The sequence below is a fragment of the Limimaricola cinnabarinus genome (genome assembly GCF_002723615.1).
Classification (GTDB): domain Bacteria; phylum Pseudomonadota; class Alphaproteobacteria; order Rhodobacterales; family Rhodobacteraceae; genus Limimaricola; species Limimaricola cinnabarinus_B.
This window is the reverse complement of record NZ_KZ304960.1, coordinates 17,681-114,585: the sequence shown is the minus strand read 5'-3', so window position 1 is coordinate 114,585 and position 96,905 is coordinate 17,681. Positions and strand designations below refer to the sequence as shown.

The window sequence follows — 96,905 nt, the reverse complement described above, 5'->3', positions numbered from 1 at the left end:
GACGCTGCATCTCTGCGCCGCCGGTGAGGGGCTATTTAGGGAAAGCGTTTCGGGGCCGCAAGCGCTAAATCGACATTTTTCACATCGATCGCGGAACCGGCAGGAGATTGCGCTCGCGGGCCCTCCGGCGAGGTTTGTCGAGCTCGCCACTTCTCCTTGCCGCAATATCCGGAAACACACCCGGATGCCGGGCGTGGCGCGCCGCTCTCAGGCCTCCGCCCACCGCGCGGGCAGCAGCCGCTTCCAGCGAATCCGAGTCGCCAGAAGCCCGAGAATGAGGCCGAGATAGACCAGCGGCTCGATCTGGAACCCCTTGGCGAGCCAGATGTAATGCACCGCCCCGAGGATCGCGATGCCGTAGACCAGCTGGTGCAGGCGGCGCCAGTTGCGCCCGAGCCTGCGCACCGACCAGTTGTTCGAAGTCAGCGCCAGCGGAATCAGCCCGAGGAAGGCGATCATGCCGATGGTGACATAGGGGCGCTTGAGTATATCGGCCCAGACCCGGCCGAGGCTTTGGACGTCCAGCAGCGCCCAGACGGAGAAATGCGCCAGCACGAAGAAGAAGGTCAGAAGGCCGATGGCGCGGCGGAACTTCATCAGGTTGATCCGCGCGTATTTCATCAGCGGCGTCACCGCGAGCCCGGCCACCAGCAGCTTGAGCGCGACATCGCCATATTCGCGCTCAAGCGCGTTGATCGGCTCAACCCCCAGCCGCCCGGTGAGCGCCTGCCAGAACAGGAAGGCCATCCATGCCGCGCCGATCAGATAGAGCGTCCAGGCGGGGACATGGCGCAGCGCGCCGTTGATCCGCTGCGCCGTGGCGGTCGGGCGGGCCATCAGAACTGCGCCTCGAGATCCATGCCGTCATAGAGCGCGGCGACCTCGTCATAGCCGTTATACATCAGCGTGTCCTGCCGCGAGGAGAACAGCCCGCCGCCGATGCGCCGCTCGGTCGCCTGGCTCCAGCGCGGATGGTCCACGTTGGGGTTCACATTGGCAAAAAAGCCGTATTCGGACGGGGCGAGGTCGTTCCATGTCGTGGCGGGCTGCTGCTCGACGAGCGAGATGCGCGTGATCGACTTGATCGACTTGAAGCCGTATTTCCACGGCACCACCAGCCGGATCGGCGCGCCGTTCTGCTTGGGCATCGGCCGGTCATAGAGGCCGGTGGCCATGATGGTGAGCGGGTGCATCGCCTCGTCGAGCCTGAGCCCCTCGACATAGGGGAAATCGAGCACGCCGCGACGCAGGCCGGGCATGTTCTCGGGCTGCACCGCCGTCTCGAAGGCGACGTAGCGCGCCCCCGACTGCACGCCCGCGCGGTCGAGGATGTCCTTGAGCTCGATCCCCTGCCACGGCACCACCATCGACCAGGCCTCGACGCAGCGCAGCCGGTAGATGCGGTCCTCGACCGCGAGGCCGCCGATCAGCTCGGCGAGCGGATAGGTGCCCGGGTTGTCGACGAGGCCGTCGATGGTGACGGTCCAGTCCGCGATGTCGAGCGCCTCGGCGTTCTTGGCCGGGTCGGTCTTGCCGGTGCCGAACTCGTAGAAATTGTTGTAGGTGGTGATTTCCTCGAAGCTGTTGGGCTCCAGCGCCTCCTGCGCACCGGCCCGGCCCGCCAGACCGCCCACCCCCAGCGCCCCTGCCCCCATTCCGGCCATGATCTGGCGGCGGTTGAGGAACAATCCGCGCGGGGTCGCGTCGGCGCGGGTCAGGTCGTTCGTCCAGCGATGGGCCATCGGTGTCTCCTCTGCGTCTTCGAACAATCTAGGCACGTTGGCGGCAGACACCATGTTGCAGGCGTCACGATGCGTTGACGCGGTGTAACGTGAAAAGGCCCCGGCGGATCGCTCCGCCGGGGCCCTGCCCTGCCAAAAGGACGCCTTGCCTCAGTGCAGCACGGCGCCTTCGGGCTTGGGCCGGCCGGTATCCGAGACCCTGTCGCCGACGATCAGCCCCTCGGCCCCGGCGCTGACCTGCACCTCCTGACCGTCGCGAATGTCGCCCGCGAGGATCATCTCGGCGAGTTGGTCCTGCAGCGCCCGCTGGATCACCCGCTTGAGGGGCCGCGCGCCAAAGACCGGGTCGTAGCCCTCCTCGGCCAGCCACTTCTTGGCCGGCTCGTCGAGCGTGAGCGTGATGTTGCGCCCCGCCAGCCGTTTTTCGAGCCGGGCAAGCTGGATCTCGACAATGCCCGACATGTCCTCGCGGCCCAGCCGGTCGAAGATGATCGTCTCGTCGAGCCGGTTGAGGAATTCGGGCCGGAAATGGGCACGCACCGCGTCCATCACGTCGCGCTTGGCGCGGCCCGCATCCGCCCCGTCGGGCAGCTGGCTGAGCGCCTGCGCGCCCAGGTTCGAGGTCAGCACGATCAGCGTCTGCTTGAAATCGACGCGCCGCCCCTGCCCGTCGGTGAGCACCCCGTCATCGAGCACCTGCAAGAGCACGTTGAACACGTCCGGATGCGCCTTCTCGACCTCGTCGAACAGGATCACCTGATAGGGCCTGCGCCGCACCGCTTCGGTCAGCACGCCGCCCTCGTCATAGCCGACATAGCCCGGAGGCGCGCCGATCAGCCGGGCGACCGCGTGCTTTTCCATGAACTCCGACATGTCGATGCGCACCATCGCCTGATCGTCGTCGAAGAGATACTCGGCCACGGCCTTGGTCAGCTCGGTCTTGCCGACGCCGGTGGGCCCGAGGAACAGGAAGGAGCCCAAGGGCCGGTTCTCGTCGTTGAGCCCGGCGCGCGCCCGGCGCACGGCGTTGGCGACCGCGCGGACGGCGGTGTGCTGGCCGATCACGCGGCGGCCCAGCTCCTCTTCCATGCGCAGTAGCTTCTCGCGCTCGCCTTCGAGCATCTTCGAGGTCGGGATGCCGGTCCAGCGCTCCACCACCTCGGCGATCTGCTCGGGCCGCACCGCCTCTTCGACCATCAGCGGGTCATCCGAGTCCTCGGCCGCCTTCAGCTCGCGTTCGAGCTGCGGGATCACGCCGTAGGAGAGCTCGCCCGCCTTGGCGAGATTGCCCTCGCGCTTGGCGATATCAAGCTCGGCGCGGGCGCGGTCGAGCCGCTCCTTGAGCGTGCGCGAGCCTTCGAGACGGTCGCGCTCGGCCTGCCACTTCGCCGTCATCGCGTCGGATTTCTCGGTCAGCGCGCCGAGTTCCTCCTCGAGCCTGGCGAGCCGCTCCTTGGAGGCGTCGTCATCCTCGCGCCTGAGCGCCTCGGCCTCGATCTGCATCTGCAGGATCGAGCGATCCAGCGCGTCGAGCTCCTCGGGCTTGCTGTCGACCTCCATGCGCAGACGGCTCGCCGCCTCGTCGACGAGGTCGATCGCCTTGTCGGGCAGGAAGCGGTCGGTGATGTAGCGATGCGACAGCTGCGCCGCCGCCACGAGGGCGGAGTCCGAGATCCGCACGCCGTGATGCAGCTCGTATTTCTCGCGGATGCCGCGCAGGATCGAGATCGTGTCCTCCGGCGTCGGCTCCTCGACCATCAAGGGCTGGAATCGCCGGGCCAGCGCCGCGTCCTTCTCCACGTATTTGCGATACTCGTCGAGCGTGGTCGCGCCGACGCAGTGCAGCTCGCCGCGCGCCAGAGCGGGCTTGATCAGGTTGGCCGCATCCATCGCGCCGTCGGATTTGCCCGCGCCGACGAGGGTGTGCATCTCGTCGATGAACAGGATGATCTCGCCCGCCGCGGCCTCGATCTCCTTCAGGACCGCCTTCAGCCGCTCCTCGAACTCGCCGCGATACTTCGCACCGGCGATCAGCGCGCCCATGTCGAGCGACATCAGCCGCTTGTTGCGCAAGCTCTCGGGCACGTCGCCATCGACGATCCTGAGCGCCAGCCCCTCGGCGATCGCGGTCTTGCCGGTGCCCGGCTCGCCGATTAGCACCGGGTTGTTCTTGGTGCGGCGCGACAGCACCTGCATGGCGCGGCGGATTTCCTCGTCGCGGCCGATGATCGGGTCGATCCGGCCCTGCTCGGCGGCTTCGGTCAGGTCACGCGCGTATTTCTTCAGCGCGTCATAGCCTTCCTCGGCATTGGCGCTGTCGGCGGTGCGGCCCTTGCGCACGGCCTCGATCGCGGTGTTGAGCGATTGCGCGCTCACCTCGCCCGCGTCGAGCGCCTCCTTGGCCTTCGATTTCACCATGGTGAGCGCCATGAGAATCCGCTCGGCGGGCACGAAGCTGTCGCCGGCCTTCTTCGCGATCTTCTCGGCCTCGTCGAGCACCCGTCCCGTGGTCTGGTCGAGATAGGTCTGGCCTGCATCGCCCGACACCTTGGGCAGCTTGGCGACGGCGGCCTCCACCGCCTCGCGCACGCGCGCGGCATCCCCGCCCGAATTGGTGATGAGATTGGCGGCAAGCCCCTCTTCGTCGTCCATGAGCGCCTTCAACAGGTGCTCAGGCGCAAGGCGCTGGTGGCTTTCGCGCATTGCGATGGTCTGCGCGGCCTGAATGAAGCCGCGCGAGCGTTCGGTGAACTTTTCGAGGTTCATCTGTCTCTCCTTGGTCAAAGCGCCCGCTGGAAAGACGCCCGCTCTGGCGGCGCGTCCCGGTTCGGGCCTCCGGGAAAAGAGATGGGGGGCGGATCGGCGTTGCGCAAGTATCACAGCATGCAAAATGGCCGCCGGGCGCAGTGCCGGCGGCCATGTTATCAACGGCTTGCGCCGGTCATTCCGAGGGCGGCACCGGGTCGAGACCGCCATCATCATCGACATTGTCGAATTGCGGTTCGCCGAGTTCGTCGCTGTCGCTGTCGGCCACGCTCGGGCGGACATTGTCGTCGGGGGTCTGCGGCTCGGCGGCGTCGGTCAGCGCGTCGTCGATGATCGCGTCGTCGGGTTCGGCATCGCCGGTCTCGCCCATGATGTCGGGGCTCTGGCTCGGCACCTCGAGCGGCGCGGTTTCGAACTCCTCGGCCTCCTCGGCGCGGAACCAGCCGCCGATGACGAGAAAGATGACGAGCAGGACGAATCCCATCGGGATCATCACGTAGATCAGCGCGCGGCGCGAACTGCGGGGCTTGTGGGCCATGTCTGTCTCCTTGCACGGGGCAAGCGCCCCCTTTGCAGGCGCAACGCCGCCCCGCCGCCTGCGTTCCCGCGCCCGTGCCCGGTCCGCGTTCCCGGCCCCCATGCTTGACGCGCGCGCCCCCGCCGCGCCAAAAGCGCGCGACCCCTTTGCTGCCCGGAGAGCTCGCCATGACCGCCATTCCCGCCGATGACCGCCTGATCGTCGCCATCGACCGCCCCGACGCGCTGTCGGGGCTCGCGCTCGCCGATCAGCTCGGCGACGCGGTGTCGTTCTACAAGATCGGGCTGGGGATGCTCACCGGCGGCGGGCTGGCGCTGGCGCGCGAGCTGAAGGACGAGCGCGGCAAGCGGATCTTTCTCGACATGAAGCTCTTCGACATCGGCGCCACGGTCGAGGCGGCGGTGCGCGGGCTGGCGCAGTTCGACCTCGATTTCCTGACCGTGCATGGCGATCCGCATGTGGTGCGCGCCGCGCGCGAGGGCGCGGGCGGCAAGGAGACCAAGATCCTCGCGGTGACGATCCTCACCTCGCTCGACCGCGCCGATCTCGACGAAGGCATGATGCGCGCGGGTGATCTGGCGGAAATGGCGGTGGAGCGCGCCGCCCGCGCGTTCGAGGCCGGGGCCTGCGGCGTCATCGCCAGCCCGCAGGAGGCGGCGATGATCCGGGCGCTGCCGCAGGCGGAGGGCAAGCTGATCGTCACGCCGGGCGTGCGGCCCGCGGGTGCCGCGCTCGGAGACCAGAAGCGGGTGATGACGCCGGCGCAGGCGATCGCGGCGGGCGCAGATCACGTGGTGGTCGGCCGCCCGGTCTGGCAGGCGGAAAACCCCCGCGCCGCGGCACAGGCCATCACCCGAGAGATCGGGGCACCGCAGGCCGGCACCCACAAGGGCTAGGCCTCACGGCCCGCGAGAAGAATAGTTTTCGAGTCTTCGCCGCCACAGGGAACCGAAATCGCATCTTTGTGGTTGACGATCCAGAACAAGCGAGCAGCGGAGGCCACTCGAATGCAGACCATCAGACTCGGCGACGTGCGCTACAATGCCCAACTCGGGGCCTTCGAGGCCCGCGTGGACGTGGACCGCAACGGCACGACCTATCGCTATCCCTGCCAGGTTGCCGGGCCGATCGACATGGATGCCGGTCATGTCCGCGCCAGCCTCACCCGCCACGCGATGCGCATGTCCGACAGCGGCGCCTCCCTCTGGTCGCATCTCTGAGCCTTCCGCCAGCCACGACATGAAAAGGCCCGCCATCCGGCGGGCCTTTCATCGCTCAGACCTTTGCGGGGTCAGGCCGCCTGCACCAGCGCCGCGCTAAAATCGCGGCGCACCGGCCCTGCGCCCACGGTCTCGCCCAGCGCCTCGGCGGTCGCGGCCGAAAGGGTCCAGCCCAGATGGCCGTGGCCGGTGTTGTAGAACACGCCCGGCGCGCGGCCCGGACCGACCTTGGGCATCATGTTGGGCAGCATCGGCCGCAGACCGGCCCAGGGCACGCAATGCTCGGTCGAGATGCCCGGAAACAGCCGCTCGACCCAGTCGACCAGCGGCTTCACCCGGTCGGCGCGGATGTCACGGTTGTAGCCGTTGAACTCGGCGGTGCCGGCGACGCGGAACCGGTCCTCGCCCAGCCGCGAGGTCACGATCTTGGCGTTGTCGTCGAGCAGCGAGACATGGGGTGCCGCCGCCCGGCTCTGCGCGTCACGCAGGTTCACGGTGATCGAGTAGCCCTTCACGGGATAGATGTTGACCCGGTCGCCCAGCTTGGCGGCGATCTCGCGCGAGCCGACGCCGGCGCAGACCACCACCCCGTCGAAGCGGTGCGCCTCGTCGGTGGTGACGATGACGCCGCCATCCTTCGCCGCGACATCGGTGACCGCGTGGCCCATGCGGAAGCGCACGCCCTGCCCTTCCAGCCATTCGGCCATGCCGAAGGTGAACTTGTGGATGTCGCCGGTGGAATCGCTCCGGGTGACGAAGCCGCCGGTCAGCGGGCCGGTCAGCTGCGGCACGAGGGCGCGGACCTCCTCGGGCGACAGCTCGTCGCGCGTGAGCCCGCCCTGCGCCAGCAGCTTGTTGACCCGACGGCCATCGGCGAAGTCCTTTTCGGTCTGGTAGAAATGCACGATCGAGGCGGGCGAGAAGTCGAAATCGACCCCCGCCGTCTCGGCCATCTCCTTGAGACCCGCGCGCGCGGCGATCGCCATCTTGGTCGTGGCGATGGTGTTGGCCTCGTAATTGCGGATCTGCCCGAGGAACTCGGCCATCCAGCTCAGCTTGTGCCAGCTCGGCTTGGGGTTCACCGAAAGCGGCGCATCGGGCTTGAGGAGCCACTTCGTGCCCTTGAGAACGGTGGCCCAGCGGTTCCAGACTTCGGCGTTCGAGGCCGAGAGCTGCCCGCCATTGGCAAAGCTCGTCTCCATCGCCGCATAGCGCTGGCGGTCGAAGACGGTGACCTCGTGGCCCCGCTTCAGCAGGGAATAGGCGGTGGTGATGCCGGTGATCCCGGCTCCGAGAACGGCGTAATGCGGCATGATGCCTGCTCCAACGCGCCCCCTCCGTCCCTGGTGCCTGAGAGCTTCGCCGCGCGGAGGCCTCCTGCCTTGCGCGACTTTCCCCTTCGGCGGGCCTCGCGGCCTCTCTCCGGAATATATGCGGCCCGGCCGGTCCTTTTGCCTGAGAGATCGCAGGGCGCGCGACTGCTCCTTCGGCGGCGGACCGTCCCGCTCTCTCCCGGCAGGACCGTTTCCTATACGAAACATACGGCATGCCGTTGTGTTCCGCCAGTGGAGACCGCACGGGTTTCGGCAGGTTCGGCAGAAATACGTGACATTTCCACCCCCATGCTTGCAACCGCCCGGAATCGCGCCGATCCTTCGCCGCATCGCGGCCCCGGCGGATCGGCAAAGCGCCGCGCAGCGAGGGAGTGCGACATGGAAAACCCGAAGAACCGCTTCAAGGCGGCCCTGCGCGAAGGCCGCCAGCAGATCGGGCTGTGGAACATGATCAGCGGGCCCTTGGTGCCCGAGGCGCTTTCGGGGCTGGGCTATGACTGGGTGGTGATCGATACCGAGCATTCGCCCACCGACATCTCCGACGTGCTGCCCGCGCTGCAATCCATGGCCGCCGAGCCCGGCACCTCCGCCGTGGTGCGCCCCGCCTGGAACGATCCCGTCCTGATCAAGCGCCTGCTGGATTTCGGCGCACAGACACTGCTCATCCCTTATGTCCAATCGGCCGAGGAGGCGCGCGCCGCCGTCGCCGCCACACGCTACCCGCCCGTCGGCATGCGCGGCGTCGCCGGGCTGCACCGGGCGACGCGCTATGGCCGGATCGGCGATTACATGGCCCGCGCGCATGAGGAGACCTGCGTGCTGGTGCAGGTGGAGACCAGGGCCGCGCTCGACCGGCTCGAGGAGATCGCCCAGGTCGAGGGCATCGACGGCGTGTTCATCGGCCCCGCCGATCTCGCCGCGAGCCTCGGTCATCCGGGGCGGCAGGACCACCCCGAGGTGGTCGAGGCGATCATGGGCGCGATCGACCGGCTCGGCGCGATCGGCGTGCCCGCGGGCATCCTGACGCTCGACGCGGAGTTCGCCCGCGCCTGCATGGCGCGCGGCACCCGCTTCACCGCCGTCGGCATCGACGCCTCGCTCCTGCTCGACGGGGCGCGCGATCTGCTGACGCGGTTTCGCTAGAGCGCCTGCCAGAGCCCGAGCCGCGCCTGCAGCGCCGGGATCGCGTCGGGCGCGGCCAGAAACGCCTCGGGCGTCATCAGGGCCCAGCCCTGCCCCTCATCGCCGAAGCGGATCTCGGCTTCGGCCCCCGCCCCCATGCGCAGCACGAAGAACCAGACGAGGCCGGGCCGGGTGGCGCCGTCGAAGCTTTGCCGCCACAGCATCTCGGCCCGGCCCATCTCCAGCCCGACCTCCTCGCGCATCTCGCGCGCCAGCGTCTGTTCCGGCGTCTCGCGCTCCTCGCGCCCACCGCCGGGGAAATCCAGAGCGCCGGGATGGGGGATGCCGGGCCGATCGTCGCGCCGGATCACGAGCAGGCGAGGCCCGATGAACAGCGCCGCTTTCGCGCCGTCGAAGCTTTCCCTGCCCTCGCCGGCGCTGTAAGATACCGTCATGCCAGCCCTTTGCCGCGCCTGTTGTCATGTCTTCGAGGCCGGCAGACGTTGCCCGGCCTGCCGGTCGCCGCGCGTCACATCCCACCCCGAACTGCTGACCCTGTCCATCGCCCACATGGATTGCGACGCCTTCTTCGCCAGCGTCGAAAAGCGCGACAATCCCGAGCTGGTGGACAAGCCGGTCATCGTCGGCGGCGGGCGGCGCGGTGTCGTCTCCACCGCCTGCTACCTCGCGCGCATCCGCGGCGTGAAATCGGCCATGCCGATGTTCCAGGCGCTCCGGCTGTGCCCCGACGCGGTGGTGGTGAAGCCCAGATTCGAAGCCTACACCGAGGCCAGCCGCGCGATCCGCGCGATGATGGAGGAGATGACCCCGGCGGTCGAACCGCTCTCGCTCGACGAGGCATTCATGGACCTCACCGGCACAGAGCGGCTGCACGGCGCGCCCCCCGCCGTGATGCTGGCGCGGCTGACGCGACGGATGCAGGACACGCTGGGCCTCACCGGCTCGATCGGGCTGTCGCACAACAAGTTCCTCGCCAAGATGGCGAGCGATTTCGACAAGCCGCGCGGTTTTTCGGTGATAGGCAAGGCTGAGACCATCGACCTCCTGCGCCCCAAGCCGATCGGGCTGATCTGGGGCGTCGGGCCGCAGGCGCAGGCCGCGCTCGACGCGGTGGGCATCAGGACCTTCGAGGACGTGCTGCGCTGGGAGCTGTCGGATCTCGTCCGCCGCTTCGGTGGCTTGGGCGAACGCATCTGGCATCTCGCGCGCGGCGAGGATCGCAGGCGGGTGACGGCGCATGAGCCGGTCAAGGGCATCTCCAACGAGACCACCTTCGAGGCCGACACGAAGGATCCCGAGATCCTCGACGGTCATATCTGGCGCATGGCCGAAAAGGTCTCATCGCGCGCCAAGGCGAAGGACCTCGTCGGTCGGGTCGTGACACTCAAGCTCAAGCGCGCCGATCACACGCTGCTGTCGCGGCGGCTCTCGCTGCGCAGCCCCACCCAGACCGCCGACACGCTCTATCGCACCGCGCGCGGATTGTTCGACGCGCGCGGCGAGAGCGGCGCCTACCGGCTTCTGGGGGTCGGGCTGTCGGATCTGTCGGACGCCGCCACCGCGCCCGGCGAGGCCGACCTGCTCGATCCGGGCCGCGCCGCGCGCGAGCGGGCCGAGCGGGCGGCGGATGCGATCCGCGCGAGGTTCGGCGCGGCGGCGATTCTCAAGGGCCGGGCGCTGCGCTAGTTCTTCAGCACCATGCAGGCCGCACCCTGCGCGCGCAGCCGGGCGCAAAGCGCCTCGGCATCGGCGCGGCTGTCGCGCCCGATCTGGGCGACATGGCGCTGCCCCGGCCGGCCCGGCAGGCGAGACCGGGTAAAGGCCACCTCTTCGCCGCCGATCACCCCGCCCGCCTGCCGCCGAATCTGCGCCAACCGCTTTTCCACCGCGCCGCGCGCCGGGGCGGAGGCGAGAATCACCCCCCATGGCAGGATCGGCACCGTCACCCGGAACTGCGCGATGCTGCGCCCCTCGGCCTGCTCCATGCAGGCCTCTCGAAACGGCCGACCGGGCGCGAGCGCGAGGTCCAGCTTCTCGGGCGGGGCGTCGCGCCATTCCAGCGCCGCGTGGCCGGTGATCGCCTGCACATAGGCCTCCGTCTCGCCGGGCAGCCAGTCATTGCCCGCGAGAAACTTCTCGGCCCGCGCCTCGCCCGCATTATAGGCCACGGCGGCTAGCCCGAGCGAGCCGAAGCGCTCGGCCAGCTCGGCGAGATAGGCCGCCGAGGCCGCCATCGCCTGCGCCGGGTCGAACGGGTCGGCCAGCCCGCGCAGCTTGGCGGTGCCGGGCATGAACTGCGCGATGCCCAGCGCGCCTGCCGGGCTCACCGCGCCCGCGTCGAACAGGCTCTCGCGCCACAAGAGCCGCGCGAAGAACCCGACATCGAGCGCGTTGCGCCGGGCCAGCGTCTCGATCGCGGCGCAGACATCGGGGATGTAGCTGTCGAGCGCGATGCAGGGCCCATCCGGCACGCAGCGCTTGTCCTGCGCCGCTTGCGCCGCCTGCGCGGCGGCGGGGGATGACAGGAGCCCGAAGACGAGCGAAAGGCAAAGCAGCAGGCGGATCATGCGCCCAGTGTGGTCGATGCCGCGCAAAGAGCAAATCAACTTCGTCCCTCAGCCTTGGGTCAGCGGAAAGATCAGCGGGATCACCAGCACCGCCGCGATGCCGACGATGATGTTCATCGGCAGGCCGATCCTGAGGAAATCGACGAAGCGGTAATCGCCCGCGCCGTAGACCAGCGTGTTGGTCTGGTAGCCCACCGGCGTGGCGAAGCTCGCCGAGGCGCCCATCATCACCGTCACCACCAGCGCGCGCGGATCGATTCCCGTCTGCTGACCCAGCCCCACCGCGATCGGCGTCACCACCACCGCTACCGCGTTGTTGGTCACCGTCTCGGTCAGAAGCGAAGTCAGCGCATAGAGCGCGGCCAGAAGCGCGATGGGCGGCAGCCCTTCGAGCCAGGGCGCCAGCGTGTCGACGATGAGCGCCACCGTGCCGGTCTCCTCCAGCCCGATGCCGACCACCAGCATGGCCAGGATCAGCACCACGATGCCCGCGTCGATCGAGCCCCAGGCCTCGTCATTGTCGATGCAGCGGCACAGCAGGATCGCCGCCACCGCCCCCAGCGCCAGAAGCGAGATCGGCGCCAGCTCGAAGGCGGCGAGCCCGACGACGGCGCAGAGCGCCAGGAGCGCCAGCGGCGCGCGGCGGCGGCGATAGGCGCGGCCCGAGGGCCGGGTGACCGAGACCAGCTCGCCCCCCTGCGCGAGGCGGTCGAACCCTTGGGCCGTGCCTTCGAGCAGCAGCTTGTCGGCGGGCCTGAGCCGGGCCGAGCCGAGATCCGGCCCCGGCACATGCCCCTGCCGATGCGCGCCCAGCACCCGCAGCCCGTAGCGATAGCCCACCGAGAGCTGCGAGACGGTGTCGCGCGGGCTGCCATGGGTGGGGGTCACCATCGCCTCGGCGACGACGAGATCCTCATCGCCGCCGCGCAGCCCCGCGCCGCGCTGCAGACCGACGCCCACCCCCGGCAGCGCCCGCAGGGTCAGGATCTCGGATGTGGTGGCCAGCGCGACGAAGACATCGCCCGCGGCGCAGACATGTTCATCGAGGTTCGAACGGCGCAGCCGCGCGCCCTCGCGCCGGGCGGTGATCCTGATGCCGGGGCGCGACAGGTCGGCCACCTCGCCCAGCGGCTTGCCGAGGCCGGGATGCCCCTCGAGCAGGCGGATCTCGGTCAGGAAGGTGGTCTCGGACATCCCGGCATCGCCGCGGGCGCGCCGGTCGGGCAGCAGCCAAGGGCCCAGCAGCGCCAGCGCCACCCCGCCCACCAGCGCGAGGGCCAGCCCCACCGGCGCGATCTCGAAGATCGAGAAGGGCGCCAGCCCGTGCTGCGCCGCGACACCGGCCACGAGGATGTTGGTCGAGCTGCCGATCAGCGTCAGCGTGCCGCCCAGCACCGCGGCATAGGAAAGCGGGATCAGCAGCCGGGTCTCGGCCAGACCGAGGCTGCGCGCGAGGCGGATGATGACCGGGATCAGGATCAGCACGACGGGGGTGTTGTTGACGATCCCCGAGGCCAGCAGCGCCGCGCCGAGAAACACCACCACCGCGACGACGGGGCGCGTCTCGGCCCGGGCGATGACCAGTGCGGCGAGCGCATCGAGCAGGCCGGTGCGCACCAGCGCGCCCGAGATCACGAACATCGCCGCGATGGTGATCGGCGCGGGGTTGGAAAACACCTCGAGCACCCGCTCGGGCGGTGTCAGCCCGAAAAGCACGAACAGCGCCGCGGCCCCGGTGGCGGTCACATCCGGCGGGTGGCGTTCGAGCACGAAGGCCACGAACAGCAGGGCAAGGCCTGCAAGCGCCACCAGCGGCTGCAACTCGGCGGGTATGAGGGGCAAGACCGATCCTCCGGCATTCCCGGACGGTCCGCGCGGACCATTCCGGCTCAACCGGCGCGGCCCCATGCGGGTTCCGCGCTGCTACTCCGCGGCGAGCTGCCCGGCCTCGGGCCGACCGAGCGCCGCGATCCGCGCGATCACCTCGCCCAGCTGCGCGCGAAACGCATCGAACCCCGCATGCGGCGCGATCCGCGCCTCGTCCATGTAAAGCGAGCGGTCGATCTCGACCTGCACCGCGTGCTGGCGGCGCGAGGGCCGGCCATAGGCCTGGGTGACATAGGCCCCGGCAAAGGGCGTGTTGCGCGCCACCCGCAGGCCGGCGGAGGTAAAGGCCGCCTCGATCCCGGCCATGATCCGCGGCGAGGCGGCGGCGCCGAACCTGTCGCCCAGAACGACATGCGGCCGCCGGCGCCCCGGCCCGCCCGCAAGCTCGATCGCCTCATGCGGCATGGAATGGCAATCGACGAGCACCGATTCTCCGAATCGCGCATGGCTTTCGGCCAGCAGCGCCTGCAACGCCGCGTGATAGGGCATCCAGCAGCTTTCGATCCGCTGCCGGGCTTCGTCGAGGCCGATCTTGCCGTCATAGATCGCCCGTCCGCCCGCGACGACGCGGGGAATCACCCCCAGCCCGCTGGCCACGCGCGGATTGTGGCCGCGCCGCGCCACCCCTTCGATCAGGGCCGGGTCGAGCTCGTCCGCGGCGCGGTTGAGATCGACCCAGGCGCGCGGTGCGCGCGCGGCCAGCAGGGGCGCGCCATGCGCGGGGGCCTTGTCGAACAGCCGGTCGACAAAGGCATCCTCGGACGACCTGATCTGCCGGGCGTCGAGGCCGCTGCGCGCTAGCAGGGAGTGGGGATAGTCCCGGCCCGAATGCGGTGAGGCGAAGACGATGCAGCTGGTGTGCATGGCCGGGCGGGTGAGATCGAAGGCGGCCATGCGCATGAACTCCAAAGGGGCTCCGACGGAAACTCTAGCTTGGAAACTTCTTGCACCGAAACCCCTTGAACCCCCCGACCGTTCCCCGTATAGCACCGCTCACCCGGCGCCGAACGGTGGCTCGCAAGAGACGCAGGACGGCGGCAGGCAAGGGCGGTTAGCTCAGCGGTAGAGCACTTCGTTGACATCGAAGGGGTCACAAGTTCGAACCTTGTACCGCCCACCACGAATTTCACCGGCCCCCTTCTCGGGGGTCGAATTTTGCAACCACGGCGCAATCGCCGCGCCGCGACAAGGAGAGCACCCCATGAAGGTTGCCAACTCGCTTCGTTCGCTCAAGCAGCGCCACCGCGATTGCCGCGTCGTGCGCCGCAAGGGCCGCGTCTACGTCATCAACAAGACGCAGCGCCGCTTCAAGGCCCGCCAGGGCTGAAGCCGGCATCCCGCCTCGGGGCGGGACGAGGGATCGAGGGCCGTCTCCGCAAGGAGGCGGCCCTTTCCTTTTGCCGCCCCTTCCCCGGGGCGATGCCATTGCCCGCCACAGCACCGGGCGATGGCGCGGCTCACTGTTCCACGATCTCTTCGACCGAATCGGCCAGCAGCCGCACCACCGTCGCCTCGTCGAGATAGCCCGAGGCCTCGAGATCGCGCTCGCGCTGGTAGCGGCGAATCGCGCGGCGCGTGGCCTCGTCGAAACTGCCGTCGACCTCGCCTGGCTCCAGCCCCTGCGCGTCGAGCCGCTGCTCGACCAGCCGCGCGGTCAGCCCGTTGAGCCCCAGCTCGCGTTCGGCCGCCTCGGCGGCGGCCCGCGCGTCGCTTTGCGCCACCTCCTCGCTCAGCGCCGCGATTCGCGCTTCGGCCTCCGCCTCGAAGCTGGCCTCGGGAAAGGCGCTGAGGTAATCGCGGTAGGCCTCAATGCTGTCGGTCTCGCGCGCCCGGTCCCAGGCGGCCTTGTCCTCGGCCGCGGCCGCACGGCGCTTTTCCTCCTCGATCAGCGTCAGCCGGTCGGCGGCGGTCTCGGCGAAGAGCCCGTCGGGGTAGCGGTCGAGATAGGCGCGCAGCCCCGGCTCGTCGCCGCGCTGGCCGGTCTCGGCCCAGAAGGCGCGATCGGCGCGGGCCGCCTCTTCGCGCTGCCGTTCGGCCTCGGCCTCGATCTCGGCCGAGCGGCGCGCGGCCTGCGCGTCGATGCGGCCGATCTGCTCGGGCGTGAGATAGGAGGTCTGCGCAAAGCCGTTCTGCTGCTGCCAGTTGGTGATGGCATTGCGGGTGCCGGGGCCGAAGATGCCGTCGATGCCGCGGGTGTTGAAATCGAGCAGGCTCAGATTGCGCTGCAGGTCGCGGCGCTGCTCGCGGTTCAGCCCGATCGCCTCTTCGGCCAGCCGGGCGTTGCGGTCGGGCTCGGCGATGATCGCGGCAATGGCGCTTTCGGCCTCACCGGCATGCGCCCCTTCGGGGTAGCGCGACAGGTAATCGCGGTAGGCCGCGATGCTGCCGAGCGCCAGCGTCCCCTGCCACAGCGCCTCTTCCGCCGCCGGATCGGCGCGCGGGCCGGGGGCCGGGGCGGGGGTTTCGGGGCGTTCGGGCATGAAGATGCGCTCCTGCGGCAGGTAGCCGCGCGCCTCCAGATCCTCCGCCGCGCGGATCGCGGCCGACAGATCGCCGCGCGGCTCGGCCAGTGGTCCGCTCATGAAGCGCGCGACCGCGCGCGGGCTGCCGGTCAGAACGGTGACGCCCTGCGGGATCTCCAGCGTGCCCAGCCCCTCGCCGACCCACGGATCGTAGCGATCCGACCCGCCGGGATCGACCCCGAGCAGCAGCAGCGCCTGGCCGGGCGCCTCGGCCAGCGCCCGCAAGACCCCCTCGATCGGCAGCGCCGCCGCCCCCGGCGTCAGCAGCCCCGGCCCGCTCGCCTCGGCGGTCAAAAACCAGCTGCGCGCTCCGTCCGTGGCGAAGCGGCCCGACAGCGCCACCACGAGACGCTCGCTCTCGGGCGCCCGCTCGAGCCAGTCGCGCGCGGTCTGCGCGGTGCTGTCGGCCCGGCCATTGGGCAGGGAGGAGACCGAAAAGCCCAAGGCGCGCAGCGGCTCTTCGGCCTGCAGGATCTCGGTGCCCCGCGGCAGCCGCCCCAGCGTCTCGTAGCGCTCGTTCCCCAAAAGCAGCGCCGCGTCCTGCGCCATGGCCGCGCCGGCCCATAGCAGGATGGCGGTGCTCGTCAGAAGCTGGCGCATGACTGTCTCCCGTGATGTCCCTCGCGCCAGACTGGCGCGACCCGATCTCATCTTCAAATAGCAACTGCGCGATGCGCCCCTGCCCCGGCGGCAAGCCGGACCTCGAGGTCCGCGCCGGGCCGGCAGGGTGCCGGATACGAAAAAGGGAGGCGGGTTTCCCCGCCTCCCTTCCCGGAATGCAACCGATCGAGGGAGATCAGTTGAAGGAGTAGACGACCGACACGCCGAGGGTGTTGTCGGTGTCGTCGAAGCCGGGCTCCGGATCGGTGCGGTACTCGGTGAACAGGTTGGTGCGCAGGGCCAGCGCATCGCTCATCGAGACGGTCACGCCGAAGTCGTTGGTGACGTAGGTGTCGCGGTCCGAGGCGAGGACGTCGGTGTCGTTCGTGATGAACATGTCCGGGTTGATGCGGTTGTAGTAGTTCGAGGCCACGAGCACGGCGGCTTCGTCGATCTCTTCGCCGCTGTCGGCTTCGAGGTAACGGTAGCCCGGGCCCGCCTGCACGGTCCACTGGACGTCGGGCGTGTCGAACACGCGGTAGCCGACACCCACGCCGACGAAGGCATCGGTCTCGAAGCTGTCGAACTCGTCATAGGCCAGCACGGCGGTCGCGTAGCCGTAGAAGGTGTCCGAGAAGTCGCGGGTGTAGTCGTAGCCGGCGAGCAGGTTGTTGGTCAGCTCGTCGCCATCTTCCTCGGCGTAGGAATAGCTCAGGCGCACCTCGTGGCCGTTGACGCCGTCGAAGAAGCCGAAGCGGGCGCCGAGGCCGATCGTGGCGACATCGGTGTTGCCGTCGGTGGCGGTGCCGCGCGCGGAGACCGAGCCGGTGAAGCCGAGTTCGCGGCCTTCGTTGCCGAAGGTCGGGTCTTCGATTTCGAAATCGTCTTCGATGTCCTCGTCGAGATCTTCGAGGTTGTCGTCGAGCCGGTCTTCGTTGCCGAAGACGCGGGCTTCGGCGGCGTCGAAGGTCTGAGCGAACGAAGCGGTGCCGACGAGGCCGAGGATGGTCGTTGCCATCAGCAGTTTGTAGGTGGCGTTCATTTCCAATGTCCTTTTCGATTCCGGGGCCGATCACCGACCGAGCCCGTTGCGGGTTCCATGCTTGTCGAACGCGGCCTCTGCGCTTCGGGTCCCGCGGTTCCAGCAAAGCTGGAAAGCGCGGCATTTGTGCAACAGAATGCGCGGCGCGCCCGTCTTTGAAGGGGATATGAAGTCCGGTGGGGGAACGTCAAACGAAATTGACGTAGGGGAATCCAATGTCTCAAAAACGCCACATTCATGTGTCAATCAGAACACAGTTCTAGTTGCGACCTTCCCTCCCGGTCCTTGCGAAAAGCCTGTAATAGGCCCAATCGGGCAGGAACTGCGCCGCGCGCAGCGGCAGCGAGGCGCCATAGGGGAAATTGATCTTGAAGCGGTCGGAACTCATGTGCTCGAAGGCTTCGCGCGCCGCGCGGGCGGGCTCCATCGCGAAGGGCGCATCCGTCTGCGACCGCGCACCCAGCCTCGTCCTGATCGTACCCGGATTGAGCAGCTGCACCTCGACGCCGGTGCCGCGCAGATCGTGGTGCAGCGCCTCGGCCAGGTGCATCACCGCCGCCTTCGAGGCGCCATGGCCGATCGAGCCGGGCACGGCGCGAAAGCCGGTCAGCGCGCCGGTGAGCACGACATGCCCCGCTCCGCGCTCCAGAAAGCCGGGCAGCACCGCGCCGATCACCCGCGTCGCACCGAGATAGTTGATCTGCATCATCTCCTCGATCCGCTCCTGGTCCCAGCCCTGCGCCCGCATTGGCCAGCGTGTCCCGGCGAGGCAGATCACCCCGTCGATCGCGCCGATGCCGCCCGCCGCCTCGCGGACCGCGGCCGGATCGGTGACATCCATCGGCAGTGCCGTCGCCCGGCCCGGCAGCGCCTCGGCCAGCGTGTCGAGGCGCGGGCCCGTGCGCGCGCTGAGCACCAGCTCGGCACCGACCTTGCTCAGACAGAAGGCCAGTTCGCGGCCCAGCCCCTCGCTCGCGCCCACCAGCCAATACCGCTTGCCCTGCCAATCCCGCATGCCCCGCTCCTTTCATATCCTGTCGTCGCGCCTGGCTTCGCTGCGCCGCCGAAGCCTCGTGCAAGACATAGGCGCGCCGCCGTCGCGCGCCAGTCGGCGGCGCAGCGCGGCCTTTCCGGTTCCGCGCGCGCATCGCACAGGGCCTGTTCGCCGCCGGGCCTGTGACGGCATGCGGCGGCGCCCTAGATCGAGAGCCGAACGCAACGGCCACGGGAGCAGATCATGGGACGACTTCAGGACGGCGAATGGCAGGACGTGTGGTACGACACCAAGTCCACGGGCGGAAAATTCGAACGCTCGACCACGGCCTTTCGCAACTGGATCACCCCCGACGGGGCGCCCGGCCCCTCCGGCGAGGGCGGCTTCGCGGCAGAGTCCGGCCGCTATCACCTCTATGTCTCCTATGCCTGCCCCTGGGCGCATCGCGCGCTGATCTTCCGCGCGCTGAAGGGGCTCGAGGAGCATATCGGCGTCAGCGTCGTGCATCCCGAGATGCTGGGCGAGGGCTGGGAGTTCCGCACCGATTTCGATGGCGCGACGGGCGATCGCCTGTTCGACCTGCCCTTCCTGCGCGACATCTATACCAAGGCCGATCCGCAAATCTCGGGCCGCGTCACCGTGCCGGTGCTGTGGGACAAGGCGCGCGGCACCATCGTCTCGAACGAGAGCGCCGAGATCATCCGCATGCTCAACTCGGCCTTTGACGGCATCACCGGCAATCATGACGACTACTGGCCCGAGGCGCTGCGCGACGACATCGAGGAGGTCAACGAGCGGGTCTATCACAGCGTCAACAACGGCGTGTACAAGGCGGGCTTCGCCACCACGCAAGGGGCCTATGACGAGGCGGTGAGCGAGCTGTTCGACAGTCTCGACTGGCTCGAATCGCGGCTCGCCGAGCAGCGCTACCTCGCGGGCGACCGCGTGACCGAGGCCGACTGGCGGCTCTTCACCACGCTGATCCGCTTCGACATGGTCTATCACGGCCACTTCAAGTGCAACCGCGCCAAGCTCATCGAATACCCCAATCTCTGGGGCTACACGCGCGAGCTCTACCAATGGCCGGGCGTGGCGCCGACCGTGCATTTCGACCATATCACCCATCACTACCACTACAGCCACGACACGATTAACCCGCATCGCATCGTGCCGATCGGCCCGGATCTCGACCTCATGGCGCCGCATGGACGCGATCATCTCGCCACGCGCGGGGCCGGCTGAGCGCAGCGGCGGCGCGACCGGTCCGCTCCCGCTTGTGGCGGGGGCGGTTTTCGGTTTGAAGCAAGCCATGAGCACGCAAAGCCCCACCACCTGGATCACCATCTGCGACACCTGCAAGCGCGAGGGCTGGGTCGCGGCCTCGGGCGAAACCGATGGCGAGCGCCTCGCCGCGCTGGTCGAGGCGGCGGCGCGTGACATGCCGGTGCGCACGAGGCGCGTTTCCTGCCTGATGGGCTGCCAGCAGGGCTGCAACGTCGCGGTGCAGGCGGCGGGCAAGCTGAACTACACGCTGGGCCGGTTCGAGGTGTCCGAAGAAGCCGCGCAAGGCATCGTCGACTGGGCGGTGCTGCATGGCGAAAGCGCGAGCGGACAGGTGCCCTACCGGACATGGCCCGCCGCCGTGAAGGGGCATTTCGTGACCCGCCACCCGCCGCTGCCCGACGCCGAATGAGCGGGGAGCGGGATCACGGCGGCGGGCTCGACGCCGCCATCGCGCGCCATGGCGGCACGCGCGAGGGCTGGCTCGATCTTTCGACCGGCATCAACCCCGTCCCCTACCCGGTGGGCACCCTGCCCTTCGACGCCTGGACCGCGCTGCCCGACCGGGCCGCGCAGGACCGGCTGATCACCGCCGCGCGCCGCTTCTGGCGCGTGCCCGAGGGTGCGGCGATCCTCGCCGCCCCCGGCGCCTCGGCGCTGATCGCGCGTCTGCCCCGCCTCGCCCCCACCGGTGCGGTGCGCATTCCGGGGCCGACCTATAACGAGCACGAGGCCGCCTTTGCCGCCGCGGGCTGGAAGATCTCCACCCGCTCGGCCAAGGCGCAGGTGGCGGTGCACCCCAACAACCCCGATGGCCGGATCTGGCAGGCCTCCGAGATCACCGCCGGTTTCGCGGTGATCGACGAGAGCTTCTGCGACATCCGCCCCGACGCCTCGCTCATCGCCCTCGCAGGCCGCCCCGGCACGGTGGTGCTCAAGAGCTTCGGCAAGTTCTGGGGCCTCGCCGGTCTGCGGCTGGGCTTCGCCATCGCAGAGCCCGCGCTGATCGAGGCGTTGGCCGAAAGCCTCGGGCCATGGCCGGTTTCCGGCCCGGCGCTCGCCATCGGCGCGCGGGCGCTGGAGGATCAGGGCTGGGCGCGAAGCACGCGCGAGCGGCTGCGGGCGGATGCCGCGCGGCTCGACGCGCTGGTGACGGCCAAAGGAGCCACCGTCGCGGGCGGCACCGACCTGTTCCGCCTTTACGAGGTGGACGACGCCCCCGCCTGGCAGGAGCGGCTGGCACGGGGCCATGTCTGGAGCCGCATCTTCCCGTGGTCGGCCACGCATCTGCGGCTCGGCCTGCCCGCGCCCGACCGCTGGGGGCAGATCGAGGCGGCGCTGTGAGCCTGTGGCTCGCCATCGCCATGGCGCTCGACGCCGCCTTCGGCGAGCCCGAGGAAATATGGTCCCGCATGCCGCACCCCGCCGTGCTGATGGGCCGCGCCGTGGGCTGGTTCGATGGCATGCTCAACACCGGCGGCGCGGCGCGCGGGCGCGGCATCCTCGCCTGCGCGGCGCTGGTCTTCGCCGCCTTCTCGCTGGGCGAGGCGCTGGCCGCGATGCCCGGCCCCTTCGCCGAGATCCTCGTCGCCGCAATCCTCTTGGCCCAGCGCAGCCTCGTCGATCACGTCCGCGCAGTGGCGCAAGGGCTGCGACAGTCGCTGGCCGAGGGGCGCCGCGCGGTCTCCATGATCGTCGGGCGCGACACGAAGGCCATGGACGAGCCCGCCATCGCCCGCGCCGCGATCGAAAGCGCCGCCGAAAACCTCTCCGACGGCGTCACCGCGCCCGCCTTCTGGTTCCTGATCGGCGGGCTGCCGGGGCTCCTGGTCTACAAGATCGTCAACACCGCCGATTCGATGATCGGCTACCGCACGCCGCGCCACGAGGGCTTCGGCTGGGCCAGCGCCCGGCTCGACGACCTGATGAACTGGATCCCCGCGCGCCTCACCGCGCTGCTGATCTGGCTGGTGGCAGGGCGTCCGGGGCCGTGGCGCGAGATCGCCTCCGAGGCGCGGCTGCACCGCTCGCCCAATGCGGGCTGGCCCGAGGCGGCGATGGCCCGCGCGCTCGGCGTGGCGCTGTCGGGTCCGCGCGCCTATCACGGCGAGATGCGCGATTACCCTTGGGTGAACCCGGAAGGTTTCCGCCAGATCGGCGCGGCGGCGGTCGAGGCGGCTTGCGCCATGCTGTGGAAGGCCTGGGCGGCGGGGTTCTGCGTGGTGCTGGTTCTGGCGTGGACGTGAGTTGCCCCTAGGGGGCGGCGCTGGCAGGCTCCGCCGCGACCCGCAAAAGACAGGACATTCGCCCATGCGCAACAGCACCCGCCTTCTCGCCCCGCTGATTCTCGCAGCCCTCCCCGCCTTTGCCCCCGCGCTCTCGCAGGCGCAGGAGGCCACCGGCCCCAAGCCGCCCTGCGGCGGCGATTTCGGCAGCTGGATCGAAGGGGTGAAGGCCGAGGCGGCGGCGATGGGTCAGGCGCCCGCCACCATCGACGCCTTCTTCTCGAGCGTGCGCACCGACCCCGCCGTGCTCAGGGCCGACCGGGCGCAGGGCGTGTTCCAGCGCGACTTCGTCGATTTCTCGCGCCGCCTGATCTCGCAGAACCGGATCGACAACGGCCGCGCCAATGCCGAGCGATACGACGCCACCTTCGACCGGATCGAGGCGGATTACGGCGTGCCGCGCGGCGTGCTCTTGGCCTTCTGGGCCTTCGAGACCGATTACGGCGCGGTGCAGGGCGACTTCAACACCGTGAACGCGCTCGCCACGCTGGCGCATGACTGCCGCCGCCCCGAACTGTTTCGCCCGCAGCTGCTCGCCGCGATCGAGCTTTATGCCCAAGGCGGCATCGAGCCCGCCTCCACCACCGGCGCCTGGGCGGGCGAGATCGGGCAGGTGCAGATGCTGCCCGAGGACATCCTCGTCAACGGCGTCGACGGCGACGGCGATGGCCGCGTCGATCTCAAGAACTCGCCCCGCGACGCGCTTTTGTCGGGCGGCAAGATGCTGTCGCATCTGGGCTGGCGGCCGAACGAGCCGTGGCTGCAGGAGATCACCCTGCCCGAGAGCATGGATTGGAGCCAGACCGGACTCGACACGCAAAAGCCCGTCTCCGAATGGCAGGCGCTGGGCGTTTCGGGCCGCTCCGGCGATCTGGGCCGCGGCGACCTGCCCGCCTCGGTGCTGCTGCCGATGGGCAAGGACGGCCCGGCCTTTCTCGCCTACCCGAATTTCCGGGTCTATTTCGAGTGGAACCAGAGCCTCGTCTACGTCACCACCGCCGCCTATTTCGCCAACCGGCTGGAAGGCGCGCCGATCTACGACGCGGGCAACCCGCCGCCGGGGCTCTCTGGCGAGGAAATGGTGCGGCTGCAGGAAAAGCTGCAGGCGCGCGGCTACGATGTCGGCGGCGCCGATGGCATCCTCGGAGAGATGACGCGGCAGGCGGTGCAGGCCGAACAGCAGCGGCTGGGCCTGCCGGCCGATGCCTGGCCCACCCGCGTCCTGCTCGACGCGCTCTGATACATATACCCCCTCAGGGTATCTTGAATGGAACCCCGAGGGGGTATATCTGCTTGGTCGAAAACATCCGGGATCGGAGGATTGGCCATGAAGACCGCACAGCTCTACCGCATGTCGATGCCAAAGCATCAATGCCCCTTCGGCCAGAAATCGCTCTGGCTGTTGAAAAAGAACGGCTACGAGGTCGAGGATCACGAGCTGACCACGCGCGAGGAGACCGACGCCTTCAAGCGCGAGCACGAGGTGAAGACCACGCCGCAGGCCTTCATCGACGGCAAGCGCATCGGCGGCTATGACGATCTGCGCGCGCATTTCGACATGGCGCCCGCCAAGCCCGAGGGCACGACCTACCGCCCCGTGATCGCGATCTTCGGCATGGCCTTCGCCATCGCGGTGGCGATCACATGGGTGGCGCTGGGCACGTTCTTCACCGCACAGACCATCGGCTGGTTCATCTCGGTCGCCATGTGTCTGCTGGCGCTGCAAAAGCTGCAGGATGTGGAGGGCTTCTCCAACGGCTTTCTGAACTACGACCTGCTGGCGCAGAAATGGGTGCCCTATGCCTATATCTACCCATGGGCCGAGGGCATTGCCGGGGTGCTGATGACGGCGCTTCTGCTGACCTGGTTCTCTGCGCCGCTCGCGCTCTTCATCGGCACAGTGGGCGCGATCTCGGTGATCAAGGCCGTCTATATCGACAAGCGCGAGCTGAAATGCGCCTGCGTCGGCGGCGACAGCAACGTGCCCTTGGGCTTCATCTCTCTCACCGAGAACGTGATGATGGCCGGGATGGGGCTGTGGATGCTGGTGCGGCTGGTGGTCTGAAGCTTTACAATTTGCCCACCGATGCACATTATGACGGCCATACGGTAGCGATCGGTCGATGATGTCTCATCCCTGATCTGGCCCCCGCAGAGTTGCCGCTCTGCGGGGGTTTCTCTTTGCCGGGATTACTTCCCGACCCAGAGACGGATGACGGTCAGCACGAGTGTCGCCACCGCGACGACCACCATCCACTTACGGTAGCTGGCTTCGGTCAATGCATATCACCTCCCCTCGCCGCGACGTGTCGCGGCAGGGGGACGTCTTGCCAAATGCGGGTGATTTTCTCAAGCGTTCTCTTTACGTTCCGGCATCACGAGATGCTACGGGTCCGAAAGACGCCGCCTCAGGCCACCATCTGCTCGGCCCGGCGCAGGTCGACCGAAACGAGCTGGCTCACCCCCTGCTCGCCCATGGTGACGCCGTAGAGCCGGTCCATTCGCGCCATCGTCACCGCGTGGTGGGTGATGATGAGAAACCGCGTGTCGGTGCGCCGCGTCATCTCGTCGAGCAGATCGCAGAACCGGGTGACATTGGCGTCGTCCAAGGGCGCGTCGACCTCGTCGAGCACGCAGATCGGCGCCGGGTTGGCGAGGAACACCGCGAAGATCAGCGCCAGCGCGGTCAGCGTCTGCTCGCCGCCCGACAGCAGCGACAGTACCGAGAGCTTCTTGCCCGGCGGCTGGCACAGGATCTCGAGCCCGGCTTCGAGCGGGTCGTCGCTCTCGACCAGCGTCAGCCGCGCCTCGCCGCCGCCGAAGAGATGGGTGAAGAGCGTGCCGAAATTCTCGTTGACCTGTTCGAAGGCGGCCAGGAGCCGCTCGCGCCCCTCGCGGTTGAGGCTGCCGATGCCGGTGCGCAGCGTGCGGATCGCCTCTTCGAGATCGGCCTTCTCGGAGACCAGCCCGTCATGCTCCTCGCGGATCGCGGCGGCGTCCTCCTCGGCGCGCAGGTTGACCGAGCCGAGCCCGTCGCGCTGGCGCTTGAGCTTGGCGACGCGGGCCTCGACCTCGTCGGTGGGCGGCAGCGCCAGCGCGCCGATCTCCAGCGTCTCGAACAGCGCCTCGGGCGTGGTGTCGAGCCCCTCGGCGATCCGCTCGGCGGCCTGGGTGACGGCGGCGCGGGCGGCCTCGGCGCGGGCTTGGGACGCAGCGCGGCGCTCGCGCGACTGGGAGGCGGCGCGCTCGGCCTCGCGCTCGGCGGCCTGGGCATCCGCGAGCGCGCCTTCGGCGGCGCGCAGCGCCTCCGTGGCCGCGTCGCGCCGCGCCTCGGCCTCGGTCATGCCCGCATCCAGCGTGCGGCGCTCGGCAAAGATCGCCTCGGGGCGGGCGCGGGCGCGGTCCAGCTCGGCCTCGGTCTCGGCCCGGCGGGCGGTCAGCTCGCCCATCCGGCTCCGCGCGGTTTCGGCGCGCCTGCGCCAGCCATCGAGCTCGCCCGCCACGGTTTCGGCCCGGCGCGCCCGCGCCTCGCCGCCCCGGCGCAGCTCGTCGGCCTCGGAGCGCCGGGTGATCATGGTGATCCGCGCCGCCTCGACCAGCTGGCGGCCCTGCTCGACCGCGTCGCGCGCGGCGTCGAGATCGTCGAGTTCGCGAAGCCCTGCCTCGGCCTCGACCAGCGCCTCGCGCCCGGCGCGGCCCTCGGCCTCGGCGCGGCCCATCGCCTCGGTCGCGGCTTCGCGCCGGGTCTGGGCGCGGCCCTTCTCGCCCTCGGCGCGGCTGAAATGGCGCGCGGCCTCCGACAGCGCCGTCTCGGCGGCGCGGCGCGCGGCGCGGGCGCGGGTCTCGACCTCGCGCGCCTGCTCCAGCGCGGCCGCGGCGTCCGCATGGCTGTCGCCCAGCTCTTCGAGCTTCGCCTCGATCACCTCCAGCTCCTCGCGCAGCGCGGCGAGACGGTTGGACTGCTCGAGCCGCAGCGCCGCGGCCGAGGGCGCGTCCTCGGCGCCCGCGCGGTAGCCGTCCCAGCGCCACAGATCGCCCTCGCGGCTGACAAGGCGCTGACCCGGCGCGAGCCGCGCCTGCAAGACGGCCCCCTCGTCGCGCGCGACCACGCCGACCTGCGCGATGCGCCGGTCGAGCAGCCCGGGTGCGGCGATCGAGGCGGCCAGCGGTTCGGCCCCCTCGGGCAGCGGCTGGTCGGCATCGAAGCCCGGCAGCTCGGCCCAGCCGGTCGCGCCGCGCGCATCGACCAGGGGCGCCTTGAGATCGTCGCCCAGCGCCGCGCCCAGCGCCTTTTCAAAGCCCGGCGCGACCTTCAGCAGATCAAGAAGCTGCTGGCCGTCCTCGCTGCCTCGCTCGACCAGTCGCGCGAGGCCCGCCGCCTCGGCGCGCAAGGCCTTGGCCTCGCCCTCGACACCGGCGCGCGCGGCGCGGGCATCGGCCTCCGCCCCCTGCGCCTCGGCGCGGGCGGCCTCGGCCTGCGCGAGATCGGCCTCCGCCGTTTCGGCGGCGTCGCGCGCCTGCGTCTCGGCCTGCGCGGCCCCGGCGAGGCTCTCCTCGGCCTGCTTGCTCGCGGCCTGGGCGGCATCGAGCTGTGCCTTGGCCTGCTGGGCGGCCTCGGCGCTCTTGGCGATGCGGGTCTTGGCCTCGGCCACCAACCGCTGCGCCGACTGGTGCCGCGCGGCAAGGCGCGCGGTGTCCTCGGTGCGCTGGCCCTGGTCGCGCTCGGCCTCGGTGAGGATCTCGCCCGCCTCGCGCGCCACCTCCTCGACCTGCGACAGCCGCGCCTCGTGCCCCTGCCCGGCCTGCGCCAGCTCCTCGGCTTCGGCTTCGAGCGCGCGCATCGTCTCGCCCGCATCGCGGTCGAGCACGCTTTCGCGCTCCATGTCGCGGTCGAGCTGCTCGATTCGCGCGCCAAGCGCCCGGATCGCGCCGCGCGCACGCTTTTCCTGATCGAGCAGCCGGTCGCGCTCGGCCTCCTGCCGGTTCAGCACGGCATTGGCGACGGTCGCCTCCTCGCGCAGGGGCGGCAGCGCGGCCTCGGCGGCCGCGCGCGTCTCGACGGCCTTGGCGGCAAGTCCATCGGCCTTTGCGGCGGCCTGCGCCATCTCGCGCAGCTCCTCCTCGGCCGCGCCGCGCATGGTCTCGGCGGCGTTCCAGCGCAGCCACAAGAGCAGCCCCTCCGCCGCGCGCAGCGATTCCCCGATCTCGCGGTAGCGCGCCGCGGTGCGGGCCTGCCGCGCCAGCGTGGCGAGCTGCGCGGCCTGTTGTTCGACCACGTCGTCGACGCGCGACAGGTTCTGCTCGGCCCCCTTGAGCTTCAGCTCCGCCTCGTGACGGCGCTGGTAGAGGCCGGAGATGCCCGCCGCCTCTTCGAGGATGCGGCGGCGCGCCGTGGGCTTGGCATTGATCAGCTCGGCGATCTGCCCCTGCCGCACCAGCGCGGGCGATTGCGAGCCGGTCGAGGCATCGGCAAAGAGCATCTGCACGTCGCGGGCGCGGACATCCTTGCCGTTAAGGCGGTAGGCCGAGCCGAGATCGCGGGTGATGCGGCGGATGATCTCCAGCGTGTCGGCATCGTTGAAGGCCGCCGGGGCCAGCCGCTCGGCATTGTCGATCGAGAGCGTGACCTCGGCGTGGTTGCGCGCTGGCCGGGTCGCCGCACCGGCGAAGATCACGTCCTCCATGCCGCCGCCGCGCATCGCGGTGGGGCGGTTCTCGCCCATCACCCAACGCAGCGCCTCCAGAAGGTTCGACTTGCCGCAGCCATTGGGGCCGACCACGCCGGTGAGCCCGTCGTCGATCACCAGATCGGTCGGGTCGACGAAGCTCTTGAAGCCGTTCAGCCGCAGCCGGGAGAATCGCATGAAAGCCGCCCTCGTTCGCGCTCTTGGTCGCGCGCCTATGCGCGACGGAGCCCCCCGAAGTCAACGCGCGCGGCCCTTTGCGCGCGGTGTTCCGCCGCGTTTGCGGGGCCGAGCCGCCCCATCGCGCCCCGGCCTTGGCGCTTGACGCGGGGCCGTCGCGCGGCGCAGAAACGAGGGGCAAGGTTCCCCGATGCGGCGCGAAGCGTCCCTGGGGAGGAAATCGGGAATGCGGAAGGGGCCGATCCAGTCAGGAGGCCCCGAGCCGCAGCCGCCCCCGCGACTGTGAGCGGTGAGCGTCCCCCCCGTGACCACTGGGAGAGATCCCGGGAAGGTGGGGGGAGGCCACGACCCGCGAGCCAGGAGACCGGCCCTGCGCGACGCAACCCAATCCCCGTCGGGTGGACGGGACAGGAGATTTGACATGACGACCAGGACCATCGCCGCCTCCGGCAGCAGCACCGACATCGCCACCATCGCCTTTGCCGCGATCCTCGGCCTCGGGCTGATCTTTGCCGCCGGCTTCAGCCAGGCGGGCGCGATGCACGACGTGGCCCATGATTCGCGCCACGCGACCGGCTTTCCCTGCCACTGACGCCGCCCTCATGATCAGACAGATTGGCGCCAGCGCGCTTTTCGCTGGCCTCGCCGCAGGCGTGCTCGCCGCACTTCTGCAATTCTGGTTCGTCGTGCCGCTCTTGATGGAAGCCGAGCTTTACGAGTCGGGCGCGCGGGCGCATTTCACCGATGGCTATATCGGCTCGACTGCGGGCGCGCCGCCCCTGGGCGACGCGCTGGCGCGGCATGCGGGCACGCTGGCGATGAACGTGGTGGCGTGGATCGGCTTCGGCCTCGTGATGGCGGCGGGCTTTGCGCTTGCGCATCGGCAGGGCGTGCGGATCGATGCGCGCCGTGGCCTTGTCTGGGGCCTTGCGGGCTTCGCGGCGCTGGCGCTCGCGCCCTCCTTCGGGCTGCCGCCCGAGCTGCCCGGCACGATCGCCGCCGAGGTTTCGGTGCGGCAGGCGTGGTGGGGCTTTTGCGTGATCGCCACCGCCGCGGGGCTGGCTCTGATGGCCTTCGGGCGGGGGCCTGCCTGGCTCGTGGCCGGGGCGGCGCTGCTCGCGGCGCCGCATGTGATCGGCGCGCCGCATCTCGACCGCTATTTCGGCACCGCCGCGCCGGAGCTGGCGGCGCTGTTCTCGACCCGCGCGCTCGGCGTCTCCGCCGCGGCCTGGGCGCTGTTGGGCGTCATGGGCGGCTGGATCTGGTCGCACGAGACCGCCTGAACGCTCAGGCGGGAATGCGCCCGATCAGGCAATGCCTGAGCGCGCCGAGGGGGCGGGCATCGGTGATGTCGCCGCCCGCGGCCTCGGCGTAGAGATCGGCAAGCTTTCGGATCTCGGCCGCCTGCGCGGCCGGGTCCACCCCCGCAAAAAGATAGGCCATCTTGCCCGCCCCCCGGATCGACAGGGCCACGGGCGAATGGCAGACATTGAGACAATCCACGAGGCGCAGCACGCACCCTTCGCGCAAGCCATCGCGCACCGCTTCGGCCAAGGCCGCCCCCTCGGGCGCCTGCCCCGGCGCGGCGCAGGTCGCGCAGATCGTGATGCAGTCCATATCCACCCCCGGCGCCATTCGCGCCGACCAGTAACGGAAGACCCACATGCCCGCCAAGATCCCCGCCACCGTCGTCACCGGCTTTCTCGGCGCCGGCAAGACCACCTTGATCCGCCACCTGCTGGAGAACGCGCAAGGCAAGCGCATCGCCCTCGTCATCAACGAGTTCGGCGATCTCGGCGTCGATGGCGGCATCCTCAAGGGCTGCGGCATCGAGAATTGCCGCGACGAGGACGTGGTCGAGCTGTCGAATGGCTGCATCTGCTGCACCGTGGCCGACGACTTCATCCCGACCATGGAGAAGCTCCTGGACCGCGAGGACAGGCCCGATCACATCGTGATCGAGACCTCGGGCCTCGCGCTGCCGCAGCCGCTGATCCGCGCCTTCAACTGGCCCGGCATCTCGACCCGCGTGACGGTCGACGGCGTCGTCACCGTGGTCGACGGCAAGGCCGTGGCCGAGGGCCGCTTTGCCCATGACATCGCCGCGATCGACGCCCAGCGCGCCGCCGATGACGGGCTCGACCACGAAACGCCGCTGTCGGAGCTGTTCGAGGACCAGATCGCCGCCGCCGACATGATCGTCGTCAACAAGACCGACCTTCTGGGGGCGGAGGAGGCCGAGGCGCTGGCCGCGAAGCTGAAGTCCGAGGCCCGCGACGGCGTGCAGGTGGTGCGCGCGGCGATGGGCGCGCTGCCCGTGGAGGTGCTGCTCGGCCAAGGGGCCGCCGCCGAGGCCGACATGGAGGCCCGCCACGAGGTGCATCATCACCACGATCACGACGACGAAGATGACGACCACCACGACGCCGCGCATCACCACGGCCATGACGAGTTCGAGAGCTTCGTGGTGACACGGTCCGAGGTGACCGACCCCAAGGCCTTCGCCGCGCAGGTTTCGGAGGTGATCCGCGCCCATGACATCCTGCGGCTCAAAGGCTTCGTCGCGGTGGCGGGCAAGCCGATGCGGCTGACGCTTCAGGCGGTGGGCCCGCGCGTCGACACCCATTTCGACCGCCCCTTCGGCACGGAGCCGCGCGAGACGCGGCTGGTGGTGATCGGCGAGGCGGGGCTCGACCGCGCGGCGATCGAGGCCGCGCTGGCGGCATGAGCCTCGAGATCGTGGCGGCGCGCACGATCGATCCCGGTCCGCGCGCGCTGGTCGAGGCGAGCCAAGGCCTGATGCGGGCGATGTTCCGGCCCGAGCAGAATCACTTCCTGCCGATCGAGGCGCTGGCCGCGCCTGACATCCGCTTTCTCGTCGCGCGCGACGAGGGGGCGCTGCTGGGCTGCGGCGCGCTTCACGTGAAACCGGGCTATGGCGAGCTGAAATCGGTCTTCGTGCGCGATGCGGCGCGCGGGCGCGGCGTCGGCGCCGCGCTCATCGGGGCGCTCGAAGCGGCGGCCCGCGCCGAGGGGCTGGGGCTGATCAGACTCGAGACGGCGGACGAACTCGCCGCCGCCTGCCGGCTCTATGAGCGCCATGGCTACGCCCGGCGCGGGCCGTTCGACAGCTATGCCGACAACGGCTGCAGCGTCTTCATGGAGAAGCGGCTGTGAGTTCAGCCCTTGGGTTCGGGCGCCTTGTCGGCGGCCTTCTTCGCCGCGTCCTTCATGCGCTTGAGCAGGTCTGCCTTGTCCTCGCGCTTGTCATAGGGGGTCTTCTCGGTGCCGCGCGCGTTGTGCTCGCTGTGCTTTGGCGCGTTGCGGGTCTGTTTCGGCCCGCCCGACTTGCTGTAATCCATCATCCGCTCCTGTAACTGGGGGGTGCCGTTCCCTGCCCCAACGCGCAGGCCTGCGCAAGCGTTCACGAAAGGGCCGCCATGCATCTTCTCGCCGCCACGCCGGGCACCGTCTCCGACGGCACCGAAGCGATCGATCTCGGCCAGACGCCCGGCGATCTGGTCGTCATCTCCGCCGCCGACACCGAGCTGGCCGCTCTGAGCGCGGCGCGGGCGCAGATGGAAGACGCGCCCGACCTGCGGCTGGCGAGCCTCATGCACCTGCAGCACCCGATGTCGGTGGACCTGCATCTCGACGACTGCGCCACGAAATCGCGCCTCGTGGTCGCCCGCGTGCTGGGCGGCGCGGGCTACTGGAAATACGGTCTCGTACAATACGCGGCCCGGCTGGCCGAGGCGGGCGTGCCCTTCGCCGCCCTGCCCGGCGACGACAAGCCCGACCCGGAGCTGCGCGAGCTGTCGACCGTGGCGGAAGACGACTACGACGCGCTCTGGTCCTATCTCGTCGAGGGCGGGCCGGAGAACGCGGAGAACTTCCTCGCCCATGCCCGCCACATGCTCGACGGGGGCGAGCCGCCGCAGGCGGCGCGGCCCCTGCTGCGCGCGGGCCTCTACTGGCCCGGTCTCGGCATCGCCGATCTCGACCGGCTGCGCGAGGCGTGGGACGGCGACGCCCCGGTGGTGCCCGTCGTGTTCTACCGCGCGCTGCTGCAGGGCGCGCAACTCGCGCCGATCGACCGGCTGGTGCGGGCGTTGTTGCGTCAGGGGCTGAACCCGATGCCGGTCTTCGTGGCCTCGCTCAAGGACCCGGTGTCGCGCGACACGTTGGCCGGACTAATGGCGGAGGCACCGCCATCGGTCATCCTCAACGCCACCTCCTTTGCCACGGGCGGCGCGGTCGCGGGCGACGCGGCGTCGCCCAACCCGTTGGCTGCCTCTGAGGCGAACGCGGCCCCCGTCTTCCAGATCGTGCTCTCGGCCAGCAGCGAGGAGACGTGGGAGGAGGGTCTGACAGGCCTCTCGGCGCGTGACATCGCGATGAACGTGGCGCTGCCGGAGGTGGACGGGCGCATCCTGTCCCGCGCCATCGGTTTCAAGGGCGAGGCCTTCTTCGACGAGGCGACGCAGTGCCGCGTCGCCACCTACCAGCCGCGCGCCGACCGGATCACCTTCGTGGCCGATCTCGCCGCCCGCTGGGCGCGGCTGCGGACCACCCCCGCCCCCGAGCGCAAGGTGGCGCTGGTGCTCGCCAACTACCCCAACAAGGACGGGCGGCTGGCCAACGGGGTCGGCCTCGACACCCCCGCCGCCACGGTGCACGCGCTGCGGCTGATGGCGCGCGAGGGCTACGGCATCGAGAACGCCCCCGAGGACGCGCAGGCGCTGATGGACCGGCTGATGGCCGGGCCGACCAACTGGCTCACCGACCGGGCCGCGCGCGAAGGCGGCGAGGTGCTGCCGCTCGAAGAGTATGAGCGGCATTTCGCGGAGTTGCCTTGGGCCGCCAAGCAGCAGATTCTCGACCGCTGGGGCCCTCCGGGCGACGACCCTTTCATCTTTCCTCAAATACGCACTTCCGAGGCTGGGTCCGGGCGCGGCTTTGCCCTGTCGCTGCATCGTTTCGGCAATGCGGTCGTCGGGTTGCAGCCCGCGCGCGGCTACAACATCGACCCGACCGACACCTACCACTCCCCCGACCTCGTCCCGCCGCATCACTACCTCGCCTTTCACTTCTGGCTGCGGCATCACTGGGCGGCGGATGCGGTCGTCCATATGGGCAAGCATGGCAACCTCGAATGGCTGCCGGGCAAGGCGGTGGCGCTGTCGGAGAGCTGCTGGCCCGAGATCGCGCTGGGCGCGACGCCGCATCTCTACCCCTTCATCGTCAACGATCCGGGCGAGGGCACGCAGGCCAAGCGCCGGGCGCAGGCGGTGGTGATCGATCACCTGACCCCGCCGCTGACCCGTGCCGAGAGCTACGGGCCGCTGCGCGATCTGGAGGCGCTGGTGGACGAGTATTACGAGGCGGCGGGAGTCGATCCGCGCCGGATCACCCATCTGCGGCGCGAGATCCTGAGCCTTGCGGAAACCACCGGCCTCGCCTCCGATGCCGGGTTCGAGGGGCAGGCCGACACCGACCTCGCCAAGCTCGACGCGTGGCTGTGCGAGCTGAAGGAGGCGCAGATCCGCGACGGGCTGCACGTGTTCGGGCAGTCCCCCGAGGGCCGTCAGGAGCGCGATCTCGCCATTGCGCTGGCCCGCGTGCCGCGCGGTTCAGGCGCGGCCTCGATCCTGCGGGCGCTGGCCGAGGATCTGGGTTTGGGCTTCGACCCGCTCGATTGCGACATGGCCGAGGCGTGGACCGGACCGCGCCCCGAGGCGCTCGACGGCCCCGGCAAATGGCGCAGCCATGGCGACACGGTGGAGCGGCTGGAGGAGTTGTGCCAGCGGCTGCTCGACGGCACAGCCCCTGCCCCCGGCCCCGCCTCGGCGGCGGTGCTGGACGAGATCGAGCGCAAGCTCCGCCCCGCCATCGCCGCTTGCGGCCCGGCGGAGGGCGCGGGGCTGCTGACCGGTCTCGACGGGCGCGCCGTGGCCCCCGGCCCGTCGGGCGCGCCGACGCGCGGGCGGCCCGACGTGCTGCCGACGGGGCGCAACTTCTTCTCGGTCGATGCGCGCGCCGTGCCGACGCCGACCGCTTGGGCGCTCGGCTGGAAATCGGCGAATCTGCTGATCGAGAAGCACCTGCAGGATCACGGCGACTGGCCGCGCACGATGCTGGTCACCGCTTGGGGCACCGCCAACATGCGCACGGGGGGCGACGACATCGCGCAGGCGCTGGCGCTGATGGGCGTGAAGCCGACTTGGGACAGCGCCAACCGCCGCGTCACCGGCTTCGAGGTGCTGCCCGAGGGCGTGCTGGGCCGTCCGCGCGTCGACGTCACGCTGCGCATTTCGGGCTTTTTCCGCGATGCCTTCCCGCAGCTCGTGGCGCTGGTGGATTCGGCGGCGCGCGCGGTGCAGGCGCTTGATGAGCCGGAGGAGACCAACCCGGCGGCGGCGCGGGTGCGCGCGGGCGAAAGCGCGGCAAGGGTCTATGGCTCCAAGCCCGGTGCTTACGGCGCTGGCCTGCAGGCGCTGATCGACGAGCGGATCTGGTCCGAGCGCGCCGATCTCGGGGCCGCCTATCTCGACTGGGGCGGCTATGCCTACGGCGCGGGACAGGAGGGCGAGGCCGATCGCGACGGCTTTGCCGCGAGGCTGGGACAGGTCGAGGCCATCGTCCAGAACCAGGACAACCGCGAGCACGACATTCTCGATTCGGACGACTACTACCAGTTCGAGGGCGGCGCGGCGGCGGCGGTGGCGAGCCTTCAGGGCCGCGACCGGCCGATCTATCACAACGACCATTCCCGCCCCGAGCGCCCCGTGATCCGCAGCCTCGACGAGGAGATCGCCCGCGTGGTGCGCAGCCGCGTGGTGAACCCCAAATGGATCGATGGCGTGAAGCGGCACGGCTACAAGGGCGCCTTCGAGATCGCGGCCACGGTCGACTACCTCTTCGCCTTCGCCGCCACCACGCGGGCGGTGAAGAACCATCATTTCGACCTCGTCGAAGAGGCGGTTCTGGCCGATGAGGACACGCGCGACTTCATCGCCGAGCATAATGCGCCCGCGCTGAGGGAGATCGCCGAGCGGCTGCAGGAGGCGATCGACCAGGGGCTGTGGCAGCCGCGCTCGAACTCGGCGCGGGCGCGGATCGAGGCGCTGACGCGATCCGCTTGACGATGGGCCCGCCCGCCCCAGAGTGAGGGTATCCCAAGCGACCGGAGGCCCCATGATCGTCAACCTCGTCGTCCTGCTCGCCTGCCAGCTGGCGGGCGAGGTCGCCGCACGCGGGCTCGGCCTGCCGGTGCCCGGCCCGGTGATCGGCATGGCGCTCTTGTTCGCGGCGCTGATCATGCGGCCTGCGCTGGCCGAACGGATCGCGCCGACGACATCGGCGCTGCTGGCGCATCTGTCGCTCCTGTTCGTGCCCGCGGGCGTCGGCGTGGTCGGTCATCTCGACACGCTGGGCCAGCATGGCGTGGCGCTGATCGCGGCGCTGCTGTTGTCGACCGTCGCCGCCATCATGGCGGGGGTCTATGTCTTTCTCCTCGTCGCCCGGCTGACGGGGGCCTCGGAATGAGCCCCGCCGACCCGGCCGAGATCTGGACCTATCTGCGGCAGGACCCGCTCTTGTGGCTCACCGCGACGCTGGTGGCCTATGCCTTGGGCGATCTTGCCTTTCGCCGTGCGGGCCGCAAGCCGCTCATCAACCCGGTTCTGGTCGCCGTGGCGCTGCTGGCGATGCTGCTGCGGCTCACCGGCACGCCCTATGAGCGCTACTTCGACGGCGCGCAATTCGTACATTTCATGCTCGGCCCGGCGACCGTGGCGCTGGCCGTGCCGCTTCATGCCAATCTGCGGCTGATCCGCTCGGCCTTCTGGCCGATGCTGGCCGCGCTCATCGCCGGGTCGGTGACGGCGCTGGTCTCGGCGGTGGCGATCGGCGCGGCCTTCGGCCTGACGGGCGAGACGCTGTTGTCGCTTGCGCCGAAATCGGTCACCGCGCCCGTGGCGCTCGGCGTGGCCGAGACGATCGGCGGCGCGCCCAACCTGACGGCGGTTCTGGTCATCATCACCGGCATCACCGGCGCCGTCGTCGCCACCCCGCTTCTGAACCTCCTGCGCATCCGCGACTGGCGCGCGCGCGGTCTCGCGGTCGGCGTCGCGGCGCATGGCATCGGCACGGCGCGCGCCTTTCAGGTCAACGAGACGGCGGGCGCCTTCGCGGGGATCGGCATGGGGCTCAACGCGCTGCTGACGGCGCTGATCGCGCCCTTGCTCGCGCCGTGGCTCGTGGCGCTTCTCGCCGGCTGACGGGTTGCGCGCGGACGTCCTTCGGCGCAGTCTGCCGCCTCGAACAAGGAGCCATGCCATGACCGACGACACCGACCGCCACGCGATGAAGATGGCCAAGAAGAAGGCCGCGCGCGACAAGATCATGGCCACCAAGACCGACGAGAAGGGGCTGATCATCGTCCATACCGGCAAGGGCAAGGGCAAGTCTTCGGCCGCCTTCGGGATGATCTTCCGCTGCATCGCCCACGAGATGCCCTGCGCGGTGGTGCAGTTCATCAAGGGCGGCATGTCGACCGGCGAGCGCGACCTGATCCTCGAGCGGTTCTCGGATGCCTGCCAGTTTCACACCATGGGCGAAGGCTTCACCTGGGAGACGCAGGACCGCTCGCGCGACACCGAGATGGCGCAGGCGGCCTGGGAAAAGGCAAAGGAGCTGATCCGCGATCCCGCCAACCGCATGGTGCTGCTCGACGAGATCAACATCGCGCTGCGCTACGAATATCTCGACATCAAGGAGGTGGTGGCCTTCCTGAAGGAGGAGAAGCCCGAGATGACCCATGTGGTGCTGACGGGCCGCAACGCGCATGAGGACCTGATCGAGGCCGCCGATCTCGTGACCGAGATGGAGCTCATCAAGCACCCCTTCCGCTCGGGCATCAAGGCGCAGGTCGGCGTCGAGTTCTGACGCCCCGGGGCGCGGCGCTCAGCCGCGCCGCTCGATCAGCCGCTTGAGCTCGGCGACGACCCTGTCCTCGCTCACCGGCTTGGAGAGGACCTGGCATTCGGGGAATTCCTGCTTGAGCTCCTCGCCATCGACATTGCCGGTCACGAACAGCAAGGGCACGCCCAGCGCATGGAGATCGCGCGCCAGCGGCAGGCTCGACTGGCTGCCCAGCCGCACGTCGAGCACCGCGGCATCGGGCCGGGTCGAGACCGCCTTTTGCGCATCGCCGAGCCGCGTATAGGGCCCCTCGACCAGCGCGCCCTGCTCGCCCAGCGCCATTTCCAGCGAAATCGCGATCAGGAACTCGTCCTCGACCACCATCACCCGCCGCCCTTCGAGCCGCGCCTCGCCGCGCGTGGCGCGTTCGCTCTCGGCGGCGTCATGCCCCACCGGCATCTCGATGGTGCAGATCACGCCGGTCTCGGCAAATTCGATGGACACCTCGCCCTCATCGGCGCGCAGGATCGAGCGCAGCAGCGTCGAGCCGAAGCCGGTGCGCTCGGGCGCTGAAACCTTCGGCCCGCCGGTTTCGCGCCAGACCACGCGGGCGCGGCCCGGCGCAAGGCGGCTCACCTCGATCGCAACGCGGCCGCTCTCGCCGCTCAGCGCGCCGTATTTGATCGCGTTGGTGGTCAGCTCGTAAAGCGCGAGAGACAGGCTCTCGGCGATCTTGGGCGCCAGCGTCGCGCCGGTCGCGCCGGTGATCATGAAACGGCCGGGCTCGGGCTGCAGGGGCGAAATGGCGCTGTCGATCACGTCCGAGACCCTGAGCGCGCTGTCGGAGAGCTGCACGGTCAGCGCATGGCTGCGCGACAGCGCCTCCATCCGGCCCAGGAGGCTCTGTTCGAGCTCGCGCACGCTGCCGGCCCGGCGCGCCGACATGCGCACCATGCCCTGCAGCACCGAGAGCATGTTGCGGGTGCGGTGGTTCAGCTCGGAGGTGACGAGACGCAGCCGCTCCTCGGCCTCCTTGCTTTCGGTGATGTCCATGACATGGCCGATGAGCCTGTCATGCCCGGTTTCGGCATCGTGCAGGAAGCGGCCATGCGCGCTGATCCAGCGCAGGGCGCCATCGGCCCGCAGGATCCGGCACTCGAAGGACCAGCCCTCCTTGGCCTCGAGCGCCGCGCCGTAGGCCGCATCGACATGGGCCCGGTCCTCGGGCACCACATGGGAGAGGAAATCGTCGTAGCTCCAGGACGGCAGCGCGGTCTCATAGCCGAAGATCTGGTCATGCCGCAGGCTGCGCCATGCCTGGCCCGTCGTCGTGTCGAGATCCCAGACGCCGATCTCCCCCACCGCCAGGACCAGCCTGAGATGGTCCGGGCCGCGTTCGAGTTCCGTAAGGTCTTCCATTCAGCCACCTGTCTTAGCAGCTTTACAACTATAGGTTCGAGCGGGGTCTTTGAACAGTGAGTCGGCGAACTTCACCACCATGTACGGCATCGTACTCCGCCCCGGGGCAGGCTTGAATGGGGATCTCAGGGCAAGGTCTGACCGGTCGACAGCGCCGCCGGATCGACCCTGAGTTCGATCACCGCGGCCCGGCCGCTCTGGCGGGCGCGCTCGAAGGCCGGGGCGAACTCCGCATCCCGCTCCACCACCTCGCCATGCCCGCCATAAGCCCGCGCCAGCGCCGCGAAATCGGGATTGGCGAGCTGGGTGCCCGACACCCGGCCGGGGTAGTGCCGCTCCTGGTGCATGCGGATCGTGCCGTAGCGGCCATTGTTGACGACGATGACGATCGGCGCGGCCCCGTGCTGCGCCGCCGTCGACATCTCGTTGAGCGTCATCTGGAAGCAGCCATCGCCCGCAAGGCAGACCACCGCGCGGTCGGGATGCGCCAATGCCGCCGAGATCGCCGCCGGAAAGCCGTAGCCCATGGAGCCCGAGGTCGGCGCGAGCTGGGTGCGAAAGCCCTTGAAGCGGAAATAGCGGTGCAGCCAGCCCGCGTAATTGCCCGCGCCATTGGTCAGGATCGCGTCCTCGGGCAGGGTCTCCGACAGCCAGCCGATCACCCGCTCCAGCTTGAGCGCGCCGGGCGTCTCCTGAGGCGCGAGCCAGCCTTCGTAATCCTCGTGCGCGGCCCGGGTCCAGCCCGACCATTCGGCGCCGCAGGGCGCGCATTCGGCCAATGCGGCGAGCATCGCGGGCGCGCGGGCCACCGCCGCCAGTTCGGGCCGCCAGACCCGGCCGATCTCGTCCGCGTCGGCATGGACATGGATCAGCGTCTTGTCATGGCCGGCAGGGTCGATGAGCGTGTAGCCCTGCGTCTCGATATCGCCCAGCCGCGAGCCGATCACGAGGAGCGCGTCCGCCGCCCGGACCCGCTCGGCGAGCTTGGGGTTCACGCCCACGTTCAGGTCGCCCGCGTAGTTCGGGTGCCGGTTGTCCATGTAGTCCTGCCGCCGGAAGCCCGCTGCCACGGGCAGGCCCTGCGCTTGGGCGAAGCGGGCGAGATCGGCGGCGGCCCCGGCCGACCAGTGCGGCCCGCCCACGACCACCAGCGGGCGCTCGGCGCGCGACAACCGCTCCATGATCCGCGCCGCCGTGTCCGACAGGTCGGGCGCGAGCCGTTCGGGCGCGGGCGCGAGGTCGCGCGCCTCCGCCAGCCGCGACAGCACGTCCTCGGGCAGCGCCAGCACCACCGGGCCGGGGCGGCCCGACATCGCCGTCTCGAAGGCGCGGCCGACATATTCGGGAATGCGCGCCGCATCGTCGATCTCGGCCACCCATTTGGCGAGGCCGCCGAACATGGCGCGGTAATCGACCTCCTGGAACGCCTCGCGGTCGCGGTCGCCGCGCGCGATCTGCCCGACGAAGAGCACCATCGGCGTGCTGTCCTGCCGCGCGACATGCACGCCCGCGGAGGCATTGGTCGCGCCCGGCCCGCGCGTGACGAAGGCGACGCCGGGGCGGCCCGAAAGCTTGCCCTGCGCTTCGGCCATCATCGCCGCCCCGCCCTCGTGGCGGCAGACGACATTGGCGATGGCGCTGTCATGCAACCCGTCGAGCACGGCGAGAAAGCTCTCTCCCGGCACCGAGAACACCCGCTCCACCCCGAGCCGCGCCAGCTGCTCCACCAGTATCGCCCCGCCATGCCGCATGAGAACCCCTCCCTTTCGAGGCCGGAGCATGGCCGCGCGGGCTGCGCCCCGCAAGCGGGCTAGAGGCTGATTTCGGGGCGGAATGCCTCCGGCACCCGGTCATGCCCCTCGAGCACCAGATCGGCCATCACCTCGCCCACCAGCGGCGCGAGGCCGAAGCCGATCTTGAAGCCGCCATTGGCGATCCAGGCGTTCTCGCGGAAGGGATGCGGCCCCAGCATCGGCGCGCGGCTCTTCGCGCGCGGGCGGACACCGGCCCAGCGCTCGACCACCTCCGCCCCCTCCAGCGCCGGGCAGAGCGCCCGCGCCGTCTCGATCAGCGCGTCGAGCTGCGCGTCCGTGGTGGCGCCATCCTCGTAATAGCGCTCCGAGGTGGAGCCGATGCCGACCGTGCCATCGGCATGGGGCACCGCATGCAGCCCGTCGGCGAAGATCTGCGGCATATCGGCGGCATCGAAGCCGCGCGGGCGCAAGAGCGCCGCCTGCCCCTTCACGCCGGTCCCGGCCAACCGGCCCGCCTGCGCCGAGATCTCCTCGAGCCCCGCCACGCCGGTGGCCCAGACCACCGGCCCCTCGGGCAGCCCCTCTCGCGCGATCTCGCCGCCCAGCGTTTCCAATGCTTGCGCGAGCGCCAGCGTCGCCCGGCGCGGATGCAGCCGCGCGGTAAGCGTGTCCTGCACCAGCCTGCCGCTCGGGCTCGCGGGCTCCCACGCGCCGCCTTGCGCCTCGATCACCCGCCATTCGGCCCGGCCCTGCCACAGATCGGCAGCACCTTGCGCCCGGTCCTCGGCCCGCGCCACCGCCGCCGCATCCGCGAGCGGCTGCAGCCGCCCGGTTCGCGCATAGCCCGGACCCGCGCCCGAAAGCCGCGCGATGTCGGCCCAGTAGTCTTCGGCCATGAGCAGCGCTTCGAGCTGGAACGCCTTCTTGGCGTTCCACTGCTCGGGCACATGCGGCGCCAGCGCGCCGACGATCCCACCCGAAGCGCCCGCGGCGGGGCCAGCGGGGTCGATCACCCGCACATGCGCGCCGCGCCGCGCGCAGGCCACCGCGACCGAAAGCCCCCAGGCTCCCGCCCCCATCACCGTCAGATCCGCGCTTGTCATCGCCAGCCGCCCCCGTCATCACGAGGGCGCAACCTAGGGCATGGGCAGATGGACGACCAGCGCGCGCAACTCGACTGGCGGGACGGCCATGTGCCGGTCTCGACCCGTTTCGACGATCCCTATTTCTCGATCCATGACGGGCTGGCCGAGACCCGGCACGTCTTTCTGGCGGGCAACGGCCTGCCCGAGCGTTTCGGCGGCGATTTCCACATCATGGAGACGGGCTTCGGCACGGGGCTCAACTTTCTCACCGCGTGGGAGGCATGGGAGGCGGCGGGCGCGCGGGGAACCCTGCGCTTCACCAGCTTCGAGGCCTTTCCCATGTCGCCCGAGGACACGGCCCGCGCGCTTGCCGCCTTTCCCGCGCTCGCCCCCCGCGCCGAGCGGCTCGTCGCGGCGCTCAAGGCGGGCCCCGGCCCGCACCGCTTCGACGATGCAGTGACGCTCGACATCGTGCAAGGCGACGCGCGCGAGACGCTGCCCGCGCATGCGGGCCTCGCCGATGCGTGGTTTCTCGACGGTTTCGCCCCGGCCAGGAACCCCGAGCTGTGGGGCGAGGCGCTGATGCGCGAGGTCGCGGCGCATACCGCGCCGGGCGGCACGCTGGCGAGCTACACGGCGGCGGGCCATGTGCGAAGGGCTTTGGCCGAGGCCGGTCTCGACGTGCGGCGCGCGCCGGGATACGGGCGCAAGCGACACATGACCCTCGCCGGAAAGCCCGACTGATGCGCAACGACAACCGGCTCGGCATCGCGCTGATGACGATCACCACCTTCGTCTTCGCCATGCAGGACGGCATCTCGCGCTATCTGGCCGAAAACTACAACGTCTTCATGGTGGTGATGGTCCGCTACTGGTTCTTTGCGGCCTTCGTCATCGCCATCGCGCGCCACCAGAAGGGCTCGGTTCGCGCCGCCGCCAGCACCACGCAGCCCTTGCTTCAGGGCCTGCGCGGCCTGCTTCTGGCGGGCGAGATCTGCGTCATGGTGATCGGCTTCGTGCATCTGGGGCTGGTCGAGAGCCATGCGATCTTCGCGGTCTACCCGCTCCTGATCGCGGCGCTGTCGGGGCCGGTGCTGGGCGAAAGCGTCGGCTGGCGGCGCTGGGCGGCGATCGGCATCGGCTTTGCCGGGGTTCTGGTGATCCTGCGCCCCGGCGTCGGCGTCTTCGCCCCCGCCGCGCTGTTCCCGCTGGCCGCGGCGATGATGTTCGCGCTGTACGGGCTGCTCACGCGCTATGCCGCGCGGCGCGATTCGGCAGCCACCAGCTTCTTCTGGACCGGCGTGACCGGCGCGGTGCTGATGACCGCGATCGGCCTGCCCAACTGGCAGATGCTCGTGGGATGGGACTGGGCGGTGCTGGCGCTGTTATGCGTGACCGGCGCGGGCGGGCATTTCCTGTTGATCAAGACCTACGAGGTGGCCGAGGCAGGCGCGGTGCAGCCCTTCGCCTATCTGCAGCTGCCCTTCGCCGCCTCACTGGGCATCCTCGCCTTCGGCGAGACCATCTCGGCCAATGTGGCGCTGGGGGCCGCGATCGTGGTGGGCGCGGGCGTCTTCACGCTGATCCGCACCCACCGCAAATCGGTCTAGATCACTCGACCGGGCGCTGCGGCGGCCGCATCCCGCCGATCGACATCGGCGCGAGGATCGACAGCGACATGGTCGAGGCGCGCCCCTCGGGCGTGATTTCCACCGCGGGCGGCACCGGGGCGGGCGAGGTTTCGGCCATGAGCGTGCCCGCCTCGCGCGCCTGCGGGCGCACATGCGGCGGCTTGCCGTTGAGCAGGTCGGTGAAGTTCACCGGCCCGGTCTCCCCGGTCAGCCGCGCGCGGTAGACCGGCAGCGATTCGCTCACCCGCATCACGTAGTTCCGCGTCTCGGTGAAGGGGATGTGCTCGATCCAGTCGACCACGTCGGCCTGACCGATGCGCGGATCGCCGCGCTCGGCCATCCATGTGCGCGGCCGCGAGGCGCCGGCGTTATAGCCGGCCGAGATCATCACCGGGCTCTGGCCGAAGGTTTCCTGCAGATAGGCGAGATAGCGCGTGCCGAGTTGGGCGTTGTAGCGCCAGTCGGTGGTCAGCTTGGCGCGCGAATAGGGCAGGCCCAGCCAGCCCGAAACCTCCTCGGCGGTGGCGGGCATCAGCTGCATCAGACCCAGCGCGCCGACCGGGCTGCCGACGCCGATGTTGAACTCGCTCTCGCGGCGCGCGATCGCCATCGCCAACTCGGGCGCGACCGGCATCTCGGTCTCGGCCAGCGCATGCAGCGGGAAGTAGATCTCGGGGATCACGATCTGCCGGTAGGCCGCGGCCTTGCCCAAAGTCAGCGCCAGATGCGTCTCGTCGCGCTCCATCAGCATCCGGCCGAGCTGCGCCAGCCCCTCGCGGTCGAGGGAGCGGCCCAGCGCGATGGTGAAACGCAGCGCGTCGCGATACTGCCCGGCATCGAGCAGGAAGGCGACGGCCTGGGTGCGGTCGTCTTCGAGGAACTTTCCCTGCCGCCAATCGGCCACCGGCTCATGGCCGGTCAGCGCCGGGTCGAGCGAAAGCCCGAGCTTCTCGGCCGAGAGCAGCCCGTAAAAGGCGGTCTGGTGCAGCGCCGCGCGGGCATAGTCGAGTGCGGCGGTGTCATAGGCGCCCAGCGCCTCGCGCGCCCGGCCCTGCCAATAGCCCGCGCGCGCCAGCGAGATCGGGCTTTCGACATCGCCTTCGAGGTTCTGGAAATGCTCCAGCGCCTTTTGCGGATCGTCGAGATAGGTCAGCGCCAGGTAGCCCGAGAGCCATTCGAGATCGGCGTAGAAGGTGCCTTCGGTCAGGAAGTGTTGGCTGGCGAGATCATAGGCGCGCTCGGGCTCGCCATTGCGCATCAGCCAGCGCGACAGCGTCGCGCGCCACGAGGCCCAGCGGAACGGATCGCCCAGGGCGTCTTCGGAGCCGGTATGACGCTCGATGATCTCCAATGCCTCGGAATAATCGCCCTTGTCGGCAAAGCGGTTGAACCGGGCATTGGCGATGCCGGGCCGGTCGCGCAGCGCCTCGGGCACCCGGCCCAGCGCCGCCGCGGCACCCTGGTCGCGGATCAGCGCCACGCGCGCCTCGGCGACCCGGCGCTCGGCATCGGAGAGCGTGTCGAACAGCCGCTGCGCATCGGTGATGCGCCAGCGCCAGAGCATCGCGTCGATGCGCTCGGCGTGATGCGGCGCGAGGATGTCGCCAAAGGCGTCCATCATCGCGGCATGGCCCGACCCGTCGAGCCCGAGCGTCAGCCAGGCCTCGACCAGCGCCTCGCGCGCCGCGTCGATCTTGCCTTGGGCCATCAGCGCCTCGGCGAGGCGCACGGCACCTTCGCCGGTCTCCGGGGCCGCATCGCCGAACCAGGCGATCACCTGTTCGGGCGGCAGACCCTTTGGCATGTCGCGTTCGCCCTCGGCGCGGATCTCTTCAAGGCGCGGCCAGTCGGGATGGGCCGCGACGAAGGAGACGTAGTCCTCCCAGTCCCCCTGCCCGGCCTGCAGCCTTTCCCAGGTCACCAGATCGAGCGCCACCTCGCCCAGCGGCGCGGCCAGGGCGCGCGCCTCGTCCCAGTCGCGGCGCTCGGCGGCGTCGAAGACCTCCTCGATGTCGGCCATGGCCGGCAAGGCCGGGGCACAGAATGCCAGGGCGGTGACAAGGGCAGTGGAAAATCGAATGTTTTTCGTCATGCTTGGCTGCTCCGGGATTTCCGTGTCTCTCGGCATGGATCGCCAACCTAAGGGTACATTGCCGCGGCGCAACTCACAAACTTGGCAAGCGGCGGAAAGCCGTCTAGGGTCCGCGCGATTTTACCCCCCGGACTCAGGACGTCAGACATGTTCAAGGGATCGCTCCCGGCCCTCGTCACCCCATTCGCAGATGGCCAGGTGGACCTCGAGACGCTGAAGAAACTGGTCGAATGGCACATTGCCGAGGGCAGCCATGGCCTCGTCCCCGTCGGCACCACCGGCGAAAGCCCGACCCTGACGCATGAGGAGCACGATCTCGTCGTCGAAACCGTGGTCAGGACGGCCGCGGGGCGCATCCCGGTGATCGCGGGCGCGGGTTCGAACAACACCGTGGAGACCGTGCGCCTCGTCGAGGCCGCCAAGGCGGCGGGGGCCGATGCCGCCCTCGTGGTCACGCCCTATTACAACAAGCCGACGCAGCGCGGGCTGGTGGCGCATTTCCACGCCGCCGCCGAATGCGGCCTGCCGATCGTGATCTACAACATTCCCGGCCGCTCGGTCGTCGACATGAGCCCGCAGACCATGGGCGAGCTGGCCAGGCACCCGATGATCGTCGGCGTCAAGGACGCGACCGGCGATCTGAGCCGAGTGCCCAAGCAGCGCATCCATTGCGGCCCCGACTTCCTGCAGCTCTCGGGCGAGGACGCGACCGCGCTGGGCTACAACGCCCATGGCGGCCGCGGCTGCATCTCGGTCACCGCCAATGTCGCGCCGAAGCTCTGCGCCGAATTCCAGGAAGCGACGCTGAAGGGCCGCTACGACACGGCGCTCGACCTGCTCGACCGGCTGATGCCGCTGCACGAGGCGATCTTCCTCGAGCCAGGCGTGGCGGGGGCGAAATACGCGATGAGCGTGCTCGGCCTGTGCCGCGACGAGGTGCGCTCGCCGCTGACGCCGCTGCTCGAAGGCACCCGCCTCGCGATCAAGGACGCGCTGCGCCATGCCGGGCTGATCGGGCACTGAGCCCGCAGCGCGGCGCCCGCGGCCGGCCGGGCTTGCGTATTTGAAGAAAGATGAACGGGGGGCGGCGCTGGACTTGGGCGCCGCGCGCCCCTAGATCGGGCGCATGGCCAAGAAAGAGCAGAACAAGAACTACAAGGTGATCGCCGAGAACCGTCGGGCGCGCTACGACTATGCGCTCGAGGATGATCTCGAATGCGGGATCATCCTGATGGGGTCGGAGGTCAAGAGCCTGCGCACCGGCCAGTCGAACATCGCCGAGAGCTATGCTTCGGTCGAGAATGGCGAGCTGTGGCTGACCAATGCCTACATCGCGCCCTATGATGCGGGCCGCACCTTCGGCCATGAGGAGCGGCGCAAGCGCAAGCTTCTGGTCAAGCAGAAGGAAATCGTGCGGCTGTGGAACGCCACCCAGCGCGAGGGCATGACCATCGTGCCGCTGGTGATGTATTTCAACGACCGCGGGCTGGTGAAGCTCAAGATCGCCACCGGCAAGGGCAAGAAGCACCACGACAAGCGCGCCACCGAGGCCAAGCGCGACTGGGGCCGCCAGAAGCAGCGGCTGCTGCGCTCGAACGTCTAGGCGGCTTGCACACGCCGCACCACGGGTCTACTCCTTCGCGCGACGGAACCGACCCGAGGGAACGCATGTCCGAGACCGCCGATGATCCCCGCACGCTCGTCTCGACCCGCTGGTTGGCCGAGCGGCTCAAGGACCCCGATCTGCGGATACTCGACGCTTCGTGGTACCTGCCCGACACCGGGCGCGACGGGCGGGCCGAATACGAGGCCGCGCATATCCCCGGCGCCCGCTTCTTCGACATCGACGAGATCTCGGACCATCGCAGCGGCCTGCCGCACATGGCGCCGCCGCCCGAGAAATTCGTCTCGCGTCTGCGCGCCATGGGCGTGGGCGACGGCCACCGCGTCGTGGTCTATGACGGCGCGGGGCTGTTTTCGGCCGCGCGCGTGCGCTGGCTGTTTCGACTGATGGGCTTCGACGAGGTCGCGGTGCTCGATGGCGGCCTGCCGAAATGGCGCGCCGAGGGCCGCCCGCTCACCGCCGAGCCCACGGTGCTGCGCGACCGGCACCTCACCGCGAGTCCGCGCCGCGACATGAGCGTGGACGCGACCGAAGTGGCCCGCGCGGTCAAGCTCGACAGCCATGTCATCGTCGATGCCCGCGCCCCCGCCCGCTTCGAGGGCGGCGCGCCCGAGCCGCGCGCGGGGCTCAGATCGGGCCATATCCCCGGCTCGCGCAACCTGTTCTTCCGCGACCTGCTGCGCCCCGACGGCACCTTGAAGGACGCGGCGGGCATCCGCGCGGCGTTCGAGGGCGCGGGCGTCGATCTCGACCGCCCCGTGATCACCACCTGCGGCTCCGGCGTGACGGCGGCGGTGCTGTCGCTGGCGCTCGAACGCATCGGAAAATCCGACCACCGGCTCTATGACGGCTCGTGGTCCGAATGGGGCATGTTCCCCGATCTGCCGGTCGAGACAGGCCCGGCCCAAGACAACCTCGAAGGATAGACATGTTCGAGCACCTGACCGACCAGCCGGCCGACAAGATCCTGGCCCTGATGAGCGCCTACAAGGCCGATCCGCGCGAGGCGAAGATCGATCTCGGCGTCGGCGTCTACAAGGACGCCCAAGGCCGCACCCCGATCATGCGCGCGGTCAAGGCCGCCGAGGCGCGGCTGCTCGAAAGCCAGGAGACCAAGAGCTACACCGCGCTGGCGGGCGATCCGGCCTTTGCCGACGCGATGATCGACCTCGTGCTCGCCGACACGCTGCCGCGCGACCGCGTCGCTGCCGTGGCGACGCCGGGCGGCACCGGCGCGGTGCGTCAGGCCTTCGAGATGATCGGCATGGCCTCGCCCGAGGCCACGATCTGGGTCTCCGACCCGACCTGGCCCAACCACCTGTCGATCCTCAAGCATCTCGACGCCAAGACCCGCTCCTACCGCTATTTCGACAGCGAGAGCCGCTCGGTCGACATGGCGGGCATGATGGAGGATCTCGCCGAGGCGAAGCCCGGCGACGTGGTGCTGCTGCATGGCTGCTGCCACAACCCGACCGGCGCCAACCCCACGCCCGAGCAGTGGGACGAGATCGCCGCCACGCTGAAAGCGCGCCATCTCGTGCCGATGATCGACCTTGCCTATCAGGGCTTCGGCGACGGGCTCGACGCCGATGCCGCGGCCACCCGGCTGATCGCCGGCGCGCTCGACGAGGTGATCATCGCGGCGAGCTGCTCCAAGAACTTCGGCATCTACCGCGAGCGCACCGGCATCCTGATGGCCGTGGGCCGCGACGTGCCGCAGACCCGCACGCTGCAGGGCACGCTGGCCTATCTCAACCGGCAGAACTACTCCTTCCCGCCCGATCACGGCGCCCGCGTCGTCTCGACCATCCTGACCGACGAGGCGCTGCGCGCCGACTGGCAGGCCGAGCTGGAGGAGGTCCGCATTGGCATGCTGCGGCTGCGCGAGGCGCTGGCCGCCGAGCTCAAGCGCCTGTCGAACTCGGACCGCTTCGATTTCCTCGCCCAGCATCGCGGCATGTTCTCGCGGCTTGGCGCGGCGCCTGAACAGGTCGCCCGGTTGCGCGACGATCACGGCATCTACATGGTCGGGGACAGCCGGATGAACATCGCCGGTCTCAACGACCGCTCCATTCCCGTTCTGGCCAAGGCGATCATCGACGTCGGCGTCTGAAACCACACGGGTTTCGACCTGCAAGCGCCGCCCCTCCGGGGGCGGCGTTTTGCGTTGCGACGCTGCGTCGATCACGGATTCGTGGCTGAATCGCGGCAATCCGGCCGATCGGGCGAAACTTTTGCTCCACCCCGGTGGTTCTGCCAGCGAAACGGGCCCGACGCCAGGCGTCGCGCAGGTCCGCTACAGCAAACCAAGGAGGTCGACATGGCCAGCACTGGCGAGACGATGGACCAAAAAGCGAAGCGGGCTGCCGCCGACGCCAAGAGCGGCGCATCCGAATTCGCCGACACCGCCCGCGAGCGGGCCCGCGAGATGGCGGGCGAGGCGCGCGAGCGCGCTTATGAATACGGCCGCGACTACAAGGACGAGGCCGCGAACGAGACCTCGAAGATCGCCGACGCGCTGCGCAAGGCGTCCGAGGACCTGCATGACGGCTCGCCGCAGGAGCGCATCTTCGCCAAGCTGGCCGACACGGTGGCCGACACCGCCGATGGCATGCGCGAGATGGAGCTCGACGAGATGGCCTATGCCGTCAACGACTTCGCCCGCCGCAACTCGGCCGCCTTCCTCGGCGGCGCGGCGCTTCTGGGCTTCGTCGCCGCGCGCTTCATGAAGGCCTCGGCCCGCCATGACGACTACCATCGCAGCGGCTCCTTCGGCTCGGGCGATTATGGCCGGGACGACCGCTACGCCCCCGACGTGACCCCGAACGACTACGACGAGGACGACCGCGTCTCGCGCCCGGTGCCGAGCTCCGACCCGGTGACCAGTGCCGCGCCGCGCCCCGCGCCCACCACCACGACCCAGCCCGCCGCGCGCCCCGCCACGGCCCCGGCCACCACCGGCGCGACGACCGGCGCCGCGGGCAGCACCGGCTCGGCCGGCAGCGCGGCGTCCGACATTTCGCGCGGGACCAGCACCACCGGCGGCACCGGCTCGATCAGCAGCGGCTCCTCCTCGACCGGCGGCAGCGATTCGGTCGGCGGCATCGACAAGCCCGACGACAAGCCCGAGATCCCCGGCGCACCCCAGCCCGGCACGACGGGGGCCGTGAAGAAATGACCCATACAGATCCGCATACCGATCCGCATCACGACCCCGCCCCCGGGACCACCACCCGGGTCGAAGGCAAGAGCACCGGCTCGCTGCTGTCCGAGGCGCTCAACCATGTGAGCGGTCTCGTGCGCAAGGAGGTCGACCTCGCCCGCGCCGAGATGTCGCGCGCGGTGGGCCGGGCCGGGATGGGCATCGGGCTCATCGTCGGCGCGGTGATCCTGAGCCTGACCGCGCTCAACGTGCTCGCCACCGCCTTCGTCGCATGGCTCGCGGAAACCGGCCTCGGGCCGGGGCTGTCCGCCCTCATCGTCGGCCTGGTGATCCTGGTGATCGCCGCGATCCTCGTGAAGGTCGGCATCAACCGCGTCAAAGCCGTGACCAATGCACCCAAGCGCAGCGCCGACAGCATCCGCAAGGACGCCGCTGCCGTCAAAGGAGCCATCAATGACTGACCAGACCCGTTCCCCCGAAGAGATCGAACGCGAGATCGCGACCGAACGCTCGGAACTGCAACGCACGATCGACGACCTGCAGGAGCGCCTGTCGCTCGACGGGATCATGCGCACGGTCACCGACAGCGTGAGCGACAACGCCTCCGACATCGGCCGCACCCTCTCGACCACGGTGCAGCGCAACCCGGTGCCGATCGCGCTGGTCGGCGCGGGCCTCGCCTGGCTCGCCGTCTCCAATGCCCGCGGCGATCACGACGAGCGCTATGCCGGCGAGGTCGATTACCGCGGCCAGCGCGACTATGCCCGTTCGGGCCGGCTTGGCGCCGACCCCTATCTGTCGCGCAAATACGGCACCGACAAGCTGGACGAGCCGCGCGGCCCGGTCCATGCGACGCCCGAGGATCACGGCGATTCGCCGTGGAACGAGCCGCGCTCGCGCGGCGGTGCGCTGAAGGACCGCATGCGCGGCAAGATGGGCGGCGCCAAGGGCAAGCTCGGCGAATACCGCGAGCGCGCCCGTGGCCGCGGCGCCTCCATGGGGGCCTCGGCCCGCAGCCTGCGCGACCGGATCTCGGATGGCACGCAAGGCATGTCCGAAGAGGGCAAGAAGCGCGTCATCGCCGCCCGGACCCGCGCCTACGAGGCGCAGGTGAAGGCCGAATACTATGCCCGCCAGGGCCGCGACAGCGCCAAGAGCATGTATGACCAGCAGCCGCTGCTGGGCGGCCTCCTGGCGATGGCCGCCGGTGCCGCCGTGGCCGCGATGCTGCCGCGCACCCAGCGCGAGGACGAGGCCTTCGGCGCCTATCGTGACCAGCTGATGGACGAGGCCTACCACGTCTATGAGGAAGAGCGCGCGCGGCTGACCGACGTGGCCAAGGCCACCGCCGAGGATGCCCGCGATCAGGCTCAGGGTCTCGCCCGCACCGTGCAGGACGACCTCAAGGACGCCGCGACCGACGTGCAGGGCCGGGCCCGCGAGGCCGCCGAGCATGTGGCCGACACCGCCAAGTCCGAAGCCCAGAAGAAGGATGTCGGCGCCACCGCGCAGGCCGAGGCCGACAAGGCCAAGGAAAAGACCGGCGGCAAGTGATCGCCCCGTCCTTCCATGCAAAAGGCGCCCCTCGGGGCGCCTTTTCTCTTTCCCGGACCGGCTCCGCTCAGCTCGGGGTGAAGTCCGGATAGGCCTCCATGCCCAGCTCGGCCATGTCGAGCCCCGAGACCTCGGTCTCCTCGTCGACCCGGATGCCCATCACCGCCTTCAGCACCAGCCAGGCCACGAGGCTGACCGCGAAGGTGAACAGGCCGACGATGACGATCGGGACGATCTGGCCCGCGAGGGTGGCGTCGGGGTTGGTGAACAGCACCGCGATGGTGCCCCAGATGCCGCAGAACAGGTGCACCGGGATCGCGCCGACCACGTCGTCGATCTTCATCCGGTCGAGCATCGGCACCGCGAAGACCACGATCACGCCGCCGACCATGCCGATCAGGGTCGCGCCGCCAAGCGTGGGGGTCAGCGGCTCGGCGGTGATCGAGACGAGGCCCGCCAGCGCGCCGTTGAGCACCATGGTCAGGTCGGGCTTCCTGTAGAGGATCTGGGTGAAGATCAGCGCCGCGATCGCGCCGCCCGCGGCGGCAGCATTGGTGTTGGCGAAGATCCGGCCGATATCGATCACGTCGCCCACCGTGCCCATCGCCAGCTGCGACGCGCCGTTGAAGCCGAACCAGCCCATCCACAGGATGAAGGTGCCGAGCGTGGCCAGCGTCAGGTTCGAGCCGGGCATCGGGATGGTGCGGCCATCCTTGTACTTGCCGATCCGGCTGCCCAGCACCAGAGCGCCCGCCAGCGCCGCCCAGCCGCCGACCGAATGCACCACCGTGGAGCCCGCGAAGTCGAGAAAGCCCCACTGGCTGTCGAGAAAGCCGCCGCCCCATTTCCAGCTCGCCTGGATCGGGTAGATCACGCCGGTGAGCAGGATGGTGAAGATCAGGAAGGGCCAGAGCTTGATCCGCTCGGCCAGCGTGCCCGAGACGATCGAGGCGGTGGTCGCGGCGAACATCAGCTGGAAGAAGAAATCGCTCGAGGTCGCGGCATAGCCGTAATCATCCGCCCCGTCGCGGCCCACGCCGACCGCTTCGAGCACGGCGACGCCGATGGCGCCGATGTAGCCGCCGGTCTCGTCCGAGCCGATCGACCAGTTGCCGAGCGGATACATCAGTTTGTAGCCGATCAGGTAATACATGAGCCCGGCGAAGGAGAAGAGCGACACGTTCTTGATGCATTGCATGGCGACGTTCTTGGAGCGCACGAGGCCCGCTTCGAGCATGGCGAAGCCCGCCGCCATCCAGAACACGAGAAAGCCGCCGATCAGGAACAGCAGCGAATTGAAGATGAAGGCGGTGTCGGTCGCGGCGGCGATGCCCGCCTCGAATGTCGCGGGCTCGGCGGCCTCTGCCGCCTCCTGCGCAAGGGTCGGACCGGCCATCAGGCAGGCGAGCGGCAAGAGCCCGGCGAGCGGGGTTTTCCAATGGGTCATGGGATCAGGTCTCCTGGGGAGGAACGCTGGAAGCGCGTCTCGGCGCGCGTCTCAGAGCGCGTCGTCGTCGGTTTCGCCGGTGCGCACGCGCAGCGCGCTTTCGACATCGAGCACGAAGATCTTGCCGTCGCCGATCTTGTCGGTGCGGGCGGTGCGGGCGATGCTCGCCACCACCTGCTCGGCCAGGCTCTCGGAAACCACGATCTCGAGCTTGACCTTCGGCACGAAGTTCACGGCGTATTCCGCGCCGCGATAGATCTCGGTGTGGCCGGACTGAGAGCCGAAGCCCTTGATCTCGGTCACCATCATGCCGCGCACGCCCTGGGCGGTCAGCGCCTCGCGCACCTCCTCGAGCTTGAACGGCTTGATCGTTGCGATGATGAGTTTCACGTCGGTCCCCTTGTGGCGGCGGTTCGGCAAGGCCCCGGCTTCGGGCCGCGGCTTTTTCAGGAGCGCGCCTTCCTGCCTTCGGGGCAAGCGTGGCGCGGGGCCGCGCCCTGCCTTGAGCCGGGCAGCATGCACAATTCTTGCACATAAGCGGGCGAATGCCCGATTCATGGGCGGCGTAAAAAAGCCGATAGGGCAAATCCCCGCCGCTCAACATTCCGCTGCGATGCGGCTATGGTGGCCGCCGATCAAAACGGACAGGCAGCGGCAGATGAGCGCGAGCAACGGCAAAAGACCGCCTCTCATGGCGGAGCGGCGCTACGGTGCGGGCAAGGGAGCCCGCAAGGAGGGCGGCGGCTCCGCCCCGAAGGCCAAGGGGCGCGCGACGCAGGCCGCCAAGCCGCGCAAGCGCAGCGCCCGCGCAACCCGCCCTGCGCCGCGCGGACCACTGGGCTTCGCCGCGGCGATGGTGCGGGGGCTGATGCGCTTCGTGCTGCGCGTGGTCTGGGGCGTCGGCTGGCGCATCGCCATGGTGCTGGCGCTCGTGATCGGGCTTGGCGTCGCCTATTACGCGGCGCAGCTCCCGCCGGTCACCAATCTGGTCGACGGGCGGGCGCGCGGCTCGGTGACCCTGCTCGACCGCGACGGCGCGACCTTTGCCTGGCGCGGCGACCAGTTCGGCGGCATGGTCACCGCCGACACCATCTCCCCGCATCTGCGCAACGCCGTGGTCGCGACCGAGGACCGGCGCTTCTGGTGGCATCCGGGCGTCGATCCGCAGGGCATCGCCAGCGCCATCCGCATCAACCTCTCCGAAGGGCGCGGGCCGCTTTCCGGCAATGGCGGCTCGACCATCACCCAGCAGACCGCGAAGCTCCTGTGCCTGGGCAAGCCCTTCGACCCCGAGACCTGGGAAAGCGAGGCCGCCTACGAGGCCGATTGCCGCCGCACCACGCTGTGGCGCAAGGTCCAGGAGGCGGTCTACGCGATGGCGATGGAGGCGCGCTATTCCAAGGAGGAGATCCTGACGATCTACCTCAACCGCGCCTATCTCGGTGCCGGCACGCGCGGCTTCGAAGCCGCCTCGCAGCGCTATTTCGGCAAATCCGCGGGCCAGGTGAACCCGGCCGAGGCGGCGATGCTGGCGGGGCTTCTGAAGGCGCCGACCACCTATGCGCCGACCAACAACCTCGCCCGCAGCCAGGACCGGGCGCGGGTCATCGTCGGGCTGATGGAGCAGCAGGACTATCTTTCCGCCTCGGAGGCGGAGGCCGCGCGCGCGAACCCCGCGACGCTCTCGGCCACGGCCCAGCAGGACCAGGGCGGCTATTTCGCCGACTGGGTGATGGATACGGGGCCCGAGTTCTTCACCCGCGACACCACCGAGGACGTGGTGATCCGCACCACGCTCGACCCGCGCATCCAAACCGCGGCCGAGCAGGCGCTGCTGCAGGTGTTCGAGGAGCGGGTTTCCCCCGGCTCCGAGGCGCAGGCCGCGATCGTGGTGATGAGCGCCGACGGCGCGGTGCGCGCCATGGTGGGCGGGCGCAACGTCTCGGCCTCGGGCGCCTTCAACCGCGCCACGCAGGCGCTGCGCCAGACCGGCTCGGCCTTCAAGCCCTTCATCTACGCCGCGGCGCTCGATCTCGGCATGCAGCCCTTCGATCTCGTCGATGACAGCCCGCTGACCATGAACATCCCCGGCTCGGGGTCGTGGTCGCCCGAGAATTACGACCGCAGATATGACGGCATGGTGACCCTGACCGAGGCGCTGGCCGAAAGCCGCAACATCCCGGCGGTGAAGATCTCGGAGCAGGCCGGGCGCGAGAACGTGCGCACCGTGGCCTCGATGTTCGGCATCGACAGCGATCTCGCCGCCGGGCCGGCGCTGGCGCTGGGTGTGTCGGAAAGCACGCTGCTGGAGATGACCGGCGCCTATGCGGGCATCCTCAATGGCGGCTCCTCGGTGACCCCTTACGGCCTCGTGGAGCTGCGCCTCAAGGGCGACGACACGCCGCTCATGGGCACCGGCGGCGGCATCGGCGAGCGGGTGATCAGCCAGGAGGCCGCCGAAAAGCTCACTTGGATGATGAGCCGCGTCGTGGCCGAGGGCACCGGCGGGCGGGCGCGGATCGATGGCTGGGAAGTGGCGGGCAAGACCGGCACCACCCAGGGCGCGCGCGATGCGTGGTTCGTGGGCTTCGCGGGCGATTACGTGGCCGGCGTCTGGATGGGCTACGACGACAACCGCCCGCTGTCGGGCGTCACCGGCGGCGGCCTGCCCGCCACGATCTGGCGCGAGACCATGACGCGCGTGCTCGACGGTCAGCCGGTCAAGCCGCTGCCGATGCGGGTGCCGGAACCGGCGGCGGCCGACACCATCGTCGGGGCGGCGTCGCAGGATGTCTCGCCCTCGAACGGGCAGGCCAGCGACCCCGAAACCGACCGGCTGCTGCGCGAGATGCTGGGTGCGCCGCAGGGCGCCGAACCGGCCCCGGCCCCCGAACAGCGGGACCGCGAGGGGCTCATCCTCGATGTGCTCACCAACATCCTCGGCGGGGCGGGCAACTAGCCCGCTCAGCCGGCCTCGTCGGGCAGCTCGATCTGCGCGGCGGTGCCGCCGCGCGCCTCGCCCGAGCCGTCATCCGGCCCGTCCTCTGGGCCATCATCGGGGGCGGGCAGCGCGACCGAGGGCAGGACGACCCGCGGCAAGGCCACCGAAGGCAGGACGATCCGCGGCGGCGGCAACCCGTCCGCGCCCGCCGCATCCGGCGCATCCGTGGCGGGCAGCGCATCGGCCTCCTGCGTGGCCGGCGGCGTTTCGGTGATTTCCGCGGCCGAGGGGCTGGCGCTCTCCTGCGCGGTGACGGGCGCGTCGCAGCTGGCATAGCGGAAGGCATAGCCGTTCCACAGCATGATCAGCCCCTCATCCTGCGCCGCCTTCATCAGCAGCGCCCGCTCGGTCCAGCGCGTGTCCCCGGCGGTGCATTCCATGGTGTAGAGCGTGGCGTCCATGTCGACGACATCCACCGGCCGTGTCATCTGGCAGGCGCTGCCGATGCCCTCGAACAGCCCGTCGCGGATGCGCAGCGCCCCGCCCTCGACGCCGACCTGGCCGCAATCGGCCTCGCCGGTGCTGCGATACAGCCCGTCATAGGGTGTCGCGGCCCCCGGCGCGGCGGTCAGGGCAAGCCCCGTGGCGAGAACAATCGGATTCACGTTTCGCAAAGTCATGTGCTGCAAGCTAGCGGTGCGGCGCGCGAGGTCCAGAACCGCAGGGGGCACAATCGCGGCTCAACCGCGGCGTGACGCTACCCAGAAGGGCGTCTTTGCTCTAAGCATGAGGGAGGCGGCGGCTGCGATCGGCGTGGCCCGGCCGGGATGCGAATGGGGAATGACATGACAAGAGATGCGGCCTCCCTCGGCGCCGAAGAACTCCGCGAAGCCCGTGCCCAGAGCCGCTGGCTCTACTGGGCCGTTGCCATTTTCAGCCTGGTCGTCAACCTTCTGATGCTGACCGGCCCGCTTTACATGATGAACGTCTATGACCGCGTGCTGGGCTCGCGCTCGATCGCGACGCTGGTGGCGCTGTCGGTGCTGGTGGTCTTTCTCTATTCGATGATGGGCCTTCTGGACATGGTGCGCGGCCGGGTGATGAACCGCATTGCGGCGCGCTTTCAGGCCCGGCTCGACCAGCGGGTGTTTTCCGCGGCCCTGCGTGCCAGCTCGGGCCAGAAGGCCCGGGCCGAGGCCGCGACCGCGCAGCGCGATCTCGAATCGGTGCAGCGGCTGATCGCCTCTCCGGTGCTGATGAGCGGGTTCGACCTGCCCTTCGCGCCGGTCTTCTTCTTCGGCATCTTCCTGTTTCACCCGATGCTCGGCCTGCTCGGCGTTAGCGGGGCGGTGATCCTGATCATCATGGCCCTGGCCAACCAGCTGATGACCCGCAAGCAGCTCGAGGAGGCCAACGACACCACCTTCCAGTCCGAGCAACTCGGCACCCAGATCCGGCACGATTCGGACATGGTGCAGGCTCTGGGCATGCGCGGCGCGGCCTTCGGGCGCTGGAACGAGGCGCGCGCGCGCTCGCTTTCCGCCTCGATCGGCGCCACCGATACCGGCGGCGGCTTCTCCTCGGTCATCAAGGCGTTCCGGCTGATGCTGCAATCGGGCATGCTCGGCCTTGGCGCCTATCTCGTGCTGCAGGGCCAGATGACGCCCGGCGCGATGATCGCGGGCTCGATCCTGCTGGGCCGGGCGCTGGCGCCGATCGAGATGATCGTGAACCAGTGGCCCTCGGTGCAGCGCGCCCGCGAGGGCTGGCGCCGGCTGGCCGTCCTTCTGGGAGAGATCCGCCCCGAGGAACAGCGCACCACCCTGCCCCGCCCCAAGGCGCGGCTGTCCTGCGAGCAGGTGACCGTGCTGCCGCCCGGCGAGAACCAGGCCGCGCTGCGGATGATGAGCTTTCAGGTCGAGCCGGGCCAGGCGGTCGGCGTGATCGGCCCCTCTGGCGCCGGCAAGTCGACGCTGGCGCGTGCCCTGACCGGTCTGTGGCGGCCCGCCGCTGGCAAGATCCGCCTCGATGGCGCCAGTCTCGACCAATACGATCCCGACGTGCTGGGCAGCTATATCGGCTACCTGCCCCAGCAGGTCACGCTGTTCGACGGCACGATCAAGGAAAACATCGCCCGCATGTCGCTCACCCCCGACGACGCCGAGGTGGTGCGCGCCGCCCGCGCCGCCGCCGCCCACGAGATGATCCTCAAGCTGCCCGAGGGCTACGACACCCGCGTCTCCTCCAAGGGCGGGCGGCTGTCGGGCGGCCAGATCCAGAGGATCGGCCTCGCGCGCGCGCTCTACGGCGATCCGGTGATCCTGGTGCTCGACGAGCCCAACTCCAACCTCGACAATTCCGGCTCCACCGCCCTCAACCAGGCGATCCGCGACGCCAAGGCGCACAAGAAATGCGTGCTGATCATGGCCCATCGCCCCGCCGCCATCGCCGAATGCGACACGATCCTGATGATCGAAAGCGGCGGGCGGCGCGCCTTCGGCCCCAAGGAGGAGGTGCTGCGCGAAACGGTGCAGAACCACCGCGAGATCGCCGCCTCCGGCACCGCCGGCGGGGGGGTGTCGTGATGCGCAAGCCCCTCTCCCCCTCCGACGCGCCCAGCCTGTGGTCCGCCGCAAGGCCGCTGATCGCCGGGTTTCTCGGCCTCGCGGTGCTGCTCGGCGGCTTTGGCACCTGGGCGGCGGTGAGCCAGATCTCCGGCGCCGTGGTGGCCTCCGGCCGGATCGAGGTCGATCGCAACCGGCAGATCGTCCAGCACCCCGATGGCGGCGTCGTCGCGGAGATCCTCGTCGACGAGGGCGACATGGTCGAGACCGACCAGCTCCTGATCCGGCTCGACCCCGAACAGCTGCGCTCCGAGCTGGCGGTGGTCGAGGGCCAGCTTCTGGAGGTGCTGTCGCGCCGCGCCCGGCTCGAGGCCGAGCGCGACGATGCCGACACGCTCAGCTTCGATCCGCTGCTGCTCGAGACCGACAACCCGATCGCGCCCGAGCTGATGGAGGGCCAAAGGCGCCTGCAGGCGGCCCGGATCGAGAGCGAGAACCGCCAGGCCGAGCAGCTCGCCCGCCAGCGCGAGCAGATCAGCGATCAGATCGTCGGGATCGAATCGCAGGAGGAAGCCATCGCGAACCAGCTGCAGCTCATCGAGAGCGAGCTGGCCAACCAGCAATCCCTGCTCGACCGCGGCCTCGCGCAGGCGACGCGGGTGCTGACCCTGCAACGCGAGCAGGCCAACCTGCTCGGGCGGCAGGGCGAGCTCAGGGCCTCCAAGGCCCAGGCCGGTGGCCGCATCGCCGAGATCGAGATCGAGATCCTCAAGCTCGCCTCGACCCGGCGGCAGGAGGCGATCACTCAGCTGCGCGACCTGCAGTTCAACGAGATCGAGCTGTCGAACCGCCGCCGGGCGCTGCTGACCCGGCTCGACCGGCTCGACATCCGCGCGCCCGTGGGCGGCATCGTCTACGGGCTGACCGTCTTTACCCCCCGCTCGGTGATCCGCCCCGCCGAGCCGGTGCTCTACATCGTGCCGCAGGACCGGCCGCTGGTGATCGCCACGCAGGTGCAACCCACCGACATCGACCAGCTGCATCTCGGCCAGGAGGTGGTGCTGCGCCTGCCCGCCTTCGACCAGCGCCGCACGCCCGAGCTGACTGGCCAGGTGGTGCAGATCTCGGCCGACGCCTTCCAGGACGAGCAGCAGCCGATCTCCTACTACCGCACGGAGATTCGCCTGTCGGAAGGCGAGATCGACAAGCTGCCCGGCGACATGACGCTGATCCCCGGCATGCCGGTCGAGGCCTATATCCGCACCTCGGACCGCACGCCGCTGGCCTATCTCGTCAAGCCGCTGGCCGATTACTTCGCCCGCGCCTTCCGCGAGGGTTGAGCCCGGCAGGCGTTGTCCCCCCGCCCGGCGCAGGCTAGCTTGCGCCGGAACATCTCCGAGGGGAACGACACCATGATCGATGCGGCAGGTATCAACGACAAGCTGACTGAAATGGGGCTCGCGCTGCCCGAAGCGCCCAAGCCGGCGGCCAATTACGAGCCCTTCGTCATCCATGACGGGCTGCTCTACGTCTCGGGCCAGATCGCCGCCGGGCCGGACGGGCTGATCACCGGCCGCCTGGGCGACGGCATGACCACCGAAGAGGGCGCCAAGGCCGCGCAGGCCTGCGCGCTGAGCCTTCTGGCGCAGGCCCGCGCCGCCTGCGACGGCGATCTGGGCCGCATCGCGCGGCTGGTGAAGCTCACCGGTTTCGTCGCCTCGACGCCCGGTTTCACCGAGCAGCCCAAGGTGATCAACGGCGCCTCCGACCTGATGGTCGAGCTTCTGGGCGAAGCCGGGCGGCACGCGCGCTCGGCGGTGGGCGTCGCGGCGCTGCCGCTCGGTGTCGCGGTCGAGATCGAAGCCGTCTTCGCGCTCGCATGAGGCGCCCCGCCCCCGAGCTGCCCGCCGCCTTTCTCGACCGCCCCATCGCGCATCGCGGCTTTCACGGCGCGGGGCGGCCCGAGAATTCGCTCTCGGCGGTGCGCGCCGCCGTCGAGGCGGGCTACGGCATCGAGATCGACCTGCGCGCCTCGCATGATGGCGAGGCGATGGTGTTCCACGATGCCAGCCTCGAGCGGCTGACCACCGCACGCGGTCTCGTGGCGAGCCAGACCGCCGAGGCGCTGGGCGAGATCTCCCTCATCGGCAGCGCCGACACCATCCCGACGCTGGGCGCGGTGCTCGACCTCGTCGCGGGCCGCGCGCCGCTGCTGATCGAGATCAAGGATCACGACTACACGCTCGGCCCCAATGTCGGCGTGACCGAAGCCGCCGTCGCGCGCGCGCTCGAAGGCTATGCCGGTCCGGTGGCGGTGATGTCGTTCAACCCGCATTCGGTCTCGGAGATGGCCCGGCTCGCGCCCGACCTGCCGCGCGGGCTCATCACCTGCGGCTTCGATGCCGAAGCGTGGCCCGACCTGTCGCCGCGCGTCGCCGCGCGGCTGCGCGAGATCCCCGATTACGACAATCTCGGCGCCGGCTTCATCAGCCACGAGGCGAATGATCTCGACCGGCCCCGCGTCGCCGAGCTTCAGGCGCAGGGCGCGAAGGTGCTGTGCTGGACCACCCGCTCGCCCGAAGAGGAAGAGGAAGCGCGGCGCATTGCCGACAACGTGACCTTCGAAGGCTACCTGCCGGGGCCCGCCCCCGCTTGACCCCGGGCCGCGGGGGGCCAACTCTGCGGCCATGAGCCAGACAGAGACGGACCCCGCGGCGGTGGTCGAGATCACCGCCCATGCCAGCCTGCGCGACATCCCCGCCGCCGAGTGGGACGGCTGCGCCTGCCCCGAAGCCGAAGGCGGCGGCCGCCCCTCCGATCCCTTCACAACGCACCGCTTCCTTTCGGCGCTCGAAGACAGCGGCTCGGTCGGGCCGGGCACCGGCTGGCAGCCGCATTACCTCGCCGCGCGGCGGAGCGGCGCGCTGATCGCCTGCGCCCCGCTCTACGCCAAGGGCCACAGCCAGGGCGAATACGTCTTCGACCACGCCTGGGCCGATGCCTATGAGCGCGCGGGCGGGCAGTATTACCCCAAGCTGCAGATGGCCGTGCCCTTCACCCCGGTCACGGGGCGGCGCTTCCTGACGAAGCCGGGCCACGCGGCCGATGGCATGGCGGCGCTGGTGCAGGGCGCGGTGCAGCTTGCCGCCAATAATGGCCTGTCCTCGCTGCACGCCACCTTCTGCAGTTCCATCGAGGCCGAGGCGGGCGAGGAAATGGGGCTGATGCGCCGCACGGGCCAGCAGTTTCACTGGATCGACGAGGGCTATGGCAGCTTCGACGGCTTTCTCGCCGCGCTTTCCTCGCGCAAGCGCAAGACCATCCGCAAGGAGCGCGCGGGCGCGCAAGCCTCGGGGCTGGTGATCGAGCACCTGACCGGCGCGGAGATCGAGCCGCATCACTGGGACGCGGTCTGGGCCTTCTATCAGGACACGGGCCGCCGGAAGTGGGGCTCGCCCTATCTCACCCGCGCATTCTTCGAGATCGCGCATGAGACGCTGCGCGACGACATGCTGCTGATCCTCGCGCGCGACGGCGACCGGCCCGTGGCGGGGGCGCTGAACCTCATCGGCCGCGACACGCTCTTTGGCCGCTACTGGGGCGCGCTCGAACACCACCCCTTCCTGCATTTCGAGCTGTGCTACTATCAGGCCATCGACTGGGCGCTGGCGCATGGCCTCACCCGCGTCGAGGCGGGCGCGCAGGGCGAGCACAAGCTGGCGCGGGGCTACCTGCCGGTGCCGACCCAGTCGCTGCACTGGATCGCGGATGCGGGGTTCCGCGATGCCGTGGCGCGCTATCTCGAGGCCGAGCGCGCGGCGGTGGACGAGGAGATCGAGGTGCTGACGGGATACGGCCCGTTCCGGCGCACGAAGATGGAGGATCAGGAATGACGGAAATGCTCGACGAGGCCGGGCGCACGACGCTCAAGGCCGCCGGATGGGAGGCGGAACCCGACCGCGATGCCGTCACCAAGACCTTCCGCTTTCCGAGCTTCGTCGAAGCCTTCGGCTTCATGACGCGCTGCGCGATCTGGGCCGAGAAACTGAATCATCACCCCGAATGGTCCAACAGCTACCGCAGCGTGACCGTCACGCTCACCTCGCATGACGCCAAGGGGCTGACGGCGCGCGACGCGACGCTCGCGGCAAGGATGGACAAGCTGGCGGAGAGCTGACGAATAGCCCCGCCGTGACCGGGCATTTCGCTCGATGCCGCCGCAGGCGCGGGCTGACAGGGCGGGCCATGCGTATTTGAAGAAAGATGAAAGGGGGCCGCGCGCCCCCCTTTGCCGTTCGGCTCAAAGCGCCGCGACCATGCTTTCGCCGCCCGAAATGTCGCAGGTGCCGGCGTTCTCCTCCGCATGCCAGACCTTCACCACCCCGTCCTCGGCCATCAGCGCGTAGCGCCTGCTGCGCCGGATGAAGCCGCGATCGGGGTTCGAGAACTCCATGCCGATGGCGGAGGTGAACTCGCAGGACGCATCGGCCAGCATCGCGATGCCCGCCGCCGTCGCCCCCGTCGCCTCGCCCCAGGCCCGCATCACGAAAGGGTCGTTAACCGACACGCAGATCACCTCATCCACGCCCTTCTCGCGCAAGGACTCCATCGCGCGGATGAAGCTCGGCACATGCGCGGTCGAGCAGGTGCCGGTATAGGCGCCCGGCAGACCGAAGATCACCACGCGGCGGCCCTTCAGCAACGTGCTCAGCGCGAGCTTTTCCGGTCCATCGGCCCCCATCCGCAGCAGCTCCGCCTCCGGCAGCCTGTCTCCAACTGTGATCGTCATCCCCGGCGGTCCTTTCACGATTGCGGTCGATGGCAGGGGATATAGTCTGCCGCCCGCAGCCGGGCCACAGAAACCAAGGAAAGGACGCGCATGTCCCATTTCGTCGTGATCGGAGCCGGACAGGCCGGATCGTCGCTCGTGGCCAAGCTTCGCGCCGAAGGCTTCGACGGGCGCATCACCCTCGTCGGTGCCGAAACCGCCCCGCCCTACCAGCGCCCGCCACTCTCCAAGGCCTACCTGCTCGGAGAGATGGAGAAGGCGCGCCTCTTTCTGCGCCCCGAGGCGTGGTATGCCGAGCACGACATCGATCTGCGTCTGGGGGTGACGGCCAGCGCGCTTGATGCAAGCGCACGGACCGTGACGCTTTCGGATGGCGAAACCCTGTCCTACGACCGGCTCGCCTTGTGCACCGGCGCGCATCCGCGCCGCCTGCCCGCCGCGATCGGCGGCGATCTGGCGGGGGTGTTCACCATGCGCGATCTCGCGGATGCCGACGCGCTCGCGCCCGAGATGCTCGAAGGCCGCCGGCTGCTGGTGGTCGGCGGCGGCTATATCGGGCTGGAGGCGGCGGCGGTGGCCGCCAGGCGCGGGCTGACGGTCACGGTGGTCGAACAGGCCGAACGCATCCTGCAACGCGTCGCCGCCCCCGAAACCTCGGCCTATTTCCGCGACCTGCACCGCAGCCACGGCGTCGATATCCGCGAGGGCGTGGGGCTTGAGCGGCTCTTGGGCGAAGAGCGCGTCACCGGCGCGCGGCTCACCGATGGCAGCGAGATCGCGGCCGATTTCGCCATCGTCGGCGTCGGCGTGGCGCCGGGTACGGGGTTGGCCGAACCGGCGGGGCTCGTGCTCGACAACGGCATCCGCTGCGACATCCATTGCCGCACCTCGGATGAGCACATCTGGGCCGCGGGCGACTGCGCCTCGCTCCTGCTGGCCGACATGCGCATCCGGCTCGAAAGCGTCGGCAACGCCATCGACATGGCCGAAAACGCCGCGCTCAACATGATGGGCCGTGGCGTCGAATACCGCCCCCGCCCGTGGTTCTGGTCGGACCAGTTCGACACCAAGCTGCAGATCGCGGGGCTGAACGCGGGCTGGGACGCGGTGCATGTCCGCCCGGGCGACAGCCCGGCGCAGCAATCGCACTGGTATTACCGGGGCGCGCGTCTCATCGCCGTGGACGCGATGAACGACAGCCGCGCCTACATGGTCGGCAAGCGGCTGATCGAGGCGGGCCGCTCGCCCGACCCCGCACGCGCCGCCGATCCGGCCACCGATCTCAAGGCGCTGCTGAAATGAGGATCATCGCCGGAGAGCATCGCGGCCTGGCCCTCGCCGCGGTCGGCAAGGGCGACGCGGGCGCGCATCTGCGCCCCACCGCCGACCGGGTGCGCGAAAGCCTGTTCAACGCGCTGATGGGCGGGCGCTACGGCGATCCGATCGGCGAGGCCCGCGTGCTCGACCTCTTCGCCGGCACCGGCGCGCTGGGGCTCGAGGCGCTGTCGCGCGGTGCCGCGCATGTCACCTTCGTCGATGACGGGCGCGTGGCGGGAAAGCTCATCCGCGAGAACGTGGCCAAGCTGCGCGTGGCCGACCGGGTGACGCATCTCAAATGCGACGCGACCCGCCTGCCCGCCTGCGACGCGCCGGCGAGCCTCGTCTTTCTTGATCCGCCCTATGGCAAGGGGCTCGGCGCGCGGGCGCTGGCCTCGGCCTTGGCGGGCGGCTGGATCGCGCCCGGCGCGCTGATCGTCTGGGAGGAAAGCGCGCCGCAGCCCGCGCCCGAGGGGTTCTCCCCCCTCGATACACGGCGCTACGGCGATACCCATGTCACGCTCATGGAGCGCGACGGCTGAGCCTCAGATATCCCAGGTGGGATGAAACCGCTCGGCGGGCGAGAGGGTGAAGATCTCGTTGCCCTGAGCGGTGATGCCGATCGTGTGCTCGAACTGCGCCGAAAGCGACTTGTCGCGCGTCACGGCGGTCCAGTCATCGGCCAGGACCTTGGTCTCGGGGCGGCCGAGATTGACCATCGGCTCGATGGTGAAGAACATCCCCTCCTCCAGCACCGGCCCGGTGCCGGGGCGGCCGTAATGCAGCACGTTGGGCGGCGCGTGGAACACCCGGCCGATGCCATGGCCGCAGAAATCGCGCACCACCGACATGCGGTTCTCCTCGACGAAGCTCTGGATCGCGTGGCCGATATCGCCGAAGGTGTTGCCCGGCCGCGCCGCCTCGATCCCCTTCATCAGCGCGTCATGCGTCACCTGGATCAGCCGCTCGGCCTTGCGCGGCAGCTTTCCGGCCACGTACATCCGGCTGGTGTCGCCGTAAAAGCCGTCGACGATCACGGTCACGTCGACATTGAGGATGTCGCCGTCTTTCAGCTTCTTGTCGCCCGGAATCCCGTGGCAGACCACGTGGTTGACCGAGATGCAGCTGGCGTGCTGGTAGCCCTTGTAGCCGATCGTGGCGCTCTTGGCGTTGGCCTGCTCGATCAGGTCGGTGATGACCCGGTCGATCTCGGAAGTGCGCTGGCCCACGACGACATGCTCGGCGATGTCGTCGAGGATCGTGGCGGCAAGGCGCCCGGCGCGGTTCATGCCCGCGAAATCCGCGAGATCGTGGATGCGGATGCCATCGCGGGTCAGGCGGCCCTTGCGGTCGTCGGCGGCGGTCTCGTCCAAAGTCATCACCTCTATCCCTTTCGACCTGAAATAGGGCCTACCGCGCGGGGAATCCACCCGCCCGCGTGGAAATGACCCGCGCCCCGGCCTATACCTTGTGACAGCCAACCGGAGCCCGCCCCATGACCGAACGGACGACCGCGCCCAACCCGACCGCCGCCATGCTCGTCATCGGCGACGAGATCCTCTCGGGCCGCACCCGCGACAGCAACATGCACCACTTGGCCAAGGAGCTGACGCTGCGCGGCATCGAGCTGCGCGAAAGCCGGGTCGTCTCGGACGATCACGCCACCATCATCGGCGCGGTGCGGGCGCTCTCGGCGGCGCATGACCATGTCTTCACCTCGGGCGGCATCGGGCCGACGCATGACGACATCACCGCCGAAGCCGTGGCCGAGGCGATGGGCGCGCCAATCGGCATCCGCGACGATGCGCGCGAGATCCTCGCCGCGCATTACGCCGCGCGCGGCGTCGAGCTGAACGCGGCGCGGCTGCGCATGGCGCGCATCCCCGACGGCGCCGAACTGATCGACAACCCGGTCAGCGCCGCGCCGGGCTTTTCCTTGCGCAACGTGCATGTCATGGCCGGCGTGCCGCGCATCTTCGAGGCGATGCTGGCGGGACTTTTGCCGAAGATCCCCGGCGGGCGGCCGGTGCTGTCGCAATCCCTGCGCATCGAGCGCGGCGAGGGCGACGTGGCCGAGCCGCTGGCCGAACTGGCCAAGGCGCATCCGGCGCTCGCCATCGGCTCCTATCCCTTTTCCGAGAACGGCGTCACCGGCACCAATATCGTGATCCGGGGCGCAGACGGGGCCGAGATCGAAGCGGCGCTGGTGACGCTGTCGGAGCAGTTCCCCGCGTGAGCCCCGAGGCGGGCTTCGCGGCGCTCGCCGCCACATGGCCCGCCGCCGCCACGCGCGATCTGGGCCCGGTGCGGCTGCGCAACGGGGCGAGCGGCGGTGCCCGGGTTTCGGCGGCGACGCTGGAGGGGCCGTTCGGCCAAGGCGACATCGCCGCCGCCGAAGAAGCGATGCGCGGCGAAGGGCGCGCGCCGCTGTTCATGGTCCGCGCAGGCGAGGCCGCGCTCGACGCGGCGCTCGATGCGCGTGGCTACGCGATAAAAGACCCCACTTCGATCCTCGCCGCCCGCGTCGATGCGCTCGATACGATCTGCGCGCGCGCGAACTGGCCACCGAGCGCCGCGCAGCGCGCGCTTTGGGCCGAGGGCGGCATCGGGGCCGCGCGCATCGCTGTGATGGAGCGCGCCGAGGGGCCGAAGACCGTGCTGCATCACCCCGGCGGCTGCGCCTTCGTGGCCTGCCATGGCGAGATCGCCATGCTTCATGCGCTGGAGGTCTCTCCGGCCGCGCGCCGCCGGGGCGCGGGGCGGGCGGTGATGGCGATGGCGGCGGGTTGGGCGCATGCGCAGGGTTGCGCATGGCTCGCCCTGGCCGTGACCCGCGCCAATGCCCCGGCCCGCGCGCTCTATGCAAGGCTGGGCTACGAAGAGATCGGCGCCTATCACTACAGGGAAGCCCCGGCATGATCCGCGCGGCGGCGCTGGCGGTGCTCTGGCCCGGCATGGGGCTGGCGTTGGAACTGCCGCTGCCCGAAGGCGCCCTGCGCACGGCCGAAAGGCGGGCCGAGACGGCGGATCACGCCCTGCCCACCGGCCCCGCCCAAGGCGCCCCGCCCCCGGTCGAGGCGATCGAGGGCTTGGTCGAAACGCGCGCCTGGCGCATCCCCGCCCCCGCGCCGTCGCCCGCCGGGCTGATCGCGCCGATGAGGGCGGCTCTGCGGGCCGCGGGGTTCGAGATCCTGCTCGATTGCGCGGCCCGGGCCTGCGGCGGATACGAGTTCCGCTATGGCATCGAGGTTCTGCCGCCACCGGAGATGCATGTCGATCTGGGCGCGTTCCGCTATCTTTCGGCCCGGCGCGACGGCCCGGACGGGCTCTCGGCGGTCGGCATCCTGGCCAGCCGGGCCGGGGAGACCGGGCATCTGCAGGTGACGACCGTCACGCCCGCGGGCACGCCCGACATCGCGCCGCAGGTCGCGCCGCGCATGGCGCCGGCCGATCTCGCCGCGACGCTCGACCGCGAGGGCCATGCCGTGCTGGAAGGGATCAGCTTCGCGCCCGGCGCGGCGGTGCTGGAGGAAACGGCCCCCGCCCCTCTCGCGGCGCTGGCGGACTGGCTGGCCGAGGCCCCGTCGCGGCGGCTGGTGCTGGTGGGCCATACCGACATGACCGGCGCTCTGGAGGCCAACATCGCCCTGTCGCGCCGCCGCGCCGAGGCGGTGCGCAACCGGCTGCTGCGCGATCACGGGGTCGCGGCGGCGAGGGTCGAGGCGCGGGGGGCGGGCTGGCTCGCGCCGCGCGCCACCAACGCCACGCCCGAGGGCCGCGCCGCCAACCGCCGGGTCGAGGCGCTGGCGGCGGAAGGGTGAGGACAGATGCCGCAGCCAAGGCTCACCAGGTGTCGGGGCCCTTCTCGGCGAAGGCTTCGACCAGGAAATCGATGAAGGCGCGCACCTTGGGCTGGGTGAAGCGGCCCGGCGGATAGACCGCGTAGATGCCCTGCGTCTCGGTGGGAAGGTTCGGGATCGCCTCTTCCACCAGCCCCTTCTTGAGCGCATCCGCGTAGAGAAAGGAGGGCAGGTAGGCGATGCCGAGCCCGCCGATGCAGGCATTGAGCAATGACTGCCCGTCATTGACCGTCAGCCAACCGGCGGTGCGCACCTGCCGCTTTTCGCCCGAGGGCGCGGTCAGCTTCCACACCGCGCCGTTCGAGGCGTTGGAGTAATGCAAGAGCTTGTGTTCGTTGAGATCGTCGATCCGCGCGGGGCGGCCATAGCGTTCGAAATAGGCGGGCGAGGCGATCATCTTCTTGGAAGTCTCGGTGAGCTTGCGCGCGCGCAGCGTGCTGTCCTCCAGCTCGCCGATGCGCACCGCCATGTCGAAGCCTTCGGAGATCAGCTCCACGAAGCGGTTGTTGAGCACCATGTTGACGGTGATGTCAGGGAATTCCTGCAGGAAATCGCCCAGCACCGGGCTCAGATGATTGACCCCGAAATCCGTCGCGACCGAGATCCGCAAGAGCCCCGATGGCGCCGACTGCATCGAGGTGACCAGCGCGTCGGCCTCGCCCGCATCGGTCAGGACGCGGCGCGCCCGGTCGTAATAGGCCAGCCCGATCTCGGTCGGGCTGACGCGCCGCGTGGTGCGGTTCAAAAGCCGCGCACCGAGCCGCGCTTCGAGCGAGGAGACATGTTTCGAGACGGCGGATTTGGAGATCCCCATCTTGCGGGCCGCATCGGTGAACCCGCCCTGATCCACCACGGTGGCAAAGGCCTCCATCTCTGTCAGCCTGTCCATGGCCGGTCTCCGTCCTTCGTTTCGGTCGGCTCCCTGTGTGATGGCAGATTCGGGCATGATTGGGTCATGCCCCTGACAATAAAGCGGTTTGACCCCCAACCGATGCGCAGGCGGAAACAGCTAGAGCCGGGCGGCGAGCCGCGTGCCCTGGTCGATCGCGCGCTTGGCGTCGAGCTCCGCCGCCACATCGGCGCCGCCGATCACATGCGCCTCGACCCCCTGCGCCAGCAGCGCATCGGCCAGTGCCCGTTCGCTTTCCTGCCCTGCGCAGAGCACGATGGTATCTGCCTCGATCAGCCGCGGCCCCTCGGGCGTGGTGACATGCAGCCCCTGCGCGTCGATGCGCTCGTAGCTCACGCCGCCGAGCATCTCGACGGCGCGCATCTGAAGCCCGGCGCGATGCACCCAGCCGGTGGTCTTGCCGAGCCGCTTGCCCAGCTTCTCGGCCTTGCGCTGCAACAGCGTGACGCGCCGCGCGGCAGGGTCCGGGCGCGGCCCCTCGGGGGCGAGGCCGCCGCGCGCGACCGAAGGATCGGCCACGCCCCATTCGGTGCGCCAGGCGGGCGGGTCGATGGTGGTGCTGTGCCCGGTCACGAGATATTCGGCCACGTCGAAGCCGATGCCGCCCGCGCCGACCACGGCGACGCGCGGCCCGGCCTCGGCCCGCCCCGAAAGAAGATCGGCATAGGAGATGACATTCGGCCCCTCCTGCCCCGGAATGGCGGGATCGCGCGGGCGCACGCCGGTGGCGACGATCACCGCATCAAAGCCCGCCAGCGCCTCGGGCTGCGGCGTCTCGCCCAGCCGCAGCTCGATTTCGCTCGCGACGATCTCGGCTTCGAACCAGTCGAGCAATCCGCGGAACTCTTCCTTGCCGGGGATCGCGGCGGCGTGGTGCAGCTGTCCGCCGATCCGCCCCGACGCCTCGAACAGCGTGACGGCATGGCCGCGTTCCGCCGCCGCCAGCGCCGCCGAGAGGCCCGCGGGCCCCGCCCCCACCACCGCGATGCGGCGCGGACTGGCCACGGGCTCCAGCACCAGCTCGGTCTCGTGGCAGGCGCGCGGGTTGACGAGGCAGGAGGAGAGCTTGCCCGAGAAGGTGTGATCGAGGCAGGCCTGGTTGCAGGCGATGCAGGGCGCGATGCGCGCGGCCTCGCCCCTTGCCGCCTTGGCGACGAAATCGGGATCGGCGAGGAAGGGCCGCGCCATGGAGACCATGTCGGCCTGCCCCCCGGCCAGGATCTCCTCGGCCACCTCGGGCGTGTTGATCCGGTTCGAGGCGATGACCGGCACCGAAACCTCGCCGCGCAGCTTCGCGGTCAGATGCGCGAAGGCGGCGCGCGGCACGCTCGTCACGATGGTCGGCACCCGCGCCTCGTGCCAGCCGATGCCGGTGTTGAGCACGTCGGCCCCGGCTTCGGTCACGGCATGGGCGAGCGCCACGATCTCGGACCAGTCCTGCCCCTCGGAGACGAGATCGAGAAGCGAGATGCGGTAGATCAGCAGCTTGTCAGGGCCCAGCGCCGCGCGCACGCGGGCCACCACCTCGACCGGCAGGCGCATCCGGTTTTCGAGGCTGCCGCCCCAGCGGTCCTCGCGGCGATTGGTGCGGGGCGCGAGGAACTGGTTGAGGAAATAGCCCTCCGAGCCCATCACCTCGACCCCGTCATAACCCGCCTCGACCGAGCGGGCGGCGGCGGTGGCGATGTCGGACATCTGCTTCTCGATCCCCGCCTCGTCGAGCGCGTTGGGGGTGAAGGCGCTGATCGGCGCGCGGATCGCCGAAGGGGCGACGCAGTGCTTGGAATAGGCGTAGCGCCCGGCATGCAGGATCTGCATTGCGATCCGCCCGCCCGCCTCGTGCACCGCCCGCGTCACGCGGGCATGGTTGGCGATGTCGTCTTGGGTGAACAGTCCCGCCGCGCCGGGATAGACCCCGCCCTCGCGGTTGGGCGCCATGCCGCCCGTCACCATCAGCCCGACGCCGCCGCGCGCGCGCGTGGCGTAGAAGGTGGAGACGCGATTCCAATCGCCGGTCTCCTCGAGCCCGGTATGCATCGAGCCCATCAGCACCCGGTTGGGCAGGCTCAGCGGCCCCAGCGTGATCGGCGACAAGAGCTTTGGATATCTGGACATGCGGGCCTCCCTCGTGGCGGCAGACTGGCTGCGATTGACGCGCGCGTCACCCCGGACGCGACGTCAGCTGCGCGTCATCCCGGACGCGACGTCAGCTGCGCGTCATTCCGGACGCGACGTCAGCCGCGCGGCTCAGAAGGATGCGCGCGGCCTGCGGGCGATCACCAGATCGCGGATCTCGATCGCCATGGGCAGCGGGGCTTCGAAGATCAGGTCGATCCAGCCCGTCTCGACGCGATCGGGCGCGGTCTCGATGCTCCACAGGTCGAACTCGGTGCCGGTGGGCTCGGTCATGGGCAGGCTGCGCAGCAACGCTTCGCTGTTGGGGCCCTGCCGCAGGTTGAGCCGCGCAAAGCTGCGCGATGCGCCCTCCGGGCCGAGATCGACGTCGATCCCCAACAGATGCCGCCGCTCCAGCCCGGCCAGCGCTGCCTCTGGCAGCGCGATGGCGAGGCTCAGAAAGCTGCCGTCGAAGCCCCCGGCGCAAAGCCGCAGCGGCCAGGCCCCCTGCGGCCCGATGGCGGGCCGCTCGATTCGCAGCTCGGGGGATTCGGCGTCGTGAAAGAGCCGCACGCCGCCGCACAGCTCCACACCCGAAGCCGCGGGCAGCGGCCCCGCGCCCGGCGCGGCACCGGCCCAGGCCTCGGGCCGCCAGGCCCAGTCCGCCCCTGCCAGCCGCAGGGGCGAAGGCGCAGCACCTTGCCCCTTGGGCGCGGCGCGGCGCAGGCGGGGCAGACGCCCAAGCAGGCCCGGCAGCCCCGGCCTCACTGGTCCATGTAGACGTGGCTTTCGCCCTCGGCGCCGGGATGGGTCACCGCGCCCTTGCGCGCGGAGCCCACGAGCTGGGCGTATTTCCACAGCGCGCCGGCGGTGTAGTCATTGGTGCGCGCGCCCTTCCACGCGCCCTTGCGCTCCGCGAGTTCGGCGTCGGACAGATCCACCGAAATCTCGCCGCGGATGGCGTCGATGGTGATCATGTCACCGGTCTTCAAAAGCGCGATCGGCCCGCCATGCGCGGCCTCGGGGCCGACATGGCCGACGCAGAAGCCGCGGGTCGCGCCCGAGAAGCGGCCATCGGTGATCAGCGCGACCTTCTTGCCCATGCCCTGCCCCGAGAGTGCTGCCGTGGTCGAAAGCATCTCGCGCATGCCGGGGCCGCCCGCCGGGCCTTCGTTGCGGATGACGATCACGTCGCCCTCGGCGTATTCGCGGCGGCGCACCGCCTCGAAGGCCTCTTCCTCGCATTCGAACACCCGCGCCGGGCCGGTGAAGACCTGATCCTCGGCGGCCATGCCCGCGACCTTCACGATCGCGCCGTCGGGCGCGAGGTTGCCCTTGAGGCCGACGACGCCGCCGGTCTTGGTGATCGGGTTGGCGACAGTGTGGATCACGCGACCATCCGCCTCGCGGTCGATCAGATCCAGCTCCTCGCCCAAGCTCTTGCCCGAGGCGGTGATGCAGTCCTCGTGCAGCAGCCCCGCCTTGCGCAGCTCCTTCATGACGACCGGCACGCCGCCCACCTCGTGCAGATCCTTGGCGACGTATTCGCCGCCCGGGCGCAGGTTCACGAAATAAGGCGTGTCGAGGAAGATGTTGCAGATGTCGAGCAGGTCGAAATCGATCCCCGCCTCATGCGCGATGGCCGGGAGATGCAGGCCCGCATTGGTCGAGCCGCCGGTGCAGGCGACGACCCGCGCCGCGTTCTCGAGGCTCTGCCTAGTGACAATGTCACGGGCGCGGATGTTCTTCTCGATCAGGTTCATCACCGCCTGGCCGGAAAAGTCGCCATACTGGTCGCGGCTTTCATAGGGCGCGGGCGCGCCCGAGGAGTTCAGCAGCGCGAGGCCCACCGCCTCGGAAACGCAGGCCATGGTGTTGGCGGTGTATTGCCCGCCGCAGGCCCCCGCCGAGGGGCAGGCCACGCGTTCGAGCACCGCGAGCTCCGCGTCCGACATGTTGCCGGCCGCGTGCTGGCCCACCGCTTCGAACACGTCCTGCACCACGACATCCTTGCCGTTGAGCTTGCCCGGCAGGATCGAGCCGCCATAGATGAACACGGACGGCACGTTGAGCCGGACCATCGCCATCATCATGCCCGGCAGCGACTTGTCGCAGCCCGCGAGGCCGACCAGCGCATCATAGCAATGCCCGCGCATGGTCAGCTCGACGGTGTCGGCGATCGCGTCGCGCGAGGCGAGCGAGGAGCGCATGCCTTCATGGCCCATGGCGATGCCGTCGGTGACGGTGATGGTGGTGAATTCGCGCGGCGTGCCGCCGCCCTTCTTCACGCCCATCTTGACCGATTGCGCCTGACGGTTGAGCGCGATGTTGCAGGGCGCGGCCTCGTTCCAGCAGGTGGCGACGCCGACCCAGGGCTGGTGGATCTCTTCTTCCGAGATGCCCATGGCATAGAAATAGCTCCGGTGCGGCGCGCGCTCGGGCCCTTCGGTCACGTGGCGGCTGGGCAGTTTCGTCTTGTCGAAACGGGCGTTTTGCATGGGCTGTCCCTTCCCGGAGTTGGCTGGTGGCAAGGGATAGTCGCCCCCTGTCCCGACGGCAAGACAACTCGCGCCCGCCCCCGTTCATCTTTCTCCAAATACGCAAATTCCCCGGTCGCGCAGGGGTGCATGCGTCCGAATTGCAATCCGCCGCGTCGAAGCGTATCTCCGACATCGACCCGACGCGCCCGGAGCAGCAAGATGAACTGGATTTCCAACTACGTCCGTCCGCGGATCAACTCGATCTTCTCGCGCCGCGAGGTGCCCGAGAACCTGTGGACCAAGTGCGACGAATGCGGGACGATGCTGTTCCACCGCGAACTGGCCGACAATCTCAACGTCTGCACCAATTGCGATCACCACATGGCGATCACCCCGCGCGACCGCTTCAAGGCGCTGTTCGACGGCGGTGCCTTCACCGAGGTGAAGGTGCCCGAGCCGATCGCCGATCCGCTCAATTTCCGCGACCAGAAGAAATACACCGACCGGATCAAGGAGGCCCGCCGCAAGACCTCCGAGAAGGAGGCGATGCTGGTGGCCGAGGGCGAGATCGGCCGCACCAGAATTGTCGCCGCCGGGCAGGACTTTTCCTTCATGGCCGGCTCCATGGGCATGTATGTCGGCAACGCGATCATCGCCGCCGCCGAGCGCGCGGTAGAGATCAAGGCGCCCCTGGTGCTCTTTTCCGCCGCGGGTGGCGCGCGGATGCAGGAGGGGATTCTCTCCTTGATGCAGATGCCGCGCACCACGGTCGCGGTCGAGATGCTCAAGGAGGCGGGCCTGCCCTACATCGTGGTGCTCACGCATCCGACGACCGGCGGCGTCACCGCCTCCTACGCGATGCTGGGCGACGTTCAGATCGCCGAGCCGAACGCGCTGATCTGCTTTGCGGGCCCGCGCGTGATCGAGCAGACCATCCGCGAAAAGCTGCCCGAAGGGTTCCAGCGGGCCGAATACCTGCTCGATCACGGCATGCTCGACCGGGTGACCCCGCGCGGAAAGATGCGCGAGGAGCTGATCACGATCACCCGGATGCTACTGGGGCTGGAGCCCGCGGTGATGGGCGACCTGCCCGCCCCGGCGACGCCCGAGCCCGCCGCCGCCAAGGAGGCCGAGACGGCCCGGGACGAGACGGCCGAGACCCCGGCCGCCAAGCCCGCCCCCAAGGCCCCGAAGACCGAGACGCCCAAGGCATGAGCCGCGCCGGTTCCGACGCGATTCTCGCGCGGATGATGTCGCTGCACCCCAAGGTCATCGATCTCACGCTCGACCGGGTGTGGCGGCTTCTGGCGGCGCTGGGTCACCCCGAGCGGCGGCTGCCGCCGGTCATTCACCTCGCGGGCACCAATGGCAAGGGCTCGACCCAGGCGATGATCCGGGCCGGGCTCGAGGCCTCGGGCGACCGGGTCCATGCCTATACCTCGCCGCATCTGGCGCGGTTTCACGAGCGGATCCGGCTTGCGGGCGAACTGATCTCGGAAGCGGCGCTGAGCGACCTGCTCGACCGGACCCATGCGGCCAACGGCCCCGATCCGATCACCTATTTCGAGATCACCACGGCGGCGGCGCTTCTGGCCTTTGCCGAGACGCCCGCCGAATGGACGCTTCTGGAAACCGGCCTCGGCGGCAGGCTCGATGCGACCAACGTGGTCGAGCGCCCGGCGCTCACCGTCATCACGCCCATCGACCTCGACCACCAGCAATATCTCGGCGAGACGCTGGAGGAGATCGCGGGCGAGAAGGCGGGCATCCTCAAGCGCGGCGTGCCTTGCGTCGTGGCCCCCCAGCACGAGACCGCGCTCGAGGTGATCGAGGCGAAGGCGGCCCGGCTCGGCGCGCCGCTGATGGCGCATGGCCAGCATTGGCACGTCACCACCGAGGCCGGGCGGCTGATCTACCAGGACGAGCGCGGGCTTCTCGACCTGCCGCTGCCGCGGCTGCGCGGCCCGCACCAGATCGTCAATACGGGCACCGCCATCGCGAGCCTGCGCGCGCTGGGCCGCGACGAGGCCGCCGCCGAGGCCGCGACGCGGGCCAGCTGGCCCGCCCGGATGCAGCGCCTGACGCAAGGCCCGCTGGTCGATCTGGCGGGCGGGGCCGAGCTGTGGCTCGATGGCGGGCACAACCCGGCGGCGGGCATGGCGCTGGCGCGCAGCCTGGCCGAGCTGCCCAGACGCCCGACCCATCTGGTCTGCGGCATGCTCAACACCAAGGACATCGGGGGCTATCTGCGCCCGCTCGCGGGCGCGGCGCAGGCGCTGCACGCGGTCTCGATCCCCGATGAGGCCAACACCATCCCCGCCGCCGAAACGGCGGAAGCCGCCCGCGCGGCGGGCTTCGAAACCGTGACGCAGGCGGGCGACGTCGCGCAGGCGGTCCGCGAGATCACCGCGCAGGCGCCTTCGGCCCGCATCCTGATCTGCGGCTCGCTCTATCTGGCGGGCCACGTGTTGCGCGAGAACGGATGAGGGGTGGGCCGGTGCCGATCGCGGCGCTGGCTGCGCTCCTTGCCCTGCCCGCGCAGGCAATCGAGCTGCATTTCTGCTGGCAGGGGGCGGCGGGCTATTCGATGACCGGCACGATGCGCTTTCCCGACGCGCTGCGCGATGCGCCCCGCATCGACGAAGGGGATGTGACCGGCTTCGAGATCACCGGCTGGCACGAGGGCGCGCGGCTCGGAAGCTGGAGCCTCGCGGCGCTGACGCCGCAGACGAGCTGGATGCTGGATTTCGACCCGGGCGAGATGCGCTTCGTCATGCCCGGCATCGGCGTGTTCCAGGCGTGGAACGCGGATGGCCAGGTTTCGGATTGCGGCACGCCGGGCTTCGGCTTCAATGCCGGCAATGGCGGGCAGGACATCTGCGTCGACGGGCGATTCGTTAACGAATCGACGATTCACTGGTCCACGCCGCTTCGGGCCACGCCAGAGCCGGTCAATCCCGGCTGCCGGCAAAACATTCTGCTCTCGGATCGCGCGCGCTAGGCCGGGACATGCCCCTGCCGAAAAGACGTCGCGTCATCACGGCGCTGCCGGTTTTCGCGCCGGTCCGGCAGCTTTTGCGACGGGTAAAGTGACGTGGCGACAGGCGTTTCGCCCGGCACGTTCAGGACGTTACGAAACCTCTCCCCCCGGTTGACCCTCCCCGCCCCGGCAGACCATCTGGAGACAGGAGAACGACACGGGGATCCCGGCGGGCAAGATCGGGGCCCTGGAGGCAGACACCGCAGGCAAGACCGAAGGGGGCCAAGGGAAACGGCCCCCTTCCACTTGGCCCCGGCCGCCTTGGCTCAGCTGCGCCCCCAGCCTTCGGCCTGCATTTCCTCGAGCCGGCTCGCCGTGCGCTCGAATTCGAAGCTGCCCTCGCCCTCGACATAGAGATAGGCCGGCGATGCCGCCGCCGAGGCAACGAGCCGCGTCTTCGCCTCGTAGAGCGCATCGACCAGCGTGACGAAGCGCTTGGCCTCGTTGAAGTTCGAACGCGACAGGCGCGGGATGCCGTCGATCATCAGGATCTTCACCGCCTCGGCCAGCGCGAGGTAGTCGGCGGCCCCGAGCGGGCGGCCGCACAGCTCATGAAACCCCGCCCGCGCGATGCCGTTGCGAAATTCGGGCACCGTCACCTCGCGCCCCGAAACCTGAAGCACCAGCGGCTCCCCCGCCGCATCGCCCGTCAGATCCTTCCAGATCGCGTCGAGCTTGGCGCGCGCGCCCGAATCATTGGGCATGATCCAGCTTTCCGAACCCTTGAGCCGCCCTTGCCGGTGATCGGTGGGGCTGGCCAGCTCCAGCACCTCCATCCGCGCCTTGAGCTTGTCGATGAAGGGGGTGAAGAGCTGCCGGTTCAGGCCGTTCTTGTAAAGATCGTCCGGCACCCGGTTCGATGTGGTGACGATGGTGACGCCCTGTTCGAACAGCTTTTCGAACAGCCGCCCCACGATCATCGCGTCGGTGATGTCGGTGATCTGCATCTCGTCGAAGGCGAGAAAGCGCAGCTCGCCCGCCAGATCCTCGGCCACCGGCGCGATGGCGTCGTCGACGCCGCGCGCGCGGGCCTTGTTCATGTCGGCATGGACGCGCTGCATGAAGGCGTGGAAATGCCAGCGAGCCTTCGGCAGCTCGATCTCCTCATGCAGCAGGTCCATCAGCATCGACTTGCCGCGCCCCACCCCGCCCCAAAGATAGAGGCCCTTGACCGGCTCGGGGGGCCTGGGCTTGCGAAACCAGCCGCCGCGCTGCGGCTCGGGCTGGCGCGCGAGGTCGCGCGCGACGCGGTCGAGCGCGGGCAGAACCGCCTCCTGCGCCGGGTCGGGTTTCAGCGCGCCTTGGGCGATGCGCGCGCGGTAGGCTTCTTCGATGCTCATGGTGAGGCGACATAGCCGCCGCCCGGCGCATTGCAAAGCCGCGGCGCGCGCGCGAGTGTCGGCCCCATGGATATCCGCCCCGCCTTGCCCGACGACGTGCCCGATCTTGCCGAGCTGCACGTGACCTGCTGGCACGAGACCTATACCGGCCTCGTGCCAGCCGAGGAGATCGCGCGCCACGACCGGGCGCTGCGGCTGCGGCAATGGGACCGGCAGATCGCCGAAGGCACATGCCGCATCATGATCGCGCCCGGCGCCGGTTTCGCGCAGATCGGCCCGCAGCGCGAGGCGGCGCTGGCGGCGCGCGGCTTTGAGACGGAGCTCTACGCGCTCTACCTCACCCGCGCGGCCCAGGGCCGGGGTCTGGGCCGCGCGCTTTTCGCCGCGGCGCTCGGGCCTGCGCCGGGGCGGCTCTTGGCGATGGTGCTGGAGGGCAACGACCGCGCCTGCCGATTCTACGAGGCCACCGGCGCGCGGCTGGCCGAGCGCCGCCCCGAGCGGATCGGACAGGCCGAGATCACCGACCTGCTCTATTTGTGGGACACCGCGCCCGCCTTGTGAGCCCCGGACCCGCTCGTCTTCCGGGACAGGCAGGCACCCCATGCGCATCGCATGGATTGACAGGACCGCGCGCCGGGCGCCTAGATCGCGCATGACACGCCAGCCGCTCTTCACCCCCGTCCTGATCGCCGGATGCATCATCGTGATGACGGGCTTTGCCATCCGCGCGAGCTTCGGCGTGTTCCAGATCCCGATCGCCGAGGAGTTCGGCTGGCCGCGCGCGGAGTTCTCGCTCGCCATCGCGATCCAGAACCTCGCCTGGGGCATCGGCCAGCCGCTGTTTGCGGCGATGGCCGAGAAGCTGGGCGACCGCAAGGCGATCGTGCTGGGCGCGCTGGCCTATGCGGCGGGGCTGATCCTGTCCTCGGGCGCGAGCCTGCCGATCCAGCACCAGATGCTGGAGATCCTCGTGGGCTTCGGCATCGCGGGCACCGGTTTCGGCGTGATCCTCGCGGTGGTGGGCCGCGCCGCCTCGGACGACAACCGCTCCATGGCGCTCGCCGTGGCGACGGCGGCGGGCTCGGCGGGGCAGGTCTTCGGCGCGCCGCTGGCCGAGATCCTGCTGGGCTACATGACGTGGCAATCGGTGTTCCTCGTCTTCGCGGGGATGATTCTCGCCACGCTGATGACGCTGCCGATGATGCGCTCGCCCGCCCCGGCCTCCACGGCGGAGCTGCAGGAGAGCATGGCGCGCGTGCTGGGCCGGGCCGCGCGCGATCCCTCCTATGCGCTGATCTTCATCGGCTTCTTCTCCTGCGGCTACCAGCTCGCCTTCATCACCGCGCATTTCCCGGCCTTCGTGACCGAGATCTGCGCGCCGATCGCCGCGGGCGGCGTGCTGGCCTCGATGGGGATCACCACCACCGCGGGCTTGGGCGCCGTGGCCATCTCGATCATCGGACTGGCCAATATCGCGGGCACCATCGCGGCGGGCTGGGCCGGCAAGCGCTACAGCCGCAAATACCTGCTGGCAGGGATCTATGCGGGCCGGACCCTCGTGGCGGCGTGGTTCATCCTGACGCCTATGACGCCCGCGACGGTGCTGATCTTCTCGGGCGCGATGGGCAGCCTGTGGCTTGCTACCGTGCCGCTCACCTCGGGCCTCGTCGCGCATCTCTACGGGCTGCGCTACATGGGCACGCTCTACGGCATCGTGTTCTTTTCCCACCAGCTGGGCAGCTTCATGGGCGTCTGGCTCGGGGGGCGGATGTACGACACCTATGGCAGCTACGAGGCGGTGTGGTGGATCGGCGTCGGGGTGGGCGCGCTTTCGGCGATCGTGCATCTGCCGATTCGCGAGCGGCCCGCCCCCGTCATGGCCGCGGCCTAGTCGCGCGCGCCGAAGATCGCCGAGCCCACCCGCACATGGGTCGCGCCATGGGCAATGGCGGTCTCGTAATCGCCGCTCATGCCCATCGACAGCCCGGCAAGCCCGTTGCGCGCGGCCATCTCGCGCAGCATGTCGAAATGCGGGGCCGGGTCCTCGCCCGCGGGCGGGATGCACATCAGCCCCGCCACCGGCAGGTCGAGCTCGCGGCAACGCGCCACGAATCCGTCCGCCTCGTCGGGCAGCACGCCCGCCTTTTGCGATTCCCGGCCGGTGTTGACCTGCACGAACAGCTCCGGGCAGGCGCCGCGCTCCTGCGCCAGCCGGGCCAGCGTCTCGGCCAGCTTCGGGCGATCGAGCGAGTGAATTGCATGGGCGATCTCCATCGCGGCGCGGGCCTTGTTGGTCTGCAGCGGCCCGATCACATGGATGCGGACCCCGTCGAAACGCGGCGCGAGCGCGCCCCAGCGCGACTGCGCCTCCTGCACCCGATTCTCGCCGAACACACGCTGCCCGGCCTGCAGGACAGGCAGGACCCGCGCCTCGGGCTGCATCTTCGAGACGGCGATGAGGGTGATCCCGGCGGGGTCGCGGCCCGCCTTTCGCGCCGCGGCGGCAACGCCGTTTCTGATCAGGTCGAGCGACATGCATGTCTCCTGCGGGGGTCTTTCGGGCCGACTGACATCTGTGTGACCCGGTTGCATCAATTCTGGGGCAGGACCTTGAGCCCAAGCCAATCTTCTTGAGTGTGAAGCCCCCCCTGCGCAATGAAAACCTCAATGCTGGCTCGACTGGCATTCTCGGGAATGCAAATACGAGGGAAAATCATGAAACGCATCCTGCTCGCCTCGGCCTCGATCGTGGCCTTTGCCGGCGCCGCTTCCGCCGAAATCACCTTCAACGGTGAAGCCTCTCTGGGCTACAACGACACCGAAGCCGAATCTGACGGCACCACCGGTGGTGACGAAGATCGCGGCTTCTACTGGGATGCCGAGCTGGGCATCACCATGTCGCAAGAGCTCGACAACGGCCTCGTCGCCGCCGCGACCGTGACCTCCAACGTCGTCGACAACCAGCTCGAAGGCGACATCTTCGCCGAAGGCTACGTGCTGTCGCTGAGCTCCGAGACCGCCGCCCTGTTCTTCGGCGACACCGACATGGCCGCCAACCTGCGCTGGGACGGCGTTTCGGAAATGGAGCATGACGACTTCTCCGAGACCGACGGCGAGACCGTGCTGCGCGGCGACTTCATGGCTTACGGCCTCGACGTCTCGGTTTCGGCTCTCGTGGACGACACCACCGACGAAGACATCGACGGCTCCGGCGACACCCTCGACCAGTACTCGGTCGGCGTGGCTGGCACCCTCGGCGCGTTCCAGATGAGCGCCGCCTACCAGGAAGAAGAGCGCGACTACGACCTCGGTGGCGACGACTTCAACCCGAACCAGATCTTCGGCATCTCGGTCGGCGCGGCCTTCGCCGGTGCTGACGTCGACGTGGCCTATGCCCGTGAAGAGGACGCCTCGGGCGACTCCGAGAGCTCGACCGGCATCGAGGTCGCCTACCCGATCGGCCCCGTCACCCTCGGCGCCTTCTACGTCTCCGAGTCGGATGACGGTGGCGACAGCTTCGGCGTCGCGGCCGACTACGTCTCGGGCGCGCTCACCGTCACCACCGCCTACGAAGAAGTTCGTGAAGGCGACGAGGACTGGGCGATCGAAGCCGGCTACGACTTCGGCATGGGCCTGAACGCCTATGCCGGCGTCTCCGACGCGGGCGACGACTACTACGTCGCCGGCACCTACGATCTGGCCGAAGGCGCGCAGCTGCTCGTCTCCTATGCCGAGGATGACGACAACGACTCCGAGGACGAGATCGGCGATCCCGAGTACCAGGAAGGCACGACCGTCGAGGTCTCCTTCGAATTCTGATCCTTTCGGATCACGACTTCAGGCAGGGGCGGTCCTTCGGGGCCGCCCTTCGCTTTTGTACCAAGGCGTCCCCGCGCGGGAGTGGCACAGCCGCCCGATGTGCAGTATCACCGCCAACGGGCCGGAACGCCCCCTTGCAGACCCGCACCCAAGACGTGCCAGACCATCCGAGGGACACCCAACATGTCGCGCTACACCGCCGCCGAGATCGAAGCCAAATGGCAGGCCGCCTGGGACGAGGCTGGCCTCTTCACCGCGCAGCGCAGCGCCGATCGCCCGAAATACTACGTGCTCGAGATGTTCCCCTACCCCTCGGGGCGCATCCATATGGGCCATGTGCGCAACTACACGATGGGCGACGTGATCGCGCGCCACAAGCTGGCCACCGGGCACAACGTGCTGCACCCGATGGGCTGGGACGCCTTCGGCATGCCCGCCGAGAACGCCGCCATGGCCTCGGGCGGCCATCCCAAGGACTGGACCTATTCCAACATCGCCGACATGCGCGCGCAGATGAAGCCGCTGGGCCTGTCGATCGACTGGAGCCGCGAATTCGCCACCTGCGACCCGGAGTATTACGGCCAGCAGCAGGCGCTGTTCATCGACATGCTCGACAAGGGCCTCGTCTACCGCAAGAACGCGGTGGTGAACTGGGACCCCGTGGACATGACCGTGCTCGCCAACGAGCAGGTGATCGACGGCAAGGGCTGGCGCTCCGGCGCCGAGGTCGAGCGGCGCGAGCTGACCCAGTGGTTCTTCAAGATCTCGGAATATTCCGACGAGCTGCTCGCCGCGCTCGACGGGCTCGATGACTGGCCCGCCAAGGTCAAGCTGATGCAGGCCAACTGGATCGGCCGCTCGCGCGGGCTGGAGATGGCCTTCGGCCTGACCGAAGAGACCCATGGCCATGATCGGATCGAGGTCTACACCACCCGCCCCGACACGCTGCTGGGCGCGAGCTTCATCGGCATCTCGCCCGATCACCCGCTGGCGCGCAGCCTGGAGAAGGAGCGCGAGGACGTCGCCGCCTTCTGCGCCGAGGCGCGGCGCGGCGGCACCACCGAGGAGGCGCTGGAGACCGGCGAGAAGCTGGGCTTCGACACCGGCCTCACCGCGCGCCACCCCTTCGACCAGGGGCGCGAGCTGCCCGTGTGGATCGCCAATTTCGTGCTGATGGATTATGGCACCGGCGCGATCTTCGGCTGCCCGGGCCACGACCAGCGCGATCTCGACTTCGCGCGCAAATACGGCCTGCCGGTGATCTCGACCTTCGCCCCCGCCGAGGATGACGGCCAGGCGCTGGCCGAGGATGGCGGCGCGGCTTACGTTCCGCCCAAGACCGAGCCGGTGATCTACATCAAGGGCTTCGCGGGCGAGACCGAGCAGACCGGCGAGCAGGCGATCGACGCCGCCATCGACTTTTGCGAGGCCAATGGCGTGGGCCGCGGCGTGACCCGCTTCCGCCTGCGCGACTGGGGCCTGTCGCGCCAGCGCTACTGGGGCACCCCGATCCCGATCGTGCATTGCGAGGATTGCGGCGCGGTGCCCGAGAAGAAGGAGAACCTGCCGGTTCGCCTGCCCGACGATGTGAGCTTCGACGTGCCGGGCAACCCGCTCGACCGGCACCCGACATGGCGCGACGCCCCCTGCCCCCGCTGCGGCAAGGACGCGCGCCGCGAGACCGACACGATGGACACCTTCGTCGACAGCTCGTGGTATTACGCGCGCTTCACCAGCCCGCGCGCCGAGACGCCGACCGACATGGCCGAGGCCGAGTACTGGATGAATGTCGACCAGTATATCGGCGGCATCGAGCACGCGATCTTGCACCTGCTCTATTCGCGCTTCTTCGCCCGTGCGATGCATGCGACCGGGCATTTGCCCGCGGATGCGATCGAGCCGTTCAACGCGCTCTTCACCCAAGGCATGGTGACGCACGAGATCTACCAGACGCGCGACGCGGCGGGCCGCCCTGTCTATCACCTGCCCGAAAGCGTCGAGAACGGCGCGCTGAAGGATACCGGCGAAAAGGTCGAGATCATCCCCTCGGCCAAGATGTCGAAATCCAAGAAGAACGTCGTCGACCCGGACGCCATCCTCGCGCAATACGGCGCCGACACGGCGCGCTGGTTCGTGCTGTCCGACAGCCCGCCCGAGCGCGACGTCGAATGGACCGCCTCGGGTGCGGAGGCCGCGCACAAGCACCTCGCCCGCGTCTGGCGCATCGCGACCGAGGCCGCCGAGGCCGAGGGCGGCGATGCGGGGGCCGACGAGGATCTGATGCGCCAGCTGCACCGCACGATCCGCGACGTGACGCTGGGGCTCGAAAGCTTCGGCTTCAACGCCGCGATCGCCAAGCTCTATGCCTTCACCTCCGTGCTATCGAAATCGAAGGCGAGCGCGGAGACGCGGCGCGAGGCGGCGAAGGTGCTGGCGCAGCTGATGTCGCCCATGACCCCGCATCTCGCGGAGGAGATCTGGACGCTTCTGGGCGGGACCGGCTTCGTGGCCAACACCCCCTGGCCCGTGGCCGAGGAGCGCTTCCTCGTCGAGGACAGCGTCACCCTGCCCATCCAGATCAACGGCAAGCGCCGCTCCGAGATCTCGGTCCCGAAGGCGATGGAAAAGGCCGAGATCGAGGCGCTGGTGCTGGCCGACGAGGCGGTGGCGAAGGCGCTCGAAGGCGGCGCTCCGAAAAAGCTCATCGTGGTGCCGGGCCGGATCGTCAATGTGGTCGTCTGAGACAGGCCGCCGGGCCGTGCTGCTGGGCGCTCTGGCGCTTGGCGGCTGCGGCTTCACCCCGGCCTACGGGCCGGGGGGCGATGCCGCGCGGCTGCGCGGCAGGGTGCGCGTCGAGGCGCCCGCGAGCTTTGCGGGCTACCTGCTGCGCGCCCGCCTGCTCGACCGGCTCGGCCCGGCGACGGAGCCGCGCTACCTGCTGTCGCTCGACATCTCCGAAGAGGTCGAGCAGGCCGCGATCAGCGCCGATGGCGCGGTGCTGCGCTACAGGCTGCTGGGCCGCGCCGATTACCGGCTGCGCGCGGTGGATTCGGATGCGGATCTCGCGCAAGGGACGGTGTCCGATTTCGCCGGCTATTCCGCCACGCTGGGCACCGTCGCCTCCGAGGCGGCCGCGCGCGACGCGCGCGAGCGGCTGGCCACCCTGCTGGGCGACCGGATCATGACCCGGCTGCTGGCGCTGCAGCTGCCCCGATGAAGCTCTCGGCCCGCGATGCGGCGGCGTTCTTGCGCCAGCCCGACCCCAAGATGGCGGGCGTCCTGATCTGGGGCGAGGACGCGATGCGCGTGGCGCAAAAGCGCAAGGAGCTGATCGCCAAGCTTGCCGGCCCGGAGGCCGAAGCGGAGATGCGGCTGAGCCGCCTGCCCGCCGCCGATCTGCGCCGCGACGGCGCGGCGCTGATCGACGCGGTGAAGGCGCAGGGCTTCTTTCCCGGCCCGCGCGTGGTCTTCGTCGAGGGCGCGACCGACGGGCTTGCCCCGCTGTTCGACGCCGCGCTGAAGGACTGGGCGCGGGGCGATGCGCAGATCCTCGCCACCGCCGGGCAGCTCGCCGCGAAATCGGCGCTGCGCAAGCTGTTCGAGGCGCGCCCCGGGGTGGTCTCGATCGGCATCTATGACGACCCGCCGGGGCCCGAGGAGATCGCCGCGATGCTCTCGGCGGCGGGCGTGCCGGACCCCGATCTCGACGGCCGGACGCTGCTGGCGGATCTGGCGCGCGCGCTCGATCCCGGCGCGCTGCGGATGACCGTCGAGAAGCTCGGCCTCTACAAGCATGGCGATGCCGGCCCGACCACCGCCGCCGACATCGCCGCCGTGGCGCCGCGCTCGACCGAGGCCGAGACCGATGCGCTGCTCGCCGTGGTGGCCGAGGGGCGCGCGCCGCAGATCGCGGCGCTGCTGCGCCGGCTCTATGCGCAAGGCACGACGCCGGTGTCGCTGTGCATCGTGGCGCTGCGGCATTTCCGCCAGCTCCACGCCGTGGCGAGCGATCCGGGCGGGGCGGGACAGGGCATCGCCCGGCTGCGTCCGCCGGTCTGGGGCCCGCGCCGCGATGCGATGACGCGGCAGGCGGGGGCCTGGGGCCGCGACCGGCTGGAGCGGGCCGTGGCGCTCCTGATCGAGACCGACCTGCAGCTGCGCTCGGCCAGCCGCGCGCCCGCGCAGGCGCTGGTGGAGCGCGCCCTGATCCGGCTGGCGATGATGGCCCGGCGCTGAGCCCTGCGAACCGGCCCCGGCGCGCGCCCTCCCCCAAACGCAAAACGGCGGACCCGAAGGTCCGCCGTTTCATCCAACCGGCCCGAAGACCGGTCGGTCCTGAAATCAGGAGTCGTCCGAAGCGGCCAGAGCGACCAGGCCACCGACGGCGGCCAGCGGCAGCAGGAAGCCGAGCGGGCCGGCCAGCGAGCCGCGGGCGGCGGGGGCTTCGGGCTCGACCACGACGACCGGGGGCTCGACGATTTCGACGGCCAGGCCACCGGCGAAAGCCGAGGAAGCGGTCAGGGTGCCGGCGACGGCGGCGGCGACGAGGGTCTTGGTGAGGCGCATGTCTCTACTCCAGTTGATAACAAAGCGTTAGGTCGGCTATAGCCAAGATAGGTGTATCACACAAGCTGGATGACCAGATCACCGGGCCGGAAAAACGAAACTAAAGGTCGCTGCTGCGCAAATATGCAACACCCCGACTGACGAATTGACGCGACGAAATGATCTCTCCGGCGGCGTCGAGCCAGTAATAATTATCGAAGATCAGCGCCGCACCCCGGCAGGCTTCGTCGAAGCGCCGCGCCTGCACCCGCCGCGTTCCGAGCTCGACCGTCTCGACTCCCTTGGGCGTCACCGTGCAGTCGAACTCGGCGCGCTCGATTCGATCCAGCCCGTCGAGGGTCTCGTGCACGCGCCGGGCCTGCCCGCCGCCCGCGCGCAGCGCCGCGCGGCTCTGGCGCGCATCGGCGGCCATCAGGTCGTCTCCCAGCCCGCGGGTCGAGACCAGCATCCCGTCGCGCATCGTGTAGGTGAAGCCCTGCGGCCCGGCAAAGCTGGCCGAGGCGCCATTGTCGATCAGCCGCGTCGCGGGGCCGGTCAGGCCCAAAGTGTTGAGGCTGACCTGGCGCAGCGACGACGGATCGACCGCCCCGCCTGCCCCTGCCGCTCCCGCTGCCGCCGGCGCGGCGGCCGGCTGCGTGCCGACCAGCGGCGCGATCGCCCCTTGCAGCGCGCCGGTCAGCCCCGCCGCGCCGCCGCATCCCGCCAGCATCCCCAGCCCGAGCAGGGCCGCCGTCATCCTGATCCGCTTCGTCATTTCCAGAACCGCCCCCAGCCATCTTCGAGATCGTTCAGGTGGCCGTCGCGCACCACCTCGTAGAGCCGCCCGTCGACCCGCAGCTTGGCACCGCCATCGCGCTGCAGCGAGGCGAGCGAGGTCGAGGCCTCGCGCCGGGTCGGCTGGCCCACCACGTAATCGAGCGGGATCGAAACCCGGATGCCCTTGTCGAAGGAACCTTCGCCGTAGGCGTCGAAGGGCACGTCCGTGAGGGTGAAATAGCCGCCGACGCTCCAGCCGTTCTCGAATTCGCGGTCGAGCGTGAAGGTCGCGCCCCAATCGCCCGCGAGGTAGCGACCGACATCGACCTGCCCGTAGAAGCGGTTGTCGAAATCGTAATAGGCCGAGGCGTGGCCGGTGACGACGTCGTAATCCTGAAAGCCGAAACCGAGATCGAAATCGCGCTGGCGGGCATAGTTGACCTCCGCCCCGAGCCCGAGCCGACTGTCGGCGGGCTTCCACAGCACCTCGGTCGACAGGCCGCCATACATCTCTTCGAGATAACCAATCGTCGCGCGGGAGTAGACATCGGGCGCGAGCCGCCCGTATTGGGCCAGCGTCAGGTCGCGGATGCCGGTGGTGCCCTGATCGGCATAGAGCGCGGCGTTGCGGCGCACCGGATAGGGCTCGTCATCCTCGGCGACGATCAGCTCGGGGTCCTCGCGGTTGGTGTAGAGCTGCTGGCGCAGCGTGCCCGAAGCGACGAGGCTGTCGGTGATCTCGTAGCGGGCCGAGAGCTGCGCCCCCAGCTCGACCTGGAACGGCTCGTCATTGTTGAACACGGTGATCCGCGCATAGGGCGCCAGCCCGTAGGAGAGGCGGTCATCGACGCGCGGCAGCGGTTCGAGCCCGTCGCGCGGGCCTGCATCCTGCAGCACCAGCCGCTGCGACAGCGCCTGCGTGCCACCGGCGGTATCGGCAAAGGCCTCGATGTCGCTGCGGCTCAGCGTCACCGCCGAGAGCGGCACGCCGCGCTGCATCGGTTCCAGCGTGAAGCGTTCGATCGAATCGGGCAGGCCGAGGCTCAGCATCCGCGCGATGCGCCCCATCGCCTGCGCCTCGGCGCGGTAGCGGGTGTTGGTGTAGCGCAGCCGCACGGCGCGGTCCGACAGCTCGATCGAGGACAGCTCGACCCCTTCGGCCGCCAGCGCCTGCTGCAGCGTCGCGCCGATCGTGGCCTCCGGGATCTTGGCGCGGTCCCATGTGGCGGCGGCGCGGGCATCGCCCTGGCGGATGCGGATCGGCGAGGGCGCGGGGTCGAGCCCGGGGCCGAAGGGCCGCCTGCCCGGATCGATCAGGAAGGTGCCGGTGAGCCCCAGCTCCGAGCCGTAGAGCCAGGAGGCGCCGAGCTGCACGCCGGGCAAGGGCCGGTAGACCAGCCCGAAATTGAGCGGCGAATCGCGCTCGATCAGCCCCAGCTCGGTTTCGCGCTCATAGGCGTCCGAGGAGTATTCCGCCTTGAGGGTCAGCTTGTCGGTCGCGGCGTATTCCACCCCGCCGAACAGCGCGGCATCGCCCCTGAAGAGCTGGTCGAGCGCGAAGGTCCCGCCCTCTTCGAATTCGAGGGCGGGCCGCTCGTCGAACTCCGACGACAGGACACCCAGCGGGTTGTCGAAGCCGCCATCCGAGCCGAAGCGCCCCCAGCCCAGGCCGCCGGTCACCCGGATCTTGTCGCCGAAGGTCTTGGTCGCGACGAGATACTCGGCGCCGTAGGCCCCGGTGCCGAGGAAGTCCTGCAGCCCCACCGCGAAGGCCGGCAGGATTTCGGTCTCGTCGTTGAAGCGGTAGCGCAGGTCGAAGCTGCGGTCGAAATAGTCGTCGACGCTGCCGCGGGCGCCGGGCAGCGAGTAATCCTCGATCCTGCTGTAGCGGAAGCTGCCCGAAAGCTTCGGCAGAAGCTGGAAGGTGAAGGTGGTGCGCACCTGCCCGTCGAACCTTCCCATCGTGGCCGCGATCTGCCCGTCAGGCGCGCTCAGCGCCGAAGGCATGTCGATAAGCCCCGGCGTGCCGTAGAGCGTGTAGCTCAGCCCCCGGTCGGACACCGTCTGGGCCTGCACCGCTCCGGCCGCCAGGAGGGCGAGAAGGCTCGCGGCCCCGCCCCGGCGCATCGCTGTGATCGTCATCTCGTGCTGCACTCCCTGCTCGCTCGGCGCACCCTAGCGAGCGGCCCCGGCAAATGAAAGCGAGCGGCGGCTCAGCGCGCGGCCCCGAGCCGCGCCGCCGCTGCGCGCCCGGCATGGCGGCCCGTGGCCAGGCAGGCGGTGAGCAGGTATCCGCCGGTCGGAGCCTCCCAGTCGAGCATCTCGCCCGCCGCGAAGACCCCCGGCCTGCCGCGCAGCATCAGATTTTCGTCCAGCGCCGCGAAGCGCAGCCCGCCCGCGGTCGAGATCGCCTCGTCGAGCGGATGCGGCGGGCCGAGCGGCACCGGCAGCGCCTTGAGACGGGCCGCCAGCGCCGCCGGTTCCTTGGGCAAGGGCCGCGCCCATTCGTGCAAGAGCGCCAGCCGCACCGGGTCGAGGCCCAGCGCCTTGCGCAGATGGTTCGACAGGCTGGCCTTGCCGCGTGGCCGCGCCAGCCGGGCCGCCACCTGTTCCTCGTCGAGATCGGGCAGCAGGTCGAAGGCCAGGGGCGCGCCATCGCGCAGATCGGCCGAAACGGCATAGATCCCGCCCCCCTCCAGCCCGCGCGCCGAGATCACGCATTCGCCGCGCACCCGCCGCGCCCCGGCGATCAGCGCCACCGGCTTGACCGGCGCGCCGAGATGCGGGCGCATGTGATCGGACCAATCGACGCCGAAGCCCATATTGGCCGGGCGGAACGGCGCGACCTGCTCCGCCAGCAGCCCGGCCCAGGCCCCGTCGGAGCCGAGCCGCGCCCAGCTCGCCCCGCCCATGGCCAGAACGGTGACATCGGCCTCGACCTCCTGCCGCCCCTCGGGCGCATCGAACAGGGCCGTGCTCCCCTCCCAGCCCGCGAAACGCCAGCGAGTGCGCAGCTCGACCCCCGCGCCCGAAAGCCGGGCCAGCCAGGCGCGCAGCAGCGGCGAGGCCTTCATCGCGGTCGGAAAGACCCGGCCGGTCGAACCGGTGAAGATCTCCTGCCCCAGACCGCGCGCCCAGGCCTGCACCTCGTCGGGGCCGAAGCCCTCAATGGCGGCGCGCAAGCCATCGGGCATCTCGCCATAAGCCGCGTCGAAGGCGGCGCGCGGCTCGGCCTTGGTGAGGTTGAGCCCCGACTTGCCCGCCATCAGCAGCTTGCGCCCGAGGCTCGGCATCCGCTCGGCCAGCAGCACGCGATGCCCGGCCCCCGCCAGCTCCTCGGCGGCCATCAGCCCCGCCGGTCCGCCGCCGATCACCAATGCCTGCGCCATGGCCGCCCCCCTGCGGCCCAGCGCCGCGCTTGCCGGAACGCAGGACGCGCCCCATCTCCTCCCCATGCCAAGCCGCCGCGAGAAACGCCAGACCGAGGCCCGCGCCGTCGCCACGCCGCGGATCGCGCCGATCTGCGCGCTGTGCGGGCGTCCGATCCCCGAAGGCGTGCCGCAAAGCTCGCATCACCTCGTGCCGAAGATGCGCGGCGGCACGCATGGGCCGCAGGTGCTCTTGCACCACATCTGCCACAAGGAGATCCACGCGACGCTGTCGGAGACCGAGCTGGCGCGCGCCTACAACACGCCCGAGGCGCTGCGCGCGCATCCCCGGTTGGAGAAGTTCATCGCATGGGTGTCGAAACGCCCGCCGGAGTTTTCCTCCAAGGTGCCGGGGCGCCGCCGCGCCCGCGACTGAGCCGCATCCCCCGGGGGGCAGCCTAGATCAGCCCGATCCGCCTGCGGATCTCCTCGTCGCGCAGCGACACCTCCTGGCCCACATGGCCGTCGGCCCTGTCCGAACACATCCACACCAGCGCCTTGGCGGGCCATTCGGGCGGGATATGCACCGACCAGTCGAGCCGGCTCACCGCGTTGATGCCCGAGGACTTGATCTCCCGCTGCATCTGCGTGGCCACCGTGCCGGGCGAAAGCCCCATCGCGCGGATGCCGCGGCCGCGATATTCCAGATCGAGCGACGAGGTCAGCATCGCCGCCCCCGCCTTGGAGGCGCAATAGGCCGACCAGCCCTCGACCGCGTTATGCGCGGCCCCCGAGGAGACGGTGATGATCGTGCCGCCGCCCTGATCGAGCATGGCGGGCAAGGCCGCGCGCATGCCGTTGAAGACGCCCTTGAGGTTGATGTCGACGACCTTGCCCCAGGCCTCGGGGTCGAGATCGCCCATGGCGCCGATCGGCTCGATCGCGCCGGCATTGTTGATCATCACGTCGAGCCGGCCGAATTCCTTGACGCAGGCCTCGACCGCCGCCTCGACCTCCCAGTAGCGGCTGACGTCGCAGGGGATGGCGAGCCCCGCCTCACCCAGCTCCTTGGCGATGTCCGACAGCGCCTCGGCGCTGCGCGCCAGCAGCGCGACGCGCGCGCCTTGGGCCGCGAATTCGCGCGCGGCGGCCGCACCGATGCCGCGGCTCGCCCCGGTGATCAGAACCGTCTTTCCTTGCATGGCTTTTCCCCCGCGCTTTGAGCTTTCGTCCAGCCTAGCGGGGGCCTAGTCTGCGGTCCAGACGCGGCGGGTGCATCCCGCGCGGCGGGCATGGCCCGCGGATTGCGATTGCGAGGAGGGTCCGAGATGACCGCATTGAGAACGGCGTCGATCGGCGCGCTGATCGTGGCGGCGGGGGCCGCGCAGGCCGATGTCACCGCCGAGGAGGTCTGGCAGAACTGGCAGCAAAGCGCGCGGCAGCTGGGCGAGACGCAGGTCGAGACCGGCGCGCAGAACCGCGAGGGCGACACGCTCACCATCACCGACATGGTGTTCACGCTCGATGAGGAGGATGGCGGGCTGGTGGTCCGGCTGCCGCGGATCGACTTCACCGAGACCGGCGACGGCACGGTCGAGGTGCGCATGTCCGAAAGCTACCCCGTCACCATCACCGGCACGGAAGAGGATGGCGCCGAGATCGTGATCGACCTTTCGGTGGAGCAGACCGGGCTCGCCCTGACCGTGAGCGGCACGCCCGAGGCGATGCGCCACGATTACGAGGCGGCGCGCTACGCGATGACGGTCGAGAGCATCACCGAGGATGGTGCGGCGATCCCGGCCGAGGCGCGGTTTGCGCTCGACGCGCTGCGCGGCAGCTACCTGTCGCGGACCGGCCCCGACGGGCCGGGCGGCAGCGAAACCGAATACGACCTCGCCGCCGACACGCTCGCGCTCACGATCGAGAGCGAAGACCGCGACGAGACCGGCGCAGAGCAGGCGGTGTCGATCGATGCCAGCGTCGCGGAGGTGGCCCTGTCGGGCCGGCTGGCGCTGCCCGAGGGGATGGAGGAGGCCGAGGCGCTGCCCGAGGGCTTCGCGCTGGGCTTCGATTATGCCACCGGCCCGGCGCTGGTGGAGTTCGACGCCGAGGGGCCGCAGGGCCGCGCCGCCGGCACCGCGCGCACCGCATCGAGCGCGGTGCAGCTGTCGCTCGACCCCGCCCGCGTGGCTTACGACTCCTCGACCAAGGGGCTGGAGCTGGTGCTTCCCGAGGGGCCGATGCCCTTCCGGATCGAGGTCTCGGCCGCAGAATACGGCTTCGGCATCGACCTGCCGCTCGGCGCGGACGCCGCGCCGCAGGATCTCTCGGCACGGGTGACGATCGACAGCTTGGCCTTCGGCGATCCGATCTGGGATCTGTTCGATCGGAACGAGGTGCTGCCGCGCGAGCCCGCGACGCTGATCGTCGAGCTGTCGGGCAGCGCGCGACTGCCGCGCGACCTCGCCGATCTCGAGACCGCCGGGGCGATGGGCGAGGCGATGGGCGAAACGGGTGACGAGGCTGGTGGCGAGACGGGCGGGATGCCCGAGGCCGCGCCCGAGATCGAGAGCCTGGCGCTCGACCGGCTGGTGCTGCGCCTCGCCGGGGCCGAGATCCTGGGCGACGGGGCCTTCACCTTCGACAATGCGGATCTGGAGACCTTCGATGGCTTCCCGCGCCCCGAGGGCCGGATCGACCTGAGGGCCACCGGGCTGAACGGGCTCTTGGAGAACCTGGCGAATATGGGGGTGTTTCCGGCCGAGCAGATGATGGGGGTGCGGATGATGCTGGGGCTGTTCTCCACCACGGTGGGCAATGACGAGCTGACCTCCGAGATCGTGATCGACGAGGCGGGACAGGTCACCGCCAACGGCCAGCGGATCAGGTAATTCGCGGCTTCGCGCCCGCTCGCACCCCTGGCCGCGCTTTCCAGACGGGCATGGGCGCGCTAGATGCAGGCGCGACAGCCCGAAAGGATCCGCCCATGACCGCCTCGCTCGCCGACCTGACCGACCGGATGCTCCGGGCCGCCCGCCGCGCCGGGGCCGAGGCCGCCGACGCGGTGGCGGTGGATGGCACCTCCGTCTCGATTGACGTGCGCGAGGGGCGGCTGGAGCAGGCCGAGCGCGCCGAGGGCGTGGATATCGGCCTGCGGGTGCTGATCGGGCGCAGGCAGGCCATGGTCTCCTCCTCGGATGCCCGCGACGCCACGATCGAGACCATGGCCGAGCGCGCCGTCGCCATGGCGCGCGAGGCCCCCGAAGACCCCCATGCCGGGCTGGCCGAGCCCGGCCAGCTGGCGCGCGATACCGATTCGTTGCGGCTGCAGATGCACGATCCCTCGCCCGAGCCCGATCCTGCGATGCTTGAAGAGGATGCGCGCCGGGCCGAAGCCGCCGCGCGAAGCGTGGCGGGGGTGACGCAGGTGCAGGGCGCGACGGCGGGCTATGGCCACCGGCGGGTTCATATCGCCGCGACCAACGGCTTTTCGGGCGGCTATGCGCGCTCCGACCGGGCGATCTCCTGCGTCGCCGTCTCGGGCGAGGGCACGGGGATGGAGCGCGACTGGGATGCCGACAGCCGCATCTTCCAATCCGACCTGCGCAGCCCGGAAGAGATCGGCCGCCTTGCGGGCGAGCGGGCGGCGGCGCGGCAGGGCCCGCGCCGGCCGCGCACCGGCCGCTACCCGGTGCTGTTCGACGAGCGCATTTCCTCGTCGCTGGTCGGCCATCTCGTCGCCGCCGCCAATGGCGCGGCCATCGCGCGCGGATCGAGCTGGCTTCTGAACCGCGACGGCGCGCCCGTCCTGCCCGCCGGGATCTCGCTGATCGAGGAGCCGCACCGCCCGCGCGCCTCCGGCTCGCGGCTGTTCGACGGCGAGGGGCTGCCGACGGCAGAGCGCGCGCTGGTCGATGACGGGGTGCTGACGGGCTGGATTCTCGATCTGGCCACGGCGCGCAAGCTGGGGCTGCAAAGCACCGCCAACGCCGCGCGCGGCACCTCCGCGCCGCCCTCGCCCTCGGTCAGCAACCTGCGGCTGACCCAGGGCGAGGCCAGCCGCGAGGATCTGATCGCGCAGATGGGCACCGGGCTTCTGGTCACCTCGATGATCGGCTCGACCATCAACCCCAACACCGGCGACTATTCGCGCGGCGCGGCGGGCTTCTGGGTGGAGAATGGCGAGATCCTGCACCCGGTCAACGAATGCACCATCGCGGGCAATCTGCGCGACATGCTGATGTCGCTCATCCCGGCCAATGACGCGCGGCAGCATCTGAGCCGGATCGTGCCCTCCTTGCTGGTGGACGGGATGACGCTTGCCGGTGATTGATCACAGCGGGGACCTCGCGCTTCTGGTCGCGGCGGCGCAGGCGGCCGCGCCGATCGCCTGCGCCTACGGCGCGCCGAAGGTCTGGGACAAGCCCGATGGCGGCGGCCCGGTCTGCGAGGCCGATCTCGCCGTCGACGCGATGCTGCGCGAACGGCTCGGCGCGGCGCGCCCCGGCTATGGCTGGCTTTCGGAGGAGACGGCCGACGCGCCCGAGCGGCTTAAGGCCGAGCGCATCTTCATCATCGATCCGATCGACGGCACCCGCGCCTATCTCGAAGGCAGCCGCGACTGGGCGCATTCGCTCGCCATCGCCGAAAACGGGCGGATCACCGCCGCCTGCGTGCTGCTGCCGCGCCGCGAGCTGCTCTATACCGCGACGCTGGGCGGCGGGGCGATGCTCAACGGCGCGCCGATCCGCGCCAGCACGGAGACGGACCCCGCCCGCGCGACGCTCCTTGGCCCGCGGCTCGCCATGAGCCCCGAGCACTGGACCGGGGGCGAGGTGCCGCCCGTCCGGCGGGCCTTCCGCTCGGCGCTGGCCTGGCGCTTGTGCCTTCTGGCCGAGGCGCGCTTCGACGCCATGCTGACGATCCGCCCGACCTGGGAATGGGACATCGCGGCGGGCAGCCTGATCCTGACCGAGGCAGGCGGCACCGCGACCGACAGGCGCGGCGCGATGCTGTCGTTCAACAAGCCGCATCCGCAAAGCGACGGCGTGCTGGCGGGCGGCGCGCTGCACGAGGTGCTGCTGGCCCGGCTCGACGCCGCCCCGGACGGACCCGCCCCCGACCCCTCCGACCCCGACCCCTCCGCCGCTTGACCCGATCCCGCCAAGGCGTAATTTGCCGCCAAAGCCCCCAACCCCGAGGATATCCCCATGACCCAGCGCCTGCATCTCGTCTTCGGCGGCGAGCTGACCGATCCCTCCAAGAACGTCTTCCGCGACACCGACGACATCCACATCGTCGGCATGTTCCCCGACTATGCCTCGGCCTACAACGCCTGGAAGACCGAGGCCCAGCGCACCGTGGACAACGCCCACATGCGCTACTTCATCGCGCATATCCACCGGCTGCGCGACGAGGAGGCCGCCGCCTCGCCGACCGAGGAACTCGGCAGCTGAGACCCGCGCCCGCCGATCCCGCGGCGCGGCCCGAGGGGCCGCTCGTCTGGGTGCACAGCCCCGACCCCGAGCGCAGCCGCACCGCCCTGGCGCTGGCGCGGCACCTCGAGGAGGAGCGCGAACCCGTGACGCTGCTGCTCACCGCGGCGGCGCGTCAGCGCGACGCGCCGCGCAACGTGCTGCAATGGCCGCCCTTCATCGACAGCCGCGCCGCGACGCAGACATTTCTGGGGCGCTGGCGGCCCGACATGCTGCTGTGGATCCGCGGACCGCTGCAACCGGCGCTCCTGTCCGAGACGGCGCGTGCCGGCATTCCCGCGCTGATGGTCGATGCCGAGGCCGAAACCGCCAGTCTGACGGGGGGCGGATGGCGGCCCGGTGCCCGGCGCGCCGCCTTTTCGGCCTTCGAACGGATCCTCGCCGCGAACGGCACGGCGGCGGCGCGATTGCGGCGCATCGGGGTCGAGCCGGGGCGCATCGAGGTGACCGGCAGGCTCGATGACAGCCGCCCCCTGCCCGGCTGCCACGAGCGCGACCGCGCCGATCTCGCCCAGGCGATCGGCGCGCGGCCCGTCTGGCTCGTGGCCGGGGCCGTCGAGGAGGAGCTTGCCGCCATCGCCGCCGCGCATCGGCAGGCCAGCAAGCGGGCGCATCGGCTGCTGCTGATCCTCGCGCCCGCCAGCGAAAGCGCGGCCCCCCGGATCGCCCGGCACCTGCGCGAGGAGGGGTTCAACCTCGCCGATCGCGGCGAGGGCGAGGAGCCCGACGAGGCGACCGAGATCTACCTTGCCGACGGGCCCGGCGAGATCGGGCTGTGGTACAGGCTTTCGCCGATGACGATGATGGGCGGCACGCTGTCTGGCCAGCCCTGCCGCGATCCGATGGAGCCCGCGGCGCTGGGCTCGGCGGTGCTGCATGGCGCGCAGCCCGCCCGGCACGCACCGGCCTTTGCCCGGCTCGCCGCCGCCGCCGCCTGCCGCGAGGTGCGCGGTGCCGCCGAGCTGGGCCAGGTCGTCGAGGCGCTGCTCGCGCCCGACCGGGCCGCGCTTCTGGCCCGCGCCGCCTGGGCCGTGGCGACCGAGGGCGCGGAGGCCACGAGCCGCGC

At 70.0% G+C, this 96,905-nt stretch carries 90 protein-coding genes, 1 tRNA gene and 2 riboswitches; of the genes, 56 read left to right on the top strand and 35 right to left on the bottom strand.

Annotated elements, in window-relative coordinates:
* Positions 1–207: 207 nt before the first annotated feature.
* The 4 genes from msrQ to CJ301_RS11280 form a co-directional block, all read right to left on the bottom strand.
* Complete coding sequence (gene msrQ / locus CJ301_RS11295) at positions 208–837, bottom strand: protein-methionine-sulfoxide reductase heme-binding subunit MsrQ (RefSeq protein ID WP_099277363.1); 630 nt, start codon at positions 835–837, stop codon at positions 208–210.
* Positions 837–1,742, bottom strand: coding sequence for a protein-methionine-sulfoxide reductase catalytic subunit MsrP (gene msrP, locus CJ301_RS11290; RefSeq protein WP_099277361.1), 906 nt, complete (start codon positions 1,740–1,742; stop codon positions 837–839). The genes msrQ and msrP overlap by 1 nt, the downstream gene beginning before the upstream one ends.
* A 150-nt stretch (positions 1,743–1,892) precedes the next feature.
* Positions 1,893–4,508 (bottom strand): ATP-dependent chaperone ClpB, encoded by a 2,616-nt coding sequence (gene clpB, locus CJ301_RS11285; RefSeq protein ID WP_099277359.1) that lies wholly within the window; start codon positions 4,506–4,508, stop codon positions 1,893–1,895.
* Positions 4,509–4,683: 175 nt separating this feature from the next.
* On the bottom strand, positions 4,684–5,046 hold the full coding sequence (locus CJ301_RS11280; protein ID WP_099277357.1) for a hypothetical protein: 363 nt from the start codon (positions 5,044–5,046) through the stop codon (positions 4,684–4,686).
* A gap of 167 nt (positions 5,047–5,213) precedes the next feature.
* On the opposite strand from CJ301_RS11280, the gene pyrF reads away from it, so the two are divergent.
* Both pyrF and CJ301_RS11270 read left to right on the top strand, forming a co-directional pair.
* Positions 5,214–5,942 (top strand): orotidine-5'-phosphate decarboxylase, encoded by a 729-nt coding sequence (gene pyrF / locus CJ301_RS11275; RefSeq protein WP_099277355.1) that lies wholly within the window; start codon positions 5,214–5,216, stop codon positions 5,940–5,942.
* 111 nt (positions 5,943–6,053) lie between these two features.
* Positions 6,054–6,266: an orotidine 5'-phosphate decarboxylase gene (locus CJ301_RS11270; protein ID WP_099277353.1), complete on the top strand. Its 213-nt coding sequence runs from the start codon at positions 6,054–6,056 to the stop codon at positions 6,264–6,266.
* A gap of 71 nt (positions 6,267–6,337) precedes the next feature.
* On the opposite strand, the gene CJ301_RS11265 is transcribed toward CJ301_RS11270, so the two are convergent.
* Positions 6,338–7,579, bottom strand: coding sequence for a D-amino acid dehydrogenase (locus CJ301_RS11265; RefSeq protein ID WP_099277351.1), 1,242 nt, complete (start codon positions 7,577–7,579; stop codon positions 6,338–6,340).
* Positions 7,580–7,699: 120 nt separating this feature from the next.
* A riboswitch (glycine riboswitch) is annotated at positions 7,700–7,791 on the bottom strand.
* Between the two features lie 187 nt (positions 7,792–7,978).
* Here CJ301_RS11265 and CJ301_RS11260 point away from each other — a divergent pair.
* Positions 7,979–8,743 (top strand): HpcH/HpaI aldolase family protein, encoded by a 765-nt coding sequence (locus CJ301_RS11260; protein WP_099277350.1) that lies wholly within the window; start codon positions 7,979–7,981, stop codon positions 8,741–8,743.
* Here the strand turns inward: CJ301_RS11260 and CJ301_RS11255 are convergent.
* Complete coding sequence (locus CJ301_RS11255; protein ID WP_099277348.1) at positions 8,740–9,177, bottom strand: NUDIX domain-containing protein; 438 nt, start codon at positions 9,175–9,177, stop codon at positions 8,740–8,742. The two genes, CJ301_RS11260 and CJ301_RS11255, sit on opposite strands and share 4 nt — an antisense overlap.
* Between CJ301_RS11255 and CJ301_RS11250 the strand changes: the two genes are divergently transcribed.
* Complete coding sequence (locus CJ301_RS11250) at positions 9,176–10,429, top strand: DNA polymerase IV (RefSeq protein ID WP_099277346.1); 1,254 nt, start codon at positions 9,176–9,178, stop codon at positions 10,427–10,429. The genes CJ301_RS11255 and CJ301_RS11250 overlap by 2 nt on opposite strands.
* Here the strand turns inward: CJ301_RS11250 and CJ301_RS11245 are convergent.
* From CJ301_RS11245 to CJ301_RS11235, 3 genes are all read right to left on the bottom strand, one after another.
* Complete coding sequence (locus tag CJ301_RS11245; protein ID WP_099277379.1) at positions 10,426–11,310, bottom strand: lytic transglycosylase domain-containing protein; 885 nt, start codon at positions 11,308–11,310, stop codon at positions 10,426–10,428. The genes CJ301_RS11250 and CJ301_RS11245 overlap by 4 nt on opposite strands.
* Before the next feature lie 48 nt (positions 11,311–11,358).
* Complete coding sequence (locus CJ301_RS11240; RefSeq protein WP_367869646.1) at positions 11,359–13,152, bottom strand: SLC13 family permease; 1,794 nt, start codon at positions 13,150–13,152, stop codon at positions 11,359–11,361.
* An 81-nt stretch (positions 13,153–13,233) separates the two neighbouring features.
* Positions 13,234–14,097: an N-formylglutamate amidohydrolase gene (locus CJ301_RS11235; protein ID WP_099277377.1), complete on the bottom strand. Its 864-nt coding sequence runs from the start codon at positions 14,095–14,097 to the stop codon at positions 13,234–13,236.
* A gap of 145 nt (positions 14,098–14,242) precedes the next feature.
* Here CJ301_RS11235 and CJ301_RS11230 point away from each other — a divergent pair.
* A tRNA-Val gene (locus tag CJ301_RS11230) sits at positions 14,243–14,317 on the top strand.
* Between the two features lie 81 nt (positions 14,318–14,398).
* Entirely contained in the window at positions 14,399–14,524 is a 126-nt protein-coding gene (gene ykgO / locus CJ301_RS11225; RefSeq protein WP_008884645.1) for a type B 50S ribosomal protein L36, read from the top strand.
* Between the two features lie 130 nt (positions 14,525–14,654).
* On the opposite strand, the gene CJ301_RS11220 is transcribed toward ykgO, so the two are convergent.
* The 3 genes from CJ301_RS11220 to CJ301_RS11210 form a co-directional block, all read right to left on the bottom strand.
* The gene (locus CJ301_RS11220) at positions 14,655–16,319 is read right to left on the bottom strand and encodes a peptidoglycan-binding domain-containing protein (RefSeq protein WP_099277341.1); all 1,665 of its coding nucleotides are present in this window, start codon (positions 16,317–16,319) and stop codon (positions 14,655–14,657) included.
* A gap of 196 nt (positions 16,320–16,515) precedes the next feature.
* Positions 16,516–17,361 (bottom strand): DUF481 domain-containing protein, encoded by an 846-nt coding sequence (locus CJ301_RS11215; RefSeq protein WP_099277339.1) that lies wholly within the window; start codon positions 17,359–17,361, stop codon positions 16,516–16,518.
* A gap of 259 nt (positions 17,362–17,620) precedes the next feature.
* Positions 17,621–18,376, bottom strand: a complete 756-nt coding sequence (locus CJ301_RS11210) for an SDR family NAD(P)-dependent oxidoreductase (RefSeq protein WP_099277338.1) — start codon at positions 18,374–18,376, stop codon at positions 17,621–17,623.
* Positions 18,377–18,598: 222 nt separating this feature from the next.
* Between CJ301_RS11210 and CJ301_RS11205 the strand changes: the two genes are divergently transcribed.
* The 6 genes from CJ301_RS11205 to CJ301_RS11180 all read left to right on the top strand — a co-directional run bounded on the left by CJ301_RS11205 (position 18,599) and on the right by CJ301_RS11180 (position 23,986).
* The gene (locus CJ301_RS11205; RefSeq protein WP_099277337.1) at positions 18,599–19,597 is read left to right on the top strand and encodes a glutathione S-transferase family protein; all 999 of its coding nucleotides are present in this window, start codon (positions 18,599–18,601) and stop codon (positions 19,595–19,597) included.
* 67 nt (positions 19,598–19,664) lie between these two features.
* Positions 19,665–20,048, top strand: coding sequence for a DUF1636 family protein (locus CJ301_RS11200; protein ID WP_099277375.1), 384 nt, complete (start codon positions 19,665–19,667; stop codon positions 20,046–20,048).
* Positions 20,045–20,980, top strand: coding sequence for a threonine-phosphate decarboxylase (locus CJ301_RS11195; protein ID WP_099277336.1), 936 nt, complete (start codon positions 20,045–20,047; stop codon positions 20,978–20,980). Before CJ301_RS11200 ends, CJ301_RS11195 begins: the two co-directional genes overlap by 4 nt.
* A 20-nt stretch (positions 20,981–21,000) precedes the next feature.
* Positions 21,001–21,882: an adenosylcobinamide-phosphate synthase CbiB gene (cbiB, locus tag CJ301_RS11190; RefSeq protein WP_173812353.1), complete on the top strand. Its 882-nt coding sequence runs from the start codon at positions 21,001–21,003 to the stop codon at positions 21,880–21,882.
* 64 nt (positions 21,883–21,946) lie between these two features.
* Positions 21,947–23,161: a lytic murein transglycosylase gene (locus CJ301_RS11185; RefSeq protein ID WP_099277334.1), complete on the top strand. Its 1,215-nt coding sequence runs from the start codon at positions 21,947–21,949 to the stop codon at positions 23,159–23,161.
* A gap of 87 nt (positions 23,162–23,248) precedes the next feature.
* On the top strand, positions 23,249–23,986 hold the full coding sequence (locus CJ301_RS11180) for a MauE/DoxX family redox-associated membrane protein (protein ID WP_099277333.1): 738 nt from the start codon (positions 23,249–23,251) through the stop codon (positions 23,984–23,986).
* Positions 23,987–24,329: 343 nt separating this feature from the next.
* On the opposite strand, the gene CJ301_RS11175 is transcribed toward CJ301_RS11180, so the two are convergent.
* Positions 24,330–27,785 (bottom strand): chromosome segregation SMC family protein, encoded by a 3,456-nt coding sequence (locus CJ301_RS11175; RefSeq protein ID WP_099277332.1) that lies wholly within the window; start codon positions 27,783–27,785, stop codon positions 24,330–24,332.
* A gap of 163 nt (positions 27,786–27,948) precedes the next feature.
* Positions 27,949–28,172: riboswitch (cobalamin riboswitch) on the top strand.
* A gap of 34 nt (positions 28,173–28,206) precedes the next feature.
* Between CJ301_RS11175 and CJ301_RS11170 the strand changes: the two genes are divergently transcribed.
* Positions 28,207–28,377, top strand: coding sequence for a CbtB domain-containing protein (locus CJ301_RS11170; protein ID WP_099277331.1), 171 nt, complete (start codon positions 28,207–28,209; stop codon positions 28,375–28,377).
* Positions 28,378–28,387: 10 nt separating this feature from the next.
* Positions 28,388–29,068, top strand: a complete 681-nt coding sequence (locus CJ301_RS11165; protein WP_099277330.1) for a CbtA family protein — start codon at positions 28,388–28,390, stop codon at positions 29,066–29,068.
* A gap of 4 nt (positions 29,069–29,072) precedes the next feature.
* Here CJ301_RS11165 and CJ301_RS11160 read toward each other — a convergent pair whose 3' ends face one another.
* Entirely contained in the window at positions 29,073–29,450 is a 378-nt protein-coding gene (locus CJ301_RS11160) for a DUF1636 family protein (protein ID WP_162620505.1), read from the bottom strand.
* Between CJ301_RS11160 and cobW the strand changes: the two genes are divergently transcribed.
* Both cobW and CJ301_RS11150 read left to right on the top strand, forming a co-directional pair.
* Positions 29,449–30,513 (top strand): cobalamin biosynthesis protein CobW, encoded by a 1,065-nt coding sequence (gene cobW / locus CJ301_RS11155; protein ID WP_099277328.1) that lies wholly within the window; start codon positions 29,449–29,451, stop codon positions 30,511–30,513. The genes CJ301_RS11160 and cobW overlap by 2 nt on opposite strands.
* Positions 30,510–30,962, top strand: coding sequence for a GNAT family N-acetyltransferase (locus CJ301_RS11150; RefSeq protein ID WP_099277327.1), 453 nt, complete (start codon positions 30,510–30,512; stop codon positions 30,960–30,962). The genes cobW and CJ301_RS11150 overlap by 4 nt, the downstream gene beginning before the upstream one ends.
* 2 nt (positions 30,963–30,964) lie before the next feature.
* On the opposite strand, the gene CJ301_RS11145 is transcribed toward CJ301_RS11150, so the two are convergent.
* Complete coding sequence (locus CJ301_RS11145; RefSeq protein WP_099277326.1) at positions 30,965–31,147, bottom strand: hypothetical protein; 183 nt, start codon at positions 31,145–31,147, stop codon at positions 30,965–30,967.
* Between the two features lie 78 nt (positions 31,148–31,225).
* On the opposite strand from CJ301_RS11145, the gene cobN reads away from it, so the two are divergent.
* From cobN to cobO, 4 genes are read left to right on the top strand one after another with little or no spacing between them, the layout of a single operon-like run.
* Positions 31,226–34,930 carry a cobaltochelatase subunit CobN gene (gene cobN, locus CJ301_RS11140; protein WP_099277324.1) on the top strand — a complete coding sequence of 1,235 codons (3,705 nt, stop codon included), beginning with the start codon at positions 31,226–31,228 and terminating at the stop codon, positions 34,928–34,930.
* Positions 34,931–34,982: 52 nt separating this feature from the next.
* Positions 34,983–35,333, top strand: a complete 351-nt coding sequence (locus tag CJ301_RS11135; protein ID WP_099277322.1) for a CidA/LrgA family protein — start codon at positions 34,983–34,985, stop codon at positions 35,331–35,333.
* The gene (locus CJ301_RS11130) at positions 35,330–36,067 is read left to right on the top strand and encodes an LrgB family protein (RefSeq protein WP_099277320.1); all 738 of its coding nucleotides are present in this window, start codon (positions 35,330–35,332) and stop codon (positions 36,065–36,067) included. The genes CJ301_RS11135 and CJ301_RS11130 overlap by 4 nt, the downstream gene beginning before the upstream one ends.
* A gap of 58 nt (positions 36,068–36,125) precedes the next feature.
* Entirely contained in the window at positions 36,126–36,734 is a 609-nt protein-coding gene (gene cobO, locus CJ301_RS11125; protein WP_099277318.1) for a cob(I)yrinic acid a,c-diamide adenosyltransferase, read from the top strand.
* An 18-nt stretch (positions 36,735–36,752) separates the two neighbouring features.
* Here cobO and CJ301_RS11120 read toward each other — a convergent pair whose 3' ends face one another.
* The 3 genes from CJ301_RS11120 to CJ301_RS11110 form a co-directional block, all read right to left on the bottom strand.
* Positions 36,753–38,129, bottom strand: coding sequence for an HWE histidine kinase domain-containing protein (locus CJ301_RS11120; protein WP_099277316.1), 1,377 nt, complete (start codon positions 38,127–38,129; stop codon positions 36,753–36,755).
* A gap of 125 nt (positions 38,130–38,254) precedes the next feature.
* Positions 38,255–39,880, bottom strand: coding sequence for a thiamine pyrophosphate-binding protein (locus tag CJ301_RS11115; RefSeq protein WP_099277314.1), 1,626 nt, complete (start codon positions 39,878–39,880; stop codon positions 38,255–38,257).
* Positions 39,881–39,939: 59 nt separating this feature from the next.
* Entirely contained in the window at positions 39,940–40,986 is a 1,047-nt protein-coding gene (locus tag CJ301_RS11110; protein ID WP_099277312.1) for an NAD(P)/FAD-dependent oxidoreductase, read from the bottom strand.
* A 48-nt stretch (positions 40,987–41,034) separates the two neighbouring features.
* Between CJ301_RS11110 and mnmD the strand changes: the two genes are divergently transcribed.
* Positions 41,035–41,712 (top strand): tRNA (5-methylaminomethyl-2-thiouridine)(34)-methyltransferase MnmD, encoded by a 678-nt coding sequence (gene mnmD / locus CJ301_RS11105; protein WP_099277311.1) that lies wholly within the window; start codon positions 41,035–41,037, stop codon positions 41,710–41,712.
* Positions 41,712–42,578 carry a DMT family transporter gene (locus CJ301_RS11100; protein WP_099277309.1) on the top strand — a complete coding sequence of 289 codons (867 nt, stop codon included), beginning with the start codon at positions 41,712–41,714 and terminating at the stop codon, positions 42,576–42,578. The genes mnmD and CJ301_RS11100 overlap by 1 nt, the downstream gene beginning before the upstream one ends.
* Position 42,579: 1 nt before the next feature.
* On the opposite strand, the gene CJ301_RS11095 is transcribed toward CJ301_RS11100, so the two are convergent.
* Entirely contained in the window at positions 42,580–44,619 is a 2,040-nt protein-coding gene (locus tag CJ301_RS11095; RefSeq protein WP_254050136.1) for a lytic transglycosylase domain-containing protein, read from the bottom strand.
* 219 nt (positions 44,620–44,838) lie between these two features.
* Here CJ301_RS11095 and dapA point away from each other — a divergent pair, with 219 nt between their 5' ends.
* From dapA to CJ301_RS11060, 7 genes are all read left to right on the top strand, one after another.
* On the top strand, positions 44,839–45,714 hold the full coding sequence (dapA, locus tag CJ301_RS11090) for a 4-hydroxy-tetrahydrodipicolinate synthase (RefSeq protein WP_099277304.1): 876 nt from the start codon (positions 44,839–44,841) through the stop codon (positions 45,712–45,714).
* Between the two features lie 103 nt (positions 45,715–45,817).
* The gene (gene smpB / locus CJ301_RS11085) at positions 45,818–46,294 is read left to right on the top strand and encodes an SsrA-binding protein SmpB (RefSeq protein WP_099277302.1); all 477 of its coding nucleotides are present in this window, start codon (positions 45,818–45,820) and stop codon (positions 46,292–46,294) included.
* Positions 46,295–46,359: 65 nt separating this feature from the next.
* Entirely contained in the window at positions 46,360–47,241 is an 882-nt protein-coding gene (gene sseA, locus CJ301_RS11080) for a 3-mercaptopyruvate sulfurtransferase (protein WP_099277300.1), read from the top strand.
* A gap of 2 nt (positions 47,242–47,243) precedes the next feature.
* Entirely contained in the window at positions 47,244–48,428 is a 1,185-nt protein-coding gene (locus CJ301_RS11075) for an aromatic amino acid transaminase (protein WP_099277298.1), read from the top strand.
* 207 nt (positions 48,429–48,635) lie between these two features.
* Positions 48,636–49,493 (top strand): hypothetical protein, encoded by an 858-nt coding sequence (locus CJ301_RS11070; RefSeq protein ID WP_099277296.1) that lies wholly within the window; start codon positions 48,636–48,638, stop codon positions 49,491–49,493.
* Positions 49,490–49,939: a phage holin family protein gene (locus CJ301_RS11065; protein ID WP_099277294.1), complete on the top strand. Its 450-nt coding sequence runs from the start codon at positions 49,490–49,492 to the stop codon at positions 49,937–49,939. Before CJ301_RS11070 ends, CJ301_RS11065 begins: the two co-directional genes overlap by 4 nt.
* The gene (locus CJ301_RS11060; protein ID WP_162620504.1) at positions 49,932–51,032 is read left to right on the top strand and encodes a DUF3618 domain-containing protein; all 1,101 of its coding nucleotides are present in this window, start codon (positions 49,932–49,934) and stop codon (positions 51,030–51,032) included. Before CJ301_RS11065 ends, CJ301_RS11060 begins: the two co-directional genes overlap by 8 nt.
* A 67-nt stretch (positions 51,033–51,099) precedes the next feature.
* On the opposite strand, the gene CJ301_RS11055 is transcribed toward CJ301_RS11060, so the two are convergent.
* Both CJ301_RS11055 and CJ301_RS11050 read right to left on the bottom strand, forming a co-directional pair.
* A complete protein-coding gene (locus CJ301_RS11055; protein ID WP_099277290.1) occupies positions 51,100–52,479 on the bottom strand; it encodes an ammonium transporter in 1,380 nt (459 codons plus the stop codon).
* 51 nt (positions 52,480–52,530) lie between these two features.
* Positions 52,531–52,869 carry a P-II family nitrogen regulator gene (locus tag CJ301_RS11050; RefSeq protein WP_099277373.1) on the bottom strand — a complete coding sequence of 113 codons (339 nt, stop codon included), beginning with the start codon at positions 52,867–52,869 and terminating at the stop codon, positions 52,531–52,533.
* Positions 52,870–53,137: 268 nt separating this feature from the next.
* Between CJ301_RS11050 and CJ301_RS11045 the strand changes: the two genes are divergently transcribed.
* Positions 53,138–55,438, top strand: coding sequence for a transglycosylase domain-containing protein (locus tag CJ301_RS11045; protein WP_099277288.1), 2,301 nt, complete (start codon positions 53,138–53,140; stop codon positions 55,436–55,438).
* Positions 55,439–55,443: 5 nt separating this feature from the next.
* Here the strand turns inward: CJ301_RS11045 and CJ301_RS19085 are convergent, their stop codons facing one another.
* Positions 55,444–56,100, bottom strand: coding sequence for a hypothetical protein (locus CJ301_RS19085; protein ID WP_254050135.1), 657 nt, complete (start codon positions 56,098–56,100; stop codon positions 55,444–55,446).
* A gap of 165 nt (positions 56,101–56,265) precedes the next feature.
* On the opposite strand from CJ301_RS19085, the gene CJ301_RS11035 reads away from it, so the two are divergent.
* From CJ301_RS11035 to CJ301_RS11010, 6 genes are all read left to right on the top strand, one after another.
* Positions 56,266–58,005 carry a type I secretion system permease/ATPase gene (locus CJ301_RS11035; RefSeq protein ID WP_099277371.1) on the top strand — a complete coding sequence of 580 codons (1,740 nt, stop codon included), beginning with the start codon at positions 56,266–56,268 and terminating at the stop codon, positions 58,003–58,005.
* The gene (locus tag CJ301_RS11030; protein WP_099277287.1) at positions 58,005–59,324 is read left to right on the top strand and encodes an HlyD family type I secretion periplasmic adaptor subunit; all 1,320 of its coding nucleotides are present in this window, start codon (positions 58,005–58,007) and stop codon (positions 59,322–59,324) included. Before CJ301_RS11035 ends, CJ301_RS11030 begins: the two co-directional genes overlap by 1 nt.
* Before the next feature lie 72 nt (positions 59,325–59,396).
* Positions 59,397–59,867 (top strand): RidA family protein, encoded by a 471-nt coding sequence (locus CJ301_RS11025; protein ID WP_099277370.1) that lies wholly within the window; start codon positions 59,397–59,399, stop codon positions 59,865–59,867.
* Positions 59,864–60,640 carry a glycerophosphodiester phosphodiesterase family protein gene (locus CJ301_RS11020; RefSeq protein ID WP_099277286.1) on the top strand — a complete coding sequence of 259 codons (777 nt, stop codon included), beginning with the start codon at positions 59,864–59,866 and terminating at the stop codon, positions 60,638–60,640. Before CJ301_RS11025 ends, CJ301_RS11020 begins: the two co-directional genes overlap by 4 nt.
* 31 nt (positions 60,641–60,671) lie before the next feature.
* Entirely contained in the window at positions 60,672–61,877 is a 1,206-nt protein-coding gene (locus CJ301_RS11015) for a GNAT family N-acetyltransferase (protein WP_099277285.1), read from the top strand.
* Positions 61,874–62,161, top strand: coding sequence for a 4a-hydroxytetrahydrobiopterin dehydratase (locus CJ301_RS11010; protein ID WP_099277284.1), 288 nt, complete (start codon positions 61,874–61,876; stop codon positions 62,159–62,161). The genes CJ301_RS11015 and CJ301_RS11010 overlap by 4 nt, the downstream gene beginning before the upstream one ends.
* Positions 62,162–62,284: 123 nt before the next feature.
* Here CJ301_RS11010 and CJ301_RS11005 read toward each other — a convergent pair whose 3' ends face one another.
* Positions 62,285–62,773, bottom strand: coding sequence for a peroxiredoxin (locus tag CJ301_RS11005; RefSeq protein WP_099277283.1), 489 nt, complete (start codon positions 62,771–62,773; stop codon positions 62,285–62,287).
* Between the two features lie 90 nt (positions 62,774–62,863).
* Here CJ301_RS11005 and CJ301_RS11000 point away from each other — a divergent pair, with 90 nt between their 5' ends.
* Positions 62,864–64,075 carry an NAD(P)/FAD-dependent oxidoreductase gene (locus CJ301_RS11000; protein WP_099277282.1) on the top strand — a complete coding sequence of 404 codons (1,212 nt, stop codon included), beginning with the start codon at positions 62,864–62,866 and terminating at the stop codon, positions 64,073–64,075.
* Entirely contained in the window at positions 64,072–64,632 is a 561-nt protein-coding gene (gene rsmD, locus CJ301_RS10995) for a 16S rRNA (guanine(966)-N(2))-methyltransferase RsmD (protein WP_099277281.1), read from the top strand. Before CJ301_RS11000 ends, rsmD begins: the two co-directional genes overlap by 4 nt.
* 3 nt (positions 64,633–64,635) lie before the next feature.
* Here the strand turns inward: rsmD and map are convergent, their stop codons facing one another.
* Positions 64,636–65,469 (bottom strand): type I methionyl aminopeptidase, encoded by an 834-nt coding sequence (gene map, locus CJ301_RS10990; RefSeq protein WP_099277280.1) that lies wholly within the window; start codon positions 65,467–65,469, stop codon positions 64,636–64,638.
* A gap of 116 nt (positions 65,470–65,585) precedes the next feature.
* On the opposite strand from map, the gene CJ301_RS10985 reads away from it, so the two are divergent.
* Genes CJ301_RS10985 through CJ301_RS10975 form a run of 3 tightly spaced genes read left to right on the top strand, consistent with a single transcriptional unit; the run spans position 65,586 to position 67,911 of the window.
* On the top strand, positions 65,586–66,326 hold the full coding sequence (locus CJ301_RS10985; RefSeq protein ID WP_099277279.1) for a competence/damage-inducible protein A: 741 nt from the start codon (positions 65,586–65,588) through the stop codon (positions 66,324–66,326).
* Entirely contained in the window at positions 66,323–67,009 is a 687-nt protein-coding gene (locus CJ301_RS10980; RefSeq protein WP_099277278.1) for a GNAT family N-acetyltransferase, read from the top strand. Before CJ301_RS10985 ends, CJ301_RS10980 begins: the two co-directional genes overlap by 4 nt.
* Positions 67,006–67,911 (top strand): OmpA family protein, encoded by a 906-nt coding sequence (locus tag CJ301_RS10975; RefSeq protein WP_162620503.1) that lies wholly within the window; start codon positions 67,006–67,008, stop codon positions 67,909–67,911. Before CJ301_RS10980 ends, CJ301_RS10975 begins: the two co-directional genes overlap by 4 nt.
* Positions 67,912–67,933: 22 nt before the next feature.
* On the opposite strand, the gene CJ301_RS10970 is transcribed toward CJ301_RS10975, so the two are convergent.
* The 4 genes from CJ301_RS10970 to ilvD all read right to left on the bottom strand — a co-directional run bounded on the left by CJ301_RS10970 (position 67,934) and on the right by ilvD (position 73,473).
* Positions 67,934–68,839, bottom strand: coding sequence for a LysR family transcriptional regulator (locus CJ301_RS10970; protein WP_099277276.1), 906 nt, complete (start codon positions 68,837–68,839; stop codon positions 67,934–67,936).
* Positions 68,840–68,959: 120 nt separating this feature from the next.
* Positions 68,960–70,975, bottom strand: a complete 2,016-nt coding sequence (locus tag CJ301_RS10965) for an NADPH-dependent 2,4-dienoyl-CoA reductase (RefSeq protein WP_099277274.1) — start codon at positions 70,973–70,975, stop codon at positions 68,960–68,962.
* A gap of 132 nt (positions 70,976–71,107) precedes the next feature.
* Positions 71,108–71,743, bottom strand: a complete 636-nt coding sequence (locus tag CJ301_RS10960; RefSeq protein WP_099277273.1) for a DUF6478 family protein — start codon at positions 71,741–71,743, stop codon at positions 71,108–71,110.
* Complete coding sequence (gene ilvD, locus CJ301_RS10955; protein WP_099277271.1) at positions 71,740–73,473, bottom strand: dihydroxy-acid dehydratase; 1,734 nt, start codon at positions 73,471–73,473, stop codon at positions 71,740–71,742. Before ilvD ends, CJ301_RS10960 begins: the two co-directional genes overlap by 4 nt.
* Before the next feature lie 201 nt (positions 73,474–73,674).
* On the opposite strand from ilvD, the gene accD reads away from it, so the two are divergent.
* The 3 genes from accD to CJ301_RS10940 are packed head-to-tail and all read left to right on the top strand — an operon-like array spanning position 73,675 to position 76,456.
* Positions 73,675–74,670, top strand: a complete 996-nt coding sequence (accD, locus tag CJ301_RS10950) for an acetyl-CoA carboxylase, carboxyltransferase subunit beta (protein ID WP_099277269.1) — start codon at positions 73,675–73,677, stop codon at positions 74,668–74,670.
* Positions 74,667–75,941 (top strand): bifunctional folylpolyglutamate synthase/dihydrofolate synthase, encoded by a 1,275-nt coding sequence (locus CJ301_RS10945; RefSeq protein ID WP_099277267.1) that lies wholly within the window; start codon positions 74,667–74,669, stop codon positions 75,939–75,941. The genes accD and CJ301_RS10945 overlap by 4 nt, the downstream gene beginning before the upstream one ends.
* A gap of 11 nt (positions 75,942–75,952) precedes the next feature.
* A complete protein-coding gene (locus CJ301_RS10940; RefSeq protein WP_254050134.1) occupies positions 75,953–76,456 on the top strand; it encodes a hypothetical protein in 504 nt (167 codons plus the stop codon).
* Positions 76,457–76,761: 305 nt separating this feature from the next.
* On the opposite strand, the gene zapE is transcribed toward CJ301_RS10940, so the two are convergent.
* On the bottom strand, positions 76,762–77,835 hold the full coding sequence (zapE, locus tag CJ301_RS10935) for a cell division protein ZapE (protein WP_099277263.1): 1,074 nt from the start codon (positions 77,833–77,835) through the stop codon (positions 76,762–76,764).
* Positions 77,836–77,901: 66 nt separating this feature from the next.
* Between zapE and CJ301_RS10930 the strand changes: the two genes are divergently transcribed.
* Both CJ301_RS10930 and CJ301_RS10925 read left to right on the top strand, forming a co-directional pair.
* Positions 77,902–78,396, top strand: coding sequence for a GNAT family N-acetyltransferase (locus CJ301_RS10930; protein ID WP_099277262.1), 495 nt, complete (start codon positions 77,902–77,904; stop codon positions 78,394–78,396).
* Positions 78,397–78,487: 91 nt separating this feature from the next.
* Entirely contained in the window at positions 78,488–79,726 is a 1,239-nt protein-coding gene (locus CJ301_RS10925) for an MFS transporter (protein ID WP_099277260.1), read from the top strand.
* On the opposite strand, the gene CJ301_RS10920 is transcribed toward CJ301_RS10925, so the two are convergent.
* On the bottom strand, positions 79,723–80,370 hold the full coding sequence (locus tag CJ301_RS10920) for a YggS family pyridoxal phosphate-dependent enzyme (RefSeq protein ID WP_099277259.1): 648 nt from the start codon (positions 80,368–80,370) through the stop codon (positions 79,723–79,725). The two genes, CJ301_RS10925 and CJ301_RS10920, sit on opposite strands and share 4 nt — an antisense overlap.
* A 180-nt stretch (positions 80,371–80,550) precedes the next feature.
* On the opposite strand from CJ301_RS10920, the gene CJ301_RS10915 reads away from it, so the two are divergent.
* From CJ301_RS10915 to holA, 4 genes are all read left to right on the top strand, one after another.
* Positions 80,551–81,654: a porin gene (locus CJ301_RS10915; RefSeq protein WP_099277257.1), complete on the top strand. Its 1,104-nt coding sequence runs from the start codon at positions 80,551–80,553 to the stop codon at positions 81,652–81,654.
* Between the two features lie 183 nt (positions 81,655–81,837).
* Positions 81,838–84,396, top strand: coding sequence for a leucine--tRNA ligase (gene leuS, locus CJ301_RS10910; RefSeq protein ID WP_099277255.1), 2,559 nt, complete (start codon positions 81,838–81,840; stop codon positions 84,394–84,396).
* Positions 84,383–84,871 carry an LPS assembly lipoprotein LptE gene (gene lptE, locus CJ301_RS10905; protein WP_099277253.1) on the top strand — a complete coding sequence of 163 codons (489 nt, stop codon included), beginning with the start codon at positions 84,383–84,385 and terminating at the stop codon, positions 84,869–84,871. Before leuS ends, lptE begins: the two co-directional genes overlap by 14 nt.
* Positions 84,868–85,890: a DNA polymerase III subunit delta gene (gene holA / locus CJ301_RS10900; RefSeq protein WP_099277250.1), complete on the top strand. Its 1,023-nt coding sequence runs from the start codon at positions 84,868–84,870 to the stop codon at positions 85,888–85,890. The genes lptE and holA overlap by 4 nt, the downstream gene beginning before the upstream one ends.
* Positions 85,891–85,995: 105 nt before the next feature.
* On the opposite strand, the gene CJ301_RS10895 is transcribed toward holA, so the two are convergent.
* The 4 genes from CJ301_RS10895 to CJ301_RS10880 all read right to left on the bottom strand — a co-directional run bounded on the left by CJ301_RS10895 (position 85,996) and on the right by CJ301_RS10880 (position 90,365).
* The gene (locus CJ301_RS10895; protein ID WP_099277249.1) at positions 85,996–86,220 is read right to left on the bottom strand and encodes a hypothetical protein; all 225 of its coding nucleotides are present in this window, start codon (positions 86,218–86,220) and stop codon (positions 85,996–85,998) included.
* A 100-nt stretch (positions 86,221–86,320) separates the two neighbouring features.
* A complete protein-coding gene (locus CJ301_RS10890) occupies positions 86,321–86,974 on the bottom strand; it encodes a YjbF family lipoprotein (protein WP_099277247.1) in 654 nt (217 codons plus the stop codon).
* Complete coding sequence (locus tag CJ301_RS10885) at positions 86,971–89,118, bottom strand: YjbH domain-containing protein (RefSeq protein ID WP_254050133.1); 2,148 nt, start codon at positions 89,116–89,118, stop codon at positions 86,971–86,973. The genes CJ301_RS10890 and CJ301_RS10885 overlap by 4 nt, the downstream gene beginning before the upstream one ends.
* A 71-nt stretch (positions 89,119–89,189) precedes the next feature.
* Positions 89,190–90,365: a TIGR03862 family flavoprotein gene (locus CJ301_RS10880; RefSeq protein WP_099277245.1), complete on the bottom strand. Its 1,176-nt coding sequence runs from the start codon at positions 90,363–90,365 to the stop codon at positions 89,190–89,192.
* Between the two features lie 64 nt (positions 90,366–90,429).
* On the opposite strand from CJ301_RS10880, the gene CJ301_RS10875 reads away from it, so the two are divergent.
* Positions 90,430–90,780, top strand: coding sequence for an HNH endonuclease (locus CJ301_RS10875; RefSeq protein WP_254050132.1), 351 nt, complete (start codon positions 90,430–90,432; stop codon positions 90,778–90,780).
* Positions 90,781–90,802: 22 nt separating this feature from the next.
* Here CJ301_RS10875 and CJ301_RS10870 read toward each other — a convergent pair whose 3' ends face one another.
* Complete coding sequence (locus CJ301_RS10870; protein WP_099277243.1) at positions 90,803–91,546, bottom strand: SDR family oxidoreductase; 744 nt, start codon at positions 91,544–91,546, stop codon at positions 90,803–90,805.
* Between the two features lie 126 nt (positions 91,547–91,672).
* Here CJ301_RS10870 and CJ301_RS10865 point away from each other — a divergent pair, with 126 nt between their 5' ends.
* The 5 genes from CJ301_RS10865 to CJ301_RS10850 form a co-directional block, all read left to right on the top strand.
* Entirely contained in the window at positions 91,673–93,235 is a 1,563-nt protein-coding gene (locus CJ301_RS10865) for a DUF2125 domain-containing protein (protein ID WP_099277241.1), read from the top strand.
* Between the two features lie 95 nt (positions 93,236–93,330).
* Positions 93,331–94,677 (top strand): TldD/PmbA family protein, encoded by a 1,347-nt coding sequence (locus CJ301_RS10860; RefSeq protein ID WP_099277239.1) that lies wholly within the window; start codon positions 93,331–93,333, stop codon positions 94,675–94,677.
* Positions 94,664–95,497: a 3'(2'),5'-bisphosphate nucleotidase CysQ gene (locus tag CJ301_RS10855; RefSeq protein WP_099277237.1), complete on the top strand. Its 834-nt coding sequence runs from the start codon at positions 94,664–94,666 to the stop codon at positions 95,495–95,497. Before CJ301_RS10860 ends, CJ301_RS10855 begins: the two co-directional genes overlap by 14 nt.
* Before the next feature lie 57 nt (positions 95,498–95,554).
* Complete coding sequence (locus CJ301_RS18745; RefSeq protein WP_162620502.1) at positions 95,555–95,800, top strand: DUF4170 domain-containing protein; 246 nt, start codon at positions 95,555–95,557, stop codon at positions 95,798–95,800.
* Positions 95,801–95,850: 50 nt separating this feature from the next.
* A partial coding sequence (locus CJ301_RS10850; RefSeq protein WP_162620501.1) for a 3-deoxy-D-manno-octulosonic acid transferase occupies positions 95,851–96,905 on the top strand: 1,055 nt, incomplete at its 3' end.

Coding starts and splice junctions, on each gene's coding strand:
- CJ301_RS10870 (WP_099277243.1), bottom strand. CDS start 91,546: ATGCAAGGAAAGACGGTTCTGATCACCGGGGCGAGCCGCGGCATCGGT.
- CJ301_RS11055 (WP_099277290.1), bottom strand. CDS start 52,479: ATGACCCATTGGAAAACCCCGCTCGCCGGGCTCTTGCCGCTCGCCTGC.
- CJ301_RS19085 (WP_254050135.1), bottom strand. CDS start 56,100: ATGACTTTGCGAAACGTGAATCCGATTGTTCTCGCCACGGGGCTTGCC.
- holA (WP_099277250.1), top strand. CDS start 84,868: ATGAAGCTCTCGGCCCGCGATGCGGCGGCGTTCTTGCGCCAGCCCGAC.
- CJ301_RS11020 (WP_099277286.1), top strand. CDS start 59,864: ATGAGGCGCCCCGCCCCCGAGCTGCCCGCCGCCTTTCTCGACCGCCCC.
- CJ301_RS11175 (WP_099277332.1), bottom strand. CDS start 27,785: ATGCGATTCTCCCGGCTGCGGCTGAACGGCTTCAAGAGCTTCGTCGAC.
- smpB (WP_099277302.1), top strand. CDS start 45,818: ATGGCCAAGAAAGAGCAGAACAAGAACTACAAGGTGATCGCCGAGAAC.
- cobO (WP_099277318.1), top strand. CDS start 36,126: ATGACCGACGACACCGACCGCCACGCGATGAAGATGGCCAAGAAGAAG.
- rsmD (WP_099277281.1), top strand. CDS start 64,072: ATGAGGATCATCGCCGGAGAGCATCGCGGCCTGGCCCTCGCCGCGGTC.
- CJ301_RS11000 (WP_099277282.1), top strand. CDS start 62,864: ATGTCCCATTTCGTCGTGATCGGAGCCGGACAGGCCGGATCGTCGCTC.
- CJ301_RS11200 (WP_099277375.1), top strand. CDS start 19,665: ATGAGCACGCAAAGCCCCACCACCTGGATCACCATCTGCGACACCTGC.
- CJ301_RS18745 (WP_162620502.1), top strand. CDS start 95,555: ATGACCCAGCGCCTGCATCTCGTCTTCGGCGGCGAGCTGACCGATCCC.
- CJ301_RS11145 (WP_099277326.1), bottom strand. CDS start 31,147: ATGGATTACAGCAAGTCGGGCGGGCCGAAACAGACCCGCAACGCGCCA.
- CJ301_RS10930 (WP_099277262.1), top strand. CDS start 77,902: ATGGATATCCGCCCCGCCTTGCCCGACGACGTGCCCGATCTTGCCGAG.
- CJ301_RS11005 (WP_099277283.1), bottom strand. CDS start 62,773: ATGACGATCACAGTTGGAGACAGGCTGCCGGAGGCGGAGCTGCTGCGG.
- CJ301_RS11135 (WP_099277322.1), top strand. CDS start 34,983: ATGATCGTCAACCTCGTCGTCCTGCTCGCCTGCCAGCTGGCGGGCGAG.
- CJ301_RS11210 (WP_099277338.1), bottom strand. CDS start 18,376: ATGCGGGATTGGCAGGGCAAGCGGTATTGGCTGGTGGGCGCGAGCGAG.
- CJ301_RS11255 (WP_099277348.1), bottom strand. CDS start 9,177: ATGACGGTATCTTACAGCGCCGGCGAGGGCAGGGAAAGCTTCGACGGC.
- msrP (WP_099277361.1), bottom strand. CDS start 1,742: ATGGCCCATCGCTGGACGAACGACCTGACCCGCGCCGACGCGACCCCG.
- CJ301_RS11235 (WP_099277377.1), bottom strand. CDS start 14,097: ATGCGCATGGCCGCCTTCGATCTCACCCGCCCGGCCATGCACACCAGC.
- CJ301_RS11245 (WP_099277379.1), bottom strand. CDS start 11,310: ATGATCCGCCTGCTGCTTTGCCTTTCGCTCGTCTTCGGGCTCCTGTCA.
- CJ301_RS11025 (WP_099277370.1), top strand. CDS start 59,397: ATGATCGATGCGGCAGGTATCAACGACAAGCTGACTGAAATGGGGCTC.
- CJ301_RS11045 (WP_099277288.1), top strand. CDS start 53,138: ATGAGCGCGAGCAACGGCAAAAGACCGCCTCTCATGGCGGAGCGGCGC.
- CJ301_RS10965 (WP_099277274.1), bottom strand. CDS start 70,975: ATGTCCAGATATCCAAAGCTCTTGTCGCCGATCACGCTGGGGCCGCTG.
- msrQ (WP_099277363.1), bottom strand. CDS start 837: ATGGCCCGCCCGACCGCCACGGCGCAGCGGATCAACGGCGCGCTGCGC.
- CJ301_RS10975 (WP_162620503.1), top strand. CDS start 67,006: ATGATCCGCGCGGCGGCGCTGGCGGTGCTCTGGCCCGGCATGGGGCTG.
- CJ301_RS11115 (WP_099277314.1), bottom strand. CDS start 39,880: ATGCGGCATGGCGGGGCGATACTGGTGGAGCAGCTGGCGCGGCTCGGG.
- CJ301_RS11070 (WP_099277296.1), top strand. CDS start 48,636: ATGGCCAGCACTGGCGAGACGATGGACCAAAAAGCGAAGCGGGCTGCC.
- CJ301_RS10915 (WP_099277257.1), top strand. CDS start 80,551: ATGAAACGCATCCTGCTCGCCTCGGCCTCGATCGTGGCCTTTGCCGGC.
- CJ301_RS11205 (WP_099277337.1), top strand. CDS start 18,599: ATGGGACGACTTCAGGACGGCGAATGGCAGGACGTGTGGTACGACACC.
- cobN (WP_099277324.1), top strand. CDS start 31,226: ATGCATCTTCTCGCCGCCACGCCGGGCACCGTCTCCGACGGCACCGAA.
- cobW (WP_099277328.1), top strand. CDS start 29,449: ATGCCCGCCAAGATCCCCGCCACCGTCGTCACCGGCTTTCTCGGCGCC.
- CJ301_RS11280 (WP_099277357.1), bottom strand. CDS start 5,046: ATGGCCCACAAGCCCCGCAGTTCGCGCCGCGCGCTGATCTACGTGATG.
- CJ301_RS11130 (WP_099277320.1), top strand. CDS start 35,330: ATGAGCCCCGCCGACCCGGCCGAGATCTGGACCTATCTGCGGCAGGAC.
- CJ301_RS10880 (WP_099277245.1), bottom strand. CDS start 90,365: ATGGCGCAGGCATTGGTGATCGGCGGCGGACCGGCGGGGCTGATGGCC.
- CJ301_RS11150 (WP_099277327.1), top strand. CDS start 30,510: ATGAGCCTCGAGATCGTGGCGGCGCGCACGATCGATCCCGGTCCGCGC.
- CJ301_RS10970 (WP_099277276.1), bottom strand. CDS start 68,839: ATGGACAGGCTGACAGAGATGGAGGCCTTTGCCACCGTGGTGGATCAG.
- CJ301_RS10925 (WP_099277260.1), top strand. CDS start 78,488: ATGACACGCCAGCCGCTCTTCACCCCCGTCCTGATCGCCGGATGCATC.
- CJ301_RS10895 (WP_099277249.1), bottom strand. CDS start 86,220: ATGCGCCTCACCAAGACCCTCGTCGCCGCCGCCGTCGCCGGCACCCTG.
- CJ301_RS10885 (WP_254050133.1), bottom strand. CDS start 89,118: ATGACGATCACAGCGATGCGCCGGGGCGGGGCCGCGAGCCTTCTCGCC.
- ilvD (WP_099277271.1), bottom strand. CDS start 73,473: ATGCAAAACGCCCGTTTCGACAAGACGAAACTGCCCAGCCGCCACGTG.
- CJ301_RS11220 (WP_099277341.1), bottom strand. CDS start 16,319: ATGCGCCAGCTTCTGACGAGCACCGCCATCCTGCTATGGGCCGGCGCG.
- CJ301_RS10945 (WP_099277267.1), top strand. CDS start 74,667: ATGAGCCGCGCCGGTTCCGACGCGATTCTCGCGCGGATGATGTCGCTG.
- CJ301_RS11030 (WP_099277287.1), top strand. CDS start 58,005: ATGCGCAAGCCCCTCTCCCCCTCCGACGCGCCCAGCCTGTGGTCCGCC.
- CJ301_RS10890 (WP_099277247.1), bottom strand. CDS start 86,974: ATGACGAAGCGGATCAGGATGACGGCGGCCCTGCTCGGGCTGGGGATG.
- CJ301_RS10860 (WP_099277239.1), top strand. CDS start 93,331: ATGACCGCCTCGCTCGCCGACCTGACCGACCGGATGCTCCGGGCCGCC.
- CJ301_RS11180 (WP_099277333.1), top strand. CDS start 23,249: ATGAAGACCGCACAGCTCTACCGCATGTCGATGCCAAAGCATCAATGC.
- zapE (WP_099277263.1), bottom strand. CDS start 77,835: ATGAGCATCGAAGAAGCCTACCGCGCGCGCATCGCCCAAGGCGCGCTG.
- CJ301_RS11060 (WP_162620504.1), top strand. CDS start 49,932: ATGACTGACCAGACCCGTTCCCCCGAAGAGATCGAACGCGAGATCGCG.
- CJ301_RS10875 (WP_254050132.1), top strand. CDS start 90,430: ATGCCAAGCCGCCGCGAGAAACGCCAGACCGAGGCCCGCGCCGTCGCC.
- leuS (WP_099277255.1), top strand. CDS start 81,838: ATGTCGCGCTACACCGCCGCCGAGATCGAAGCCAAATGGCAGGCCGCC.
- CJ301_RS11165 (WP_099277330.1), top strand. CDS start 28,388: ATGATCAGACAGATTGGCGCCAGCGCGCTTTTCGCTGGCCTCGCCGCA.
- CJ301_RS10920 (WP_099277259.1), bottom strand. CDS start 80,370: ATGTCGCTCGACCTGATCAGAAACGGCGTTGCCGCCGCGGCGCGAAAG.
- CJ301_RS11265 (WP_099277351.1), bottom strand. CDS start 7,579: ATGCCGCATTACGCCGTTCTCGGAGCCGGGATCACCGGCATCACCACC.
- dapA (WP_099277304.1), top strand. CDS start 44,839: ATGTTCAAGGGATCGCTCCCGGCCCTCGTCACCCCATTCGCAGATGGC.
- CJ301_RS11015 (WP_099277285.1), top strand. CDS start 60,672: ATGAGCCAGACAGAGACGGACCCCGCGGCGGTGGTCGAGATCACCGCC.
- sseA (WP_099277300.1), top strand. CDS start 46,360: ATGTCCGAGACCGCCGATGATCCCCGCACGCTCGTCTCGACCCGCTGG.
- CJ301_RS11270 (WP_099277353.1), top strand. CDS start 6,054: ATGCAGACCATCAGACTCGGCGACGTGCGCTACAATGCCCAACTCGGG.
- CJ301_RS11065 (WP_099277294.1), top strand. CDS start 49,490: ATGACCCATACAGATCCGCATACCGATCCGCATCACGACCCCGCCCCC.
- CJ301_RS11185 (WP_099277334.1), top strand. CDS start 21,947: ATGCGCAACAGCACCCGCCTTCTCGCCCCGCTGATTCTCGCAGCCCTC.
- CJ301_RS11215 (WP_099277339.1), bottom strand. CDS start 17,361: ATGAACGCCACCTACAAACTGCTGATGGCAACGACCATCCTCGGCCTC.
- cbiB (WP_173812353.1), top strand. CDS start 21,001: ATGGCGCTCGACGCCGCCTTCGGCGAGCCCGAGGAAATATGGTCCCGC.
- clpB (WP_099277359.1), bottom strand. CDS start 4,508: ATGAACCTCGAAAAGTTCACCGAACGCTCGCGCGGCTTCATTCAGGCC.
- CJ301_RS11195 (WP_099277336.1), top strand. CDS start 20,045: ATGAGCGGGGAGCGGGATCACGGCGGCGGGCTCGACGCCGCCATCGCG.
- pyrF (WP_099277355.1), top strand. CDS start 5,214: ATGACCGCCATTCCCGCCGATGACCGCCTGATCGTCGCCATCGACCGC.
- CJ301_RS11075 (WP_099277298.1), top strand. CDS start 47,244: ATGTTCGAGCACCTGACCGACCAGCCGGCCGACAAGATCCTGGCCCTG.
- lptE (WP_099277253.1), top strand. CDS start 84,383: ATGTGGTCGTCTGAGACAGGCCGCCGGGCCGTGCTGCTGGGCGCTCTG.
- CJ301_RS11170 (WP_099277331.1), top strand. CDS start 28,207: ATGACGACCAGGACCATCGCCGCCTCCGGCAGCAGCACCGACATCGCC.
- CJ301_RS11120 (WP_099277316.1), bottom strand. CDS start 38,129: ATGGAAGACCTTACGGAACTCGAACGCGGCCCGGACCATCTCAGGCTG.
- CJ301_RS11110 (WP_099277312.1), bottom strand. CDS start 40,986: ATGACAAGCGCGGATCTGACGGTGATGGGGGCGGGAGCCTGGGGGCTT.
- map (WP_099277280.1), bottom strand. CDS start 65,469: ATGACTTTGGACGAGACCGCCGCCGACGACCGCAAGGGCCGCCTGACC.
- ykgO (WP_008884645.1), top strand. CDS start 14,399: ATGAAGGTTGCCAACTCGCTTCGTTCGCTCAAGCAGCGCCACCGCGAT.
- CJ301_RS10865 (WP_099277241.1), top strand. CDS start 91,673: ATGACCGCATTGAGAACGGCGTCGATCGGCGCGCTGATCGTGGCGGCG.
- mnmD (WP_099277311.1), top strand. CDS start 41,035: ATGGACGACCAGCGCGCGCAACTCGACTGGCGGGACGGCCATGTGCCG.
- CJ301_RS11160 (WP_162620505.1), bottom strand. CDS start 29,450: ATGTGGGTCTTCCGTTACTGGTCGGCGCGAATGGCGCCGGGGGTGGAT.
- CJ301_RS11260 (WP_099277350.1), top strand. CDS start 7,979: ATGGAAAACCCGAAGAACCGCTTCAAGGCGGCCCTGCGCGAAGGCCGC.
- CJ301_RS11095 (WP_254050136.1), bottom strand. CDS start 44,619: ATGGCCGACATCGAGGAGGTCTTCGACGCCGCCGAGCGCCGCGACTGG.
- CJ301_RS11010 (WP_099277284.1), top strand. CDS start 61,874: ATGACGGAAATGCTCGACGAGGCCGGGCGCACGACGCTCAAGGCCGCC.
- accD (WP_099277269.1), top strand. CDS start 73,675: ATGAACTGGATTTCCAACTACGTCCGTCCGCGGATCAACTCGATCTTC.
- CJ301_RS10985 (WP_099277279.1), top strand. CDS start 65,586: ATGACCGAACGGACGACCGCGCCCAACCCGACCGCCGCCATGCTCGTC.
- CJ301_RS11250 (WP_099277346.1), top strand. CDS start 9,176: ATGCCAGCCCTTTGCCGCGCCTGTTGTCATGTCTTCGAGGCCGGCAGA.
- CJ301_RS11100 (WP_099277309.1), top strand. CDS start 41,712: ATGCGCAACGACAACCGGCTCGGCATCGCGCTGATGACGATCACCACC.
- CJ301_RS11035 (WP_099277371.1), top strand. CDS start 56,266: ATGACAAGAGATGCGGCCTCCCTCGGCGCCGAAGAACTCCGCGAAGCC.